72 protein-coding genes, 1 other RNA gene, 4 pseudogenes and 1 riboswitch are annotated in these 95,391 nt (G+C 37.4%); of the genes and pseudogenes, 58 read left to right on the top strand and 19 right to left on the bottom strand.

The window, feature by feature from the left end:
• Positions 1 to 8,132 (top strand): annotated as a pseudogene (locus NFR46_RS06370) (accessory Sec-dependent LPXTG-anchored adhesin); the annotation flags it as partial.
• A gap of 145 nt (positions 8,133 to 8,277) precedes the next feature.
• Here the strand turns inward: NFR46_RS06370 and NFR46_RS06365 are convergent.
• On the bottom strand, positions 8,278 to 8,517 hold the full coding sequence (locus NFR46_RS06365; protein ID WP_251575704.1) for a hypothetical protein: 240 nt from the start codon (positions 8,515 to 8,517) through the stop codon (positions 8,278 to 8,280).
• Positions 8,518 to 8,542: 25 nt separating this feature from the next.
• A complete protein-coding gene (locus NFR46_RS06360) occupies positions 8,543 to 9,109 on the bottom strand; it encodes a sigma-70 family RNA polymerase sigma factor (RefSeq protein ID WP_251575702.1) in 567 nt (188 codons plus the stop codon).
• A gap of 216 nt (positions 9,110 to 9,325) precedes the next feature.
• Between NFR46_RS06360 and NFR46_RS06355 the strand changes: the two genes are divergently transcribed.
• The 12 genes from NFR46_RS06355 to NFR46_RS06300 all read left to right on the top strand — a co-directional run bounded on the left by NFR46_RS06355 (position 9,326) and on the right by NFR46_RS06300 (position 20,858).
• On the top strand, positions 9,326 to 10,045 hold the full coding sequence (locus NFR46_RS06355; RefSeq protein ID WP_251575700.1) for a hypothetical protein: 720 nt from the start codon (positions 9,326 to 9,328) through the stop codon (positions 10,043 to 10,045).
• Between the two features lie 97 nt (positions 10,046 to 10,142).
• On the top strand, positions 10,143 to 10,547 hold the full coding sequence (locus NFR46_RS06350) for a transcriptional regulator (RefSeq protein WP_251575699.1): 405 nt from the start codon (positions 10,143 to 10,145) through the stop codon (positions 10,545 to 10,547).
• A gap of 385 nt (positions 10,548 to 10,932) precedes the next feature.
• Complete coding sequence (locus NFR46_RS06345) at positions 10,933 to 11,925, top strand: LCP family glycopolymer transferase (protein ID WP_251575697.1); 993 nt, start codon at positions 10,933 to 10,935, stop codon at positions 11,923 to 11,925.
• A gap of 62 nt (positions 11,926 to 11,987) precedes the next feature.
• Entirely contained in the window at positions 11,988 to 12,869 is an 882-nt protein-coding gene (locus NFR46_RS06340; RefSeq protein WP_277612856.1) for a YveK family protein, read from the top strand.
• Between the two features lie 14 nt (positions 12,870 to 12,883).
• Positions 12,884 to 13,639, top strand: coding sequence for a CpsD/CapB family tyrosine-protein kinase (locus NFR46_RS06335; RefSeq protein WP_251575695.1), 756 nt, complete (start codon positions 12,884 to 12,886; stop codon positions 13,637 to 13,639).
• Positions 13,640 to 13,652: 13 nt separating this feature from the next.
• Entirely contained in the window at positions 13,653 to 14,426 is a 774-nt protein-coding gene (locus NFR46_RS06330; protein WP_251575693.1) for a tyrosine-protein phosphatase, read from the top strand.
• Positions 14,427 to 14,470: 44 nt separating this feature from the next.
• Complete coding sequence (locus NFR46_RS06325; protein WP_251575691.1) at positions 14,471 to 15,139, top strand: sugar transferase; 669 nt, start codon at positions 14,471 to 14,473, stop codon at positions 15,137 to 15,139.
• Positions 15,140 to 15,167: 28 nt separating this feature from the next.
• Positions 15,168 to 16,004 carry a glycosyltransferase gene (locus tag NFR46_RS06320; protein ID WP_251575689.1) on the top strand — a complete coding sequence of 279 codons (837 nt, stop codon included), beginning with the start codon at positions 15,168 to 15,170 and terminating at the stop codon, positions 16,002 to 16,004.
• A complete protein-coding gene (locus NFR46_RS06315; protein WP_251575687.1) occupies positions 16,001 to 16,972 on the top strand; it encodes a glycosyltransferase family 2 protein in 972 nt (323 codons plus the stop codon). The genes NFR46_RS06320 and NFR46_RS06315 overlap by 4 nt, the downstream gene beginning before the upstream one ends.
• A gap of 10 nt (positions 16,973 to 16,982) precedes the next feature.
• Positions 16,983 to 18,032, top strand: coding sequence for an EpsG family protein (locus NFR46_RS06310; RefSeq protein WP_251575685.1), 1,050 nt, complete (start codon positions 16,983 to 16,985; stop codon positions 18,030 to 18,032).
• 294 nt (positions 18,033 to 18,326) lie between these two features.
• Positions 18,327 to 19,409, top strand: a complete 1,083-nt coding sequence (locus NFR46_RS06305) for a glycosyltransferase (RefSeq protein WP_251575683.1) — start codon at positions 18,327 to 18,329, stop codon at positions 19,407 to 19,409.
• Between the two features lie 21 nt (positions 19,410 to 19,430).
• The gene (locus tag NFR46_RS06300) at positions 19,431 to 20,858 is read left to right on the top strand and encodes an oligosaccharide flippase family protein (protein WP_251575681.1); all 1,428 of its coding nucleotides are present in this window, start codon (positions 19,431 to 19,433) and stop codon (positions 20,856 to 20,858) included.
• A gap of 1,945 nt (positions 20,859 to 22,803) precedes the next feature.
• Here the strand turns inward: NFR46_RS06300 and NFR46_RS09465 are convergent.
• Positions 22,804 to 22,980, bottom strand: a complete 177-nt coding sequence (locus NFR46_RS09465) for an IS3 family transposase (protein WP_420908591.1) — start codon at positions 22,978 to 22,980, stop codon at positions 22,804 to 22,806.
• 283 nt (positions 22,981 to 23,263) lie between these two features.
• Here NFR46_RS09465 and NFR46_RS06295 point away from each other — a divergent pair, with 283 nt between their 5' ends.
• From NFR46_RS06295 to NFR46_RS06250, 10 genes are all read left to right on the top strand, one after another.
• On the top strand, positions 23,264 to 24,367 hold the full coding sequence (locus tag NFR46_RS06295; protein WP_251575679.1) for a hypothetical protein: 1,104 nt from the start codon (positions 23,264 to 23,266) through the stop codon (positions 24,365 to 24,367).
• 602 nt (positions 24,368 to 24,969) lie between these two features.
• On the top strand, positions 24,970 to 25,839 hold the full coding sequence (rfbA, locus tag NFR46_RS06290) for a glucose-1-phosphate thymidylyltransferase RfbA (protein WP_251575677.1): 870 nt from the start codon (positions 24,970 to 24,972) through the stop codon (positions 25,837 to 25,839).
• Between the two features lie 17 nt (positions 25,840 to 25,856).
• Positions 25,857 to 26,438, top strand: coding sequence for a dTDP-4-dehydrorhamnose 3,5-epimerase (gene rfbC, locus NFR46_RS06285; RefSeq protein ID WP_251575675.1), 582 nt, complete (start codon positions 25,857 to 25,859; stop codon positions 26,436 to 26,438).
• Between the two features lie 14 nt (positions 26,439 to 26,452).
• Positions 26,453 to 26,593 carry a hypothetical protein gene (locus NFR46_RS06280; RefSeq protein ID WP_251575709.1) on the top strand — a complete coding sequence of 47 codons (141 nt, stop codon included), beginning with the start codon at positions 26,453 to 26,455 and terminating at the stop codon, positions 26,591 to 26,593.
• 449 nt (positions 26,594 to 27,042) lie between these two features.
• Entirely contained in the window at positions 27,043 to 27,252 is a 210-nt protein-coding gene (locus NFR46_RS06275; protein WP_251575673.1) for a hypothetical protein, read from the top strand.
• Positions 27,253 to 27,255: 3 nt separating this feature from the next.
• Entirely contained in the window at positions 27,256 to 28,350 is a 1,095-nt protein-coding gene (locus tag NFR46_RS06270; RefSeq protein WP_251575671.1) for a Shedu anti-phage system protein SduA domain-containing protein, read from the top strand.
• A gap of 39 nt (positions 28,351 to 28,389) precedes the next feature.
• Positions 28,390 to 29,433, top strand: a complete 1,044-nt coding sequence (rfbB, locus tag NFR46_RS06265) for a dTDP-glucose 4,6-dehydratase (protein ID WP_251575669.1) — start codon at positions 28,390 to 28,392, stop codon at positions 29,431 to 29,433.
• A 1,145-nt stretch (positions 29,434 to 30,578) separates the two neighbouring features.
• The gene (locus tag NFR46_RS06260; RefSeq protein WP_251575667.1) at positions 30,579 to 32,570 is read left to right on the top strand and encodes an HsdM family class I SAM-dependent methyltransferase; all 1,992 of its coding nucleotides are present in this window, start codon (positions 30,579 to 30,581) and stop codon (positions 32,568 to 32,570) included.
• On the top strand, positions 32,560 to 33,558 hold the full coding sequence (locus NFR46_RS06255) for a restriction endonuclease subunit S (RefSeq protein WP_251575665.1): 999 nt from the start codon (positions 32,560 to 32,562) through the stop codon (positions 33,556 to 33,558). Before NFR46_RS06260 ends, NFR46_RS06255 begins: the two co-directional genes overlap by 11 nt.
• A gap of 74 nt (positions 33,559 to 33,632) precedes the next feature.
• On the top strand, positions 33,633 to 34,025 hold the full coding sequence (locus NFR46_RS06250) for a hypothetical protein (protein ID WP_251575663.1): 393 nt from the start codon (positions 33,633 to 33,635) through the stop codon (positions 34,023 to 34,025).
• Positions 34,026 to 34,354: 329 nt separating this feature from the next.
• On the opposite strand, the gene NFR46_RS06245 is transcribed toward NFR46_RS06250, so the two are convergent.
• Positions 34,355 to 34,573, bottom strand: a complete 219-nt coding sequence (locus NFR46_RS06245) for a hypothetical protein (RefSeq protein WP_251575661.1) — start codon at positions 34,571 to 34,573, stop codon at positions 34,355 to 34,357.
• 308 nt (positions 34,574 to 34,881) lie between these two features.
• Positions 34,882 to 35,031, bottom strand: coding sequence for a hypothetical protein (locus NFR46_RS06240; RefSeq protein WP_251575659.1), 150 nt, complete (start codon positions 35,029 to 35,031; stop codon positions 34,882 to 34,884).
• A gap of 359 nt (positions 35,032 to 35,390) precedes the next feature.
• Between NFR46_RS06240 and NFR46_RS09455 the strand changes: the two genes are divergently transcribed.
• Positions 35,391 to 35,840 carry an Abi family protein gene (locus NFR46_RS09455; protein ID WP_420908590.1) on the top strand — a complete coding sequence of 150 codons (450 nt, stop codon included), beginning with the start codon at positions 35,391 to 35,393 and terminating at the stop codon, positions 35,838 to 35,840.
• Here NFR46_RS09455 and NFR46_RS06230 read toward each other — a convergent pair.
• On the bottom strand, positions 35,776 to 36,441 hold the full coding sequence (locus NFR46_RS06230) for a hypothetical protein (protein ID WP_251575655.1): 666 nt from the start codon (positions 36,439 to 36,441) through the stop codon (positions 35,776 to 35,778). The genes NFR46_RS09455 and NFR46_RS06230 overlap by 65 nt on opposite strands.
• A 211-nt stretch (positions 36,442 to 36,652) precedes the next feature.
• Here NFR46_RS06230 and NFR46_RS06225 point away from each other — a divergent pair, with 211 nt between their 5' ends.
• The 3 genes from NFR46_RS06225 (at position 36,653) to NFR46_RS06215 (ending at position 39,266) form a co-directional block, all read left to right on the top strand.
• The gene (locus NFR46_RS06225) at positions 36,653 to 37,744 is read left to right on the top strand and encodes an NAD(P)-dependent alcohol dehydrogenase (protein WP_251575653.1); all 1,092 of its coding nucleotides are present in this window, start codon (positions 36,653 to 36,655) and stop codon (positions 37,742 to 37,744) included.
• 12 nt (positions 37,745 to 37,756) lie between these two features.
• On the top strand, positions 37,757 to 38,068 hold the full coding sequence (locus NFR46_RS06220) for an SDR family oxidoreductase (protein ID WP_251575651.1): 312 nt from the start codon (positions 37,757 to 37,759) through the stop codon (positions 38,066 to 38,068).
• A gap of 184 nt (positions 38,069 to 38,252) precedes the next feature.
• Positions 38,253 to 39,266, top strand: coding sequence for an Abi family protein (locus NFR46_RS06215; RefSeq protein WP_251575648.1), 1,014 nt, complete (start codon positions 38,253 to 38,255; stop codon positions 39,264 to 39,266).
• Between the two features lie 165 nt (positions 39,267 to 39,431).
• Here NFR46_RS06215 and NFR46_RS06210 read toward each other — a convergent pair whose 3' ends face one another.
• Positions 39,432 to 40,445 carry a lipoate--protein ligase gene (locus NFR46_RS06210; RefSeq protein ID WP_251575647.1) on the bottom strand — a complete coding sequence of 338 codons (1,014 nt, stop codon included), beginning with the start codon at positions 40,443 to 40,445 and terminating at the stop codon, positions 39,432 to 39,434.
• A gap of 3 nt (positions 40,446 to 40,448) precedes the next feature.
• Positions 40,449 to 40,886, bottom strand: coding sequence for an OsmC family protein (locus NFR46_RS06205; RefSeq protein WP_251575646.1), 438 nt, complete (start codon positions 40,884 to 40,886; stop codon positions 40,449 to 40,451).
• Between the two features lie 419 nt (positions 40,887 to 41,305).
• Here NFR46_RS06205 and NFR46_RS06200 point away from each other — a divergent pair, with 419 nt between their 5' ends.
• The 3 genes and pseudogenes from NFR46_RS06200 to NFR46_RS06190 form a co-directional block, all read left to right on the top strand.
• On the top strand, positions 41,306 to 41,692 hold the full coding sequence (locus tag NFR46_RS06200; RefSeq protein WP_251575645.1) for a type II toxin-antitoxin system HicB family antitoxin: 387 nt from the start codon (positions 41,306 to 41,308) through the stop codon (positions 41,690 to 41,692).
• Positions 41,693 to 41,773: 81 nt separating this feature from the next.
• Positions 41,774 to 42,622, top strand: coding sequence for a dTDP-4-dehydrorhamnose reductase (gene rfbD, locus NFR46_RS06195; RefSeq protein ID WP_251575643.1), 849 nt, complete (start codon positions 41,774 to 41,776; stop codon positions 42,620 to 42,622).
• Positions 42,595 to 42,819, top strand: a pseudogene (locus NFR46_RS06190) (amidase); the annotation flags it as partial. The gene rfbD and the pseudogene NFR46_RS06190, both read left to right, overlap by 28 nt.
• A 66-nt stretch (positions 42,820 to 42,885) precedes the next feature.
• Here the strand turns inward: NFR46_RS06190 and NFR46_RS06185 are convergent.
• A complete protein-coding gene (locus NFR46_RS06185; RefSeq protein ID WP_251575641.1) occupies positions 42,886 to 43,662 on the bottom strand; it encodes an N-acetylmuramoyl-L-alanine amidase in 777 nt (258 codons plus the stop codon).
• 215 nt (positions 43,663 to 43,877) lie between these two features.
• On the opposite strand from NFR46_RS06185, the gene NFR46_RS06180 reads away from it, so the two are divergent.
• Complete coding sequence (locus NFR46_RS06180; RefSeq protein ID WP_098045271.1) at positions 43,878 to 44,621, top strand: SDR family NAD(P)-dependent oxidoreductase; 744 nt, start codon at positions 43,878 to 43,880, stop codon at positions 44,619 to 44,621.
• Positions 44,622 to 44,706: 85 nt separating this feature from the next.
• Here NFR46_RS06180 and NFR46_RS06175 read toward each other — a convergent pair whose 3' ends face one another.
• Both NFR46_RS06175 and recU read right to left on the bottom strand, forming a co-directional pair.
• A complete protein-coding gene (locus tag NFR46_RS06175) occupies positions 44,707 to 46,962 on the bottom strand; it encodes a PBP1A family penicillin-binding protein (RefSeq protein WP_251575639.1) in 2,256 nt (751 codons plus the stop codon).
• Positions 46,963 to 46,974: 12 nt separating this feature from the next.
• Entirely contained in the window at positions 46,975 to 47,589 is a 615-nt protein-coding gene (recU, locus tag NFR46_RS06170; RefSeq protein WP_102169274.1) for a Holliday junction resolvase RecU, read from the bottom strand.
• Between the two features lie 316 nt (positions 47,590 to 47,905).
• On the opposite strand from recU, the gene NFR46_RS06165 reads away from it, so the two are divergent.
• From NFR46_RS06165 to NFR46_RS06075, 19 genes are all read left to right on the top strand, one after another.
• Entirely contained in the window at positions 47,906 to 48,487 is a 582-nt protein-coding gene (locus tag NFR46_RS06165) for an SLOG family protein (protein WP_251575637.1), read from the top strand.
• Between the two features lie 97 nt (positions 48,488 to 48,584).
• Positions 48,585 to 48,947 (top strand): cell division regulator GpsB, encoded by a 363-nt coding sequence (gene gpsB, locus NFR46_RS06160; RefSeq protein WP_191336754.1) that lies wholly within the window; start codon positions 48,585 to 48,587, stop codon positions 48,945 to 48,947.
• A gap of 14 nt (positions 48,948 to 48,961) precedes the next feature.
• An RNA gene (gene rnpB, locus NFR46_RS06155) (RNase P RNA component class B) lies at positions 48,962 to 49,336 on the top strand.
• Between the two features lie 148 nt (positions 49,337 to 49,484).
• Positions 49,485 to 50,303 carry an aldo/keto reductase gene (locus NFR46_RS06150; protein WP_251575635.1) on the top strand — a complete coding sequence of 273 codons (819 nt, stop codon included), beginning with the start codon at positions 49,485 to 49,487 and terminating at the stop codon, positions 50,301 to 50,303.
• Positions 50,304 to 50,658: 355 nt separating this feature from the next.
• Positions 50,659 to 52,632 (top strand): KxYKxGKxW signal peptide domain-containing protein, encoded by a 1,974-nt coding sequence (locus tag NFR46_RS06145; protein ID WP_251575633.1) that lies wholly within the window; start codon positions 50,659 to 50,661, stop codon positions 52,630 to 52,632.
• 163 nt (positions 52,633 to 52,795) lie between these two features.
• Positions 52,796 to 54,340: a glycosyltransferase gene (locus NFR46_RS06140; RefSeq protein WP_251575631.1), complete on the top strand. Its 1,545-nt coding sequence runs from the start codon at positions 52,796 to 52,798 to the stop codon at positions 54,338 to 54,340.
• On the top strand, positions 54,340 to 55,857 hold the full coding sequence (gene asp1 / locus NFR46_RS06135) for an accessory Sec system glycosyltransferase Asp1 (RefSeq protein WP_251575629.1): 1,518 nt from the start codon (positions 54,340 to 54,342) through the stop codon (positions 55,855 to 55,857). The genes NFR46_RS06140 and asp1 overlap by 1 nt, the downstream gene beginning before the upstream one ends.
• Positions 55,858 to 56,121: 264 nt before the next feature.
• Positions 56,122 to 56,775, top strand: a complete 654-nt coding sequence (locus NFR46_RS06130) for a YveK family protein (RefSeq protein ID WP_251575627.1) — start codon at positions 56,122 to 56,124, stop codon at positions 56,773 to 56,775.
• A gap of 53 nt (positions 56,776 to 56,828) precedes the next feature.
• Positions 56,829 to 57,476: a sugar transferase gene (locus NFR46_RS06125; protein ID WP_251575626.1), complete on the top strand. Its 648-nt coding sequence runs from the start codon at positions 56,829 to 56,831 to the stop codon at positions 57,474 to 57,476.
• A complete protein-coding gene (locus NFR46_RS06120; protein WP_251575624.1) occupies positions 57,477 to 58,283 on the top strand; it encodes a glycosyltransferase in 807 nt (268 codons plus the stop codon). It begins immediately after the preceding gene.
• Between the two features lie 22 nt (positions 58,284 to 58,305).
• Positions 58,306 to 59,376, top strand: coding sequence for a glycosyltransferase (locus NFR46_RS06115; protein WP_251575622.1), 1,071 nt, complete (start codon positions 58,306 to 58,308; stop codon positions 59,374 to 59,376).
• Position 59,377: 1 nt separating this feature from the next.
• The gene (locus tag NFR46_RS06110; protein WP_251575620.1) at positions 59,378 to 60,301 is read left to right on the top strand and encodes a glycosyltransferase family 2 protein; all 924 of its coding nucleotides are present in this window, start codon (positions 59,378 to 59,380) and stop codon (positions 60,299 to 60,301) included.
• A gap of 16 nt (positions 60,302 to 60,317) precedes the next feature.
• A complete protein-coding gene (locus NFR46_RS06105; RefSeq protein WP_251575618.1) occupies positions 60,318 to 61,577 on the top strand; it encodes a hypothetical protein in 1,260 nt (419 codons plus the stop codon).
• Positions 61,561 to 62,943, top strand: coding sequence for an MATE family efflux transporter (locus NFR46_RS06100; protein WP_251575616.1), 1,383 nt, complete (start codon positions 61,561 to 61,563; stop codon positions 62,941 to 62,943). Before NFR46_RS06105 ends, NFR46_RS06100 begins: the two co-directional genes overlap by 17 nt.
• A gap of 2 nt (positions 62,944 to 62,945) precedes the next feature.
• A complete protein-coding gene (locus tag NFR46_RS06095) occupies positions 62,946 to 63,983 on the top strand; it encodes an acyltransferase family protein (RefSeq protein ID WP_251575614.1) in 1,038 nt (345 codons plus the stop codon).
• Between the two features lie 199 nt (positions 63,984 to 64,182).
• Positions 64,183 to 64,701 (top strand): hypothetical protein, encoded by a 519-nt coding sequence (locus tag NFR46_RS06090; protein WP_251575612.1) that lies wholly within the window; start codon positions 64,183 to 64,185, stop codon positions 64,699 to 64,701.
• A gap of 26 nt (positions 64,702 to 64,727) precedes the next feature.
• Complete coding sequence (xrtG, locus tag NFR46_RS06085) at positions 64,728 to 65,309, top strand: exosortase family protein XrtG (protein ID WP_277612855.1); 582 nt, start codon at positions 64,728 to 64,730, stop codon at positions 65,307 to 65,309.
• A gap of 18 nt (positions 65,310 to 65,327) precedes the next feature.
• The gene (locus NFR46_RS06080; RefSeq protein WP_251575608.1) at positions 65,328 to 66,683 is read left to right on the top strand and encodes a TIGR03111 family XrtG-associated glycosyltransferase; all 1,356 of its coding nucleotides are present in this window, start codon (positions 65,328 to 65,330) and stop codon (positions 66,681 to 66,683) included.
• Positions 66,659 to 67,015 carry a 6-carboxytetrahydropterin synthase gene (locus tag NFR46_RS06075; RefSeq protein WP_251575606.1) on the top strand — a complete coding sequence of 119 codons (357 nt, stop codon included), beginning with the start codon at positions 66,659 to 66,661 and terminating at the stop codon, positions 67,013 to 67,015. Before NFR46_RS06080 ends, NFR46_RS06075 begins: the two co-directional genes overlap by 25 nt.
• Positions 67,016 to 67,059: 44 nt before the next feature.
• Here the strand turns inward: NFR46_RS06075 and NFR46_RS06070 are convergent, their stop codons facing one another.
• The 5 genes from NFR46_RS06070 to NFR46_RS06050 all read right to left on the bottom strand — a co-directional run bounded on the left by NFR46_RS06070 (position 67,060) and on the right by NFR46_RS06050 (position 72,956).
• A complete protein-coding gene (locus NFR46_RS06070; protein WP_251575603.1) occupies positions 67,060 to 67,350 on the bottom strand; it encodes a hypothetical protein in 291 nt (96 codons plus the stop codon).
• 52 nt (positions 67,351 to 67,402) lie between these two features.
• A complete protein-coding gene (locus NFR46_RS06065) occupies positions 67,403 to 68,536 on the bottom strand; it encodes a THUMP domain-containing class I SAM-dependent RNA methyltransferase (protein WP_251575602.1) in 1,134 nt (377 codons plus the stop codon).
• A gap of 210 nt (positions 68,537 to 68,746) precedes the next feature.
• On the bottom strand, positions 68,747 to 69,736 hold the full coding sequence (dapF, locus tag NFR46_RS06060; RefSeq protein WP_251575599.1) for a diaminopimelate epimerase: 990 nt from the start codon (positions 69,734 to 69,736) through the stop codon (positions 68,747 to 68,749).
• Between the two features lie 10 nt (positions 69,737 to 69,746).
• Positions 69,747 to 71,111, bottom strand: a complete 1,365-nt coding sequence (locus NFR46_RS06055; protein WP_251575597.1) for an aspartate kinase — start codon at positions 71,109 to 71,111, stop codon at positions 69,747 to 69,749.
• A gap of 537 nt (positions 71,112 to 71,648) precedes the next feature.
• The gene (locus NFR46_RS06050) at positions 71,649 to 72,956 is read right to left on the bottom strand and encodes an NCS2 family permease (RefSeq protein ID WP_420908588.1); all 1,308 of its coding nucleotides are present in this window, start codon (positions 72,954 to 72,956) and stop codon (positions 71,649 to 71,651) included.
• Between the two features lie 199 nt (positions 72,957 to 73,155).
• Positions 73,156 to 73,335, top strand: a riboswitch (Lysine riboswitch).
• Positions 73,336 to 73,425: 90 nt separating this feature from the next.
• Between NFR46_RS06050 and lysA the strand changes: the two genes are divergently transcribed.
• Genes lysA through asd form a run of 7 tightly spaced genes read left to right on the top strand, consistent with a single transcriptional unit; the run spans position 73,426 to position 80,679 of the window.
• On the top strand, positions 73,426 to 74,736 hold the full coding sequence (gene lysA / locus NFR46_RS06045) for a diaminopimelate decarboxylase (protein ID WP_251575593.1): 1,311 nt from the start codon (positions 73,426 to 73,428) through the stop codon (positions 74,734 to 74,736).
• Positions 74,737 to 74,769: 33 nt separating this feature from the next.
• Positions 74,770 to 75,480, top strand: a complete 711-nt coding sequence (dapD, locus tag NFR46_RS06040) for a 2,3,4,5-tetrahydropyridine-2,6-dicarboxylate N-acetyltransferase (RefSeq protein WP_251575591.1) — start codon at positions 74,770 to 74,772, stop codon at positions 75,478 to 75,480.
• Between the two features lie 11 nt (positions 75,481 to 75,491).
• Positions 75,492 to 76,637: an N-acetyldiaminopimelate deacetylase gene (locus NFR46_RS06035; protein ID WP_251575589.1), complete on the top strand. Its 1,146-nt coding sequence runs from the start codon at positions 75,492 to 75,494 to the stop codon at positions 76,635 to 76,637.
• A gap of 14 nt (positions 76,638 to 76,651) precedes the next feature.
• Positions 76,652 to 77,569 (top strand): 4-hydroxy-tetrahydrodipicolinate synthase, encoded by a 918-nt coding sequence (dapA, locus tag NFR46_RS06030; protein ID WP_251575587.1) that lies wholly within the window; start codon positions 76,652 to 76,654, stop codon positions 77,567 to 77,569.
• 19 nt (positions 77,570 to 77,588) lie between these two features.
• Positions 77,589 to 78,368 carry a 4-hydroxy-tetrahydrodipicolinate reductase gene (gene dapB / locus NFR46_RS06025; protein WP_251575585.1) on the top strand — a complete coding sequence of 260 codons (780 nt, stop codon included), beginning with the start codon at positions 77,589 to 77,591 and terminating at the stop codon, positions 78,366 to 78,368.
• 10 nt (positions 78,369 to 78,378) lie between these two features.
• Complete coding sequence (locus NFR46_RS06020) at positions 78,379 to 79,563, top strand: aminotransferase class I/II-fold pyridoxal phosphate-dependent enzyme (RefSeq protein ID WP_251575582.1); 1,185 nt, start codon at positions 78,379 to 78,381, stop codon at positions 79,561 to 79,563.
• Between the two features lie 18 nt (positions 79,564 to 79,581).
• The gene (gene asd, locus NFR46_RS06015) at positions 79,582 to 80,679 is read left to right on the top strand and encodes an aspartate-semialdehyde dehydrogenase (protein WP_251575580.1); all 1,098 of its coding nucleotides are present in this window, start codon (positions 79,582 to 79,584) and stop codon (positions 80,677 to 80,679) included.
• A 36-nt stretch (positions 80,680 to 80,715) separates the two neighbouring features.
• On the opposite strand, the gene NFR46_RS06010 is transcribed toward asd, so the two are convergent.
• Positions 80,716 to 81,216 (bottom strand): transposase, encoded by a 501-nt coding sequence (locus NFR46_RS06010; protein WP_251575578.1) that lies wholly within the window; start codon positions 81,214 to 81,216, stop codon positions 80,716 to 80,718.
• Between the two features lie 625 nt (positions 81,217 to 81,841).
• Here NFR46_RS06010 and NFR46_RS06005 point away from each other — a divergent pair.
• On the top strand, positions 81,842 to 93,580 hold the full coding sequence (locus NFR46_RS06005; RefSeq protein WP_251575576.1) for an MBG domain-containing protein: 11,739 nt from the start codon (positions 81,842 to 81,844) through the stop codon (positions 93,578 to 93,580).
• 235 nt (positions 93,581 to 93,815) lie between these two features.
• On the opposite strand, the pseudogene NFR46_RS06000 reads toward NFR46_RS06005, so the two are convergent.
• Positions 93,816 to 95,039, bottom strand: a pseudogene (locus NFR46_RS06000) (ISL3 family transposase).
• A gap of 87 nt (positions 95,040 to 95,126) precedes the next feature.
• Positions 95,127 to 95,391 (bottom strand): annotated as a pseudogene (locus NFR46_RS05995) (IS30 family transposase); the annotation flags it as partial.

Genomic DNA, 95,391 nt, shown 5'->3' with positions numbered 1-95,391 from the left:
AATCGACTTCAACATCTGTTAAGGACAGTCAAAGTGCTTCTGCCTCAGCTAGTGCCAGTCAATCTGAATCAACTAGCTTAAGTGATAGTAAGTCAACTGCTGAATCAGTAAGTGCCAGTCAATCGACTTCCACTTCAATTAAGAATAGTGAGGAAACATCCAGTTCACTTTCAACTAGCCTTAGCGATTCAACTTCTAAGTCTGACAGCTTGAGCAAGTCACTTAGCAGTTCACTTTCTGCTAGCCAATCCGAATCCACTAGTCTTAGTGGTAGTGCATCAGTTTCAGATAGCTTGAGCAATAGCGCATCACGGAGCTTGAGTACTTCAGTATCCGACAGTGCTTCAAAGAGCGAATCCGTATCAGCTAGTGAATCGACTTCAACATCTGTTAAGGACAGTCAAAGTGCTTCTGCCTCAGCTAGTGCGAGTCAATCTGAATCAACTAGTCTTAGCGACAGTGCTTCCAAGAGTGAATCAATCAAGAACAGTGAAGATTCATCCTTAAGCACTTCGCTTAGTCAAAGCACTTCAAGCTCACTTTCTACTGATCAAAGTAAGTCAGTTTCAACTTCGATTAAAGAAAGTCAAAGCGTTTCTGCATCAACAAGTGCGAGTCAATCTGAATCAACTAGCCTCAGTGACAGTGAATCAACTAGTGAATCTGTTAAGAATAGTGAATCGACTTCAACATCTGTTAAGGACAGTCAAAGTGCTTCTGCCTCAGCTAGTGCAAGTCAATCACTCAGTACTTCATTGAGCGACAGCACTTCAAAGAGCATTAGCTTGAGCAACAGTAACTCAGTATCCGATAGCATTAGCAACAGTGCATCACGGAGCTTGAGTACTAGTGCATCAACTAGCGAATCTGTCAAGAACAGCCAGTCTACTTCAGACTCGATCAAGGATAGTCAAAGTGCTTCTACATCAGTAAGTGCAAGTTTAAGTTCATCACTTTCAACTAGTTTGAGTGAATCGACTTCAACATCTGTTAAGGACAGTCAAAGTGCTTCTGCCTCAGCTAGTGCCAGTCGATCTGAATCAACTAGCTTAAGTGATAGTAAGTCGATCGCTGAATCAGTAAGTGCCAGTCAATCAACATCTACTTCAATTAAGAACAGTGAAAGTAACTCAACTTCTGAATCAATTAAGGATAGTCAAAGTCGTTCATTGAGTACTAGTCTCAGTGACAGTGAATCAACTAGTGAATCTGTTAAGAATAGTGAATCGACTTCAACATCTGTTAAGGACAGTCAAAGTGCTTCAACATCAGTAAGTGCAAGTTCAAGCTTGAGTACTTCTGCTTCAGATAGCAAGTCCAAGAGTGAATCAGTAAGCTCCAGTGAGTCTACTTCTACTTCGATCAAGGATAGTCAAAGCGCTTCTGTCTCAGCTAGTGCCAGTCAATCTGAATCAACTAGCTTAAGTGATAGTAAGTCAACTGCTGAATCAGTAAGTGCCAGTCAATCGACTTTCACTTCAATTAAGAATAGTGAGGAAACATCCAGTTCACTTTCAACTAGCCTTAGTGATTCAACTTCTAAGTCTGACAGCTTGAGCAAGTCACTTAGCGGTTCACTTTCTGGTAGTCAATCTGAATCAACTAGTCTTAGCGACAGTGCTTCCAAGAGTGAATCAATCAAGAACAGTGAAGATTCATCCTTAAGCACTTCGCTTAGTCAAAGCACTTCAAGCTCACTTTCTACTGATCAAAGTAAGTCAGTTTCAACTTCGATTAAGGACAGTCAAAGCGTTTCTGCTTCAGCTAGTGCAAGTCAATCACTCAGTACTTCATTGAGCGACAGCACTTCAAAGAGCATCAGCTTGAGTAACAGCAACTCAGTATCCGATAGCATTAGCAACAGTGCATCACGGAGCTTGAGTACTAGTCTCAGCGACAGTGCATCAACTAGCGAATCTGTCAAGAACAGCCAGTCTACTTCAGACTCGATCAAGGATAGTCAAAGTACTTCTACATCAGTAAGTGCAAGTTTAAGTTCATCACTTTCTGCTAGCCAATCCGAATCCACTAGTCTTAGTGATAAGGCATCACGGAGCCTCAGCACATCACTCAGCGACAGTCAATCCTTGAGTACAAGTCTTAGTGGTAGTATCTCAAAGAGCAGCAGTCTCAGCGACAGCTTGAGTAGTTCATTGAGTACTTCATTAAGTGATGCTAACTCCAAGTCCGAATCCACTAAGGATAGTGCTGAAGCTTCACGGTCAACTAGTTTGAGCGAGTCAGTTTCAACTAGCGAATCTGTAAAGCAAAGTGAATCAGTATCCTTGAGTACGAAGGGAAGTTCAAGTCTTTCAACTTCACTTTCAACTAGTCTCAGTGATAGTACTTCACTCGGTGACAAGGCTAGCCAATCCTTGAGTACTAGTCTTAGTGATAGTATTTCAAAGAGCAGCAGTCTCAGTGATAGCTTGAGTAGTTCCTTGAGTACTTCACTCAGCAAGAGCGACAGCTTGAGCACTTCTGTAAGTGATAGGACTTCAACCTCTGACAGCTTAAGCAACAGTGCAAGTCGTTCACTCAGCGATAGCGTAAGTGCCAGTCTTTCATCAAGTCTCAGCACTTCCTTAAGTGACAGCACTTCCAAGAGCACCAGCTTGAGTAACAGCAACTCAGTATCCGATAGCATTAGCAACAGTGCATCACGGAGCTTGAGTACTAGCCTCAGCGATTCTGCTTCAACTAGTGAATCCGTCAAGAACAGTGAATCAACTTTAACATCCATTAAGGATAGTCAAGAAGCATCTGCAAGTGCTAGTGCAAGCCAATCCTTGAGTACTTCATTGAGTGACAGCACTTCAACTTCAGACAGCTTGAGCACCTTTGCTTCAACTAGTTTGAGTTCTAGTGAATCCGCATCCTTGAGCACTAGCTTGAGCGGTAGTCAATCCGAATCCACTAGTCTTAGCGACAGTGCATCACGGAGTTTGAGTACTTCAATCTCTGATAGTCGTTCATTGAGTACCAGCTTAAGTGATAGTTCTTCAACTTCACTTTCAACTAGTCTCAGTGACAGCACTTCACTTAGCACCAAGTTGAGTGCTAGTGAATCAACCTCAACTAGTCTTAGCGATAGCGCATCACGGAGTTTGAGTACTTCAGTATCTGACAGTACTTCTAAGAGCGAGTCAGTAAGCGCTAGTGAATCGACTTCAACATCTGTTAAGAACAGTCAAGAAGCTTCAACTTCAACTAGTGCAAGTCAATCACTCAGTACTTCATTGAGTTCAAGCTTGAGTGGTAGTCAATTTGAATCTACCAGCCTTAGTGACAAGGCTAGTCAATCCTTGAGCACCAGTCTTAGCGACAGTATCTCAAAGAGCAGTAGTCTTAGTGATAGCTTGAGTAGTTCATTGAGTACTTCCCTCAGCAAGAGTCAATCCTTGAGCACTTCTGTAAGTGATAGTACTTCAACTGCTGACAGCATTAGCAACAGTGCAAGTCGCTCACTTTCAACTAGTCTCAGCGATTCAACTTCCAAGAGTGAATCAGTAAGTTCAAGCGAATCAACATCAGTATCTGTATCTAACAGTGCTTCTGCATCCGCAAGTGCTAGCGCAAGTCAATCCTTGAGTACTTCACTTAGTGGTAGTGCTTCAACTTCAGACAGTTTGAGCAACAGTGCATCACGGAGTTTGAGTACCTCAGTATCTGACAGTACATCAAAGAGTGAATCTGTATCAGCTAGCGAATCTACTTCCGACTCTATCAAGAACAGTCAATCAGTATCTACTAGTCAAAGTGCAAGTTCATCCTTGAATACTTCAATTAGCAAGAGCATTTCAACTTCAGAGAGTTTGAGTGACAGTTCTTCAACTAGTCTCAGTTCTAGTGAATCTGCATCATTGAGTTCTAGCTTGAGTGGTAGCCAATCTGAATCCACTAGTCTTAGCGACAGTGCATCACGGAGTTTGAGTACCTCAATCTCAGCTAGTCATTCATTGAGTACCAGCTTGAGCAACAGTACTTCAATCTCAGATAGCTTAAGTGCTTCAGCATCAACTAGTTTGAGTACTAGTCTTAGTGATAGTGCATCAACTAGTGAATCAGTATCTGCAAGCGAATCAACATCAGTATCTGTGTCTGACAGTGCTTCTGCTTCAGCAAGCACAAGTGCAAGTTCATCCTTGAGTACATCACTTAGTTCTAGTGAATCAACATCTACTAGCCTTAGTGATAGTGCAAGTCGTTCATTGAGTACTAGTTTGAGTAACAGTACTTCAACTTCAGATAGTTTAAGTGCTTCAGCATCAACTAGTTTAAGTACCAGTGCTTCTGCAAGCTTAAGTACTAGCTTGAGTGGTAGCCAATCTGTATCCACTAGCCTTAGTGACAGTGAATCTACATCGCTTTCTGTATCTGCTAGTGAATCTACTTCAGTATCTGTATCTAACAGTGCTTCAGCTTCAGCAATTGCTAGTGCAAGTCAATCCTTGAGCACCAGCTTGAGTAACAGTGCTTCAACATCAGATAGCTTAAGTGCTTCAGCATCAACTAGTTTGAGCACAAGCTTGAGTACCAGTTTGAGTACTTCAGTATCAGATAGTCGTTCGCTCAGCACTAGTCTTAGCGATAGCACTTCGGTATCTGACAGTTTGAGCAACAGTGCATCACGGAGTTTGAGTACTTCACTCAGCGATAGTGAATCAACATCACTTTCTGTATCAGCAAGTCAATCAACAGCTTCAGTCAGCGCAAGTCGTTCATTGAGTACTAGTTTGAGTAACAGCACTTCTGTATCTGATTCCTTGAGCGCTTCAGCTTCAACTAGCCTTAGTGCAAGTCAATCAGCATCCTTGAGTACAAGTTCAAGTGCATCCACATCACTTAGTTCTAGTGAATCCGCAAGCTTGAGTACTTCACTCAGCGATTCAGCATCACTTTCAACTAGTCTCAGCGATAGTGCTTCAGTATCAGATAGCTTGAGCAACAGCGCATCACGGAGTTTGAGTACCTCTGTATCTGACAGCAGCTCAAAGAGTGAATCTGTATCAGCTAGCGAATCAACATCACTTTCTGTATCAGCAAGTCAATCAGTCAGCGCAAGTCGTTCACTCAGCACCAGCTTAAGTGATAGCGAGTCTGTATCAACGAGTGTCAGCGATAGTGCAAGTCGTTCATTGAGTACTAGTTTGAGTAACAGTACTTCAGTATCTGATAGTTTAAGTGGCTCAGCTTCAACTAGCGTAAGTGCCAGTGCTTCCGCAAGTTTGAGTACTTCAATTTCAGATAGTCGTTCACTCAGCACATCCTTGAGTGATAGTGAGTCTGTATCTACTAGTCTCAGCAACAGTGCATCACGGAGCTTGAGCACCAGCCTTAGCGACAGCGCTTCAACTTCAGATAGTTTGAGTACTTCAGCATCAACTAGTTTGAGTATAAGTCAATCCACAAGCTTGAGCACCAGCTTGAGTTCTAGTGAATCAACTTCATCATCAATTAGTGCTAGTGCTTCTGTATCACTCAGCACCAGCGATAGTGCAAGTCATTCACTTAGCATTAGCCTTAGTGACAGCACTTCAGTATCAGACAGCTTGAGTGCATCTGCCTCAACCAGTCTCAGTGCAAGTCAATCAGCATCCTTAAGTGCAAGCTCAATTGCATCAATGTCACTTAGTTCTAGCGAATCCGCAAGCTTGAGTACTAGTTTGAGTGGTAGTCAATCCGTATCAACTAGTCTTAGTGACAGTGCCTCAACCAGCTTGAGTACTTCAGTATCTGCAAGTCGTTCACTCAGCACATCCTTGAGTGATAGTGAATCCGTATCAACTAGTCTCAGCAACAGCGCAAGTCGTTCCTTGAGCACTAGTTTGAGTAACAGCACTTCTGTATCTGATTCCTTGAGTGCTTCAGCTTCAACTAGCCTTAGTGCAAGTCAATCAGTATCCTTGAGTACAAGTTCAAGTGCATCCACATCACTTAGTTCTAGTGAATCCGCAAGCTTGAGTACTTCACTCAGCGATTCAGCATCACTTTCAACTAGTCTCAGCGACAGTGCTTCAGTATCAGATAGCTTGAGCAACAGCGCATCACGGAGTTTGAGTACATCTGTATCAAATAGTGCATCAACATCATTGAGTACCAGTTTGAGTGGTAGTCAATCTGTATCAACTAGTCTTAGTGATTCCGCATCACGGAGCATGAGTACATCAGTATCTGCTAGTCAATCATTGAGTACCAGTCTTAGTGACAGTACTTCAACTTCATTGAGTATCAGCATCAATAACTCCAACGCTGCTGTAAGTCGGAGTCTTAGCGAATCTGCAAGCCTGAGTACTTCACTTAGCGACAGCAAGTCTGTATCCACTAGTCTTAGTGATAGTGCAAGTCGTTCACTCAGTACCAGTTTGAGTGATAGCGAATCCGTATCAACTAGCCTTAGTGCAAGTTCAAGCGCATCCTTGAGCACTTCACTCAGCAACAGTGCTTCAACTTCAACTAGCTTGAGTGATTCCGCATCACGGAGTTTGAGTACATCACTTAGCGACAGTGAATCCGTATCAACGAGCGTCAGCGATAGCGCAAGTCGTTCCTTGAGTACATCATTATTCGCAAGTGCTTCAACTTCAGTAAGTGCCTCAACCAGCTTGAGCACGAGTGCATCTGCATCACTCAGTGTCAGTGGTTCACAAAGCACATCTGCTTTAGCAAGTGCAAGTCAATCCTTGAGTACTAGTCTTAGAGATAGCGAATCCGTATCAACTAGTCTCAGCACTTCAGCATCTAACTCATTGAGTACTAGCGCCTCCGCAAGTCTTTCCGCAAGCGCATCAACCTCAGTAAGTCAAAGTGCTTCAACTAGTTTGAGTGCTAGTGCATCTGCATCACTCAGTGTCAGCGGTTTACAAAGCGCATCAGCATCCGCAAGCGCAAGTCAATCACTCAGCACATCCTTGAGTGACAGTGCTTCGAAGAGCTTGAGCATTAGCAACTCCAACGCTGATGTAAGTCAAAAAGCTTCAATGAGCGCATCCACATCACTCAGTGTCAGCGGTTCACAAAGCGCATCAGCATCCGCAAGCGCAAGTCAATCACTCAGCACATCCTTGAGCGGCAGTGCTTCGAAGAGCTTGAGTATTTCACTTAGCGATAGTGCATCACAATCATTATCCGCAAGTGTCAGTGCATCTAATGCAGATGATAAGAACAATAGTGAATCCCATGCTTCATTGAGCAATAGTAGTGCAAACGAATCAATCAGCAAGAGTATCAGTGCAAGTCAATCCACTAGTGCTTCAATCTCCGTAAGTGGTTCAGCATCAATGAGTGCTTCAACCTCTGCTTCAATTAGCAATAGTGCAAGTCTCAGTGATAGCGCATCACAATCATTGTCAGCAAGTGTTAGTGCATCTAATGCTGGCAAGAGCAACAGTGGTTCACAAACCTCAAACAGCAATGATAATGCAAGCGTCAGCGCATCAATCTCAGAAAGCTTGAGCAAGAGTGCTTCAACTTCTGCTTCAATTAGTAAGAGTGTCAGTGTAAGTGCTTCAGAATCATTGTCAATGAGTATTAGCACATCTAATGCAGTTGCTAGTGGCTCCATGGTTATCTCTAACACCACTTCAAATGACAACCCAGCATCACGGAGCTTGAGTGAAAGTGCGTCACTTAGTCAATCAGCTAGTGAATCAACACAACACAGTGCAAGTCTCAGTGAGAGCTTGAGTAACGCAGCAAGTGTCGGCGGTAGCAATGGTAACCAAGGTTCAACCAGCATCAGTAATGATAATGGTAACTACGGTAGCCAAACTAACAACGGTGCAGCTAATGCCAATAATGGTAATGGCGCAATCAACACTGCTAATAATGGCCTTGCTGGTAACAGTGGTCTCGCTAACCTCGGTTACGGCACGGGTGCAGGTCAAACCGCATCTAGCCTTGACTTCGGTGCTGCTGGTCTTACTGGCAACGGTGCTCTTGGTACCGGAACTGGTAATGTCGCCGGTGGTAACGGCAACAGCAATGCCGCTGCTAGTCAACGTGGTCACATGAGATTGCCACAAACTGGTAATGCCGGTAACGCTCAAATGTTAGCCGACCTTGGTTTCATCTCCGCAATGTTTGCTCTTCTTGGCATCACCGGAAAGAAGCACAAGGATGATAACAAGTAGTCGATTTAAATAACTAAACGCGAAGTAATCCGCGTAAGGACTAGAACAAGGACTAATGGTTTCCGACCATTAGCCCTTGTTTTTGCTTTAAACGTGAAAAGACAGCAGGATAAAATAATGAAATCCTGGTGTCTTTATTAAGCTACTATTTAAGCCAACTATCTAAAAATTCTCGAAGTAATTCTGCATCTTCTCGGGTGAGGGAGAAGGTGTTGTCAAACGTGTGCCCATCAAAGCCGATATTGGTTAAAAGTAGCTCAAGCCGATCCGCTTCTTCTTGGCTGGGTTTAATGCTAAGTTCATTTTGGCAACCATCGTCCTGGTCTTCACCGTCATAACGGGAGTGAAACCACTGATCATGATTGCTTGTTTGATGTTGATTCACAATACCACCTCACCGGTATTATAGACTAGATCGGACAATCGAGCGACCGGGCCTTCTTAATTAAGCCCCGTTTCCATGAATAAACTGACTGCCGAGAGACGTTATACTTTTTGGCAATCTCGGCGTCCTTGAGATCCAAGAGGAGGACTGCTTTTAAGTAGCGCTTTTCGTTTGGTGAGCAGCATGCTGCTAGTTGAGTGAAAAAGTCGCTGTTCTCAAGATGGGCAAAACCAACTTGGCTGCTGGGATCAGAGTTAAAACGGTTGCGGGTCGTTTCGTCCAGAGATTCGTCATTCATCGAACCGAACCAGTGTTCCTTTTCCCAGACTTGCCGGTGCAACTTGTCTAATAGTCGCCAGTAGATCCGCTTGAAGGCAAAGTTCATTAGTTGCCGTTCGTTTTCGGGATTGGTTGGGTCGTCGGGAAACTTCGTGTAGGCTTGGCCAAAGATCAGGCAACCTTCCTGGAAGAAATCGTCGTAGCAGTCATGCGTTGGTGAGAGGTGGAGCTGCTTTAAGACGCTGTGGACGAGGTTAATTCGCTTGTTTGTCGATAAGTAGACGAGACCTTCAATAATTTTTTCATTTGTCATTTGGGAACATCCTTTGTGAGATTATTTCCAAGAGCTCTTGAGTGGCTTAAAGTTACCAAAAAGCCGCTAACTGAGCGAATGATAGAAAACGGTCTAATCCACTCAAAAAGTTATTGACACCGGTTTCATAATCGAATATTGTATTATTTGTTATTAAATGAGCAAATTTTAGATTGATTATGCTTAAATTTACGATTTGCAAAGGGAGAGCCCTACATGAATGGAATAATTGATATTTCACGACTAGGGGAGCTTAAGGATTACTTAGTTACGAGCGGTTTCCAGCCACGTTGGGATAATGTTTTGTTGATGACGGGATATGATCGGGAAAGAACGTACGTGTTGACATGCGATGGTGAAGGAATCATCTTACCGAAGCGCTTGAGAGAAGTCCTGCATGATTTCAGTGAGTGGGCGGACGTTCCGCGGATTGAAATGCAGATCCTGTATCGGATGGTCGGGGGACACACGCCTGGGATTATTGCTGGTCACTATGAGTTAGTGCCGACATGTGGACAAGGTAACTGTCGAGTTGCCTATTACATGTCCCACCACATGGATAATTGCCAGTTGAACCAGGAGAATAAGAATATCTTGATCACATTTAAAGGAGCTAACCAACGACTAATCACGGTTATGGTCGATGCTTGTATGGCAACATTTAACCGACTTTTGCAACAAGCGCATGCAGTGGGGAAGATCCAGTTGGAGTCAGTGAAGAACCTTTGTAATAAGTTTGGGATTGGCGATCAAGAACTGAACCACTTTTCCTGTACGACGACTTACCATGAACGTTACCTTCACCGAAAACAATACAAGAAAGTTTTTCTGGAACAGATTTTAAATGGAGTTAAACAGGCGGCAGATAAGTGCTACGGCGAGGATTTGACGGCTAACTTTTATACCCTGTTGCGCAGGATTTTGACCCTATATTAGGGGAAGTTATGGACGTAATACTAACAATTTGTCTGATAATCTGTTAAGATATGGATGAAGGGGGATATTCAGAGCGAAAAGACATGGAAGTGTTATTATGAAGAATGTTTCTAAACAAAGCGGATTTACATATGCCAAAAAGATTTTGGATGATCCAGATCAAGCAGGCTTGATATTCTGGCTGGGATTTCGGCCCTTCGATGAAGATGAACTTGCAGTTCTGATCGATAGTGAAAGTACAGCAATTGAGCTTGCATTACAAAAGCTACGTGAGAACGGTGTGGTCAATCCAATTAAGGACGACAAACAAAAATGGACACTATCAAATGATGGTGAAGACTTACGGAATATGTTAATTTCGTTAAGCGTTTGGGGTCGTCAACGAATGGATGACCAAGAAGAGATTATCCCACAACTGATTGTTGAACCTGAACAAATGGCTGATTTAAAGTCACTGGTTAAGTTTCGGGATGAAGTTGTGCGGAAGTATATGAATATTTAGTAAATGAAGACTAGAGAATTAGAAGACCAGTAAATGGGCAGCGGCTCACTTGCTGGTCTTTCTTTTGCTAAAATTTCGGTTAATGAGTGATAAAAAATGGCCGTGTGAAATGGATAACGTTTACTGAAAATTAAATTCAGCTTTTGGAAAATACGAGGAGGTAAGTTGCTGGAAGGTGAAAGAATACGATAGTACTGGGATTAAAGCACTATTTTTTGTGGGGAGGGGATGCCTTCCTATTTACCATTCTGGTGATAAATAATTCAAGGCAAATTCCTTGACAGAGGGGTAAAGTGCCTTGAAATAGACAATTTCTTGCAGTATGCTACAAAAGTTAAAGATTATAGAAAAATTAAATATTTTTTGCTAGTGGGGAGATATTAGTATGTCGGAAAATGATTGGTCTTCAAAGAATAGCGTAGAAAAGCACCATCGCCATAGACATCATCGCCACCACCGTCACCACCATATGCGACGGGGATGGAAGATCTTTTGGTCAATTTTCGGGGTGTTAGTTGCGATTCTGCTGATTTTCGCAGGGGTTGCTTACCATAATCTCAGCGTTACTACTGACGATATGTACAGCACTTCTGGAGCAAATACCAAGAGAAATGCACAAAAAGTACTAGCACAAAAAAAGCCGGTGTCGATCCTATTAATGGGAACTGATACTGGTGAATTTGGGCGAAGTGATAAGGGGCGGACAGATACCTTAATGATCATGACCCTTAACCCGAAGACAAAGACAACCACGATTGTTAGTTTGCCACGGGATATGAAAGTTAACTTACCTGGCTATCCAGAATATTCGCCATCAAAGATTAACGCTGCTTATACTTACGGTGGCGTTAAGGAATCAATTAACACGGTACAGAAGGAATTTAACGTTCCAATTGACTTTTACCTGTTAGTTAACATGAATGGTCTGGAAAAAGCCATTAATAAGGTTGGCGGTGTTGATGTTGTTTCACCATTAACCTTTAGTTACGATGGACACTCTTTCCAAAAAGGGAAGAAGTATCACTTAAATGGAGAAACAGCTCTCGCATTTAGTCGGATGCGGCATGAGGATCCAAATGGTGACTATGGTCGTCAGCAACGGCAACGGTTAATCATTGCGGCCCTCCTAAAGAAGTCCGTTTCTTACAAGACCGTGTTGAACCGGAGCTTCTTACATTCAATTGCGGATAGCTCCCAAACGGACTTAACGATGCACGACATGATGCAACTCGCTCAGCACTATTCCGCTGCCCGTGACCATATCGTTCAAGACCATGCCGAAGGAGATAACGACAACGAAGGCGGTACTTCCTTCCAAGTGGTTAATCATGATGAACGGCAACGGGTATCAAACTTACTGCAAAAGAGTCTAGAGTAAGAGCCAGAAAAAAATCTACCTTATTTAATGAATAAAAAATCTAAACAACAGGAGAATCAGAAGTGAATACTAATAGTTCTACCGAAAATGCAAGTCGGGAAAACCAAATTGACTTGCATCGGTTAATGGAAATCTGTCGCGATCACGCCAAACTGTTCATCCTTTGGACAGTGATTATGGGAATTGTTGGTTTTGTGGTTGCTGAGTTTGTAATTACCCCACAATATACGGCTTCAACCCAAATCTTGGTTAACCAGAAGCATGATAACGCTGACGGCCAAGCATATAACAACCAACAAGCTGATATTCAAGTGATCAATACCTACAAGGACATCATCACTAACCAAGTGATCCTTTCCAAGGCAAGCAAGCAGTTGGAAAATCCTGTCAAGGTAATTACGCCAGCAAAGAAGGCTGTTTACCGTGAAAACGCAAATGGTCGACGGGTCTTAGTTCGTTCAGCTAAGCCAGCAGTAGTGGAACGGATAAATGGTAAGTCCTACCACGTTACTACCACTCAATTGAAGAAGGCAATCTCAGTGCAAACTCAGCAAAATTCTCAGGTTTTCACCTTGAATGCCAAGACGAATAATGCTGAAGAATCTGCTGCGATTGCTAACACGGTGGCTTCTGTCTTTAAACAACAGATTAAGCACATTATGTCAGTTAACAACGTGACAATTATTTCACGGGCGAATACACCGAAAGCTGCTTCATTCCCAAACAAGAAGCTCTTTACCTTAGCAGGAGCTGTATTAGGACTTCTCCTGAGCTTTGCCTATGTTCTGATTAAGGAATTAACCGACACCACAGTGAAGAGTGACGACTTCTTGACAAATGAACTTGGCTTAACCAACCTTGGTGCAGTTGGTCACATTCAAATGCGGGCTGACCAAGATGGAATTGGCGCTAGTCACTCTGCCGACCATCACCGACGGGTTTAAGGAGGTTTCCCAAGATGAGTTTATTCAAAAAGAAAACGAATATTAGTAATGAAACGATCCGTTACGGGGCCAAATTAATTACCGTCAAGGATCCTAAGAGTGTCATCTCTGAACAATTCCGGACAATCCGGACAAACATTAGCTTCATGGGAATTGATCACCCAATCAAGACCTTGGCCTTCACTTCCGCCAACATTAGTGAAGGGAAGTCAACCGTTACTGATAATATTGCGGTTGTGTGGGCCAATTCTGGTAAACGAGTGTTGCTAATTGATGCCGATCTACGCCGGCCAACACTCCACCAGACCTTTAATGTTGCTAATCGTGAAGGGTTAACTACTATTTTGACCAGTGATGCCGCAGAAATGGACATTACGAATATGATTAAGAAAACAGAGATTGATAATTTATCAATTTTGACTTCTGGACCAATTCCGCCAAACCCCGCTGAATTATTGAATTCTCAACGAATGCAAGCATTGATTGCTAGTGTCGAACAAAATTATGATGTGGTAATCCTTGACGTTCCACCAATTCTTGCCGTGTCTGATACCCAAGCGTTGGTTGGTCACCTTGATGGGGTTGTTTTGGTTGTGAAGATGGGTCAAACAGAAAAAGCCGGCCTTAAACGTTCAGTTGAACTATTAAAGCTGGCCCATGCCAATATCCTGGGCTACGTAATGAATGATGTTGGCCGGAATGGCGACTCTGCTTACGGTTACGGCTATGGATATGGTTACGGCTACGGGTATTCATCAGATAATAAGTAAGGACTGATTAGTTATGGTAATGGTTGATCTACATTGTCATCTTCTTCCGGGAATTGACGATGGTTCCAAGAATATGGAAATTTCATTACGATTAGCACGCGAGGCGGTCGAAAATGGGGTGACCCATGCTTTATTGACGCCTCATCATATGAATGGCCGTTACGTGAACCATAAGCAGGACGTCATTAAATTAACAAACGAGTTTCGGGAGCAATTAAAGGCGAATCAAATTCCGTTGACCGTTTTTCCGGGGCAGGAAGTGCGGATTAATGGACAGTTAATTGATGCATTGGATCATGATGACATCCTGTTTGCGGATGAGGATAACCGTTACCTAATGTTAGAATTTTCGGACGATGATGTGCCACATTACACTAATCAGATGATCTTTGAACTTCAGCAACGAGGGATCATTCCAGTAATCGTCCATCCTGAACGGAATACCAAGATTATGGAACAGCCGGAACTCTTGTACCAGATGTTGGAGAAGGGATGTTTATCTCAGATTACCGCGAGTTCATATGTCGGGACATTTGGTAAGAAGGTTGAGGATTTTAGTCGAAAACTGATTGCTAATGGTCAGGGTTACTTGTTTGCTTCTGATGCCCATGATTTACCAGGGCGGAAGTATGAAATGCGAGAAGCGTTTGATAAGTTGGGTCAGGAATTTGGTCCGGATTTAGCTAAGCGGTATGGTGACAACGCTCGAGCAATTATTAATGGGGAAAATGTTCCCGTGAATGAAGTACAGCCGCTGAAGAAAAAGAAGCATTTCTTGTGGTGGTAAGGGTCAGTTGAGGTTACTAAGCAAATAAAAATGGGGAGGAGTGAATGATGCAGATGCAGGTATCTAGTGAAAAAGATAATGATAATGATAATGAGAATGAAGTTGAACAATCATTTAGATGGTATCGCGATTTCTTTAAGCGTGGCTTTGATATTTTTTTAAGTTTGATTGCACTTATTATTTTTGCAATTCCGATGTTGATTATTGCACTTTGGATCAAAGTCGATTCTCCTCATGAGAAAGTGTTGTTTAAACAAGAACGAATCGGAATTGATAATGTACCATTTACGATTCTCAAGTTTCGTTCAATGAGGGATGATGCCCCGCACCAAATGGCAACGGAGAATTTTGAAAATCCCGAGATGTACATTACACGAGTAGGCAAGATTCTACGAAAGACCAGTATGGATGAATTACCACAGTTGTTTAACGTTCTAAAAGGTGACATGAGCATCGTTGGTCCACGACCACTGATTTCAAAGGAAAAATATGTGTTGAAGCTACGTGATGAGTATGGGGCAAATAAGATTTTGCCTGGCATCACTGGACTAGCACAGGTCCATGGCCGGGATCAAGTGACCGATGAAAATAAGGCTTCTTATGACGGTAAGTATGCATTAAATGTGAGCTTATTGTTAGACGCGTCAATTATTTTGAAAACGGTGTCGGATGTGGTAAGAAGTCGTGGGATAAGAGAAGGAAAGAGAAAGTAGTATAGGGAGGGGAGCGTTAGGCCTTCTAATGTCAGATTTAAGAAAGTATCCAAAATTTTCAGTTCTTATGTCAGTGTATAAGAAAGAAAAACCTGAATATTTAGATTTCGCTCTTAAGAGTATAGAACATCAGACTGTGAAACCCAATGAGATAATTCTTGTTGAAGATGGACCTATAACTCATAGCCTACAAAAAATTGTCATGAAACATAAGCGACTTTTTGGAAATAATTTCAAAGTTATTGTCTCTACGACGAATAAGGGATTAGGCAATGCTTTAAGGTTAGGCACGAATTATGTAACTACAAATTGGATTGCAAGAATGGACTCTGATGATTATAGTGTACCCAACAGATTTCAAAAACAGTTAGAATTTATAATAAATAATCCTGATGTTGCAGTTGTGGGTGGTCAAATTGTTGAGTTTAGTGAATCTATTAATAATCCGGTTGGTGAGCGAAGAGTACCTTTAACGAAAAAGAATATTTATAATTTTATGAAGTGGCGAAGTCCCTTTAATCACCCAACTGTATTTATAAATAAACAAAAGTTGGACTGTGTTGGAGGTTATATACCCTTTGGTAATCTTGAAGATTATTATCTGTGGGTTAGAATTATTTTACAAAAGTTTGATGTACGTAACATTGATATGCCTGTTGTTTATATGAGAGTCGATGAAGGGATGTATTCTAGAAGGGGAAAGGCATCAAATATTAAGTATATTTATCAACTACGAAAATATTTGAGATTAAAGAAAAGTATCAACTATAAGCAAGAAATGACAGGAAATATTATTATGACATTAAATATAATTATTCCTGAGTGGATTAGAAAATTTCTTTATAGAAGGATTTTACACAAATGATTGATATAGAACATCCAATATTAAGTGTTGTAATACCTATTTACAATGTTGAAGACTATCTAGATAAATGTTTAGAATCTATTATTATTGATGATGCCAGAGTAGAATATTTGTTAATTGATGATGGATCCACAGATGGGAGTAAATTAATTGCAAAAGAATTTTTAAAAAAAGTGCATAATGCATATTATTTTTTTCAAGAAAATAGTGGTGTTGCAACTGCAAGAAATAAGGGATTAAAAAATGCTAAAGGTAAGTGGATCTTTTTTGTTGATTCCGATGATCATACGTCTCAAGACTTTGTAAAAAATATGCTTAAATTGTTACCTAGTTTAAGCAGTAGTGATTTATTAACCTTACCTATAAAGAAAATGATTGGGAATCGAGAATTTATTTTGCAGGATGGTATGGATAGTCTGTCAATAGATGATTTTTCAACTGAGATAGTACGGGGTAAAAAACAATTAGGAGTTTGGGCTTATATTTTTAATACTGAGATATTGAGAAAGTATAAATTATTTTTTAAGGATGGGATCCTATTTGAGGATCAGTATTTTGTGCCTAAGTATTTGAATCATGTCAAAACTATAAAACAAGTAAGCGGGTTAAGGACCGGTTACTATTACTATTGCTTTAGAAAAACTTCGTTTACGAATTCAGACTTAAATTATAATAAGATAATTGCAAAATTTATTGCTGAAAGTTCAAGAAATAAGATATTACTCCAAATTGGGAAAACAAAAAAGACAATCAATATAATTAATGAGAATTATATTGACATTTATTTTAGGGCTTATGTAGATATGTTAAAGATCAATAGGATAGATAAGGCAAAAGAAAAAAGAACTAGCGCAAATGAGATCATTAAAAAAATAAGAAGTTGTCCTCGTTTTAAAACAATTGTAAAAATTGTATTATTAAACCTACCATTACCGATCTTTATGGGTATTTTAAAATTAAAAAAGTAGGAGAATTAAAGTGTTTATAATTATATTTATAGTAATCGCTACATTTGCGGTATTGGATTTTTATTTAAATAAAAATCTTTTTGCGTCGCTGGCTGTACTTTTGCTGATTTGTGTAGCTGGGCTACGAAGCATTAACACAGGTTTAGATACTTATAACTACTACTTTGATTATAATAGTGTAGTATCAGGTTTTTCACCTATAAATAGTCAAGAAAAAGGTTATATTCTATTGGAAAAACTTTTTTCTTTGTTTAATTCACCAGTTTCTGTTTTTTTCTTTTTTATTTCAGCTTTAACGTTAATATTACTAACTATTGGATATTCAAGACTTTCTATTACTAATAATTGTACAGCTTTTTTACTTTTATATTATTATTCTAGATTTTATATAAATAGAGATCTAAACCAAATTAGAGCATCATTAGCGGCATCAATTATTTTATGTTCATTAATTTTTGTTTATGGCCATAAACCTATTAAGTTTTTTATTTGTATACTAGTAGCTACCTTGATACATTCGGCTGCAATAATTGCTTTAATCATTTATCCTGTTTTCTTCTTATTCAAAAAAATAAGCAAGCAGAAGATTGCTTTTTGTTATATTATCACTTTAATTTTGTCATCAATATTATCTATCCCACTATCCCCATTTATTAAGGGATATAATAATAATCGCTTAAATGCGTACATCAATGATCAAATATATATATCGGGTAATGGACTAAAAAATCCCATCATCTTATTACAAATACTTATAAGTCTTATAGGCCTATATTATTTGCTGAGGCAGGATGGTATATCTGATAAGTATATGGCAGTTTTAGTTACATATATGATTTCTACGGTTATCTTAATTCTTTTAAGCCAGTACAACACATTGGCAGGTCGAACATCTACTTTTTTTGCTACTGTTGAACCTATTGTTGTCATGGATATTTTAACTCAACAATTTGGGAAAAAACTCTCGTCCTTCTTAATGATAATTTTCTCGTTAGTTATATTTATACTTATTAATTATTCTACAGGTGGAATACCAAATCTGAATTATCAATTTTTATAAAGTTTAAATTTAACTTACTACTGGTTACATAATTATTTATGATATAACTTTATATTTTGGCGATTGCGATTTGAATAATGATTCGAACTATTATATTAGTAGGATGTCTCTAATAAACATGGTACTTATTTTGAGATTAAACGGCAGTTCTTTGAGTAGGTTAATGTAATTTTCTTGCGAAATTGAGTCAAAAATTGTACCTGAATTTTAAATGCATTAATGATTATTACTTTTAACTATAGATAAAAGTATGTAGATGTACTTAAAATATACTTATTTGTAGAGGAGTATTGAATGAAAATTTTAATTATTGTTCCCTCATTAAGAAAAACTGGGGTTACAGAGGTTATAAAAAATTTAGTTATTCAATCTAAAAAAAATGGTGAAGTGAGTTACTCACTTTTAGCACTGAAGGATGAGGACTCTTATAATAAGCGTTCCTTTTTTAATTATGTAGAAAAAATATTTATTCTTAAAGGAAACAAAAATATCAGTATTCTTAAGATTAGAGAGTTAAATAAGATAATTAAGAAAGTTAATCCAGATATTGTTCACTTGCATGGATTTGTTTCGGAACTTTATATACCTTTTATTAGAAATAGAAAAGTCATAACAACAGCACATAATATGGGAGAGGGTGATTTTAGGTTTACTTATGGACCTATGTTAGGAGCTCTGATTTCAATTTTACAACTTGTTTTATATAGGAAATTGGATGTTATTGTTGGTGTATCTAAATCTGTTTCTAAACATTATACTAGTAAAAAAATTAAGAGAGTATATACAATTGAAAATGGGGTTTGTGTACCTTCTACAACACCAAAAGAAATAAAGTGTTTTACTAGACCAATTGGAATTTATGTAGGAAATGTTGATAAAAGAAAAAATGTAGAGGCACTCTTAGATAATTTCCATAGAATTAGTAAAAAACAGAATATCGGTACACTTATAATAGTAGGTGATAATCCCAAAGATAAAAGCTTTTTCGACAAAGTAAGGTATAAATATGATTTTAACGAGATATATTTTACAGGAAGAGTTAGTAATGTTTTCGAATATTTAAGTGCTGCTGACTATTTTATTTCAGCGTCTAAAAACGAAGGGTTACCTATGGCTGCCATTGAGGCAATGGGAGAAAACTTATATCTAATACTTAGTGATATTCCCCAACATAGGGAGTTAAAGAAAAATAATAATCAAAATATTGTTTTTTTTAAAAATGATAAAGAAATGAAAAATGCTATCTTAAGTTATACGAATAACGCTGACAATCTAATAAATTCAACAAATTATAAAATCTTTTCTGAATACTTCAATTCAAAGATAATGTTTAGTAAGTATTTAGCATTATATAAAAAAATTATTAACGATTACTAAATCATATTTGAGGTGTATTTATTGAAAGTAGTAAAAAATTATTTATATAATGCTGGTTATCAGGTGCTGCTTATGTTAGTACCACTAATAACAGTTCCATATATATCTCGTGTTTTAGGTGCTTATAATAGTGGGGTGAATTCTTATACAAATAGTTTAGTAACCTTTTTCTATTTAACCGGTCAACTTGGTATAACTTTGTACGGAAATAGGCAAATCGCATATTATCAGAATAATAAATTTAATAGGTCGGTTGAATTTTGGAGTATTGTAACTCTGCAATTAATAACGAGTAGTTTTGCCTTTATCTTATATATGGTAATTATTCCATTTTTAAGATCTAATTTTCAAATATATTATTTTTTTCAGTCTCTGTGGATTGTGGCTACTGGTATAGATATTTCATGGTATTTTATGGGAATAGAGGATTTTAAAAAGACTGTTCTTAGGAATACTATAGTTAAAATAATAACAGTGACGCTTATCTTTTTACTTATTAAGGGTCCTTCTGATCTTGGACTATACATCATATTACTTGGGATTGCCCAGGTTGGTGGGAATGTTACTTTGTGGCCTTATTTAAAACATTCTATAGTAAAGGTACCGTTTAAATTAGTAAAACCATTTAAGCACTTTCATCCTACGCTAATGTTGTTTATTCCAACTATTACTAGTCAGATTTATTTAGTAATAAATAGATTGATGTTAGGGAGTATGTCTACACAAGTAGAATTAGGAAAATTTGATTATTCTGATAAAATAGTTAAATTAGTTTTAGCAATTGTTACAGCTACGGGTAGTGTTATGTTACCCCATATTGCAAGCAAATATGCAAATAAAGATTTTAGAGGCATTAATGCTAGCTTATATAGTTCTTTTGATTTTGTTACCGCATTGTCTGTTCCACTAATGTTTGGTCTGGCAGCAATTGCAATAAAATTTACACCTTGGTTTCTGGGAGCTGAGTATGTAAAGACAGGATATATAATAATATGCGAATCGCCTATTATTGTAATAATATCTTGGAGTGTTGTCTCGGGAATGCAGTATTTAGTTCCAACAAATCATGTCTATGAGTATACATTTTCAATAATAACTGGGGCTGTGGTCAATGTTATTGCTAATTTAGTTTTAATTAAATTCTTAAATGCTATAGGTGCGGCAATAGCAACGGTAATATCTGAATTAGTGATTACTGTTGTTGAATTGTTCTTTATGAGGAAATTAGTTAAGATAAATTATATTTTTGATGGACTCTGGAAATATTTTGTTAGTGGATTCATAATGTTTATTGTAGTAAATTTTCTAAATGCAACCTTAAAGTTTAACATAGTTACACTTATAATAGAGGTTATTATCGGTGTTATCTTATATCTTTTATTGCTAATTTTATTTAAAGCAGAAATTATAGATAAAGCAAAAGAAGTTTTAGTTGCGAAACGACTATAATAATACCTGAAATTTCAATTTAAATTAGAAAAAATTTGAAAGTTGTTCATTTGTGACGTGACTTAGGAATACTTCAAGCGGTGTGCGGTAATTAAGTGACTTTCGTGGAATATTATTTTTGCGATGCATTAACTGGATAACTAAGGCATTAAGTAAGTGATAGAAAATTGAGACCATCACATCGTAAAATAGTATTATTGTTCTTATTCAGTCTATACTGATTGAGTAGTGCGTAAGTATGAATGGTCATGCTTATTTGGTAATTGCACTTCAGCCAGAGAAATTTTAATTGTTATCAAAGGTGGTTGATTTAATGAAATGACGAGGAGTTTTAGAGAGCCATTGATCCAAGTGCTGGTTAACAGCCTCATCAGTTTTACGATGAATATTGGGGAGTAATCATCTGTCATTCTGTATGGTCATTATAGCACCACGGTGAGATTTTCCTTTGAACTGTATCATCTTTAAAATGGCCAAGTTTGTGTTGGTAATGAGGAAAGGCTTGATATCGTTTGTAGATGCTGTGACTAAGATAAACAGTTTCTCTACGATATCGATATAACATTCGGGTACCGTATATTTTTCATTAGTAACTGTTAGAAATTAAAATGGGATTGTCAACGAGCAAATAGCTGGTAAGGTGTGCGCGCCTATTACAACTAAACGTTCATTCTACACAACGGAATAATCGTATCAGTAATTGTCCATCGATGAAGTCAATCTCATTCTTTGGTAGCCACGTTTTCCTGCGCCACCAAGTCGTTTATTACGTTGGTAGAAAATATGAAGGTATGACCGCTATTGAGAAAACAATAAACTTGTTTAAGGAGCTTAATTATATACCTTAAAAGACTTGGCTACGAGGATTAACTTACGTGTGATAAGATATCTACGGATCCTTTGTGATGTTTCTTTACTTTTGTTTGTAGTTATTCAAAAGCCTACTATGGATGACCTTTTTTGATTTTATAAACAGTGTTTTGTATGGTTTAAATCAATATTTTAAAAATTAAGATCCTCCTTACACTTCTCAATCAAGAGTTTTGTAATTCTAATTTTATTAATTTCTCCAAAGGAGGTTCATATGATAAATTTATTGATTCTGTTAATTACTACTTGTTGTTTTGCTTTCTTAATTTGTTACTTATTTCTATGTATAAATACGTGGTTAAAAAAGGTCTATAAGTGGCATAAACTTTGGACAATAGCTATTATTATTATGATATTAATAATAATTGTATTTGTTAGCTCTTTATTGGTTAAATATGATCCCAAACTTCATAGTTTCTTAGATAAATTATACTCTTCAAAAGAAACAAATAGTGTTGTAAGCATTATTTGCTCTTTAATAACTTTTTACATAGTTAATATGATTTTTGATAGTCCTAACTGGTTTGAATTCTTAAGCAATTACCAATTAAAGAATAATGCCAAGCTAGTAAAATCTTTTATGCAAATTTTTATATTTGCTTTAACACCAGCATTATTTTTCTGGCAAAAGAGTAAATGGAATTTCCATGGTTTAAATTCAGTCTCTTTTACTGGCCTCTTCTTATACTTCTTTGGTGCTTTTTTGATTTCAATATTAATTCTGGGGATTATTAGTTGTTTATTTAAAAGTCACAAAATTCGATCGATCTTTCTTCAACCTAAATCTCCAAATTTTGCAAACCATTCGCTTAATCATTATGAAATAGAAAATTTATTAAAATGTGAAAATAAATATAAATGTAATTTCAATAAGAATCAAAGCAAATATTATGTTGAGAGCTCGAAAACTATAGACTTAAAGGCTCCACTTACTAGGGAACTTCAAGATATATCATTTAAGGAAACTAATAATTTGTATAAATAAAACTAGATGTTATCCTTAGAATTAAAAAAGCATTAATAATTATATTATTTCTTGTGAAATGCAAGACAAAAGTTAGACAAAATTGAGATATTAAGCTGCTAAGGTGTGATTTCGATATTCGACTGGAGTCATACCTTTTGTTTTTAAGGTCATTCTGACGTTGTTAAAGTACTGAACACATTTTTGGGAAAGCTCAGTTAGTTCTGCTATGTCTTTGTACGGATGAAAATCTGCCAGTAATTCCGTTGTCTTAAATAAGTGAAAAATTTTTCTAATGGAGTGTTATCTAAGCATTTTTTCTGTGACATACTTTGAATAAACCGATGATTTGCTAATTTTGGGTATAGCAACCTAACTGGTAGTGACAACCTTGATCTGAATGGATAAGAGGAAGAAAGTGAACTTAGTTGTTTGATGCGTAAATTTGTTTGAACAAGTTTGCATAAATATTTCATTACAGTTACCGCTTTTTTTGTGATGAAGGGAGTTAAAAATCATCATAAAATTATGGAATGACTACCCGTTTGAGGAAATATATATTAGTAATGCAGTGAAAGAAGAAATTAAATATGAAAAAGAAATTGAGTTAAAAAAAGCTGAGGACTGGGCACTTGACTATAGAAGGTTAGCTATTTCTTACTATAAAGTGAGTGTATATTTGGTAAATGACATGTTAGAGAATAGTGATAATCCAAGGATATTAGATACTGTTTTTCCAGTATCATTATTTTTGGCAAGACAAGGAATAGAACTCTTATGTAAGTCTTTAATTTTAAGAGAAATATCTACCAGGGACTCATTAATACTATTTAAGAAAAATGGACATAATATTTATAATTTATGGCAAAAGTACAAGGAAATTAGCCCAAGCATAGATAATGAAGAGTTCAAGAAATTAAGTATATATTTTGAAACTATTAATAAGTATAATGATGCTAACTCAGATCTATGGCGTTATCCTTTATTTGAGGAATCAAATGATAATCAAGAAAAGTTAAAAGTACTTAATGGAAAAACAATTTCTATAAAACGTACATTTGGTAGTCTAAGCAAAGTATTTAATCTATTATTGAATTTAAATGATATGTCTGAAAACCTAGAACCGTATATAGCATTTATTAATGAGAAAGAAGATGCATTAAGTAATTGCCATTTATGGGAGGAATATGAAAATGGTAAGCAGTATACTGGAAGAGTAATTGGTTATATAAATGCCGCAAAAATGATTTTCCTAAACAAATTATTAATTGACGAAAAAGAGAAGCCATTGGCTTGTGTACTAAGACAAGGTATTGAACTTTTGTTAAAAGATTATTTAGCAAGTAATTTTTGTGAGTTTCATCATAACCATCACGTTGGATCGGCAAAACAGGGAGCTGGTAAAAAAGTAATTGATAGTTTGAGAGAGTGTATGCCTCAAATTGAGAGGCGTGAGTTAGATACAATAGAAAAGATGCTTGAACAGATTGATAAGTTAGACAGAAAAGGTAATAAATTTAGGTATCCTACTTCATTAAATTTCTTTAATAAGACCACAATAACAATACGTAATATGGATATTGACGTATTATATTCATATGTTATCTCAATAGCTGAATATTTTGATTGTTTATCTTATCTAGTTTGGATTGGAGAAGTGAAAAGCAAAAGATAAAATTAAAAATCAGAGAATAGAATTAGCTGTCAACCTTAATGGAAAAACGTATAAAATTCAGATTACCTCACTTGCTTTCAAAAATAACTATAGATTCATACAATGTATCTAAATTAAGAGAATACTGCCAGACGTTCTTTCCTTTTATGTTATGAGGCTAACTTCAGTATAAAGTAAATCATAGGAAATTGATAATATCATATGTAAGGATAAATAAAAATATTTGATAGTTTATCCAGTCTGAATTATCAAATCAAGTGTAATATAGCTATGAACTAAAAGTATGTTATAATTCTTTTTGGTTGTAACATAAGAAACTTTTCTTCACTGTGGACGATAATATTTATTATTATGTTAATATATGTGTTCATAAAAAGAGATGATTTAATGTTGAATTTGATGTCAGTAATAATTTCGATCTTGGAGTTACAAAGTGAGAATATAAATCACCGAAAACCAGACTTTCTTTCTTATGTTATGAATACATAATTTTAAAGGCAACTGAATAATCTCGATAAGTGAGGTATTTAGTTGCCTTTTGATTGAATAATCATATCAATAATAATTTTTAAAATAGATAACGAAAGCAAGTGAGTGTAATTATGAAAGGCATCATTCTCGCCGGAGGTTCCGGCACGCGACTATATCCGATAACAAAGGGAATTTCAAAACAATTGATTCCGGTTTATGACAAGCCAATGGTCTATTATCCACTATCAACTTTAATGTTGGCGGGAATTCGGGATATTTTGGTGATTTCAACGCCAGAATATATGCCATTGTTCCAAGAATTGTTAGGTGATGGTTCTTCATTAGGCCTGAACTTCACTTATAAGGTTCAAGAACACCCGAATGGCTTGGCGGAAGCCTTTATCTTGGGTGAAGACTTCATTGGTGACGATAGTGTCTGCTTAATTCTTGGGGACAATATTTACTATGGTGCTGGTTTATCTGAATTGGTTCAGTCAGCGGCCAAGAAGACTGATGGGGCAACCGTCTTTGGTTATCACGTTAATGATCCGGAACGTTTTGGGGTTGTGGACTTTGATGACCACATGCATGCCCTTTCAATTGAAGAAAAGCCGGCCCATCCAAAGAGTAACTATGCGGTAACTGGTTTATACTTCTATGATAATAATGTGGTTGATATCGCTAAAAACATCAAGCCATCCGCTCGGGGGGAACTCGAAATTACTGATGTTAATAAGGTTTACCTGAAACAGGGCAAGCTTGATGTTAAGCTAATGGGTCGGGGTTATGCCTGGTTAGATACTGGGACTCATGATTCCATGCTCGAAGCGGCTAACTTCATCGCGACAATTGAACGTCGGCAAAATCTGAAAGTGGCCTGCCTTGAAGAAATTGCTTACCGGATGGGCTACATTGATCGAGATCAGTTGGTTAAGTTAGCTCAACCATTAAAGAAGAATGATTATGGTCAATACCTCTTACGGTTGGCTGAACAAGATTAGGAAGGTGCAGGAGGTATATGGGACAATTAACCGTTAAGAATACAAAGCTACAAGATGTAAAGATTATTACCCCGAAGGTCTTTGGTGATAACCGGGGCTTCTTTGAAGAAACTTATTCTGATCGCGACTTTAAAGAAGCGGGGATTGATTTTAACTTTATCCAGGATAACCAATCCTTATCGGCTCACGCTGGAGTTCTTCGTGGCCTCCACTTCCAACGCGGTAAGGCCGCCCAAACTAAGTTAATCCGGGTCGTTACCGGTGCCGTTCTGGATGTGATTGTTGATGTGCGGAAGGGTTCACCAACTTACAAGCAATGGGAAGGTTACATCCTTTCAGCAAGTAACCACCGTCAATTGTTAGTTCCACGTGGCTTTGCCCATGGCTTCTTAACCTTGACCGATAATGTTAACTTCTGCTACAAGGTGGATAACTACTATGATGCCGAAGCTGATGGCGGCTTCTCCTTCAAGACACCTGAATTAAACATTGACTGGCCAATTGAATTCGATAAGGCCATCACTTCCGAGAAGGATGCTGCTCAACCAACCTTTACCGAATTTGAGAAGAATAATCCCTTTGTTTATGGTGAAATCTAAGCGAGATTTGACTAATGGAAAAAGCATTTAAGAATATTATTGTTACCGGTGGCTGTGGTTTTATTGGTTCTAACTTCGTCCATTACCTAGTTAACCACCATCTAGAGGTAGAATATATTACTGGGTACTGTATAGCCTTATCAATCAGAGTTTGAAAATGCAAAATTTATTGTAATCTGCCATACATAAAAGCTAGAAACTATATTTTCTTACTTGATAACTGAACAGATTTCTAGGTAATTAGACTCTACTAGTATTAAGCTGGAAATTTAGTTGCCCAGTCTAATTCGAATGTGGATCTAGTTATAAAAGTAAAGTTGTTTCTCAATTGTGTGACTTAGTTCATCTTGATTATAGTAATTAGTATTTTTAGGTTTACCAAAGATGTCTTCGCAAGCTGCGTCATCTAAATGAAACCACGCTATATGATATGTCAGATACTAACTAATATACTAAAATCAATTTAATTATCGTTCTAAAATAATAGTTTATAAATTCGGAAAACTAAGAATTTATCTATGAAGGGGCATAAATGATAAGCACAATAGATTTTAAAATTGATGAAAATAATGGAGTAGTTTATTTAGAATATACTCCATATATAATGGAGAATGAAATTCTTGCTAAGTTGGGCCTATTCTATAAGAATAACGAATTAGTAAAATGTAATAATGTAGATCAATTACCTACTGAAATTAAGAAAGAACGCCCAACATATTTAGATGACTTTTCGATAATAATTAAGAGAACATTTTATTTTAAGCAAAAGGATATTGCAAGTTTTAATTTTGACGAAGAAACACTCTTTTTTTAATTTATGAAAATCATAAAAACGCCACATTATAAATTTTCCCTTATAAGGAAAAGACTTTTAGATATAGATCAAGATGTATTATTTGTTTCGAAAAAATCAGAAGATAACTTTTCTTTTAAAAGAGAGCTTTTTTGTACTGGTTATCAAAAAAGCACATCAGTCTTAAAAAAAGCATCTAATTTAATATCCGGTAAATTTATTGTGATTTTAAGTGATGATTTATTAAATGAGTTTCAAGGAAAACAAGGAACTATTTCTTTTGCTGATTATAAGAAATTACTGGATACTTTTCCAACAACTAGAGTCTTAGAACACTATGGTGATAAGATAATAGCAGATAACTTAACAAATTTTATATTGAAAAAAAACTATTCAGAGCTTTTTATAAAATCTAAGAATATGGTTATGGAAAAGCATAAAGAAAATTTGATAAAAATTGGAAACAATTCACTAAATTACAATATAGCAACTAATTTAGATAAAAGCTTTAAAATTTTAAAAAAAGAAATTGAAACCGAATCTAGTATTCAAGATGAGAGCTATTGGCAGAAAATAATTTTGAATATTCTTCCTGTTATTTATCCTCAATATATAGGATTTATTCGTGAGTTTGTCATACCAGAAAATATTAGTAAAGAAAATAAAACGACAAAGAGACGAATAGACCATGCCTTGATTGATGTTAATGGTAATGTTGATCTGTTAGAGGTAAAATGCCCATTTCCTAAAAATCATTTAATTATGAAAAGTAAATATAGAGATAACTACATTGCAGCCAGAGAATTGGAAGGTGGAATTTTTCAGTTAGAAAAGTACATATATTATATAGATCACTTAGGTTTAAAAGAAGGAAATAAGATTTCAGAAAAAATAAAATCAAAGATAAGAAATAAAGAAAATTATAAAATTTCTCAAAATTTTCACTTGAAATTTAGTAATCCTAAAGGCATCCTTCTTATAGGACACTGTAAATTTACAGAACTTGAAAGAATAGATTTTGATATTATAAGAAAACAATATAATAATATTATGGATATTATAACTTATGATGATTTACTTGATAGACTAGAAAGATTGCTAGCTTTTTACAAAAGTTAATTCTTTTGTTTATAGTGAATCTAAGGAGTTCGTTGACTAATGGAAAAAGCATTTAAGAATATTATCGTTACTGGTGGTTGTGGCTTTATCGGTTCTAACTTCGTCCACTTTTTGGTTAATCATCACCCAGAAGTGGAACACATTACCGTTCTGGATAAGTTAACCTATGCCGGTAATCCAGCGAACATTGCTGGCCTGCCAAAGGACAAGGTTGAACTAGTTGTTGGTGACATCTGTGATAAAGAACTCGTTGACAAGCTAGTCAGCCAAGCTGATGCCGTTGTTCACTATGCGGCCGAGAGTCACAATGACAATTCCTTGATTGACCCTACGCCATTTATCAAGACCAACATTGAAGGAACCTTTACCCTAATTCAAGCTTGCCGGAAGTATGATGTCCGTTATCATCATATCTCCACTGATGAAGTTTATGGCGATTTGCCACTCCGGGAAGACTTACCGGGGCACGGTGAAGGCAAGGGCGAGAAGTTTACTCCTGATTCTCCATATCGGCCATCTAGTCCTTATTCCTCATCCAAGGCCAGTTCCGACTTATTGGTTCGGGCTTGGGTGCGTTCCTTTGGTTTACAGGCCACGATTTCTAATTGTTCCAACAACTATGGTCCTTACCAACACATTGAAAAGTTCATTCCACGTCAGATTACCAATATCTTAAGTGGGATCCGGCCAAAGCTTTACGGTTCCGGGAAGAACGTCCGTGATTGGATCCATACTAACGATCATTCTCGCGCCGTTTGGGATATTTTAACCAAAGGTAAGATTGGCGAAACCTACCTGATCGGGGCTAACGGGGAAAAGAACAATAAAGAAGTTCTGGAAATGATCCTCGAATTAATGGGTCAACCCAAGGATGCCTATGATCACGTTAAGGATCGTCCTGGTCATGACTTACGCTATGCTATTGATGCCACTAAGCTAGAAACTGGACTTGGTTGGGAACCAGAATTCACTGACTTTAAGAAGGGCTTACAGCATACCATTGATTGGTACACCCAACATGAAGATTGGTGGAAAGGCGAAAAGGCAGCTGTAGAAGCTAAGTATGCGAAGAATGGTCAATAATAGTAAAATGAGACAGATACTAAAGTACTTTCACTTATTGGGCTAGTAACTAGTATCTGCTTTTTGGGGCTTTACATATTTTGTAAGAACAAACAACATGACTATATTTAACTTCTTAGGTCTCCTATACTGAAATCATCAGTAAGGAGATTTTCTTTTATGGACGAAAAGCATAAAATTATTATGGTTATTGTACCAAACACTAATTTATTGGAGATATGTGTTTTAGGAAAATATTAAAATTGCTTGGAGTTAGATCTGTCGTTCTGTAATAGTGTAGTAACTACCTTTTACGACAGATCTAGTTTTTGTTATAATAATAGCAAATGACTGGGTTATTGTTGTTATTTTCTTAGGTAATTGTCTGAATTGTTGTTATTCGACAGTTTTGATAATTAAACACCTGAAATATCAGTATTTAATCAGTACACGGTATTTATCTAACAGAAGTGGAATGTAAATCTAATCTTTATTCAACCGGACAAAATTACCATAAGGGATTAGTACGCAAAGCATTGCTAGGAAGGCAAACAAGTTCGTTACTGAGTTATTGATGTTTATGATGTTAATAATGAAGTTGTCTTAGTTATTCCTAAGAATGTTACTAGCTTTTTTGATATAGCATTATTAATGCCATACAACCTCACTTTGCTTTTAAGAAAGAGGAGCGTGAATCTCTCAAGAAGGCGATCAGTGAAAACATTGAAGTTGATAAGTGTCTAAGCCGGATGATAAATACCATTTGAGTGTCTTTGACGATGATACAATTAATTATGTGGAAAGTATTGCGAATAACGATTCAGGACTCTCATTCAAATATGATAGACAGACTGTCTTTACAGAAAGAGAACTAGACGAATTAAAACGCTCTTACCCATACTTTTCCAATATTATTGATAAAATGAAAGTAAGCATAGATTGAGTATTAATCACGAGACTTCTTTATAGAAGCTTTTTTATTTTGGATTAAGCATGTTAGAATTTCAGATAATTTAACATTTATGAGGTGTATTAAAATGAACCATAAAATTGCATTTACGAAAAATCTGATGGGGGGGGTAAAATCCCGCTTCTAATTACTAATAAGCCTTTACCTCTCCTAATTCATAGTAAAACCATCGCTAACCGAAAGGCGGTGGCATAGAGTGGCTAATGAGGATATTATTAAGCAGTGGGTTATTAGTGAGTTAGAAAAAATCGGCTTTTCATTAACTAAAAATAACTTGGCAAAGGAATCTGTAGAAAATACATTTCCCTCTTTGTATGATGCTATGAAACATGCGTCAAAGAAACAAAATGATAATCGAGGAGTAGCTGATTTCTCGTTTATAACTCAAGGCGTATCGAGCAGTAATAAATATTTAGTATTAATCGAGACTAAAGACGATATATCTAACACTATTAATCTGAATAATCAGATATTAATTCTTGATGAGAAATCAACGGAGAATTATGCGGTAAATGGTGCTGTATGGTATGCAAAACAGATCCAAAAGGAATCTAAGCTATTTCCTCATATTTTTGCAATAGGAATTGGTGGAAATATGAATCGCCAATCGATAATTCCTTATTATATAAATGAAACAGGCGGTTTTATCCCTTTACCTAAGACTAATGGGTTATCGGAATTTTCTCCTGAAAATATTGATGAGTATTATCGAGTTAATGTTAAGCATCAGACTCCACAGAGTGAAATAAAATCAGAAGAACTCGCCAAAATAGCAAGTAAATTACACAATGACATTAGAACTTATACCAGTCTAAAGAACTCTTTGAAAGCACCTTTAGTGGCAGCTATTCTGTTGGGAATTCATTCCAAAGAATTAAGTTTAAGTGATTTGAAAAGTTCTGACACAATGAATAATAATGATGGAGTTGTTATTTACAGAGCAGTGCAGTCTTATTTGGAACAACGGCAAAGAGAAGAACCAGATTTTGATGATAGTAAAGTGCAACCTATCCTTTCTGAATTTAGTTTTCTTAAGATTAATAAGGCACTTTATATGCCAAATAAAAATTTAGCGGATCATTCACCACTATATGAGTTCACATCAGTATTATTTGATGTATATAATAAGGTGAAAATAGGTGAGGATGCTGATATCCTTGGTGATTTTTATTCAGAATTTGTAAAGTATAATGACTCAGATGGGAATGTCTTGGGAATTGTTCTAACGCCTAAACATATAACATCTTTAATGGCTGATCTTATTGAGATTACTGCTAAGGATTATTTGCTAGATCCCACAACTGGTTCTGGTTCTTTTTTAGTTGCTGGAATGAACAGAATGATAAAGTCAATTCCACGTGATCAGAAGTATCAAGATCATTTTGATGAAGTCGTTAGTAATCACCTATATGGCGTTGAAAATGAGCCATCTATATATTCCGTTGCGGCTTCGAATATGATTCTTCGAGGTGATGGTAAGTCAAACATGACCTATGGTGACTTCTTTAAATATGTGAGAAATAGTGAAGAGAAAGAAAATAGTGATTTTACTATATCCAAGGCACCACATATTACAAAAGTATTAATGAATCCACCCTATTCTCAGGGTAAAAAAGCACCTGAGTATAAATTCGTAAAACATGCGTTGAAGTTAATGGATGATGGTGGCAAATTAGCTGTAATAATGCCTATATCTGTGCTTGTTTCAGGAGGAAAAGGTGTAAGTTCATCAGAACTAAAAGATTTTAAGCAATGGTTACTCGATGATTATTATATTGACAGCATTATTACAATGAATCCTTTAACGTTCTACCCAACTGCAACTCAAACAGTAGTAGTGATAATTGAAAAAAGAGTAGGTATTGGTCAAGGAAAAAAGAAAACAAAATTAATTAACTTTACCGATGATGGCTATACTCTAATACCTAAAAAAGGCTTGGTACCCAATGGGACTAATAAGCAAAAGCGTGAAAAATTAATTGATGTTGTTGTTAATGATGGCGATGCTCCTGAGGACTTTTTGATTAAAACAGAATTGACTGTTGATAATGAATGGTTACACAATGCGCATTATACAAACCCGGATAAACCTACTGATGGTGATTTTATGCAAACAATTCAGGATTACGTAGCATTTAAGCAAAATATGATACTTCATGGAAGAGGTGACTTATTTGGTGAAAATTAGGGTTGGTGACTTCTTTAAAGTAAAAAGAGGTAATGTGAAGAATTTGACTGGAAGACAAAATATTGGAAAAACTGGTGTTAGATTAATTAGTGCCACAGGATTCAATAACGGTGGAGAAATAAGTGTCAAACCTAAACCAGGAGAAACTATTTATGAAAATAAATTAGCAATAGGAAATAATGGTAGTGTTGGCTTGGGAAAAGCTTTTTTTCATCCTTATAAATTTATAGCCACTTCCGATGTAACTATTATTTATCCAAAAGATAAACATAATATTAATCTGGAGGAGGGACTATACTTGGCTACTTCTTTAGAACAACAAAGATCAAAATTTGCATATGGTTTTAAATTAAGTAATGAAAGATTAAAGAACTTGATTATCAACCTTCCTCTAGATGATAATGGGAAACTAGATTGGAAAAAGATGGCTCAAAAAGTGAAGAGTGTTAGGTCTGGAATCCAGCAATTTCCTATAACTAAAAATAAGATGAGGGATTCAATTTCACTGAATGAAAAAAAGTGGAAACAGTTTACTATAAAGAATATATTTGGTTCGCCTAAATCTGGGAAAGATTATCCTCAGTATTTAAGAATAGAAGGCTCAACTCCGTTCATAGGTTCTTCCTCTCAAAATAATGGGATAACAGGATTCATTAATCTAGCAGATAATAGTCCAAAGAGTTTTGAAAAAAACGTAATTAGTGTAAACCGTAATGGTAGTGTTGGGTATTCTTTTTATCATCCATATCTTGCATACTTTTCGGGCGATACAAGGTATTTTAAGTTACCAATTCAGAATAAATATATTGCACTTTTTTTGACAACAATTATAATGCAACAGAAGAAGCAATTTGGATATGGATTTAAACTTGGGACTAATCGTATTAAAGAATTACGCATAAATTTACCTGTTAATGAAATAGGTGAACCAGATTGGAAATTTATTAAGAATTATATGAAATCTTTACCTAATGCTGATCTAATTTAATAAATAGTTTCTAAATTTGGTGGAAATTATTTTGTTTTCATGTGCTTATAATAATCATAGGAGCTTTTTAAAAAATGAAACTTGAAGATAGAGATACCCGAATGCTTGAAGAGGTGCTTAATGGCAATCCGCCATTAAGTGAATATGCAATTGATATTTCAATTAGACACGCTACAAATAATGCAACTTACTATTTTAATAGCAAGTTAGTTTCAAAGCAACTTGGGGAAAAATATCATTTAGAAAAATATGGTTATGAATTAATTGACTTATTGAGAGTTAAGATTAATCATCAGTTAATTCTGAGTGATATTGAACTTGAAAAAGTTAGACATATATCTGATAAGTTAAGATATATTGAAAACGAAGTCTTATCAACTGTTAAACCGTATGAATTTACAAGAAGAAAAGCTATTAGATTAGTATTTATTAAATTAACTCTTCTGACGAAAATATTAAGTTCGTAATTTTTATCTCTTAGTCCTAATAAAAAATGCTTTACGTAGAGGTTGATCACTTCATATGCCTCCAGAAGCAAAGAAAAACTTAAGAAATATTATCTAATTAAGAGACTGTGACATAAGTTTCTAATAATAAGCGGAGTTAAATGAAATTGAAGTGCAAGGCAAAAGTTAACAAAATTGAAATATTGAGCTACTAAGGTATGATTCCGGTACTCAACCGGAGCCATACCTTTTGTTCTTAAGTTCGTTTTGACATTGTTAAAGTGCTGAACTACCAAATTCAACTTCGCTAGGCCATTTTCCCATTGGTAAGTTATCTAGACTTACTTTATTTATGAGCGTGTTACAATCTTCGTTAATTCCTTTATGATCACTACCAAATAAATAATCATGTATACGTTTGTCTTCGCGATTTGTGGCATAAACATTAAGTCATCAGCATAGAAACTATCTAGTAAAATAGGTTGATGACGATAGTTCCAGTCTCCAGGAAACGTATCAAGCCTAGCTTCTTGTTCTTTTGAAAGACCTAAATCTCTACTTATTCGCATATCAAGCTGCAAAAGTTTTTGAAAAATATTTTCGCTATCAATTTTAGAAAGCACATTTTCACAAATTTCATTTATTCTTTTGGAAAAATTATTGTATCCTTTGTCGCTATGAATAACAGAAGCTTTTCTCTTTCTTAAACCGAATAATAAATATGTAGTATAAGGAATTTGAATGTGATCGAACTTTAAATTTTTATCTAAGTAAATTGCTAGGCTATAACCTTTTTGACTAGAGTCATTATATTCACTTTTTGCATGAAAAAGAACTTCTCCAATTTGACGCTGTAGTTTTGTTTTATTATAAAGGCCTAAAAATGCAACAGATCCTTTGCCACCTGGTTTAGGTGGTTCGTCTTTAGTGCGCCATTTATTTTTCCTAGTGACGGTAGGCTGCCACTATTAAAACGCTTTGCCCACCACGCAGAAATAATTGATTTTGATTCTGCAAGTGTACTCATCTATATCTCCTTAAGTTATATAATATTCCACCTAATCATACCATTTTTTCAAAATTAAGGGTGAGCGGTACTATATATTTCCTTTATTCATAATTGATAGGGGATGAATGACTTGAAATAATATATTTACAGATCAAGTTCGAAAGGCCCTCGGAGTAGGTGTCGAACTACCATTACCTCAGTTCTGTTTAAGTCAGTTCTGGGGGTTTTAGGTGTGAAATAAGGTATGAGTATGATCCTTAAAAAAGAAGTTTAAAACTATTAATGAGCAATTAGATATTTTAGAAGAACGAGAATTACATATTAATGATATTAGTCAGGCTAAATTTCTTCTTAAATAACATGGATACTATTCATTAATTAATGGTTACAAGTTATTATTTCTAAGGAAGAATATTAATGGAAAAGTAATTCATCCTGAGAAATTCAAATATGGTAGCGTTCCATTGTGGGTATTAGTAAACTTCTTAACGTTCGGTGATTTGAACTATTTTTATACTAATTGCTTTTCAGAAATACAAAAAATAATTGCTAAAGATTTTCATGACCTTAAATCTTATACATATGGAAATAAACATCAAGCAGCGATAACTCCTTCAGCAATATGTCAAATAAATAAAATGGAAAGTAGCCCCTGCTCCAGCGTCATGTCTTTTAATAACTATCGAGAAAATATTGAGAAAAGTTATATACTATCAAAAAATGAAGCACCCACAACAGGATGCTTCATTTCTTTAAATAGATTCATTGATGAATTTCGTATTGATGCTTATGTTTTGTGGAATATTTCCAGCCAGTTGAATGCTTAGCAAAACAGTATTCATCGTCATCGAAAACCGGAAAGCGGAATTGATGGCGTCTATCTTTACGATTATGGTGAGTAATCGGATACTCATCGAGTTTAGTAATCAATTCTCGTTTCCAATGAGTATACCGCGCGTTTGCACTCATCGTATGACCAACTCGACCATTTTTCCAACGAATGGATGAGTGGGATGGATGGCGCATAGTGAGATTCTTTGACCGTGCGTGGTGACTTATGGTAGGTAAGAATGGAACAAAGACTGGATTACCAAGCAGGTTAGATTGGGCAAGGTAATTCATTTGGCCGTCCCAAGTTTCTTTAGCTTTGGCGTTTTGATACCAAGCATTAGAAGAATAAAGTAGCCGAGTTAACTCTTTATCATAAATAGTTCGATGAGAATCACAAACTATTTTGAAAAAGCCATCGGGTAACCGGCTGATTGATTTCACGTTTTGATATAGTACTAATGTATCAAAAAGAGTAATATCAAAATCAAATATATGCCGAATATTAGCATTGTTAAGTGCTTTAATCAGTTCGGAATACTTATAAGCAATTGGATAATGTCCATAAATTTTATCATCAATAACGTAATAATCTGTCATTTCGCATAAAGCCCTTTCAGGACCTAATTAACTTAGGCCACTTACGCGAAACCAGTTTGATGAAGAAATAACATTATTTTACCTCCGTATAAATTAGTAATTACATTATATCAGTAAAGATGGAGAAATATAGCAATGTCCTTTTATATGGATTATAATATTTTTAGCACATGTTTACTGTTGAGCAAAATGATTTAAGGAGATAGATACCATGAATATTAAATCGGTAGTTGTAGAGGAAAAAGGTGCGCCTATTAAAGTTAAAGACGTGGTACTTGACAATCCTAAAGCTAATGAAGTGTTAATAAAAACGGTTGCCACTGGTATTTGTCATACCGATATTGCTGGACGAGATATGGGGATGTCTCCTTATCCGGTTGCATTAGGTCACGAAGGCTCAGGAATAGTTGAGCAAGTTGGCGATAACGTTACAACGATTAAGCCAGGAGATCATGTAGTTGTTTCTTTTAGTTACTGCGGTCATTGTTCACACTGCTTAAGCGGTCATCCCGCACAATGTGAACATCTTAATGAACTATGTTTTGGTGGTAAAAACTATGATGGTACTCATCGTCTACACTTTAAAGACGGGAGCGACTTGAGTACTTTCTTCGGTCAATCTTCCTTATCTAATTATATTGTTGCTGATGAGCATAATGTTGTTAAGGTGGATCCAGATGTTGAACTTAAATATTTAGCGCCTCTTGGCTGTGGATTTTTAACTGGCTCCGGGACGGTAATTAATGGTGTAAAGCCAGAATTTGGCTCTTCAATTATTATTGCTGGCGCTGGTGGCGTTGGTCTTGCTGCTGTAATGGCTGCTAATCTTTATAATCCAGAGCACTTAATTGTACTTGATCGTAATGATTCTAAATTGAAGATGGCTAAAGAATTAGGTGCAACTGATGTTATCAATACTAATAATGCTGATGACATCGTTTCAGCAATTAGAGAAATAGTGCCTAAGGGTCCTGAATATGCAGTTGATACTACCGGGAACGCACCGTTAATCAAGGAACAATTAGCTTCTCTTACGACGGCTGGAAAGCTTTATATTATTGGTATTGCTGGTCCATTGAATCTATCCGGAATGGATATCATGGGAGATTCTAAACAAGTGATTGGGTTAATTGAGGGTGATGCAATTCCACAATTATTTATTAATAAATTGGTTAGTTACTATAAAAAAGGTAAGTTTCCGCTTGATAAGCTGATGAGTTTTTATCAATTCAGTGATGTTAAGCAAGCATTTGCTGATTTTGAATCTGGGAAAATTATTAAACCGGTTATTTTATTCAATTAAGGTATTGATGCAATGACGCGTCATGCTGCACAATGGTTTGCTCAGTATCATATTCGAGTTAACAATATTAATCCTGGACCAATCTTTACAGGGATGGTTAAAGAATCAGGTATTGAGTCGCAAGCTGCAATGGGAGAATTGCATAAAGGGAAAATTAACTTACCACCATACGTTGGGGAAGCCGATGATATCGGATATGCATTTGTTTACCTAGCATCCGACGAATCTAAATTTATGACCGGTGCGGATTTAATAATTGATGGTGGTTGGAGTACTAATTCCTTTATCCCGCAAAAGAATATTCATGATATTTTGCAGAAATGATTTTCAGTTATTTTAATGTACTTGTAATATAAGATATATTTTTTATCTAAGACTTAAAAATCCAGAATTACGGTCGATTGCCATAATTCTGGGCTTTCAAGTCTTAGATTTTAAACATATGTTCGCATAATTACTGCTAATAATGGTAAAATTAATGTAAGTAATTATTAGTGAGGAAAATATTATGGAAAAAAGAGGTAAATCATTTGATAGTTTAATGAGGCATATTCGGAATAGCCATAACATAGAGATAAGAGGCTCTGAAGACAAGAAAAAACTTGTAAATATTGGTTATTATCATGGATATAAAGGTTATAAATTTAATAAAGATGTTGCTCATCCGTTCATTGGAATTCATAATTTTGAACAGATCGTTGCTATCGCTAATTTTGATCAGCAAATGAAGACTATTTTTTATCCGATAACAATGAAATTTGAAACCATTATTAAGAATTTAATAGCGAATTATTCAGTATTAGGGATTGATCCATCTTTTGATAATGTATATAGGCAAAAATTAACTTTTTATCGTTCACAAAGAGGACGTAGAAGAACTAAGAGTATTAATAAAAGGCTAAGATTAAAGAAAGACTTTGATAGTGAGATAGCTTATGCTTATGCTTCTGATAATATTGTTATTAAGCATTACATAGAAGAAAATAAATCTGTTCCTCTTTGGGCTCTTTTTGAAGTAATTAGTCTTGGTAATGTTGGAAATTATGTTGCTTGCTTGAATAGAGAAGATAAGGAAAAAGTAGCGGATTTCTTAAATCTCTATAATTCACAGTATGATGAGAATGTAAAAATTTTAGAACAGTCAATTTTCTTGATTAAAGATCTCAGGAATGCCGTTGCACATAATCATATAATTTTTGATTGTCGATTTAGAAAAGCTCAAAATGTTGCACAAAATTTGAAAGCAACAGTGATGAATAAATTACACTTGGAAGCTGAAACGAATTTTGATATTTTGTTCGATTATTTAGCCCTTTTAATGATTTTTCTGAAAGAGAGCGGTAATAGTAGGAATGAGTTGAATTCTTATATTACCGATTTTGAAAATTCAGTAAACATCCTATATAAATCAACTGAAGAAATTGCTCATAATAGAGAGCCATTACCTTATTCTGTGTATAATCTAATTATTGGTGAGCGTTTCAAATTAAAGCTAAATAAATTAAAGAAATACATAAATTGACAAAAAAGCAGATATAATGTATATTCAAATGTGTATTAAGGTGTAGGGCTTTAATAGGTGCCTGCATCTGAAGCCCCGGATACGTCTGGGGTTTTGTTATTTGAAATTTCAAAATAAATTAAGCTCCGATACCATCCCATTAACAATCTGGTATCGGAGCTTAATTTATTCTTGTCTTAATAACAAGTCTAAAATGTCAGTTCCTGGAATTTTCCCAAAGTAATCACTTAATTCAATATTATCCAACACATTTTTGACAGCAGTCCGGTCATAACGAGTACCGATTAATTGCTTTTCAAATTCTTCAATTGGTTTCTGACCGAAAAAATCGCCATAGGTTGTTAACGCAGCTATTCGGCCATCCTTAATTGTTAGCCGGAAATCGACTGTTCCTTGGGGGAAGTGCTTCCGATGTTGGATGGCAGCCTTTGGCGATTGACCGTAAATCCAATCCCAATTACTGAAGACTGATTGATTAAGTTCTTCAACGTCGCGCTTCGTTTTTGTATCTAGCTCGTACTCCTTGGCATCGTTTAAATCATCAACACCCAGAATTGTTTTCGCCAAAGTATCACGGAATTCTTCAATTGTTAAATTCTGAAATTCAGGTTTAAAGAAGGGCTTTAAATTAGTTACGCGGCTATGAACTGACTTGATTCCCTTAGAAGCAATTTTATCTGCTGGAACATTCAGCGCTTTACCAATCACGCTAAGATCAACATCATACATCAGGGTACCGTGCGAGAACATTCGCCCCTTTTCGGTTTTCATCGCGTTTCCTGAAAACTTCTTGCCATTAATCTGCAAATCATTTCGCCCCGTCATCTTTGCTTCAGTTGCTCCTAGTTTATGGAGTGCGGTAATAACTGGATCGGTAAATTTTCTAAAGTTACCAATTGAATCGTCATCATCCTTAGTAATAAAACTAAAGCTAACATTACCAAGATCGTCATAAACAGCGCCACCGCCAGAAGTTCGCCGAGTCACGATAATGTTATGTTGATCAACATATTCTTGGTTAATTTCTTCGTAGGCATCCTGGTAACGACCAAGAATAATGCATGGCGAGTTGATGTAGAAGTAAAGGATTGGCTCATCTAGGTTGGCGTGCTCCATTAAATAAGTTTCGAGTGCTAGGTTATACCGAATATCACGGCTATCAGTTACAAGATATTTCATTTGTTAATCCTCTTTTTCGTTAAAATTGAAATTGTCAACCAGGTGAACAGAAACGTTGTCGTTATCCTGAAGAAGTTTAGCGACTGGACAACGAGTCTCTGCTTTCCTGAGGATTGCTACTGCTTCATCATGTTCAACTTGGGGAATTTTTACCTGTGCATCTAGCCAAAACTGAAAGCCAGGATTATCAAATCCCATCTTGACGCCAACCCGAACGACGCTTTGATGAGCTAATCCACGACGCTTTTCTTCAGCTTCGATTGTGGCATTAAGACAAGTTGCCAAAGCAAGTCCAATTAACTGTTCTGGATTAGTACCCGGATTATCGTGAACTGGGTTACTGGTTAAAACGTCTAAATCGCCGCCGTGGATTACCTTCGCGTGGCCGTTAATTCCAGCATCGTTTTCTACTACTGTTTGATACAGGATCTTTTCAGTCATTTAAACTGCCTCCTTTGAATCCGCTTACTTAATTATAGTCCGTATGAAAGTAGTTTAAAAGATACAAAAGTAATTAATTTGTATAGTAAAATTTAAATAGTAACATTTCTCTTTCTTTACGTTCTTTATTAATAGAGGTTCTCTAAATGTAGGAGTTAGCCTTCATACGTAGTAAATACGTATGATATAATAAAGAAAAGATGTGGAATGTTTGGTAAGACGACGAGATGTCGAAAAAAGGTTTAAGCTAAATGGCTGGTTCTTTGTTAGACATGGTGAAAATCATGATATTTGGTCAAATGGAAAAGTTAAGACTCAATTACCGAGACATCCAAAGATCAGTGATAGACTCTATAATTCTTTAATAAAAAAGTTTAATTTAAGGTAATTGAAAAAAATTCTTAGTAGGAGGAACAATCATGGATGAGATTAGAGTATTTCCAATTATAATTACTAAGGATAAGGGGAGTAACGAATATCCTTACTTTGTTGAAATTCCGGATATTGATGGTATGACTGAGGGGAAGTCTGTTGCGGATGCGATGGAAATGGCAAAGGATTATATTGGTACATTCTCGTTAGAAAATAAATTGCCTGAATCAAATGCTAAATTGCCTAAAGCGGGAGAAGGGGCAATTGTAACTTTGGTGACAGTGAACGTTTCTGAATACAAACGTAAGAATGATAATCGGGTAGTTAAGAAGACAATTTCGATTCCAAATTACTTAAATGAATTGGGAAAAGAAAATAAGATTAATTTTAGCGAAGTAATGACGGCAGCATTGAAGAAAAAGTTAAGTGTGTAAATACTAAATACTCTATAGTTAGTTAAGGTGGTTTATACACAGTTAGAAGATTAAAAGTTATTATTTAAGGGGAGTTATTAAATGTCGAAAATCTTAATTACTGGTGCTCACGGTCAACTAGGTACTGAATTATGTCACTTATTAGATGAAAAGGGAATTGCTTATGATGCCTTTGGCTCCAAAGGATTGAACATTACTAATCAAGAACAAGTTAACGCTAAGTTTGCCAAATTAAAACCAGCAGTTGTATTCCATTGTGCTGCCTATACCGCTGTGGACAAGGCAGAAGATGAGGATAAGGACCTGAATTGGCAAGTTAATGAAGATGGAACCAAAAATGTTGCTGAAGCTGCTCAAGCAATTGGTGCAACGCTGGTTTATATTAGTACTGACTATGTCTTTGATGGAACCAATGAGGACGAATATCAGGTCGATGCTTCTACTAACCCGAAGAATGAGTACGGTAAGGCTAAACTTGCTGGTGAAGAAGCAGTCAAATCGATCATGGATCAGTACTACATCATTCGGACTTCCTGGGTCTTTGGTAAATACGGGAAGAACTTTGTCTACACAATGCTTCGTTTAGCCAAGACTCACGACCATTTAACAGTGGTTGATGATCAAGTTGGCCGACCAACATGGACACGGACGTTAGCTGAATTTATGCTATATGCAATTGACCATCAGATCCCATACGGTACTTACCAACTATCAAACGATGATTCTTGTACTTGGTATGAATTTGCTCGAGAGATCTTAAAAAATGAAAATGTTGAAGTTAGTCCCGTTACTTCAGCAGAATATCCGCAAAAGGCTTACCGTCCGCGGCATTCAATCATGAGCTTGGATAAGGTCAAAGCAACCGGATTTGAAGTGCCAAGTTGGCAAAAGGTGTTGGAAAGATTTATGATCAATGGCTTCCGGCACTAACAATACGCCATTTACTGAACAGGCGAATATGACCGGTGAACCAGCGATTAGTTTGCCAACGCATGTCTGTGCTAACGGGACACCGCTAGGAATCCAGTTAAGCTCGTAAAGAAAATGAAGCCCTGTTATTACAAATGGCCAAGTTGTTTGAAGAGCATCATCAATTTAAAATGCTTCACCCAACTCTTTTTCAATAAAAAAGAAATACCTCATAGTCGCTAGAATGCTATCTAACGGCTATGAGATATTTTGTAATAATGATTTTATATCCCGTTCGCCAAGTCTGAGGCTAACTGCTTTTTACTAATGCCGTGTTCTTTTAAGTAGCCATAGGGATCCTGATGATCGCCCCAGAGATTTTGGGTCACCCAAAGATGACTTTTTAGGCCACGAGTATCAGCTTTACCGGCATCAAGGGTCAAGGGGATGCTATATTTTTCGGCTAGATCACGGGCTAGCAAAATATACGTTTTATAGTCTTGCTCAAAGCCACTTTGCGTTTGGCTGCGACCGAGTTCAATCTGGGCGGCAGAATTATTATTGGCTTCTGTCCCGGCACCCCAAGAAACGATACTGGGTCGTTTAATCTGGTAAACAATCCCATTATTGCCAACAATAAAGTTAGTGTAGACGCGGTTGGGAATGGCAGTTCGTTGCATATAGCTGGCTGCCTGAGTGCCGGTTGCCTCACTACCAACGTCGTGCAGGATAATGTACTTGTTGTTTGCTTGCAAGGTTGAACCCTGGTTAGCACTAAGCTCATACTGATGATTGACTCGGTAAGGCAAAATTTGAATCCCATTTTGATTGAAGTGATACTGCACGTTATTAATCGTTCGGTTTCTCGTTAGCTTATGACCATTACGAACATACGCCCAGTCATTGCCGTCGTAATACCAACCATTTTGGTAAAAATGATTTCCTTTTAGCGTGGCAGAGTTGACATAGTGGATCGCGTTAGAACCATGAAAGTGAAAGAAACCATAAGTCAGGCTAGTTATTCCTAAAAGTGCCAGTAAAAGATAAACTATTCGTTTCACTTTAGTTATTTCTTTTTTAAAGTAAGATAATTGATTAGATTTTAGATAATCGACTTAATGTTTGCAAGGGTGATCTTATTCAAAATTGGTTAAAATAGTTGCGAAGGTTATAAGGTGCATTTATTACGTAATGTTGATTGTTTGCTTAATGTAAGCGCAATCTTTATAATTGAAGTTATAGAGATGCTTAGTATCTCGGAATGGAGGAAATGAATATGGGTAAATTAGATGGTAAAGTAGCAATCATCACTGGTGCATCACAGGGAATGGGTGCAAGTCATGCCCGTCTCTTTGTCCAGGATGGTGCTAAGGTTGTCATTACTGATATTAATGCTGAAAAGGGTGAAGCTTTGGCAAAGGAACTTGACCCGACTGGTGAAAAGACGCTTTTTGTTAAACAAGATGTTTCCAGCGAACAGGATTGGCAAAAGGTCGTTAAGGAAACATTAGCTAAGTTTGGCAAGATTGATGTGTTAGTTAACAATGCGGGGATTAGTATCACTAAGTCAATCTTTGATTATAGCGTTGATGATTATTTGAAGATTGTTAAAATTAATCAACTTTCAACCTTTATTGGAATTAAGTACGTTGGTGAAGTAATGAAGAACCAGAAATCGGGAAGTATCGTTAACATTTCATCAATTGATGGCTTAGTTGGTGGTGCAATCGGTTATACTGACACTAAATTTGCTGTTCGGGGGATGACCAAAGCAGCCGCTCTTGAGCTAGCACCGTATAACATTCGTGTTAACTCGGTTCACCCCGGAGTTGTTGAAACACCAATGATTAAGCAAAATGATAATAGTGATGAAGTTAAGGCGTTCGCAAAGACAATTCCGTTGCAGCGAATCGCCAAACCAGAAGATGTTTCGCAAATGGTTGCCTTTCTCGCCTCAGATGAAGCTGATTATTCTACCGGCTCTGAGTTTATTGTTGATGGCGGGTTAACGGCAAAGTAAACAAGTTAAAATTTATCAGTTTAAAAGGAGTAGCTGACGTCTGAAATGCAAACGTTAGCTACTCCTTTAGCTTTTATGTTAATAATTATTGACCATTACCAGTGTTCGGAGCTGGTGGTGTTGGATTAGTAGATGAGGCAGAACTAGCACTGCTACTTTGCGTAGTTGAAGATGAATTACTTTCATTTCTTGAGCCACCATTTAAGATGCTTTCAATGGAGCGACTTTCAGAAATTGATTCACTCCGACTGCCTGAAGAAGAACTAGAACTTGAACTAGAGTCGGAACGGGATGATTCATTATCGTCATCCCCGCCATCCCAAGCGCCATACATTAATGCCCACTTGGAATCTTTAATAACGAGTTGACGCTTACCGTTTACCCGGACAGCCTCAACAGTATCTGGCATTTTCCAGTTTGAAGCGTGGTTTTGCTCATCAAGGTACTGCATGATGCTCTTGTAGAGGAGGACCGCAGTTCGTTCATATTGGGTGGAGATTGCGCCACCATTCATTGGGTGATCAAAACCAGTCCAGATTCCGATCGAGTAGTTCTTCGTGTAACCAGCCATCCAGGAATCCATTACTCCTGATTGGTTACGATTAGGGAAGTCGGTTGTCCCGGTCTTCCCGGCCTGGTGAACACCGCTTAAGTAAGCAGAGGTCCCAGTAGAAGCAGAATTAGTGAAGACTCCCTTTAACATATCAGTCATCATGTATGCGGTCGCCTTACTCATTGCTCGCTTACCATGAGGAGAGTAGGTCTTGGTTTTACCATCCATGGTAGTGATTGAACTAATGTAGTATGGCTTATAGTAAGTCCCACCGTTAGCAAAGGCTGCATAGGCGGCTGACATTTGAAGTGGGGAAATGTAGAGGGCAATCCCGTTTTGGAGGGTGTAAGGATCCTTTTGCGAAATTCCTAAGCCACCTAAGAAGGTTGTTGCCCGTTTAATCCCGACTTCCTGCAGTGTCCGAATAGCAGGAACGTTTCGTGATTCGACCAGTGCGGAACGCATTGTCATGTTCCCCTTGTACTTGTTATCAAAGTCGTGAAGAACTTTATTTGTTCCTGGCCAGTAGAACTTCGTATCAGAAACGGTCTTGAACGTTGGCCATTGAAGATACTCAATTGCCGGACCATAATCCATCAGTGGCTTAGCAGTAGAACCAGAACTCCGGTTTTCCTGAACAGCCCGGTTAAGACCATAAATCACATTAGAATGCCGACCACCAAGCATGGCAATCACTTGACCATTATGTGGATCGGTAACCGCTGCCCCAGCTTGCATTTGGTCGTTTTGGAAGGAAATTTCGCTATTTGCAGCGTTGTATAACTTCTTTTGAGCACCCAGATCCATGTTGGTGTGTACCAGCAAGCCGTCAGTGTTTGGATTGTATCCTTCTGCTTGTAATTGAGCGAGAACTTCCTTGACGTACGGATCAACGATCTTTTCCTTAACGTTAGTCTCACTTGATTCAACGTCACCATGATCTGGGTCGAGGCCATCAGTAACACTTTCACTGGCAGCATTTTGAGCAGCAGACTTAGTAATGTAGCCAGCCCGAACCATCGCGTTCAAAACTTCATTCCGCCGTGCAGTCGCGTACTTAGTATTCGAAGCAAGCGGATTGTAGTTAGTTGGTGATTGAGGCATTCCGGCAAGCAAAGCTAACTGTGAAAGATCCAAATCTTTCAATTCTTTACCATAATAATACTGGGCAGCAGTTCGCATTCCGTAGACCCCATTACCCATGTAAACCTTATTAATGTAGTACTTAAGAATTTGATCCTTACTGAAGTGTCGTTCAACATTTAAGGCCAACCAGGCTTCTTGGGCTTTCCGCTTGAAGGTCCGATCAGATTGAGCAGTTGAGAAGACCGATAATTTAACCAGTTGTTGAGTTAGGGTACTTCCACCCTGCATTCCGTCTGAACGACCAATCACGTTGTTGATCGCGGCACCGAAAATTCGCCGAACATCAACCCCATGATGCTTATAGAAACGTCGGTCTTCGATTGCGACTACCGCGTGTTTCAAAGTGTCAGGAATTTGCGAATCTTTAGCATAATCCCGTTTTTGAGCACCAAGCCGAGAAATTACCTTATTGTTGGCATCATAGATAATCGTTGTGTTCTGACTTGATAATTCCCGTTGACTGATCTTCGGGGCACTTGAAGCGTAGTAGAAAAATAGTGCACATCCAGCCACGAATAGGAGGACAATTGCCCCTGCTATCCAGAGGAGGATGCGCTTTAACAATGGCTTTTTTCCGCCATCATCGTAACTACCATCAGCGCGATACTGATCTTCGCGCCGTGGTTCATCGTTATTCGACATGATATTCTCCTTTTACTTTGTATTAGCAATAATTCGGTCGACTGCTTCCAAGTACGGAAGACGGGGATTAAGCCGGTAACCAATTTGATAGCCGCACTTCTCAATTGAAGCAAGCGGAATTGATTTTCGACCGCCGGATTCTTGCTGATCCCAGAATTCAAACAGGTTGGTAGCTGGTAGTAAATAAATAAGATCTAATTCGGTAAATTTAATAAATGCGAAACAGATCCCACCCTGTTTGATACATTCACGCATGTGGCGAATTTGGTGGGGATGAAAATTCTTTAACGGGAACGACCGCTTATTCCGCGTTTCCTTCGCGTCAAAGTCGATGTAGTAGCCCTTATAGACACCGTTATAATCAGTGGTTGATGGTCGACGGAAATATGCTTCTTTAATAACAGCAGCACTCCGCTTTGGATAATCAACCTTGACTAACTGGATTGGTGTTGGCTTCTTATGAATCACAGCAATGTGGTTTGCTAAATAATACTGGTTGCTATGATTAATTTCATCTTCCAGTGACATTCCCCGTTTTGCGTAAATCGATTGATGGGGGGTCGGCAAATCTCGTTGCGGGTTATACTCCCGCTTCGGTTGCTGACCATTGGGATAGTGAATATTCACCATTGATCACTCTCCTAACTAGAAGTATTATACCAGAGATACATCAAGATGATTGATACAGAATGTTTAAATTTAGAGTGTGAGCCCGTTAAAACCTTCCTCGAGCTAACGATTTCTCCGACGAGCGACGTCTTGTCGTCGGAGTCGGAGGTCGTTAGCTCGAGGAAGGTTAGGGCGAACACGTTTGGGCTATGTTGCAGTAGGAGGTTAGCTCTAGCAAGTTCTTGGCAAACAGTTCCTGAGCTTGTTGCAGTAAATAAACACTTCCTCTAAAAATAACTTTACCTATATAATAGTAGAAAAAGGTGGCGATTAAATGCGTCGATTATGGATCACGGGTTACCGGAGCTATGAATTAAATGTTTTCAAGGATGATGATCCAAAAGTTACTGTAATCAAAGATGTCCTTTCTCGTGAACTAAAAGCACGACTAGAAGAGAGTGATGAAGAATTTTGGTTGATTACTGGTCCTCAGTTAGGAACTGAGCAATGGGCAATTGAAATTGCGTTAGAATTGAAAGAAGATTATCCGCGATTGAAAGTTTCAATGATGCTGCCATTTACCGAGTTTGGTCAACAGTGGAATGAAAACAACCAGGCAAAACTAGCTAAACTACAATCAGCTGTTGATTTTAGTGCAAGCGTCAGCGAGCACCCATACCAATCACCTCAACAATTACGTGCTTTTCAGCGCTTTATGTTAACCCATACTGATGAAGCACTGTTGATTTATGATCCCGACCATGAGGGAAAGGAAAAGTACGATTACAAAGCAATTCAAAAGTTCCAAAAAGATAATGATTATTCCTACCGATTAATTGATTTTGATGAACTTCAAGAAACTGCAATTGAGTGGCAAGAACGTCAACGTGATGCGGAAAAACGAGATAAATTTTAGAATTTCTTGAATATCAAGGGAAAGTGCTTGAATTTAGGGAATGAGTTCGGTATCATAATTAATGTACTTTTGAAGTTTAGCAATTGAGGTGTACAAATTGGATAACATTAAATTTACTCCACAAGATATTTTGCATAAGCAATTCAAAGAACGGAACATCGGAAAGGGCTATGATGAAGCTGACGTTGATTCCTTCTTGGATGATGTTATCAAGGATTATGACACCTTTAACAAAGAAGTTGATCGCTTAAATAGTGAAAACGAACGACTTCGTGCTAAGGTTGATGAACTTAACCGCCAAGTTGAGGTTGGTTCATCAATGAACAATGGAGCTGCTTCTCAACCGGTTTCTAACGCTACTAACATGGATATCCTTAAGCGGTTATCTAATCTGGAACGCCGGGTCTTTGGTTCCCAAATGGGGGCTAATGGTCAAGAGAACGACTCACACTTACTTTAATAATTTAATATGCAAGTCTTGGGTAATTGAGCATAGCTTATGTTATGTTAGGAAGGTCCATGCTCGCACAGGCTGCGATGCCTGTAGTGTTTGTGCTCGCTGAAAAAATAAGGCGGGGTGCCGATTTATTCGGTAACGGCGGAAGAAACGACTACGGTTTTACTATGTCCGAGTATTCCTGAAAAGTGCCACAGTGACGATACGACAGGGGAAACCTTATCGGTGGAACGCGGTAAACCCCTCAAGCGGTAAACCCAAACTACGGTAGGGGAGCTTTGGATAGCAAATTGAAGCGATTCCAGGGGGGAGCATTTTGCTCTGAGATAGATGATTACCTCGGTATAGCTTTTACCTGATAGCTGTACTACGACAAAACATGGCCTACAGATTCTTGCATTCAGGTAGTCCGGGTTCGCCCGGGCTTTTTTATTTTAAAATTTTATTCATTCGACAATAAGCAGATATTTACTTTAACTAAAACTAAAAATAACAAACCACAAATAGAAAGAATATAATAGGGATAAGGAGATGAACCACATGAAAATTGTAAAACTAAATAATGGCATTGAAATGCCAATGCTTGGATTTGGGACATATCAAATTACACCAAACACTACTTTATTGAATGTTGCTAAAGCGCTTCGCCTAGGATACCGAATGATTGATACAGCACAATACTATGGTAATGAAGAGGGGGTTGGCGAAGCAATTAAGGAAAGCGGCCTTGATCGTGAGCAACTATTTGTAACGACTAAAGTACAAACGAGTGGTTATGAAGAGACTAAGAAAGGGCTAGATGGCTCACTGCTTGACTTCAATCAAGACTACTTTGATCTTGTACTAATCCATTGGCCAATGGGGAATGATCTAGAAACTTATCGAGCATTGGAAGATGCATATCAGGAAGGTAAGATCCGTGCAATTGGCTTAAGTAACTTTAATGAACCACAAGTTCAAGAGATTATGGATCATTCATCAATTAAACCGGTTATTGACCAAATTGAGACCCATATTCTTTGGCAGCAACAACGGATGCATGATTATTTGACAGCAAATAATATTGTTCATGAATCGTATGCCCCACTAGGAGAAGCTAATCCAGGCTTCTTAGACATTCCTGTTCTAAAAGAAATTGGCGATAAATATCAAAAGACACCAGCTCAGGTTACCTTACGCTACTTAAATCAATGTGGAATTGCTGTTATTCCTAAATCATTGAACACTAAACATATAGAAGAAAATATTGATATTTTTGACTTTGAACTTAATGGTGAGGAAATGGCAAAACTTCGTGATCTTGATGCTAAGAAGTCAATTGATGGTTGGCCAGCTGCAATGCAGGAAAATAACTACTAAAAAATATTTTAAAAAGTTTTTCGCTAATAAATAGATAAGTGAAATTGCACTTTTAAAGTGGGGAGGGGTAAGCGAGCTCTCCTAATGGATTGATTTAAGATTCTTTAATAACAATAATTGGCAAGTGAAATTCATTACTTTTAACTTATCACTACAAAAGTGGCTTTAACTTACTTAATTGACAACTTCTTATAAATCTGTGAATTGCTTTATCATTTTGTTACGAAAACGAGAATAATTTGTTAAAAATAGTTGAAATTTTATCACAAGTCTAATATAGTAATGATGATTCAAAGTAATTATTGGATCCAATTAGTACTTTTTATATGTTTATTCAAAGGCGAGGATTATTATTATGGAAAACCGTAATAATGCTTTACATTACAAGATGTACAAGTCTGGTAAGAGCATCGTTTATGCTGGACTTGCTACTACTGCAGCTGTTGCTGGTTTAGCATTGGCTAACGCTAACAACACTGCTTCTGCTGCTACTGCTAACGATCAACAAACTGTTGAAGTAGCTAACACTGCTACTGCACAAACTGGTAACAGCGATCAAATTCAATCAGCAACTGCTGCTGTTTCTGCTGCTAGTGACAATGTTGTTAAGGCACAACAAGCTGTTTCTGATGCGCAAGCTGCTGTTAACTCAGCTAACAACTTGAACTCAGACGTTGCTGCTGTTAACAAGGCACAAACTGCTTACAGTGATGCTCTTGCTAAGCGTGCTGCTGCTAATAAGAACTCTGTAGATGCACAAAGTGATTTTGATCAAGCTAGTGCTAATGCAGAAGGTGCTATTACTACCGCTGCTAATGCTCAAGGCTTTGCTGCTAATGATCAAAAGGCTGCCAACAAGGCTGTTGCATACTGGAACGCTATTTCAGCTGAAACTAGTTCAGCTCAAGCTTCTGTAGCTGCTGCTAAGCCACAATACGATCAAAAGGTTAGTGACGCTCAAGAAAACTACAACGTACAATCAGCTTACGTTGCCGACTTGGCTACTCAAACTAACAACTTGAAGTCTGCAGCTTCTACTGCAGCTGCTAACAATGCTTCTAATGCTGATCGGCTTGCAACTGCAGCTGTTAACATGGAAAAGAAGTACAACTCTGCAGCTTATGCATTGAACACTACTTATGCTTACCAATTAAACTCAGCAAAGGCTGATGTTCAATACTTCAACAACTTAGAAGAAAAGAACACTAACACTATGAACGCTGTTAAGGATGCTTTAACTAAGATTTCAGCATTCTTAACTGCTAAGGCTGCTAATGAAAATGCTTACCAAGCTTCTGTTGCTGCACAAGCTGCTGTTTCACAAACTGAAAAGGCATACCTTGCTGCTATGGATGCTCACAATCTTCCAAACGATCAACAACTTGAGAAGATTGAAACTCAAGCTGCTACTGATGCTAACTGGGCTAAGAGTTACCAACACCAACTTGATGCTACTGGTTACAGCGCAGCTTCAGATGCTGTAGTTAACGCTACTAGTGCACAAGCTGCATTGACTTCAGCTAATGCTGCTGTTTCTGATGCACAAGCTAATTACAACGCTAACAAGACTAGTGCTAATGGTGCTGCCTTGGCTTCAGCTCAAGCTGTTCAAGCCAGTGCAGAAGCTGATGCTCTTGTTTACGGTTCCGTTAAGGATGCCCAAGACAATCTTAAGAATGTCTTGAAGCAAACAGTATCTGTAAATGAAGGTACTCAAACTGTTCAAATGCCTGTATCTGACCTTGTTGAAATTGTTAACCAATGGAACGCTAAGGCTGCTGCTTCAACTAAGAAGTTAAATGATGTTAAGGCAAACTTGGCTGCCGTTAAGGATGTTCAAGCTGCTGTTGATGCTGCTAATGCTCAATTAACTACTGCTAATGCTAACTTAGCTTCTGCAAAGCAAGCATACCAAGATGCATTAGATGCTCTTAATGCTTTGAAGCCTGATTCTGATACTCCAAACTCTGGCTCAAACTCAAGTGCTTCATCTAATTCAAGTGCTACAAGTGGTAGCCAAGGTTCAAACGCTTCAAATAACAGCAATGCTTCAAGCGTAACTACTTCAAATGTAGCTAAGCCAGCAGGTTCAGCTGTAAATGGTGGTAGTCATGCCGCTGCTGCTACTACTGTTTCCGGTAACAAGGCTGCTGCTGTTGCATTTGCTGCAAACAGTAATGCTGCTGCATCTGCAAGTCGTGAAGCTTCACAAAACGATTCTAAGGCATTGCCACAAACTGGTAACGAAAACACTGCTGCTGTTGTAGCATTGGGTGCCGTTTCAGCTATGTTTGGTCTTGGTCTTGCTGCTAAGAAGCGTGAATTCTAATTACCTCCCGAGATAATTTAGACTTAATTTGTTCGTACTAATAAGAAAAAGCCTCAAGCATTTTGCTTGAGGCTTTTTTTGAAATTAATTAAACACTATTAAGTTTACTATATTTAAATATGTTAAAATTGGATCATGATTTATAAAGAAGGGAATTTATTGTATGCTTTTTTTCCTAAATGATGCAATCCTACCTAATAAGTCGGGAATTGAATTTGCACAAATCCAACGCCTTAATTTATTTAAAAAGAACAATCAGTCGGCAATGATTGTAACCAGAAGATATAATAATCTTTTACATCAGGTTATTGGTGATTCTGGTATTGATGATCAATATTTCGTTAATATGTTTGATTTCTTTCAAGATGCCCGTCTAGTCCCAACGAAAAAAATAACGATTAGTGATTTATCAATTAACCAATCGTGGAAGCGAAAGGCTAACGGTAACGATTATATATACGAGAATAATGGTCGACAGATTTTATATGTTCGTCGAAATAACGATAATGAAAAGACTATTATGAATGTTCAATACTTTGACCACTATGGTAAATTATTAAAGGTTCAGTGGTATGATAACCGAGGTTTTGTTTCAGTTGAGCATTTGTATGACTGGAAAGGCAGAATTTCAACCGAAAATTACTATACCCCGGATGGCAAATTAGTTATTCAACTATCACATTTGTTTAATCGTGGTTCTCAAATAATTGATAGTTACCATCTATTTAATTACAAAGGTCATAACTATCAATTTACTGGATTAGCTGAGCTCTTTAGTTTCTTTTTAGATCAACTTGTGACTGATCAATCGATTTGTGGTAATGAACCCGTTGGCTTGATTGTCGATCGGAACTATGAATTAGCAGAGTCAGTATTGAACATGAAAGAACGCGTTCCGAGATATATGCAATTACACAGTAACCATGTTAATAATCCTGCTGATGTGATGAATTCTTCCTACAATTACAATTATGCGTGGGGATTTGCTCATATTCGTGACTGGGACGGTATTATTGCGTTAACACTGCAACAGCAAGATGATGTAAAGCTGCGTCTTGGTAAGTATGGAGTGCCAATCTACAGAATCCCTAGCGCAATTGTTTCTGATAAGGTGCGTAATTCTCCTCACGTGCCATTTGAGCAACGTAAATTGCATAAGGTTGTCATAGTAGCTCGTTTATCTCCAGAGAAGCAACAAGAACATCTTATTAGCGCTTGGCCTAAAATTCTGGAACAAGTACCAGATGCCACTTTAGACCTTTGGGGATATGCAAACGAAGGCTATGATAAGCGATTAAAAGAATTAGTTAAATCTCTTGGGATTGCAGATAGTGTTAAATTTAAAGGATTTACTACCGAAGTTGGAAAAGTTGATGATCAAGCTCAGTTGATGGTATTACCTTCTAATGCTGAAGGGCTATCAATTGCATTAGTGGAAGCTGAATCTCATGGATTACCGATGGTTGCTAATGATATTAAATATGGCCCAGGAGACATTATTATTAATGGTCGCGACGGTGTGCTGACTCGTAATGGAGATATCAAAGGATTAGCTAAGACTGTTACTACGTTATTAACTGATCAGAAGAAGTTAGCCGAAATGAGTAAGAACGCTTATGAAGATAGTTATCGTTACTCCGAGCCAGCTGTAATGAATTTGTGGCAACAAATTATTAATGATGTGAATGAAAAGGGGGCTAATAAATAGTGTTTTACTTTGTTGATCAGTATTTACTAAGTAGCAATTCTAGTATTGAACATACTATAATTAAACGATTAAAACTGTTTAAAAGAAATAATGTTGATGCCAAAATGGTAACCTTAGATTTTGATCCAATTATCCATGCTACCCTTAAACGATTCGAACTAGATGATAGTCAATTAGTTAACCTATATGATTTCTTTGCGCAAACTACAGAGTATCAGGGGCATAAATTGTTTGATACTGACTTGAACTTTTCACCTGAATATCAGGTTGGTGCGGGAAATGATAGTCATGATGTAAAAAAAATGGATCGTCTAGTTGCTAGGACCTATTTTATTGGCGGTACCTTGGGTCAAGTTGATCACGTCGATTATTATGATCAAGCTGGCAATAGAACTTTAACTGAGCGTTATGATATTCGTGGATTTAAAGCTGTTGAACAATTTTATGGTCAGGGTGGGGAGATCCATAATGAACGTTATTATCGCCCTGACGGATCGGTTTACTTGGAAAAATTTTATGTTCAATCAGTTCAAAACACCCCAATTAACTCGTTAAATATCTTAAAAGATTATCATGGTCATGAATATTATTTTAACGATGCTAACGAGTTAGCAATCTTCTTTTTGGAAGAGTTAGATAAGAGTAATAATGAACAAAATACATTTATTGCTGAACGACCAGCTAGTGCAATACCAACTGTCGGTGCAATGCAAAGTTTGGATGCTAAAAAATACCTTAGTATTCCTTTTAACCATGTTTCACCTGGTGTTAATCCAGTTAAAGGCCCGTTAAATGTTCTCATTGGACCAGCATTGACTACCAGTGCTAATCAATGGAATGGAGTGATCGTTGATACCGAGCAACAGCGAGCCGATCTTCGTAAGATCGTTAATAATAAGTTACCAATATATGCGATTAATGCATCGCCTGTTTCACACGCATTGAATAAAATACCAATTAATGATCGTCGTAACAAACAAATTATTTACGTTGGACGATTAGGCGAAGATAAGGGTACCGGAGAACTATTATCAATTTTTGAAAGAGTTCATAAAAAGATTCCAGATGCTCAATTAGCGTTGTTTGGTTACGGCACACCTGAGGATACAAAACGATATAGAGAGCAAATTGAAAAAGCAGGGTTAAGTAACAATGTTATTTTCGCTGGATATCAATCACACCTTAATGAAGCTTATGACGGAGCTCAATTAATGGTCGATACTGGTATCACGGATGCTGAACCATTATCAATGGCTGAGGCATTAAGTCACGGAGTTCCGGTTGTTAGCTACGACTACCAATATGGTCCAAATGAATTAGTTGAGTCGAATGTTAATGGAGTATTAGTGTCATTGAATAATGCTAATAAGATGATAGAAGTTATTTCTGAGTTATTGAATAATCCTGAGAAATTACAAAAATTAAGTGATGGTGCCTATGATCAGATTAACAGTATTGATAATCAAGCTACTTGGAAGCAATGGCAATCACTGCTCAATCAAGCACCAAATAAATAGCTTTCAATTTTATAAAATTAGATAGTCTTAATACTAGAGTCGTGTTTTTTAGAGAGAAGTATGTCTAAAATTTGATTGTTAAATTTTAATCATACGCTACCGAAAAAACGCGACTCCTTTTTGCGTAAAATAGCAGTTCCTTTCGTTATTACCAATTTACAAAGGGCAGGATTTAGTTTATATTTATAGGGTGTCAAATTGATTTTTGATAGTGAGTGATGGGAGCACTATCGCTAACTATCATTAGGCAAAGGAGAAAAAAACGTGAACGAAACGCAGACGGCAAATCAAAAACAATATGACGATGGTAGCATCACATTATGGCAACTTCTGAGAATTATGAAGAGCCATTTTTTCTTGATCTTAATCATGACTGTGTTAGTAGCTGGTGGTGGGTTCGCGGTAGCCAAATATGCTCTTGAACCACAATATACATCAACTGCTCAGATTCTAGTAAATCAAAAAAATGCTACTGCAAATGGACAAGCCTTCAATAATCAGCAAGCTGATGTTCAAATGATTAATACTTATAAAGAATTAATTACTAATCATCAAATTTTGAGTAGTGCGCAAAAGCAATTAGCACAGCCAGAAGATACTGATCAACCTGCTTATCAGTTATCTTATAAAAAGCTGAAAAAGATGGTTAGTGTTAGAACTATCCAAAATGCGCAAGTATTTGAATTGCGAGCAAAAGCACCTAATGCTCAAGAAGCTGCTACAATAGCAAACACGGTTACGGATACTTTCCAAAAGAGAATTAAAAATATTATGGGTTTCAATAATACAAAAGTAACGTCACGTGCTATTGTTCCAACTAAATCATCATTTCCTAATGTATTACTATTTGCATTGGGAGGAGCTCTGCTGGGATTTTTCTTAGGTACTGTAGTTGCTGTCTTTGAGGAAGTTGATTAAATTTCTTCTTATTCAAAATAATTTAATCTAAAGAGGGAGGGGTGAATTTTGCAATGACTAAAGAAAAGCCAAAACTGAGCAACCAGAATATATTTAAATTTCAGCTCTATCGTGATTTAATTAAACGCTTTTTTGACCTCTTATTTAGTGTAATTGCAATTGTTATTTTAGCTATCCCGATGATTATTATCGCTACTCTAATAAAAACATCTTCTCCTAGTGAGCCAGTATTGTTTAAACAGACTCGAATTGGTAAAAATAATATTCCTTTTACTATTTATAAATTTCGAACGATGGTTGGAACAGCTCCGCACCAACTATCAACAGAAGAATTTGCTCATCCAGAAGAATACGTAACTTCACTTGGACAGAAGCTAAGAAGAACTAGCCTAGATGAACTTCCTCAGCTATTTAATGTGGTTAAAGGCGAAATGTCTATTATTGGACCGCGACCATTAATTCCTAATGAAACTATTGTCTTGAAAATGCGAACTGAATTGGGGGCAACTAAAGTTTTACCAGGGATTACCGGACTTGCTCAGATTAATGGTCGAGATGATTTGATTGGATCTAAAAAGGCGCAGATTGATGCTTCATATGCTCGAAATGTAAATATGTTCCTAGACTTAATTATCTTAATACGAACTGTTGTTGATGTAATTAGTGGGCGGGGGATTAATGGAGGGAAGAGTAAAAGTTAAATGAAAACTTCGAACATACAACCCAAAAATAAAATTTCTGTTGCGGTAGTCTTCTATAATCCTACACGAGCCGAGTTACAGCAAACAAAAGATAATATAGAAAAGCTAATGACATTAACTGATTATCAATTCAGCTTTTATCTAATTGATAATGGTTCTCCTACAATAAAAATTGAACAATCAGTTTTTGCTGAGGTTAGCAGTGTAGTTAACTTTATTGAATTAAAGAATAATCAGGGATTTGGTAAGGGACATAATACTGTATTGTCGAGATTAAACTCTCAATATCATTTGGTAATGAACCCGGATATTAAATTAGATGACTTAAAAGGATTTCAAAATGCTGTTGAGTATCTTGACCAGCATGATAATGTAGTATTACTTTCACCGTTAGTGAGAGATGCAAAAACAGGTGAAATTCAGTATTTAAATCGTGAATTACCAACAGTTTTTGATTTATTTATTCGTTTTCTTGGACCAAAAGCTTTTCCTAAGCGTCAGTATCGCTTTACTAAACGCTTTACAGGGTATGATCATATTCAAAATGAAGAGAACGCGACTGGTTCGTTTATGTTACTAAGAACCGAAGCTTTCAAGCAGGTAAAGGGATTCGATCCGCGATTCTTTATGTATTTTGAAGATACTGATTTAACAGTTAGATTGTCAAAAATTGGCCGGGTGGTAATTTTTCCTTCGTTTACCGTTTATCATGGTTGGCGGCGAGTTAACCACTCCTTTAAAGGAATGTTTCCAATGATCCAAAGTATGGTTAAATATTTCAATAAATGGGGCTGGCAATGGTATTGATGATGATTGAAGGTGGTTTAAAATGCGAATTGTTGTGAGCGATTATGCTGCTTCCCCCAAAAGTGGTGGTACCTTTTCAATTTTGGAAGACTTTTATAATGATGTTCTACAAAACGATTCCCAAAATGAATGGATTTTTATTCTAGCCGGAAAGTATTTTCCAACTTCGGCTAATGTTAGAATTATTGTTCGTAAAGATTTGAAGCAAAGTAAAATCAAAAAATTACTTTTTGAGCTTGGCACAGGGAGTAAATTTATTAATCAATACGATCCTGATGTTTTTATTTCCTTGCAAAATATAGCTACATTAGGTGTTCAAAGCAAATTAAAGATCGTTTATTTACATCAGTCAATTCCATTTTATCAGGAGCATCGGTTTAGTTTTTTTAAAAAAGACGAAAGAAAGATTGCTTTATATCAGCGCTTAGTAGGCAAAGTAATAAAGTATACTATCTCGAAGGTAAAGCCCATCACGATTGTTCAGACTAATTGGATGAAGAGGGCAGTGGTTCAGCAGACACAACAAAAGGCATCAAAGATAATAACTGTTAGTCCACGTGTCCCAGTTATTAATGATAATCAGCTTTATAAAAATCAACAAACTGCTTTCTTTTATCCTGCCACTGCTTATCTTTATAAAAATCATCAATTAATATTAGATGCCATTCGAGTATTGAATCATCAAGGGATAAAAAATTTTAAAGTTAGCTTAACTCTAACAAAAACCCAGTTACCAACAGCAAATCAAAATGTTGAATTATTAGGTTTCATTCCTCGTGAAAAAGTATTAAGAATGTACGAGAACCATGTTTTGATTTTCCCTTCATACATTGAGAGCTATGGGTTACCAATGTTAGAAGCAGCTCAGAAAGCTGATCTTATTCTTGCAGCTGATATTGAAGTGACGCATGAAGTATTATCTGGATATTCAAATGTTTATTATTTTGACTATCGAGATCCGGTTGCATTAGCTCGGTTAATGCGGAGAGTAATTGAAGGAAAAGTGAGTTCAGACTTAGGACCAATTCATCTCAGTTACCGTAATGAATCATTACTACAAACAATTAGGCGAATCATAGAGGAGAAAATATAAAGTGGGAATTAATAATGGTAAAAAGGTTACAGTTCTCATGTCAACTTATAATGGTGAGCGGTATCTTAGGCAACAAATTGAAACTATATTAAAGCAACAGGGTATTCAAGTGCAATTGTTAGTTCGAGATGATGGCTCAACAGACCGAACTTTATCAATCTTAAATGAGTATCAAGATAATACACAACTTCATTATTATTCTGGTCCTAATTTAAAAACTGCTCGTAGTTTTATGCAGCTAATATTTGATAGCCCCAAAAGTGATTATTATGCTTTTAGTGATCAAGATGATGTTTGGAATAAAAATAAAATCAACCGGGCAATTTCGTTATTAGAAGAAAATGATCATTCAATTCCAATGCTCTATGCAGGAAATTTCAAAATGACTGATAAAGATTTGAATCCAATCAGTGGAGGACAGCATTTTACGACACAAAAATTCGCTAATGCAATTGTTTACAGTTGTTGTACTGGATGCACAATGGTAATGAATAAAAAGTTACGAGACATTTTACGTATTCATCCTATTCCTAAGCATTTACTAATGCATGATGATTGGATACATAAGGTCTGTCTGGCAATTGGTGGCAAAGTTGTTTTTGATTCAAAACCGATGATGTTCTATCGTCAACACGGAAATAATGTTGATGGTGGAATCCATACTATTAATGACAAAATTCAAAAGGTATGGAATGAAAAACATCAACATTCAAGAATCATGAGTAGCCAGTTAAGTGATTTACTTAAATTATATGGCGAGCAAATGCCAAAGGTAAACAGAGAATTACTACAACATGCTTTGGATTTTGGAAAGGGAAGTCTTGTAGAGCGAATGCGATTGGCTTTTGATCCTACTTATGAGATTCATGAAAATCGTAATTTAAACCACGAGTTTAGGATTTCATTATTGATGAATTATTGGTAAGAAGGAAAGATGATAAATGACAATAAAACGTGCTAGCTGGTTTTCCATTCCTGGACTATCGGTATTATTAATTTTCTTAAATGCCTTAATTCCGATGCCAGTGCTGATTGGGATACAGTTTATAATTCTTATGTATAGTCTTAAACGAATTCGAATTGTATATTCGATCGCAATTACCTTGGCAATCGTGTTTTTCCAATCATACTTTGCTGTAATGATGGGGACGGATACTTTTGTTTTATTTCTTCAACAATTTATTTCGATCTGTATTACAGCGGCATATTGGTTTACCTTTGTCAATGATTCCAATATGTTTGCATATTTGCACTTATATAAACAATTGGCAATATTTACGGCCTTTGTTTCAATATTCCAATACCTTATGAGTCTTATTGGAATATCATCATTAGCAACGATGTCGTGGTTAATTAAAGATCAGGATCGTACTCCGGTAGGACGATCAGCTGCATTTTTGAATGAACCTTCATACTGTGCATTAGTTCTCTTTCCATTGTTCTTTTTTGGTATCTACCAATTTCTGGGACGTTATAGGTCGTTTCAAACCTTTAAATTAAAGCCTTGGGAGCTAATTGTGGTATTTGCTGGATTCCTTTTTACTGGTTCTTCCAGTGGCTTTTTCGGTGTAATTATTTCTATTTTAGTTATTTTACTAGAGTATGGAGCTAGTTATAAACAGTTATTAATTTTACTAATAACTGTTGTGTGCTTAGGAACCGTTTATAACAAAGTTAGTTTTATCCACCAACGGTTGAACGATACGATTGGGTTAGTTATGGGTAAGGGGAGCTTAGGATCCGTTAATTTAAGCACCCAATCTCTAATTGTAAATAAAAACATTGCAGTTGATAGCTTTATTAAGACTCGAGGCTTGGGTGGTGGTATGGGTTCACATCCAATTTCATATGATCACTTTGTTGGCCAATATGGCCCTAATATTGCATTGCAAAATAACTTTGATGCTAATTCCTTAATGTTGAGAATTATTTCTGAATTAGGTATTGTCGGAGTAATTTTATTTATAGGATTACTATACTATTATCGTTTCCGAAAAAATAGTCCAACTACGGTTTATAAAATCGTTAGTCGAATGTGTCTTTGTTACATCATTATGAGACTTTTCCGCTTCGGTCACTATTTTGATTGTGGACTATATATGTTTATTGCTATGTATTACCAATGTTATAGAAATAGTAAGCAAGAGCAAGGTAACTTACTAATCAAGAATGGAAAATTGAAAAATGCAAAAAAAGGTTAAACAAAATTTTATCTTTGCGTTTACTGCTCAAGCAATTTCATTGATTGTTAGTTGCAGTACCAATTTAGTTTTGCCAAAAGTGCTTAGTGTTTCAGAATATAGCTATTGGCAACTTTTTCTTTTTTATTGTACATACGTACCTTGCTTAGCTTTAGGATTAAATGATGGGATCTATCTTCGTTATGGTGGTATGTATCGTCATGAGTTAGACCAAGATGCGGTTAAAAGTCAACTAATTGTTGGGATGATATATCAATTATTATTAGGAATGTTAGTAAATCTAATTTTTATTCTTAATTCGCATTCGACTCAGCGACGAATTTTATTTGGATTAGTATTAAGCTATTACCTTTTTTATACCGGACATAACTTCTTGGGGTTTATTTTTCAAGCTATTAATGAAACCAACATTTATTCGAAGTCAATTATTATAGTTCGGATTATCTTCTTCATTTCTCAGATATTATTAATGATGTTGAATATCCGCAATGTTGACTATTATATTACCTTTTACATTATTTCTATTTGTATTGCTTTTCTTTATTTATTGTGGCTTTTTCGTCCAGAATTAATGACTGGTACATTTTCGTTGAGCAAAGGGATAAATGAGTCCTGGTTAAGTATTCGTGTTGGAATCAGCTTAATGTTTGCTAATATTTGCTCACTTTTAATATTAGGTGTATGTCGGCAAATTATTGATGTTAGATGGGGATTGATTGCTTTTGGTAAAGTTTCATTCTCTTTAACCTTAATGAATTTTGCATTGACTTTTATTACTCAGATCGGCTTAGTTTTATTTCCGGCTTTAAGGAGATTGTCAGCTGATCGATTGACCCAATATTATGATAAGTTAAATCGCGTCTTGTTTTATCTATTACCACTGATGTATGTTGCTTACCTCCCGTTGGGCTTTCTATTGAAAGAATGGTTGCCTAAATATACAGTTAGTATTAATTATTTAGCAACGGTATTACCAATCTGTTATTTTGATTCAAAAATGAATTTAATTGGAAATACTTTCTTTAAGGTTTTAAATAAGCAAGTATTATTATTGAAAATTAATGTTATTACTATTTTTTTAAGCTTATTAATTGGCCTAGTTGCAGCATACATTTTTAGTAGTATGTATGCGGTTATTATTGGTATGGTTATTGCAATTATGTTTCGGAACGTATTAGCGGATTTGCTATTAAGTAAGGAGCTAAGTGTAAATGTACTGCCATTTGAAATTTTAGATATAGTTTTGGCTGTCTTGTTTGTCCTAATCGCAAACAAGATGACTTGGTGGCAAGCAGCAGTAATAATGGTTGTGATTTATTTAGTACGTGTACTAATAATGCGTTTAAAAATATTACGGGAAGTTTAATTATGATAAGTAAGCGAATTTATACAGGATTTGATTTGATTAAGTTAATTGCTGCTATTTGTATTATTGCCATTCATACAAAGGCACCTTTTCTTAATATTATTGGTCGGTTAGGAGTACCATTCTTTGCTATTGTTTCTAGTATATTATTTTTTAACCATTACCAAAGATTGACTAAGTATAAAGAGAGAAAAGACTATTTACTAAAATTTTGTCGACGAATTTTCTTATTATATATTACTTGGCAGGTTATTTATCTGCCAATTGCAGTACGTCAATGGAAAGTAATAATGGTGTCGCTAAAAGGAAATAGTTTTAAGAATATGCTAGTTTATCTTGTCGATTTCTTTTTTCCTGCAGTTTATAATTCAAAAGGAGTCGACCTGACACAAGATGCTAATGGTTGGGGACCGTCATGGTATTTATTAGCATCTATAATTGCTTTGCCGGTTTTGATCGGTTTGTTGAGGCTTTTTAAACAGCGCACGTTACCGGTATTTATTATCTGTGCGATGGTTGAAGTATATATTATACTAGCCGATGAGTTTTCTGATTGGACACATTTGTCTCCAATTATGAATCATACTTTTTTGCGACTACTAATTTATTTCTGCCTAGGATATTTAATCGTTTGTTATCACGAGCTTTTACATTTATGGTCAAAATATTCAGTACAACTATTAGTAGTTTGCTTTTGCCTATTTTTGGTAGAAAGCCTAATAGTCGGACATTTCACTGGGAACTATAATACTGAAGAAATAATTACAACAGTACCAACTGGATTTCTCCTTGCACTGGTAGCAATGAACTATTACCCAAGACTACATTATCCAGTTCAAGTAAGAAATATGAGTACCTTTTTGTATTGTTTCCAAATTTGGCCGATTGTTGTTATGCGAAAAGTATTTGAAACGCGAGGCTGGGAAAGTCAGCATTTAATTTTATTTTTAGTTGTCCTTATAATTAGTTTTGTTTGTTTCTTCCTTTACGAGAAATGCCGTCAACATTTCAAATGGCGCTTTTTGAAGTATATGGTTTAATGAAAAAAGTAACTAATTGATTTACAATATTTTATAAGAGTCTATTTTGTAAGTTCTTTGACTATAAAAGCGATTTTGATAGAATAGCCTGTGAGGGATGGGATTAATTAAGTGATGTTGACTTTAAGCACCATCGTTCACTTTTTATTTTAAAATCAAAAAGTTCCAATTAATAACTTGGAAAAATAGGAGTGCAAAGGTGAAAAAGGCATGTTTAGGACTACTAGTAATGATATTTATTATCTTTTTAAGTTCAAGTATAAAAGCTAGCAGCATTGTAAAAATAGATGGTAATTTTTCAGATTGGAAAGATAAGTCGGTATTTAGTGATCGCAACTTAAAGTATTCGATGGTAACTCAAAATAATAGCACTTATATAATGGTATCAAGTGATGGGAAAATACCATTAAATTATCAGCTTAATTTAGGAAAACGGAATAGCTATACAATTAAATTACAAAAGTTAAATAATAGTGATGGAATTCATAAAATATCCTATATTCTAGATCCTAAAAAGAAAAATCAAAAACTGGGTAAGGGATATTTAAATAAAAATGGAAAGAGACAACAAATTGAGATTGAGATACCATTAGATAAATTTAGTCAAACTAGAAATACTAAGCAAATAAGTTATATTCGATTGACAATCTTAAATAGAAATAGGGATAGTATAGCTAATGGGGATGTTAGTACATTTCCGCAAGCGTTAGGATTTTAATAATTTCATTTAATTTGGTGTATTATATGATAAAGTTTTTAATACTTTTTGTAGTTATAATTTGGCTATATTTATTGACGTTATTAAAGCGATCAAAATTATCAGCATATTATTTTGGATTAGGAAGCATAGGACTTTTTATAATCTTGGCCTCTATTTCTAATATCTATTTTAATCAAGTAATGCCCAGAGTTATTGCTGAAATTTTAAAAAGTATTTCATATATTTTGAAGGAATTTTCGGTCAACATTTCTCAAAACTCAATTTTAATAAATTTTGGAAGTAATAATTATGCCGAATTATTTATTAATTACGAATGTTCTGGCACATTAGAGACAATTGCCTTTATAAGTATGTTATCTTTTTTCCCGATATATAAAGACAGAGAAAAGATAGTAATTGGTTGTTTGGGGGTTCTTTGGATATTAGTTGCGAATATAGTTCGACTATTGATGACAATTGCTATTTTAAATTATTTTGGGATTAATGCATTGTTCATTGCCCATTCAATAATTGGAAGAGTTATTTTTTATGTGGTAGTTATATTATTGTATTATCAAGTGTTTACTAGGCCACAAATTATTCGTGGGTGGTCTGCAAAACTTTGAGAAGGGAGAATGAAATAAGTGTTTTTATCCGGAATCATCATTGAATTTGGCTTTTGGATCTCTTGGCTCTTACTTCCTTTGATTTATGAATTTCTTCCAGCGTTGTATGGCTTTATTACGTTAGGAATAGCAGGAAGAAAATTAAAAGGTATGAAAAAATTAAATTACTTGCCAAGAATATCGTTAATAATTCCGGTATATAATTCTGAGAGTACTATTTATAACTGCATTCGTTCAGTCGCTGATTCTACTTATCCTGATCACCTAATTAGTATCATTGTGGCAAATAATCAAAGTACAGATCAGAGCTTTAGTGAATATCGCCGAGCTCATTTTAGATTTCAGAACCTATTTATGCAGTGGATAGATACTACTAAAGGCAAAGCGCGAGCACTAAATTCCGCAATCTATCGCTCAAATGGTGAATATATTATTCACATAGACAGTGATGGACAACTGCAAAAAGATGCATTAATGAATATCGTTAAAGCATTTGAAAATGATCCTGAACTTGATGCACAGACTGGCACAATTCTCACTCAAAAGAACTCAATCAAGGAAACTAGGAGTCCATTATTAAAGTTCCTAAGAGAAAATGAATACTTTGAATATGCTCAGTCCTTTCTAGCTGGTCGTGCAATTGAGTCTCAAGAAAATCACTTGTTTACAATGTCAGGTGCCTTTTCAGCTTTTCGCCGAGAAAAGCTTCTTCAAACAAAGCTGTATAATATTCAAACCGTTGGTGAAGATATTGATATGACTTTTCAAATTCGTTATCAACTTAAGGGAAAAGTTACATTATGTCCTGAGGCAATTTTCTATGTTGAACCACTTGATAATTTAGGTAAATTATATACTCAAAGGCAACGATGGCAACGTGGTGAACTAGAAGCAATTCACTATTATATGAATAAAAAACAATTGAGTCTAAAAAACGTATTTAAGAACTTTATCGTTCGCCGTTTAATTATGGATCATACTATTTTATTTTTGCGGATTATCTGGATAGCAGTATTCCTTGTTTTAATTCCGTTTGGGTATTCTCTTAGATTAATTCTGATATCTTTTGTAATTTTGTATCTGCTCTATGTCTTTATTTGTTTACTAAATTTTATTGATATTCAATATTATTTACGCTTTTTCCCGGGGGAACGTCATTATTATATATCAAAGTTTTATATACTATTAACGCTACCGTTATATTACATGTTGTGTAGCACTATTCAATTCATTGGGATCATTAATTCAATGACTGAACCTGCCGCCTGGAAAGTTGAATCCTTCAGCGCTGAAATGAAAGAAATAAAGAAAATGTTTAGAAAAGATTTAAGGAGAATTTTCAGAATAAAATGGAAAACGAAACATACAGATTAACTTTTTTTCTCAATGCAACCCATATGGTAGTTATAGATGGTAAAAGTTCATCAATTCACCCTCATACGTTTGAAATTAACTGTTTTATTAAAAGCAAAAAAATTATTGCATTTGAAATAATGGAGGATAATATCAATCAAATCCTTAATCAGCTCAATAATCAATACTTAAACGGGCTTGAAGCATTTCAAAATATCATACCAACACTAGAAAATCTAACTAGGCTTTTATATAGAGCGATGAGGGCTAATCTGAAATCGGTTAGTTGTAGGTTAGTAAAACTTGAAGTATCCGAATCACCGGTAAGAACTTTTATGATTGAAGCAAAATAAAACTCTTAGAATTTAAGCTGTAATAAATTCTAAGAGTTTTATTTTTATTGATTATCTTTATTGAAAGATTGACGATATTCTTCTCGGGTTAATTGTTGAGAATTGGAATTAGCCGTTGGGCTTGTATACGGATTCGCTGTCTCGTTCATTGACTGAGTGTCTTTAAGGCCGTTAACGATCTTGAGGGTGTTAGCTGCAGTTTGATAACTCCTTTCAAGTGACTCTTTAACACGCTGATCAACGTTACTTTCCTTATTTAATTGATCTAACTGGGATTTAGAAATAGCCATAATTTTTCTTGATGAATTAATGATTGCTTGTAAATCTACGTCCATAATATATTCTCCTGCTGTATTTGATTTGTTAAGTTACTCTAAAAATGTAGCATTACCGCTTTTTCTTTCCCCAATACTGGAAAAGATCAGTTCTTAATGCACCGTTATAAAGTTTACGCTTCTTGGTTGCTGGTGCACCATAGTATTTTTCAAACTCCAAGTCTGCCGTTAGGATATACTTACTCCAGGTGGTCATTGGTCGATAAATCTTTCCCATTTGGCGATAAAGCTCATGTACGGTTTCTTTATCACTTAGTCGTTCACCATAAGGAGGGTTGGCAACAATAACACCATTGATTTTATCGGTATGCCAATCCTTAACTGCTAACTGTTTGAAAGTGATGTCGTGGGTTAGCCCGGCTGCTCGACAGTTCTCTTGGGCAATATCAATCATATTTTGATCAATATCATAACCATGGATATCCAGTTCAACATCATAATCTGCCTTACTATCTGCCTCATCACGAACATCATCGGCTAAGCCGTCTGGCACCAAATTGGTCCATTGTTCACAAACAAAGGAACGATTGATTCCTGGAGCAATGTTATGACCATATAGAGCTGCTTCGATTGGAATAGTTCCCGAACCACATACTGGATCGACAAATGGATTATCGGGGAACCAGTGAGCAAGTATTACCAGGGCAGCTGCCATATTTTCCTTTAATGGTGCACCACCCTTTGCTTTTCGATAGCCACGCTTAAATAGACTGTCACCAGTAGTATCAAGCGTTAGCATTACATGATCCTTATTAATAGCTACTTCTAGTGGGTAGAGAGCACCGGTTTCCGGAAGACGTGTTCGCCGGTGATAAACATCACTCAATCGACGAACAATTGCTTTCTTAACGATTGCTTGAACTGAGGGAACATTATGTAATTGTGAATGGTGACTTTTACCCTCTACTGGGAATTGGGCATCAACAGGTAATAGGTTTTCCCAAGGTAAAGCTTCAGTTCGATCAAAAAGCTCTTCGAATGTTTTGGCTTCAAATTCACCGACAATAATTTTGACCCGGTCCGCTGTCCGTAACCAAATATTTGTATTTAAGACATCTTTAATTGTCCCGATGTAACGTACCCGACCATTTTCTACTCGAGTATCGTAACCGAGGTTTCGTAATTCTTTACCAACCAGCGCTTCAATTCCAGAAGCAGCAGTGGCCATTAGTTGATATTCTTGCAAAGTAAGAACTCCTTAAAATTATTCTCAACTTTAATTATATTTAATTTAAAAGCAAAAAGAAACCAAATAAGTCTAATCAAAAAAGAGACGTGACCAAACATCACGTCTCTTTTTTCTAGAACTGTAAAATTACTGGATCCCAGAACTTTTTATAACATCTATATTATAGTTTCTAAATAGGGGGATCGCAATCCTAAAATGGATAATTATTTAAAATGTTGGTTTATCAAGGTTATTAATGAAGTTTAAATAATCTTCTTGTTCGCCAGTGGTGGTTACCTTAGAGTTTTGATCTGTAACTGTCGCATTATGCAAGAAATCTTCAGCAACTTCAATCCGGTGAGTGAAAGTTGCATTACCAATTAGCTCAATCCAGTAACGGTGGTTTCCATGATGAAGAATTGTTCGTACCATCCCTCCTGGGTTAAACACGGTAATCGGCTTACCAAAACTGGCTAATTCGGGATGGATGAGAGCAAAAGCTAAAGAAGTAGCCGACATTCCAGTTCCACATGCATTTGTAAAGCCCACACCACGCTCATAAGTCTTTACAAAAATCTTATTTGGTCCAAGAATGTGGCCAAAATTAACGTTCACGCCATCTGAGAAGTATGGATTTTCACCATTAAGCCATTCACCCAGAGGTCCTAGTTCCTTAAAGCCATCTTCATCCACAAAAGAGATCAAGTGGGGGTTAGGAACGGCAATGCCCGAGAAGTGGTAGCCAGGGAGAAGTTCTGGAACAGGGGTATTTAATAAACGGTCATGACCTAAGTGATCATAAGGTAAAGCTTCTTTATTAAACCGAACGGGAGAAATTTCGACAGCAAATGCAGGCACTCCCGGAGCTAAGTCGGGCTGCTTCCGGACCCTTAGGCTGGCATCCATCGTATCAACCTTAAAATCATCGTTACTGTCACGCTCAGCGACGTAACGGGCAACTGTTCGCAACCCATTACCGCACATTGATGCTTCGCTGCCGTCAGCGTTAATTACCCTCATCTGTGCCGTTGCTCCTTCACGGACGGGATTGTTAACTACCAAGACACCATCAGCTCCACCCAGCAGGCCATGTTCCTTGCTGGTAATTTGTCGACCAAGGGCGACTAATTCATCATCAGTTAATTCCTGTTGGAGTTTTGTTTGGTCCAAAATAAAGAAGCAATTTTGAGAGCCATGAACTTTTAGTAATTCGGTCATAATAATCCTCCTAGTTAACGAAAAAGCGGTGGTAGATTGCACGAACCGCGGCATCTGCATCCTGGTTATAAGTGCCGATCATGATTGCAATCCGAGAAGCCCCTTGGTTAATCATTGGCACTGCAATATGCTTTTCCGCAAGGGAATTCAGAATATCATTAATCACACCAGTTCGGTTGCGCATCCCTTCACCGACAACCATTGTAATCGCATAATTATCAATCCATTCTAGTCGATCAGGATTAATTTCTTCCTGGATCTCGTTACAAATAATATCAACTAGTTCGTCATCAAGTTCTTTCTTATCAAAAATGATTGTAATATCATCAATTCCTGATGGCATGTGTTCATATGAAACATCGTGACGCGCTAAAATTTTGAGGATTCGCAAAGTAAACCCAGATTCTTTGTTAAGCAAGTACTTATGCAAGTATAAGGCTGCAAAGTGCTTTCCACTGACGACCCCCGTAATAATATCCGTTGGTTGGAAAGAATGATCAGGAACGATTAGTGTTCCCGGCTTTTCAGGGTCACCAGTATTTTTAACATTAATCGGTACATTTCCCTGAATTGCTGGAATTAGGGCCTCGTCATGAAAGACTGAGAAGCCAGCATATGAGAGTTCTCGCATTTCACGATAAGTCATTTTAGCGATCGGCTGAGGATCTTCTACCACATTCGGGTTAGCAGAGTAGATTGCGTCGACGTCGGTAAAATTCTCATACATTCCGGCGTTTAGTCCCCGTGCTAAGATCGCTCCGGTAATATCAGAACCGCCCCGCGAAAAGGTTGCAATGTGACCAGCAAGGGTAATCCCGTAAAAGCCAGGAAAAACAATAATGTTATGCTTGCTAAACGAAAAGTTAGCCAATCGCGCATAGGTCTCCGGAATTACAGTGGCATTATTTGGCGTTCCAGCAACCTTTAAACCCACTTCTTCAGGAGTAATGAAACGGGCGGGATGACCAAGTCGGTTAAGAACTAATGACATTAATTCAGCATTTAGTCGTTCACCGTGAGCCTTAAAGGCGGCAAGCAGGTAATTATCATTAGGATAGTCACCATTAGGTAAATTAGCGAGACGATCGGCTAGTGGTTGCATTTGCCCACTTGGAAGATCAAAATAATCTGCGATCGCTTGATAACGCCCCAAAATAGCTTTACGGATAACCATCGCTTCCTGATCGTCGTTCTTAATAATTGCGTGTGCATATTTAATCAGGAGATCAGTTACCTTGATATCATCAGCGTTCCTTTTTCCTGGGGCAGAAGTAACCACTATTCGCCGCTCAGGATCACTTGTAATAATTTTAATTGCGTGTTCATAACTCGCCCCATCAGCCAATGAACTACCGCCAAATTTAACTACTTTCATTCTCAATTCTCCTTCTTGCATGAGAATCTCACACAAACTTTTTAATCGAATTTTAACATTGATTGATAAATATGCAAGAGAAAAATAGAGTGCTTCGTCCCAAAGAGTTTCTGGAAAGCTAACGATTTCTTCGACGAACGTCGTCTTACCGTCGGAGTCGGAGGTCGTTAGTTCTAAGGAACTCGGGCGAAGCATATTTTGACACAGTTGTATTAGAATCAAGTTAGCAAGTCTCTGACGAACCGATCTTGATCATGTATCAGTAGAAGAAGCTTTGGCGAGTAGGAATTTAGCCGAAAGTGGTGGCTATGACGAACATGTTCTAGCTCAACGCCAATGGGAATCTCCCCCCCATTACAGAGATCAAAAAAGACTAGGCTGAATCAACCTAGTCTTTTTTGATTGCAGGCAACATAGCTATAACGTGCTCACCGTGACCGCAACTTTCGCCTAGCTATCTCGTCCTTGATTGTTACCAATCGTTGTCCGAGATTTTCTAGTGCTCAGTTTTCCGCAAGTCCTTTGCTGAGTCTCACTTTACTTCATATTCGTTATCAAGAAGAATGCGATGAAGATGACGAAGAGGGCGTACATCATTGGGGAGACGTCCTTATGGTGCTTGGAGGCAATCATGGTAATTGGGTAAGCAATCATCCCAAGAGCCAAACCATCTGAAATGGAGTAGGTTAACGGCATTCCGACAACAACGAGGAATGCAGGAAGAGCAATTTCAAAGCGATCCCAGTTGATGTATTTCAGGTTATTTGCCATTAAGACCCCGACGATGATTAAAGCTGGAGCAGTGACAGTTGTTGGGATAACGGCCAGTAATGGGCTGAAAATCATTGAAATCAAGAATAGGATTCCAACGAAAACAGCGGTTAACCCAGTCCGACCACCCATGGCGATTCCGGCACTTGATTCAACGGAAGTACCAAGTGGGGCAGTCCCGCAGATTGCCCCTTCAACCATGGCAAGAGAGTCAGATAAGAAGGCTTTACCGATCCGGGGAATTTTATCGTTCTTATCAACCATTCCTGCTTGTTGGGTCATACCGATTAATGTCCCCGCGGTATCAAAGAAGGTTACCAAGAGGAATGTCAAAACAACCATGAATAATTGAGGGGTATTAATGTCCTTTAAATGGAAGATGGCATGACCAAACGTTGGGGCCATACTTGGTGCGGTAGAGATAATACCGTGTGGTAAAGGAATCCGGCCAATGCACATCCCAAAGATGGCGGTAATGATCATCCCAATAAAGATGGAACCAGGAACTCGAGCAGCCATTAAGATAATGGTTAAAATTAAGCCGAAAAGAGTCAACCAAACGTCCGGATTACCAAATGAACCGAGTCCAACCAGAGATGATGAATTGTTCACGATCAGCTTACCGTTTTGCAAACCAATGAAAGCAATGAATAATCCAATCCCTGCAGAAATGGCATATTTAATGTCTTTTGGAATGGCGTCAACAACTTTTTCCCGTAATTTAAGAACAGTAATTAAAATGAATAGGAAAGAAGCAACCAGGACACTCGCCAAAGCGGTTTGCCAGTTAATGTGCATCCCAATAACAACGTTGTAGGCGAAGAAAGCGGCACTCCCAAGGGTCGGTGCTAAGGCAATCGGGTAGTTAGCGATTAGTCCCATTAAGAAACAACCAATTGCGGTAGCGACTGCGGTAACTGTGAAGGCAGCGCCCTTATTAATTCCTGCAGCGTGCAAAATATTTGGGTTAACAAATAAAATGTATGACAGACTCACAAATGTCGTTAAGGCAGCGATTAATTCGCCCTTAACAGTGGTGTGAGCTTCACTTAAATGAAAGATCCGGTCTAACACTATCAATTCTCCTCTTCTTAAAGTAAATTTAAAAACTTATTCCTACTAGAATATCACAGAAATTTGTTTGATGATTGACTTTCTTGAAATTTGACTAAATATAAGAAGATATTCACTGGTAAGTGAGAATGAATTAAATCAATATGAGAAAAATTAAGAATTATGTTGACATTCTAATCTAAGACTCCTATTATTATTTATAAATCGAAGAGGCGCAGCCAACACTAGTAGTTAACCTTAGCTTGCCAAGCAATGAGGGTTATTGAACAGGGCGGTTGCCGAAGCGTCTAACTTGGCAAAGTTAGGTAGCTGGGGCGTAGCTGAATAAGTTGCGGACTGTCGTGGGACAATAACAGCCCACGTTGCGCTATCGACAAAACGGATAAAATGCATCCACTGTTTGTCTTTGCGCAGACAGTGGATTTTTTATCACCTTGATTTTCCCCGAATGAGTAATGGAGGAATTGTTATGAACCAACAAATTACTGCTCAACAGTTAAACGATGCTGGTCACCTAATGATTGGTGGCTGTGATTCAATTGAGTTAGCTCATAAATACGGGACACCCTTAGTAGTTTATGATGTCTCACAAATTAGGAACCAGATTCGTAGTTTTCGTAAGGTATTTGAAGAAAATAATGTTGACTATGCCGTTAGTTACGCAAGTAAGGCATTTGCAGCAATTGCAATGTACCAAGTAGCCGCTGCCGAGCAAGCTCACGTTGACGTCGTTTCCGCTGGTGAGCTCTATACGGCAATTAAAGCTGGTTTCCCAATGGAACGAGTTAGTTTTCATGGTAATAATAAGTCTAAAGAAGAGCTTGAGATGGCAATTGACCATCATGTTGGAACAATCATGATTGATAACTTCCACGAAATCGACCTCTTAGCGGCAGTCTTGGAATCAAAGAATGCGACTGTTGATGTAATGCTACGAATAACACCGGGAATTTCAGCTCATACTAATAAGTACATTCAAACCGGGCAAGTGGATGGTAAGTTTGGCTTTGACTTACAGTCTGGTCAAGCAGATGAAGCCTTACAAAAAGTGCTCGCTAACCCACGGATGAAGATGCGCGGTCTTCATGCTCATATTGGTTCACAAATTTTTGAACTAGCCGGGTTTGAAGGAGTCGCAAAAAAACTTGTTGAAGTAGCAACCCATTGGCGTGATCAATTTGGGTATGAAGCAGAAGTAATTAACGTTGGTGGTGGCTTTGGAATCCGTTACGTATCATCTGACCACCCCTTAAAACCAGAAGAATTTGTTGATGCTATTATCAAGGCAATTAAGAATGAAACAAGTGCAAATGGCTTGGTAATGCCTGAAATCTGGATTGAACCGGGACGCTCAATTGTTGGCCCAGCTGGTTATAACCTTTACACGGTTGGTTCACGGAAAGACGTTCCTGGATTGAAGCCATACGTTACGGTTGACGGGGGAATGGGCGATAACATTCGTCCAGCCCTTTACCAGGCCGAATATGAAACGGTACTAGCAAGTAACCCACAAGCTCCAATTAAAGAGCATGTTCGCCTTGCTGGAAAATACTGTGAATCTGGTGATATTTTGGCTCAGGATCAAGGGTTACCAGAAACTAAGCCGGGAGATATCCTTGCAATGCTAGATACTGGTGCTTACGGTTATTCAATGGCTTCAAATTATAACCGAAATCCGCGCCCGGCAGTAGTTTTTGCCGAAAACGAGAAGGCTCAATTAGTAATTAAACGCGAATCATTAGATGATCTAATCCATTTAGATCGGTCATATGAACAATAATTAATATTAAATAGGAAGAAAGAGGTTGAAAAAATGGCTGAATTAGACGCACAAGCGATTATTAACTACATTGGTAATGCTCCCAAGAAGACACCTGTAAAGGTTTATTTAAAGGGAAACCTCAGTGAAATTAACTTTCCGGAAGAAATTCAATCATTTGTTGACGAGCATACCGGCGTAATTTTTGGTGATTGGTCAGTCGTTGAACCATTGTTAAAAGAAAATGCTGACTTGATTGCTGATTACCATATTGAGAATGATTGTCGTAATTCTGCGGTTCCTTTGCTTGACTTAAAAGGAATTAACGCTCGAATTGAACCGGGAGCAATCATTCGTGACAAGGTCCTGATCGGAAATAACGCTGTTGTCATGATGGGAGCAACGATTAATATCGGTGCTGAAATTGGTGACGACACGATGATTGATATGGGAGCAATCCTTGGTGGCCGTGCAATTGTGGGTAAGCATTGTCACATTGGTGCAGGAACCGTCCTTGCCGGTGTTGTTGAACCAGCTTCAGCTCAACCGGTGCGGATTGACGATAATGTGTTAATTGGTGCTAATGCTGTGGTTATTGAAGGAGTTCATGTCGGTGAAGGGGCAGTTGTTGCTGCTGGGGCAATTGTTACTCATGATGTTGAACCACATACAATGGTTGCTGGTGTTCCCGCAAAGTTTGTAAAGAAGGTTGACGAAAAGACCGAAAGTAAGACTGGCCTAGAGGATGACTTGCGGAAACTATAGGAGCTGAGGAAATGTTAAGTGAAAGTAATTTAATAGCAATTCGGCGCCACCTTCACCAGATCCCGGAATTAGCCCTCCAGGAGACGGAAACTCACCAGTTTTTGCTCGAAACGGTCAAGAAGATGGACCAGAAATTCCTTGAAATTCGGAATCCAGAAGAATTACCGACTGCAATGATGGTACTGGTTCACGGTTTTGATCCTCAACGGATGATTGGTTATCGGACTGACATTGATGCCTTACCGGTTGAAGAACAGACAGGTCTGCCATATTCCTCGAAACATTCCGGAGTGATGCATGCCTGTGGACACGACATTCACATGACAGTCGCACTAGGAGTCCTTTCCTACTTTAGTGAACACCAACCTAAGGATAATCTCCTATTTTTCTTCCAGCCTGCTGAAGAAAGTGAAAGTGGCGGTAAGCAATCCTACGAACTTGGTTTATTCCATGGTCGCTGGCGTCCTGATGAATTTTATGGGCTTCACGATAACCCAGATTTGCCAGCTGGAGCAATTGGGTGCCGAATGGGAACACTCTTTGCAGGAACAACCGAAGTTAATATTGATTTAAATGGTAAGGGTGGTCACGCTGCCTACCCACAAGATGCCAATGATACGGTGGTTGCCGCTGCAATGTTGATTAGTCAGGTCCAAACGGTTATTTCACGAAGTATCGATCCCATCCAGAGCGGTGTTATTACTTTAGGAAAGATTGATGGGGGAACGATCAGGAACGTAATTGCTGGTCATACCCGGATTGAAGGGACCATTCGCGGGTTAACCCAGAAGATGATTGAAACAATTGATCAACGACTAAAAGACATTTGTGAAGGAATTGGTCGTAGCTACAACATGGATGTTCAACTAGAACTTAACCAGGGTGGCTATTGGCCGGTGGAAAATAATCCAGAATTAACCAAACGCTTTATTTCGTATATGCAATCAGCACAAAACGTTAACTTTGTAGAAACTGCACCAGCAATGACTGGGGAAGACTTCGGGTTCTTATTAGCCAAGTTCCCGGGAACAATGTTTTGGTTGGGAGTTGATGATGATTCACAACTTCACTCAGCAACGTTAACCCCTAAAGAAGAGGCTATCCAGCAGGGCGTTGATGCAATTACAGGGTTCTTAGAATATCGAATGACAGAATAATGGAGGAAAAGAATATGACAGCTTTAGCAAACGCAGACTTATTAACAGCAATCGTAACGCCATTTAACAGTGATAATGAAATCGATTTTGGTGCTTTAGAGAAGTTGACCAATTCGCTCATTGAACGGGGATGTAACGGTTTTGTAGTTGGGGGGACAACTGGTGAAACGCCAGAATTAACCCATGATGAAAAGATTGCTCTTTATACTCGTTTTGGTGAGATTGTTGATGGCCGAGTACCGGTAATTGCTGGTACTGGTAGCAATAATCCTCAGGAAACGATTACCTTGACTAATGAAGTTGGTCAGATTAACGGAATTGACTATGCCTTAGTCGTTGTTCCTCCATACAACAAGCCAAACCAACGAGGGATGTTGGCTCACTTCAAGACAGTTGCCGATAACGTTAATTTACCAATTATTATTTATAATATTCCTGGCCGGACTGGTTCAAAGATGGCTCCAGAAACGGTTGTTGAACTTTCTCAACACCCAAATATTGCTGGAATTAAGCAATGTGCGCCATTAGACGAAATGGAATACATCATTGAACACAAGGCTGACAATTTCCTTGTCTTTACTGGTGAAGATGCCCAAGCCTTAACTTCACGGGTACTAGGTGCTAACGGGGTTGTTTCCGTTGCTTCCCACATTTACGTTACAGAAATGCGGCATATGTTTGATGCCCTCTATCGTGGTGATTACAAGCTTGCTGGAAAGCTTCAACGGTGGCTTACTCCACGGATGGCTGCTTGCTTCATGTACCCATCACCATCTCCAGTCAAGGCCGTCTTGAATGCTCAAGGCTTTAATGCTGGTGACTGCCGTCTGCCAATTCTTTCCCTTAATAAGGAAGAACAAACCCAACTTGAACAGGCGCTTGACTTACCAGCAGACTCCTTAGAAAACAAGACACTTCCGCTAGACTTATAAAATGGAGGAGAGATAGCTAATGGCAAACGTATTAATCGCAGGAGCAACTGGCGCAATGGGACAAAAGGCGGTGGACCTGGTCAACTCAATGGCAAATATGGAAATTACCGCTGTCTTAGCACCACACCTAGCTGATTCCGACCGTGAGCAATATCATTTGGGTGAGAGTGTCAAGGTGTTTAACTCGTTAGCGGATATTGATCCGACAGTAGCGGATATCTGGCTTGACTTTACAGTGCCAAGTGCCGTTTACGAGAACGTTAAATATGCGTTAAATAACGGCTTATTGCCAGTTGTTGGGACTACCGGATTGACTGATGGGCAGGAACAGGAATTGATTGAACTGAGTGAAAGTAAACATCTCGGTGGTTTAATAGCACCAAACTTCGGGATGTCAGCGGTTCTTTTAATGAAGTTTGCTCAAGAAGCAGCTAAGTATTTCCCTGATGTGGAAGTGATCGAAATGCACCATGCAGATAAAAAGGATGCTCCATCAGGGACTGCTTTAAGCACGGCAAAATTAATTGATCAGGTTCGTGAACCACACGAGAGCAATCCTGACGAAACTGAATCCTTAGTTGGTGTTCGTGGCGGCGACTATCACGGGATCAAGATTCATTCAGTACGTTTACCAGGTTACATTGCCCATGAACAAGTTCTTTTTGGTGGAGCTGGTGAAGCATTAACAATCCGCCAAGATTCCTTTGATCGTCAATCGTTCATGAGTGGCGTAAAGGTTGCCTTAGAAAAAGTGAGTGACTTAGACCACCTCGTTGTTGGCCTTGAAAAGATCCTATAGGAGGGAGAATATGCCAAAGTTAGATCAACAGCTCGAATCCGTTGTTAACCAACGGGTTGATGCCTTACCACCTGCACAGATTCGGGCATTTGATGATGAAATTTCCGCAATTCCCGGAATTGTTAAGTTAACTCTGGGAGAGCCGGACTTTAATGTTCCCGACCATGTAAAACAGGCCGCTATTCGGAGTATCCGGGATAATGATTCCCACTATTCAGCAAGTCGGGGCACTTTACCATTACGCAAGGCGATTAGTGACTACTTAATGAAGACTCGGTCAGTCCACTATGATCCAGAAGGAGAAATTATTGTAACGGTGGGGGCAACTGAAGCAATTACGGCAACAACATTTGCCCTGTTAAATCCTGGGGATGAGGTTATTATTCCGACACCAATCTTCTCCCTCTATTTCCCGAGCGTTTCGCTTACGGGAGCAACGCCAGTCAAGGTTGATACCTCAAATGATGGTTTCCTATTAACCGCAGAACGGCTTGAAAAAGTACTGCAGCGTGATGAAAGTAGGGTCAAAGCAATTATTCTTAATTACCCAAATAATCCGACCGGGCGGAGCTATTCTCGGGATGAATTAGGGGCATTAGCTAAAGTAATTAAGGAGCATCACCTGTTAGCAGTCGTCGACGAGATTTATAGCGAGCTTATTTATGGTCAGCCGTTTACTTCGTTGGCAACGCTCCTTCCCGAACAGACTGTTGTCATTAGCGGCCTCTCAAAATCACATGCGATGACGGGGTGGCGACTGGGTTATGTGGCTGCTCCACAAGCCGTGATCGATCAGATTTCCAAAATGCATTCGTTCATGGTAACGGCACCGAACGATACAGCTCAGGCGGCTGCGCTTGAAGCTTTAACTAATGGTGCTGCTGATCCAGTTGCATTCAAGCAGCATTATCAAAAACGCCGGGATCGGTTAGCCGGGGCATTAAGAAAGATGGGCTTTGAAATTGCGGTACCTGATGGTGCTTTCTATATCTTTGCCAAGATTCCAGAAGCATATGGTAACGATGATTTCAAGTTTGCCCGTCAGCTAGCGCATGAAGCTAAGGTCGGCGTTATCCCTGGTCAAGCATTTGGCCCTGGTGGCGAAGGACATATCCGTCTTTCCTATGCTGCTTCGGATGACGATATTGAAACAGTAATTAGTCGATTAGCATCCTTTATGGAACAGTTCAATTAAAGTAAGAAGGAATTTATGATGAGTGAGAAATTAAAAGTAGGAATAATTGGGGCAACGGGGATGGTTGGTCAGCGCTACGTTACCCTCCTTGCTAACCATCCCTGGTTTGAAGTAACAACGGTTGCTGCTAGTAAGCATAGTGCCGGGAAGACGTATGGTGAAGCCGTCAATGGCCGGTGGAAGATGGGCGAGACTCCAGTTCCGGACGCGGTTAAGGATTTGCCAGTACTTGACGCTGAAGATATTGATGCGGTTGCTTCACAAGTTGACTTTATTTTTTCAGCAATTAACTTGGATAAAGCTGCTACCCGGAAATTAGAAGATGAGTATGCTAAACACGAAATTCCAGTAGTTTCAAATAATAGTGCTCATCGTTGGACTCCTGATGTGCCGATGGTCGTTCCAGAGATTAACCCCGATCACATTGAAATTATTCAAGCTCAGCGAGAACGGTTAGGAACCCAGCATGGATTTGTTGCTGTTAAGCCAAATTGTTCAATCCAAAGCTATACCCCAGCAATTGCTGCTTGGCAGAAGTTTGAACCAATCCAGGTACTGGCTTGTACTTATCAAGCAATTTCCGGTGCTGGTAAAACCCTTGAGACTGCTCCTGAAATCCAAAATAATGTTATCCCATATATTCCCGGTGAAGAGGCTAAGTCTGAAGATGAACCGTTAAAGATCTTTGGTCATCTTGATTCAGCAAAGAAGGAGATCGTGAAGGCAAACTCCCCAGTGATTACGAGTCAGTGTTTGCGAGTTCCCGTACTTTATGGGCATACCGTTGCTACCTTTATTAACTTCAAGCAAAATCCAAGTAAGGAACAATTAATTGAAGCGTTGGAGGAATACAGTGGGGTTCCCCAAGAGTTGGAATTGCCAAGTGCACCACGTCAGTTTATTCGATACTTGAATGATGACGACCGTCCACAAGTCCGCTACGACGTTAATTTTGAACACGGCATGGGAATTTCAATTGGTCGGCTTCGTCCTGACAAGATCTTCGATTGGAAGTTTGTTGGTTTATCCCATAACACTGCTCGAGGAGCTGCTGGTGGAGCAATTGAACTAGCCGAACTTTTGGCAGCTAAGGGTTACTTAGAACCACGGAATTAGTAGTATAAAAAAGAAAGGGGCTGTGACATAAGTCCTTTAAATTAAGAGAACCGTTCGGAATTTCATTTGAAATTCTGAGCGGTTCTTCCTTTTTTTAAAATTAATACTAAATATGGACAGCCTCCTGGCGATCTTTTTCATATTCAGTGCCATTAGGGCAATTCCAATCTGACTTTTGGCTTTCTTGAGACCACGCACCGTAAACCTCTTGAAATCCAAATAAGCTTTCAAATTTCCAAAAACAGTTTCTACATCGTACTTGCGACAAGAATACGTAGTGGACTTTGAAAGCAACTTACGTGCTTTAGCTTTAAAATACTCCCATTGTGGATTAACCATAATATACTTAGTATTTCCACGTGGCGTTAATACCTGGAGAATAACTTGGTGATTTTCATCGTACTTTTCGGCTTGATATACCTTAAAGTCGCGATGGAACTTATACTTATCGTTTCGGTAAGCGTATCGTTTAAAATTAAAGCAGACTCCGGCTGGATTGACATAGTAATCATCATCTTCATGGTATTCCCAATTCATAACCTTTCGAGGGTATTTTGAAGACATCGACGGGCTGGTCGGTGTCTTTTTCTTTTACTAATACATATTTTAAAGGAAAACGGAGTTAAATGAAATCCGAAGATTTCATCTAACTCCGCTTATTATTAGGGACTTATGTCACAGCCCCCTTTTTTGGTGCTCATATTGGTAAATTAAAGATTATTATGATGATTAATAATTATTTAGATAGGAGATTCTATTAAACAAAGTAATAAAAAGCGAGTATAATTAAAATTATGGAAGATTGACTTTAACTACAAGGTATGATTTCGACAATGGAGCTAAAATTATGAATGGGAAAGAAAACTTGCACAAAGCGTAATCACGATTATTTTACAAGCACTGGTTGCCCGACTTGTGTATTACCTATTTGCAAAGGAGCAGCCGAAAGAAACAACGAAAAGCAATGACTAATGTATTGCGGTAGCGGATCGTATTAAGTGTAAAGCGACCATTCGTTCTTTATTAATTTTGCTCTTAATAATGCTAAGTATAAATTATGTTGACATTTAATTATAAGGAGATAATAGAAAAATGATTTAAAAAGATTTAGATTAGTCTATAATTATAAGAAGATAAATGATTAAGAGACGGAGGAGATCTTATGAGTAAAAATAATCCTTTACGAAGCATGACTCCAAAAAATAAGAATTATAAATTATATAAGGCCAAGAAGCAGTGGATTACTGCTTGTGCCACATTTATGTTGGCTTTTGGGGCAACTGCAGTAGTAAATGCTAGTGTCCAAGCAGATACGACTACCCCAGCAGCAGCGCAAGCAGGTAGCATTTCTGTCACTTCAATTTCAGCTGAACCGGCGCAAACGCAAAGTTCAGTGGCTGAGACTCCCCAAAATACTGATGAAGCGAAGAGAAATATTGTAGCTAATACTACTGACACTTCTAAAACCAGTGAACAAAAGACTACAACTGCTCAGAATACTGAAAATTCAAGTGCCGCTTCTTCTGCAAATAAAACTAATAGTGAAGAAGAAAATAAAAATGCTTTTCTTACTCTCAATGTAAATACTGCTGATAATGCTACAACAACTCAAGCATTTCAAGAAAATAAGACTGCGGCAGCAACAGCCACCACAGCAACTACTAACGGCGGATATGATTCTGCTACTTGGGGAACATTAGATACTTCTAAGTGGACAGGGCAGAACACGACATTTGATGGTACAAATTATTACCAATTAACTGGCTACACTGGTGATCGAACTCACATTATTGTGCCTAATGAAGCTGACTTTGCGGCTGCTAATAAATCAACTGATGGTCTTCAAGTGTCGATTTCTAATGATTTAATTAAAAGCTGGCAAAATGCTGCTACTATTGCTTTTAGTAAGACTGATGATAAGAAGATCAAGCTCGCAAGTACTGATTTAAATGGTACTTTCCAAAATGACACGAAGTTGACCAATTTAGATGCCAATAGTTTAGATACTAGTAGTGTTACTTCAATGCAAAGAACTTTTGAAGGTACTTCTAACCTAGCATCTTTGACTGGAGTCAGCGATTGGGATGTTTCCAATGTAACTAATATGTCCCTTTTATTCCAAAATGCGACGGGCTTGACTGGCTTAACTGGTTTGGAAAACTGGGATGTTCAAAAAGTAACGAATATGACTCGGATTTTCAACAATGTTAACAAAGTTACAGATCTTTCTCCTTTAAGCAATTGGAAGACTGATAGTTTACAAAAACTCAACACTGCATTTGCTAATAATAGTTTTACGAACTTACAAGGTCTAGAAAATTGGAATGTACGTCATGTAACTGACATGGGTGTCATTTTTATGAGTGATGCTAATTTGACTGACATTAGTGCATTAGCTAATTGGGATACTAGCAATGTAACTGATTTGAATCGGGCATTTAATGTTAACCAGGCTCTAACTAGCCTGCATGGTTTGGAAAACTGGAATACCAGTAAGGTAACTAATCTTGAAGCAACTTTTGCCAATGAAGGATCGTTGGTTGATGCAAGTGCGATTACTAACTGGAACATAAGTCATGTAACTAATATGACTGCTTTATTTCAAGGCTCCAATGCTCAATATGTTGACCTTTCCAAGTGGGACTTTAGTAAGGTAACTAGTGCATCAAGTGTCATAAATAATACTCAGTCAGTCGTTTATCTCGGCAATAACTCCACACTTACTGCTGATAAGTTAAACACCTTGGGTATTGCCAATGGTGGCTTCACTCAGCCAATCATTTTAGCTAGTGGTAATCTCTACACTCTTTTATCCAATAAAAACAATAATACACACAATATTACTATTAATAATGCAGATGGAGGGCAAAGTACAACCATTTCGTTCCCTGTTGTTTATGATGCAGCTGGTGCAAGTAACATGACCGATGCCATTAATAGTTACAAAGACATGGTTGATCAAAAGCTTGAGGATTATGTTACTGAACATAACTATGTATTAAAGAGAGTTTCAACTGCCCCTGTTGATGATGTAACTGGTCACAACAATCACTTGGTTAACTATGCAACTGCTACATACCAAGTTGTTACCATCCCGGCAGATCAAAAGAAAAATCTTCAAATTCAAGATAAGACTACCTATAAGGGGAAGACTTTAACAGCTAAAGATTTGGTTACTAATGTTGCTGATTTTCCAGCAGATACTACATTTGAATTTGCTGATAATAGTGAACCAAATTGGAATCAAGTAGGAACATATAATGTTAAAGTTATTGCAACTTATCCAGTTTCTGTGAATGGCCAGCAATACACTGCCGTAACTGCTCCCGCTACTGCTAATGTTACTGTTACTCAACAAATGCAGTTTACAATTACTTACTGGGACGATACGGAAAATAAACAGATTGTTCAATTTGATATAAAAAATGCTGGTAATGGGTCATATACTCGACTTACATTTCCAGATGGCGTAAATCCAGATAAGTATCGCTCTGTTAGTGTCTCTGGAGTACCTGCAGGAGCAACAGTTGCCGGGGATTTCTGGATACCATTTACAGGTACAGATAAAAATCCAAATTGTAATTGGACAATCCCAAATTATAAATGGACATCTGAGGCAGCTCCTTCATTATTTGATGCAAATATTGTCATTCACTTAATTCATAGAACTCAAAATGTAACCGATACTGATCCAAAAGCACGAGAAACTAGGACTATAACAGTAAATTATGTTAAGACTAAAGTTAATGAGGACGGTACTTATACCGAAGATGGTAATGCCTTTACTTCTGCAGTTTTAGATGTTTACTATACTCGGCAAGCTACAAAAGATTTGGTAACTGGAACTGTTACGTATGGTCCATGGCAATGGAATACTAAAAAAGGTGATAGTAATACACCTGGTTACCATGTAGTATCCGGGACTTGGACTAATTTACCGCAAGAGTGGGCTACAGTAACTGCCGATGTACCAACCTTAGATGGATATACAGCTTACACTGGTGGTCCTGCTACAAATACTAATAAAGTTCCTGCTAATCAATTTGTTTTCCCTACTTGGAATGGTAGTGATGGCGATACCAGCGCTATTTCTAAAGGCTCAACTGCATATACTACGGCTGCATCTCTTTATGAAGCTCAACCTGTTCATACTATTTTCTATGTTCCAAATAAAACTGAAGCTAGAACAATAACCGCTAAATTTGTGTATGCAGGTGGTGATAAGAATGGCCAATCAGTTGCACCCGATGCGCAGATTCAAGTTTTCTTCAAACAAGCTGGGACTATTAATGCTTCAACCAATAAAGTGGTTTATGGAGATTGGACTTGGGATAAGACTGAGGACAACTTAGGTTTCCATGTGATTTCTGGAAACTGGAATATAGCACAAGATGGACAATTTACTGTTACTCCTCCTGATGCTGGCAATGACTATGTAGTAGCAAACCTCAATTCTACAGGCACATATACTACTGTAAATTTTGCTAATCCAAATTATAATTCCAATACAGTATTTACTACTAACAATGCTCCTCAATGGTATGTTCGTAACGAATTGACGACTTACTATGTACCTACATCATTGACGCAAAAAACTATTAACCGTGTAATTAACGTCACGCCAGTTAACCAATCAGGAACTCCTTCAGTTACCCAAACTACGACTCAATCAGCAACAATTACTAGACCTGTACGCGTAAATGCTGATGATAGCGGAGTAGTATTTGATAGCTTTGATGGTAGTGGCTGGACTACAGGTGAATGGGACCGCTACAACAATATGCCGGCTCCGAATAATTATACAAAAGTCATTAAACAAATTGTTACTCATCCTGATGGGACAACTACTGAAACAACATTAAATATTCCAAACTGGAGACCTATTCCAGCTCAAACTGTTACTATCGATACACTTCCGACTGTAATTAATATAACCTATACGGCAACTGCAACAGCATTTTTGGCAGGTACTAATGAGTCAACTTACACTGGCAGTCCAATCACTCTTGATGACCTTAATAATGGGGATGGTGACAATCCAATTTATGCTGGAGTTAGTGGACCAACTGGAAATGTCTATGAGTTACAAGCGGGAGATGTTGAATTTTCATCTGATAATGGTCAAACTTGGACGACTGAAATGCCAACTAATGCTGGCACCTATGAGTTACGTTGGTCGAAACAAGGTAAGCAAAATGTTATAAAAGAATTTGGTAATAACAGTATTAAATGGGTAGATGCTCAGGGTAATTCAACCTTTACCAGTACTGCAACCTATATTATTAATCCGGCACCAGCTACTTTTACTTTAAGCAACCAGACATCTGGAAATTACACCAAGATCTATGATGCCCAACCAACGACTAGTATTGATCCTTCAAAATTAACAATTACTACTAACTTTAACAATGCCAAAGTAGTTTTAGATACGACTGGTCTTACTAGTGATAGTTATGAGTGGGTAGACGCTCAGGGTAATTCGATCAGTAATCCTGAAAATGTTGGAACTTACCACATAAAACTTAAGGACTCTGCACTCTCTACTCTACAAAAAGATAATCCTAACTTTACTTTGACTAATAGTAATAAATTAGCTGAGTACACTATTACGCAAGCTCAAGCAAGTGGTGTATTAAGTGGCTCTAACTTACGCACATACGATGGTCAAGCTACTACAACTGCTGAAGTAAATAGCAATGGTCAAATTGGTGTAACGGTAACCTTCCCAGGTGTTACTGATGCTAACAAGACCTATATTCTTAAAGATGGTGACTACAAGTGGAGTAGTGGCTCTGCACCAACTAATGCTGGGTCATACACGATTACTTTGACACCTGATGGTATTTCCAACATTGAAAAATATATTCTTGGTTTAGCAGGTTCTGGTCAAAATAACACACCAAATGTAGTATTTGCTGATAATGCCTTTACTGGAAGTGCAAGTTATACAATTAATGCTGCTGAAAATACTGTAAGTGTCGATGGAACACAAACTGAAACTTACACGGGCCAACCAATTAGCGTTAAATACAATGCTAATGGAAATAACAGCGTTCAAGTAAGCATTAGCTCTAAAGATGGAGCAACAGCTAGCTTGAGCAATGTACAATTAGACTCTGGTGACTTCCAAATTGTTGATGTCAGCGGTAAGCCTATCACTGCAACGAATGCTGGCGGTGTTTACCATATTGTCTTAACTGATACCGGTGCCAATAAGATTCAAAAGGCAGTTGGTGATAATTACAAGATTAGCCAAGGCACAAGTTTTGGTACTTTAGTTATTAACAAGGCCCAAGCATCTGCAGAATTTAGTGGAAATCCTTCATACACTTACACTGGTAGTCCTAATAGTGATTACTTAAACGGCTTCTCAATTAAGCTGAATGAACCAAATAATCCAACTTATAACTTAGTTGCTGGTGATATTGAATTTAATGTTGATGGGACTTGGACTACTACTGTTCCAGTTAATGTTGGAAAATATGCAGTTCGTTTATCAAAAGACGGTTGGAATCATATCAAAGAGATTAATAGTGATAATGTAACTTGGTCTGCCACAGCATCTAGTGGAACTGGTACTTACACCATTATTCCTGCTAGCGCTAATACTGAACTTAGCGGTCACAATTCGATGGTTTACAATGGCAATTCAGTAACGACAGCTGATTTGTATACTGATGGTTCAACCATCAAGGTAGTTATTAGTGGTAATAATATTGTTAACTTACCAACTAGTTTCACTCTTGCAGATGGAGACTACGCTTGGAATACTCAAGATGGTAAAGCACCTGTTAATGCTGGAAACTATACTCTGACTCTTTCTAGTGCAGGTCTTGATAAAATTCAAGCTGCAATTGATGAAGCGGTTGGTAAGGGCAATGTAATCTTGTCTAAGGACAATACAGGGAGTGCTACTTTCCAAATTGAACAAGCTGTTTCGCCAAACGTTCAGTTAGATGGTAGTGAAAAGAGTGAATACAATGGTCAAGCGGTTAGCTTTGATCCAAATAAGGAGGAAACCAAGAAGAACTTTGGCTTCAATAATGTTCAAGGCTTGACTATTCCAGATTTAACTGCTGATGACTTTAAATGGGTCGATCAAGATGGCAAGCAGATTACTGCTCCAACTGATGCTGGTTACTACTACTTACAATTGAATGAAAAAGGTAAGTCCGCCTTTGCGAATGCTAACCCTAACTACACATTTGTTAAGGACGGAAATAGCACGATTTCAGGCCGCATTACTTACCATATTTATCCAGCAAGTTTGATTATCGGCGTAAGTGGAACTGCATCACAAGTTTATAATGGTCAAAATGCAGCCATTACCCAGACACAGCTTGATAATGGTGATATTAAACTAGTATGGGGTAACTCAAATGATGAGCCAGTTGGATTGGGAAGCTTCACTTTAACCCCAGAAGATTTAGAAGTTGTCGATAGCGGCGGTAATCCAGTCAGCCATACTAATGCGCAAGAAAACGATAAAATAGGTAATCCAACTTATTATGTTCGTTTGACAAGTGCTGCACTTAATAAGATTAGGGCCTTAACAGGTGCAAGTAATTATGACATTAGTTTAGGTAATGCAACTGGTGATTTCTTGATCTATGCTCGCAAGGCTCAAGTTACTTTAAACGGTAATCAAACAACCACTTACGGAACTGATTTACCACTCGATCCTAGCGCCTACCACATTGAACTAACTAATTGGGATAGCAGTGTTCCTGGGCCAACCGAGGCTGAAATTATTCAAAAAATTGGTGGTTTGAAAATTGGCGATGTCTATATTAATGGCTTTACTAATGGGCAAATGCCAGTTAATGTCGGCTCTTACCAAGTTAAGATTGCTGGTCAATTACTGCAAAGACTCCAAGCAGCTTTTCCAGATTATGATTGGAATGCTGTTAGCGGAAATAATGGCACTCCTAGAAGTGGTTCATCTAATTCAGATCCTATTGATGCTAGACATGAACCAGCTACATATGTAATTACGCCGGCTGATACTACCGTTACGATTAATGGCGCAGAGCATATTAAATATGGTGAAACTGCCACGATTCAATATGGCGGCGATAACGGCTACAGTATAACTATTACTGCACCTGTTAAGAATGCGACAACTGACAATGAACATGAGCCAATTTATACAGATTTGAAACTTGAAACAGGCGATTTAGAGTTTGTAACTACTCCAGATAATGTTGGCACTTATCAAGTGAAATTATCTGTTCAAGGATTGAAGAAGCTCCAAGATTTAACTGGTTCAACCAACTATAATTGGACTCAAGCTTCTGCAGCACGGGCCAACTTCTTCGTTGACCAGATGCCAGTGACAATTACCGTTGGTGGTAATGAGCAAAATGTAACTTATGGTTCCACTGATTGGTTAAAGGCTATTAAGGAAAATCCTCAAGGTTATACCTTAACTGTAAAGACTGAAAATGGTACTACTTTAAATTACCAAGTTAAAGATAGAGATTTGATTTTTAGTCAAACACCAGGAGATGTTGGTAGTTACCAAGTTGTTTTATCAGCTCAAGGTCTGGAAAGTATCAAGACTGCATTGGGTACTAACTATGCTTATCCACAGGATGCGAGCGATGTAACTACTTATGGCATCTTTAAGGTGAACCAAGGCGAAGTCACGATTAGCTTAGATGGTAGCGATAGTAAGACCTATGATGGAAAAACTACTTTACCAGCTGATTTGAACATTGATAAGTATAATTTAACTTATTCAGCAACTGTTTATGCTCCCGACGGTACTGCACAAACGATTAAGTTAACTAGTGATGATTTACAGTTTGCTAATGGTGATCCTATTAATGCTGGAACTTATACGGTTGAATTATCACCAGCCGGTGAAGCTAAGTTGAAGAATTTAACTGGCAACAATGGCGATAACTACAAGTGGACATTTAATACTAAGGCCACTTATACGATTAATGCAGCTACTGAGGCTAGTGCAAGCTTGTCAGGTTCTAACCAAATGACATTTAATGGATCAGCAGTAACTACCGCTGAACTTAACAATGGTGGTGACATTATTGTTAAGTTGACCTTCCCTGGTAGCACTGAAAATAGTATTTACCACTTGCAAGATGGTGATTACATTTGGACTAATGGTGAGGCACCAACTAATGTAGGTACTTACACTATTAAGTTGACCCAAACTGGTTTGGCTCATTTGCAAGCCGCAATTGATCAATATGCTGGTTCAGGAAATGCAAAAATTAATGAGAATAGCTTAACTGGTTCAGCTACTTTTGAAATCGTTCCTAAGTCAATTACCGATGTAACTATTTCGGGCAATGATCAAGAAAAGACTTACGATGGTCAGCCTGCTAGTTTAGATGTAAAAGACTTAACGATTAACGCTAATGATCTTGTTACTGATAACCCATTATCAATGAAAGGTATTACTATCAGTGACTTTGATTGGTATAATGCCCAAGGTGAGAAGCTAGATGCGATCCCAACTGATGCTGGCACTTATGAAGCCCGTTTGAAACCTTCTGCTCTGCAAGCATTGCAAAAGAATAATCCTAACTACAGCTTTAATACCGCAAGTGGCACGATTAAATACACGATTAATCAAAAAGCAGCTACAGATACTTTAGGTGGAAATGGCAATAAGATTTACAATGGTCAGGAAACTTCAGTTAGTGATGTCTTTAATTCAATTACTTGGACGCCAAGTGGGTTAGTTGATGGCCAAAGTTTAGATCTTTCTAAGCTAAGCGACGCCGATTATTCTTGGTATACCAAGAATGCAGACGATACTTATACTGAAATGACTGGCTTACCAACTAATGCTGGTACTTACTACTTGAAGCTTAAGGATAGTTCAATTGCTAAAATTCAGGCAGCTAACCCTAACTACAGTTTTGCCACTGGTGCAATTAGCGGTGAGTATACTTATGACATTAGTCAAGCTAAGGCTGAGATTACTTTGCCAAGTACTAGTGATCAAACTATTACTTGGACTGGTAATCCAGCAACAATTGATCCAGCTAACTTTATTCCAGAAATCACTACCGATAATCCAAATGAACAGACAATTGCGTTGCCGAGTGATTTGCAATTAACGGCAAGCGATTACGAGTTCTTGCAAGATGGAAAAGTGATTTCTACACCAAGTGAAGTTGGAACTTATCAAGTACGCTTGAGCCAAACTGGTTGGCAAAAAGTTCAAAATGCGATTGCTGGAAATGCCAACTATACTTGGAATTACCAAGGCGCGGGTAATTATCATATTGAAAAGGCAACTGCAACCATTACCCTTGACGGTGCTGGTTCTACAATTTACACGGGAAATCCAGTAGTTATTCCAGCTACTGATGGAGTTGTTAACGGCATTAATGTGAAGTTATCAAATGGCCAAACTTATGTCTTAAAGCCGACAGATCTTGAATTTGTAAATGATCAAGGCAATCCAATTCCTGCACCAACTAATGCAGGTACTTACAAGGTTAGATTAACCGAAGCAGCATTAGGTCAAATTCGAAATCTTGAAAGTAATCATTATAACTATACTTATAATAATGATACGGTAGACTTTACAATTGAAAAAGCTAACGCTGATGTAACCACTTCAGGTTCATATGAAGTGGTTTACAATGGTCAAACTCCTGTAATTAATGTTGATAAGATTACTAATAGCATTGTAACTAACAATGGCGTAAATCTTATGGCACCTACTTTATCTGCTGATGACTATGAGTGGGTTGATGAAACTGGTAAAGTGATTGTAAACCCAATAAATGTTGGTACTTATTACTTAAAGCTTAAGGACTCTAGTCAAAGTAAAATTGCTACTAACAATAACTACATTTGGAACTTCAGTGGTTTAGCTAGTGTCACAATTAGTAAAGCGAATGTAACAATTTGCTTTAATGGCAATCAAGAAACTCCTTATACAGGAAGTGTAGTGACATTAGATCCTGATAAATTTGAAGTTAAACTTTCTAATGGTCAAACTTATCACTTAACTGATAAAGATATTCAAGTTGTTGGAAATCCAATAAATGTAGGTACTTATCAAGTTGAATTAAGTCAAGCTGGTATTGATGCTATCAAAGTAGCTGATAGTAACTACAACTACAGCTATGACGGCAGTCAGGGATTATTAGTAATTATTCCTGCTAAGACGAATGCAACAATAAGTGGCTCTCAAACTACTCAAGACTTAGAACTTGATCCTCATAATTATTCAGTTGTTGTAGTGTTAAATGGACAACAACAAACTATTACTGGATTAACAGCGAGTGATTTTGTATTCAGTAAAGATGGTCATCCAGCTCAATTAACTGAAGCTGGGACTTATGATGTCGAGCTTAGTGGAGATGTAATCAATAAGATTCGTCATGAAAATCCAAATTACAATATTGACTTTAGTTCAACAGCAACATTTACTTTGGAAAATAGTAGCCAAACTATTAACTACGTGGATGCCGATAATAATGTAATTAGTTCAGTTAATATTGATGGTCATATAAAAGGAACAAAACTTCCATTTACTCCTGAAATTCCAGTAGGTTGGGTAGCAAGTGATCCAAGTGATGTACCTACTGAAATCATTGTTGATAATGGGACTACTTTAATTATGATTAAGCATGGAACAACCAATGTTGATCATAATAATCCAGTTCCAGAAGGTGAAAAGACACCAACGGGTAAAGAAATTGATGGAGCTCATGAAAATGACTTGAACCAAGCAATTACTCGGACGATCAATGTAATTAACCCAGATGGAACTAAGAGTACAGAAGTTCAAACTGCGAAGATATACCGTGACGCGAGTTACGATGATGTAACAGGTAAAGTAACTTATGGTTCATGGTCAACTGCAAATTGGAGCGAATTTGTTCCAGCAGAAGTCAAGGGCTACACCGCAAGTGAAGAAGTAATTCCAGCTGTTGAAGTTAAGAATGGTCAAAAAGATGAGACTATCGAGGTTACTTATACAGCTAATGAACAAAGTGGTATTATTTCTTACCAAGACAAAGAAGGTAATGAAATTAGTACAAGTCCACTTAGCGGAAAGACTGGAGAGGCAGTAGCAGTTAAACCGGAAATTCCAGCAGGCTGGCAGCTAGTTCCAGGTCAAGAAATTCCAAAGACTGTTACAGCAACAGCAGAAGGTATTCCAACTGTGGTAATCCAGGTTGAACATGGTACAATTATTGTTACTCCGGAAACTCCTACGACTGATATTCCAACTGGCAAAGTTCCGGGTAATCCATCAACTACTTATGAAAAGATGGAATCCCTAACAAAAGAGGTAAGGCGGATCATTACTGTTAAATTACCTGATGGACAACGACAGGTAATTACTCAAACGGTTAAATTTATACGGACTGCAACATTTGATACGGTTACTGGCAAGGTAACTTATAGTGGCTGGCAAGCTAATGGTAGTAATGAATGGCCAACATATTCTGTGCCGGAAATTGATGGTTATATAGCTAGTCAGACTACTGTGCCAACTGAAGTGGTTGTTCCTAGTGATCAAAACGAAAATATTGAAATTGAATACGTCAAGGATAATCAACCATCAGAACCTATTAAACCAGTAGTACCAACAAGTAGTGGTAACAAGCAGGTAACTGATGATCAGCCGAAAAATAAACCAGTAGTACCAACAAGTAGTGGTGACAAGCAGGTAACTGATGATCAGCCGAAAAATAAACCAGTTGAACAGGTAATCCAACATGTTACAAATCAACACTTTGCCTCACATCGATTAGTTCAGATTCCAATAAAAGGAAAATCAAAAGCTAATGTTCTTCCCCAAACTGGTAATGATCAAAATAATAATTCTTTATTTGGGTTTGCATTTGCAACCCTTGCAGGTATCTTTGGTTTAGCTGGGATGAAGAAAAAACGTGAGAAATAGTATTTTAACTAAGAGCGAAACCAAGCTAAACAAGTGAGTGAGAAATAACTTTCTTGACAGGATGTATGGCTAACCTAGAACGATAGTGGGCACGGCTAGCGTTCGTAGCTAGACACTAGCTCTGTAGTTATTTCGCACGTTATCTTTATAATAGTTAAGAACTAACAAAATGGGATATCTGTCAACTAGTATTGATGGATATCGATGCCACTCACAGAAATGTGGGTGGTATTTTTTATGCAAATAGGCAATCAATTCTTAAAAAGAAAAAGTTTTGATTGGCAAACCCATAACAGGTTCGTTTAAGAGTTTTGATTTTCCGATTAATTTCCTCTAATGGACCATTCGAAAACTCATATTTGGTGTTGTTAATTACCGCTTGTTGGTTCTTCCTAAGGGTGTTAATCGTGGTATCCATTTCAGTATTGGTAGTCTGGTAATTTTGTAAAACCGCTTGAAGAAGTTTGGGATCACGCTCCCGAAGGGCTTGAGTAATTGCTTGATATGTTTGGTAAACGACCTTAAAGTCAGTGAATTTACTGGTGATTAAGTCAACGGCATTTTGCTTCGTCATATATTCATTTATCCCCCGGAGATAAACAGGCTTCTCAGGGTGAAGTTCGGTCTGCTTAAGATGAAATAAGCGCCATTGAGTTTTCATAATTTTATATTCGCGACTGTGTTTATCTAAGAACTTAAGAATATTAAGTCGAAAGTTATCTAAAGCTCAGCCGGCCAATTGGACGATATGAAAACGATCAATAATGATTTGGGCATTCGGAAATAGACGGTAAATAAAGCTCTGGTATTGGGCATTGAGGTCGATAACGAGAGCTCGTTCGGTTTGACTATAACGATTTTCAAAGTAATTAGTAATCGATGGTGAAAGCCGATTGTGAAGTTTAACCACTAGTTGGTGGCTTTCACTGTCACAACAAATAAATGACATGATGGACTTAATCGAACGAAACTCATCGAAGCAGAGGTGTTTAGGAAGAATGGCCATCCAATAATGTGGTTTAACGCGTTCGATAATCGTCCGCCGAACACTACTGGGCGAGCAATGACAGAGGCGAGCGATTAGCTCGCCATTCATACCTTCATGAGCAAATAGTATAATTTGACTTTTGAGTTTTCGAGTAAGGGTCTGACTGGGCTTAGTTAAATCAGTTGTCGCACCGAAGGTTGTCTGGCAATTGGAACAGTAATAACGTTGCTTGGCCCGGATCATTTCATACCGCATGCCATTAAGACTAGCTAAGCGAAGATGAGTTTTACGAAAGCCATTTTTAACCACAATTTTAAATCCATAATTTATACAGCGTGACACTGGATAAGATAAGGAAGCATGGATTACTTTAAGCTGATCATTGTTTTTCGAAATCGTTTCAACGTTAAGATCTTTAATGTTTTGGTCTTCAATTCCGAGGAGATTTAGGATAGAATTATTTAGGGACATCTGTATAACTTTCTTTATATGATTTTTGTGGTGAATTGATTATACAACACGAGGGCAGCAGTTGTCCTTTTTGTGTACGGCGAATTGTCAAACTAAGTGCAACGGTTTGTCAAAAAATACTTCATATGGGGTTTCATAGTTTAACGCTTTGCGCGGACGTTGATTTAACTGCTTTTAGCACTGTTCAACGTCCTGTTCTGTATAATTATCAATATCTGTTCGCTTGGGAAAATATTCCCGGGTTAATCCATTTGTATTCTCATTTGTTCCACGCCGCTCAGGCGAATATGGATCAGGCCAATAGACAATAACACCTAATCTTTCGCTGATTTCATCAAGATGAAGAAATTCG

The sequence above is a fragment of the Limosilactobacillus agrestimuris genome (assembly GCF_943193105.1).
Lineage (GTDB): Bacteria > Bacillota > Bacilli > Lactobacillales > Lactobacillaceae > Limosilactobacillus > Limosilactobacillus agrestimuris.
Note: the sequence above shows the minus strand (reverse complement) of the source record. Positions and strands in the feature narration are given on the sequence as shown.

Excerpts from the sequence above, each read along its gene's own strand:
- NFR46_RS06360 (WP_251575702.1), bottom strand. The coding sequence starts at position 9,109 with ATGACAAATGAAAAAATTATTGAAGGTCTCGTCTACTTATCGACAAAC.
- NFR46_RS06355 (WP_251575700.1), top strand. The coding sequence starts at position 9,326 with ATGAATGGAATAATTGATATTTCACGACTAGGGGAGCTTAAGGATTAC.
- NFR46_RS06350 (WP_251575699.1), top strand. The coding sequence starts at position 10,143 with ATGAAGAATGTTTCTAAACAAAGCGGATTTACATATGCCAAAAAGATT.
- NFR46_RS06345 (WP_251575697.1), top strand. The coding sequence starts at position 10,933 with ATGTCGGAAAATGATTGGTCTTCAAAGAATAGCGTAGAAAAGCACCAT.
- NFR46_RS06335 (WP_251575695.1), top strand. The coding sequence starts at position 12,884 with ATGAGTTTATTCAAAAAGAAAACGAATATTAGTAATGAAACGATCCGT.
- NFR46_RS06330 (WP_251575693.1), top strand. The coding sequence starts at position 13,653 with ATGGTAATGGTTGATCTACATTGTCATCTTCTTCCGGGAATTGACGAT.
- NFR46_RS06325 (WP_251575691.1), top strand. The coding sequence starts at position 14,471 with ATGATGCAGATGCAGGTATCTAGTGAAAAAGATAATGATAATGATAAT.
- NFR46_RS06320 (WP_251575689.1), top strand. The coding sequence starts at position 15,168 with ATGTCAGATTTAAGAAAGTATCCAAAATTTTCAGTTCTTATGTCAGTG.
- NFR46_RS06315 (WP_251575687.1), top strand. The coding sequence starts at position 16,001 with ATGATTGATATAGAACATCCAATATTAAGTGTTGTAATACCTATTTAC.
- NFR46_RS06305 (WP_251575683.1), top strand. The coding sequence starts at position 18,327 with ATGAAAATTTTAATTATTGTTCCCTCATTAAGAAAAACTGGGGTTACA.
- rfbA (WP_251575677.1), top strand. The coding sequence starts at position 24,970 with ATGAAAGGCATCATTCTCGCCGGAGGTTCCGGCACGCGACTATATCCG.
- rfbC (WP_251575675.1), top strand. The coding sequence starts at position 25,857 with ATGGGACAATTAACCGTTAAGAATACAAAGCTACAAGATGTAAAGATT.
- NFR46_RS06280 (WP_251575709.1), top strand. The coding sequence starts at position 26,453 with ATGGAAAAAGCATTTAAGAATATTATTGTTACCGGTGGCTGTGGTTTT.
- NFR46_RS06275 (WP_251575673.1), top strand. The coding sequence starts at position 27,043 with ATGGAGAATGAAATTCTTGCTAAGTTGGGCCTATTCTATAAGAATAAC.
- NFR46_RS06270 (WP_251575671.1), top strand. The coding sequence starts at position 27,256 with ATGAAAATCATAAAAACGCCACATTATAAATTTTCCCTTATAAGGAAA.
- rfbB (WP_251575669.1), top strand. The coding sequence starts at position 28,390 with ATGGAAAAAGCATTTAAGAATATTATCGTTACTGGTGGTTGTGGCTTT.
- NFR46_RS06250 (WP_251575663.1), top strand. The coding sequence starts at position 33,633 with ATGAAACTTGAAGATAGAGATACCCGAATGCTTGAAGAGGTGCTTAAT.
- NFR46_RS06245 (WP_251575661.1), bottom strand. The coding sequence starts at position 34,573 with ATGCGAATAAGTAGAGATTTAGGTCTTTCAAAAGAACAAGAAGCTAGG.
- NFR46_RS06240 (WP_251575659.1), bottom strand. The coding sequence starts at position 35,031 with ATGAGTACACTTGCAGAATCAAAATCAATTATTTCTGCGTGGTGGGCA.
- NFR46_RS06230 (WP_251575655.1), bottom strand. The coding sequence starts at position 36,441 with ATGACAGATTATTACGTTATTGATGATAAAATTTATGGACATTATCCA.
- NFR46_RS06225 (WP_251575653.1), top strand. The coding sequence starts at position 36,653 with ATGAATATTAAATCGGTAGTTGTAGAGGAAAAAGGTGCGCCTATTAAA.
- NFR46_RS06220 (WP_251575651.1), top strand. The coding sequence starts at position 37,757 with ATGACGCGTCATGCTGCACAATGGTTTGCTCAGTATCATATTCGAGTT.
- NFR46_RS06215 (WP_251575648.1), top strand. The coding sequence starts at position 38,253 with ATGGAAAAAAGAGGTAAATCATTTGATAGTTTAATGAGGCATATTCGG.
- NFR46_RS06210 (WP_251575647.1), bottom strand. The coding sequence starts at position 40,445 with ATGAAATATCTTGTAACTGATAGCCGTGATATTCGGTATAACCTAGCA.
- NFR46_RS06205 (WP_251575646.1), bottom strand. The coding sequence starts at position 40,886 with ATGACTGAAAAGATCCTGTATCAAACAGTAGTAGAAAACGATGCTGGA.
- NFR46_RS06200 (WP_251575645.1), top strand. The coding sequence starts at position 41,306 with ATGGATGAGATTAGAGTATTTCCAATTATAATTACTAAGGATAAGGGG.
- rfbD (WP_251575643.1), top strand. The coding sequence starts at position 41,774 with ATGTCGAAAATCTTAATTACTGGTGCTCACGGTCAACTAGGTACTGAA.
- NFR46_RS06180 (WP_098045271.1), top strand. The coding sequence starts at position 43,878 with ATGGGTAAATTAGATGGTAAAGTAGCAATCATCACTGGTGCATCACAG.
- NFR46_RS06175 (WP_251575639.1), bottom strand. The coding sequence starts at position 46,962 with ATGTCGAATAACGATGAACCACGGCGCGAAGATCAGTATCGCGCTGAT.
- NFR46_RS06165 (WP_251575637.1), top strand. The coding sequence starts at position 47,906 with ATGCGTCGATTATGGATCACGGGTTACCGGAGCTATGAATTAAATGTT.
- NFR46_RS06150 (WP_251575635.1), top strand. The coding sequence starts at position 49,485 with ATGAAAATTGTAAAACTAAATAATGGCATTGAAATGCCAATGCTTGGA.
- NFR46_RS06145 (WP_251575633.1), top strand. The coding sequence starts at position 50,659 with ATGGAAAACCGTAATAATGCTTTACATTACAAGATGTACAAGTCTGGT.
- NFR46_RS06140 (WP_251575631.1), top strand. The coding sequence starts at position 52,796 with ATGCTTTTTTTCCTAAATGATGCAATCCTACCTAATAAGTCGGGAATT.
- NFR46_RS06125 (WP_251575626.1), top strand. The coding sequence starts at position 56,829 with ATGACTAAAGAAAAGCCAAAACTGAGCAACCAGAATATATTTAAATTT.
- NFR46_RS06120 (WP_251575624.1), top strand. The coding sequence starts at position 57,477 with ATGAAAACTTCGAACATACAACCCAAAAATAAAATTTCTGTTGCGGTA.
- NFR46_RS06115 (WP_251575622.1), top strand. The coding sequence starts at position 58,306 with ATGCGAATTGTTGTGAGCGATTATGCTGCTTCCCCCAAAAGTGGTGGT.
- NFR46_RS06105 (WP_251575618.1), top strand. The coding sequence starts at position 60,318 with ATGACAATAAAACGTGCTAGCTGGTTTTCCATTCCTGGACTATCGGTA.
- NFR46_RS06100 (WP_251575616.1), top strand. The coding sequence starts at position 61,561 with ATGCAAAAAAAGGTTAAACAAAATTTTATCTTTGCGTTTACTGCTCAA.
- NFR46_RS06095 (WP_251575614.1), top strand. The coding sequence starts at position 62,946 with ATGATAAGTAAGCGAATTTATACAGGATTTGATTTGATTAAGTTAATT.
- xrtG (WP_277612855.1), top strand. The coding sequence starts at position 64,728 with ATGATAAAGTTTTTAATACTTTTTGTAGTTATAATTTGGCTATATTTA.
- NFR46_RS06075 (WP_251575606.1), top strand. The coding sequence starts at position 66,659 with ATGGAAAACGAAACATACAGATTAACTTTTTTTCTCAATGCAACCCAT.
- NFR46_RS06070 (WP_251575603.1), bottom strand. The coding sequence starts at position 67,350 with ATGGACGTAGATTTACAAGCAATCATTAATTCATCAAGAAAAATTATG.
- dapF (WP_251575599.1), bottom strand. The coding sequence starts at position 69,736 with ATGACCGAATTACTAAAAGTTCATGGCTCTCAAAATTGCTTCTTTATT.
- NFR46_RS06055 (WP_251575597.1), bottom strand. The coding sequence starts at position 71,111 with ATGAAAGTAGTTAAATTTGGCGGTAGTTCATTGGCTGATGGGGCGAGT.
- lysA (WP_251575593.1), top strand. The coding sequence starts at position 73,426 with ATGAACCAACAAATTACTGCTCAACAGTTAAACGATGCTGGTCACCTA.
- dapD (WP_251575591.1), top strand. The coding sequence starts at position 74,770 with ATGGCTGAATTAGACGCACAAGCGATTATTAACTACATTGGTAATGCT.
- NFR46_RS06035 (WP_251575589.1), top strand. The coding sequence starts at position 75,492 with ATGTTAAGTGAAAGTAATTTAATAGCAATTCGGCGCCACCTTCACCAG.
- dapA (WP_251575587.1), top strand. The coding sequence starts at position 76,652 with ATGACAGCTTTAGCAAACGCAGACTTATTAACAGCAATCGTAACGCCA.
- dapB (WP_251575585.1), top strand. The coding sequence starts at position 77,589 with ATGGCAAACGTATTAATCGCAGGAGCAACTGGCGCAATGGGACAAAAG.
- NFR46_RS06020 (WP_251575582.1), top strand. The coding sequence starts at position 78,379 with ATGCCAAAGTTAGATCAACAGCTCGAATCCGTTGTTAACCAACGGGTT.
- asd (WP_251575580.1), top strand. The coding sequence starts at position 79,582 with ATGAGTGAGAAATTAAAAGTAGGAATAATTGGGGCAACGGGGATGGTT.
- NFR46_RS06010 (WP_251575578.1), bottom strand. The coding sequence starts at position 81,216 with ATGAATTGGGAATACCATGAAGATGATGATTACTATGTCAATCCAGCC.
- NFR46_RS06005 (WP_251575576.1), top strand. The coding sequence starts at position 81,842 with ATGAGTAAAAATAATCCTTTACGAAGCATGACTCCAAAAAATAAGAAT.